Below are 111,506 nucleotides of genomic sequence, written 5' to 3'. Positions count from 1 at the left end.
CGCGGCGATGCCGATCACCGCGTACGGCGGGAGAACGCCCATGCCCAGAGTCGCGATACCCATCAGCAGAAACGCGGCGTACAGCGCGGTGCGACGACCTCGGCGGTCGCCGATCCAGCCGAAAAGCGCCGCGCCGAGCGGTGCCATCACGAAACCGATGGCGAAGGTCGCGAGGCTCATGAAGGTGCCGAACCAGGCGTTGCCGGTTTTGAAGAACACCGATCCGAACACCAGTGCCGCCGCGGTGCCGTAGATCGAGAAGTCGTACATTTCCAGGGAAGTGCCGACGCCGGCGGCGAATCCGAGCCGCAGCACGCCGGGAGAGTGCGCTTCGTCGCGCTTGGCCATAGCAGGCCTTTCGTCGTCTCGCGCGGAATGCGCGGAGTGTCCGGTGGTGGGGAAACGGTGGGCACAGCTTAGGGAAAGCGTGACGAAGGAGGCAAAGTCCGATTTGCGGCGGATTGATAAATAAAATCGATCAATTAATAGACAAGACGGCCGGAATCGCGAGGATTCCGGCCGCTCGGCTCAGTACAGTTCGATCACCAGTTTTTCGGAGCGCGCCCGCGACACGCACAGCGCCATCTGGTCGCCGGAAGCCTTGTCGCTGGCCGAAAGACACTGGTCGCGGTGCTCCGGCGTGCCTTCCAGCACCCCGGAAACGCACGAACCGCAGATGCCTTCCTCGCACGATTTGAACACCTCGATCCCGTTGTCGGTCAGCACCGACAGGATCGACCGGTCGGCCGGGATCTCGAACACCTCGCCGGTGTCGAGTTCGACGGTGAACGGCTGGTCGCCGCTCGTGTCGACCTCGGCCGCGGTGAAATGTTCGACGTGCACCTGCGTTTCGCCGACCACGGGCGCGAACACGCCGGTGACCTGCTCCATGAACCCTTCCGGGCCGCAGGTGTACACGTGCCCAGCGGAACCGAGCCCGGAGGCCACTTCGGTAAGCACGGCGGGCTGTTCGTCGCGCGGTACCCCGAAATACAGCAGCACCCGGTCTCGGAATTCAGCCTGTTCCTCAAGCAGGGAAACAAAAGCCGCTGACTCCCGGCTGCGCGCGAAGTAGTGCAGTTCGAATTCCGCACCGTCCGCGTGCAGCTGATAAGCCAGGCTCAGCAACGGAGTGATGCCGATGCCGCCCGCGATCAGCACGTGCCGCTCGGCGTCCGGAGCCAGCGAAAGCAGGTTCCGGGTTTCGCCGATCTCGAGCTTGTCGTTCTCCGCGACGGTGTGCAGCGCCTCGGAACCACCGCGCGAATCCGGCTCCCGCTTCACCGCGATCAGCAGCGAGGACGTGTCGTCCGGCCGCCCGCACAGCGAATACTGGCGCAGGATCCCGGTCGGACCGGTGACGTCGACGTGCGCACCGGCGGGATGCGGGTCGAACGGCAGACCGTCGGCGCGCACGAGGCGGAGCGCCCGGATTCCAGGCGCTTCCTCGACGACCTCGGCCACGCGGACCACGGTGTTCGGCATCGGCTCTCCGTTTCAAGCGGTTCAGCGCAGGTAAAGGCCGCCGTTGGCGTCCCAGCAGGCCCCGGTGACCGAGGCCGCGCCGGGCGAGGCGAGCAGCGACACCATCCGTGCGATGAACGCCGGGTCGCCGAGCCGTCCGACGGGGATGTTCTTCGTGAAGGCCTCGAGGTTGTCCTCGCCGACGATCGAATGCACCATCGGGCTGTCCAGCGGCCCCGGGGACACCGAGTTCACGGTGACCCCGCGCGAGGCGAGTTCGCGCGCGAACACCTTCGTCGCGGACATGATCGCGCCCTTGGACGACGCGTAGTGCCCGCCGGTCGCGGTGCCGCCGTTCTGGCCTGCCAGCGACGCCATGTTCACGATCCGCCCGTAACCCTGCTCGGCGAAGTACGCGCCGAAGATCTGGCAGGCGGTGAACGTGCCGGTGAAGTTGACCGCGAGGACCGCGTCGAGGTCTTCCGGCGTGATCTCCATCAGCGGGGCCGCCTGGGTGCGGGCCGCGTTGTTGACCAGCACCTGCACGCCGCCGAAATCGCGGACGACGTCGTCCTTAAGCTGCGCGAGCGCCGCTCGATCCCGTACGTCGACCTCGTAGCCGCGGCAGTTGCCAAGGGACGCGGCCAGCTTTTCGGCCGCTTCACCGTTGATGTCCACGATCGCGACGCGGTAGCCCTCGGCGAGCAGCTGCCGCACGATCGCTTCGCCGAGCCCGTTCGCGCCACCCGTGACTACCGCGACGTGCGGCTCCGCCTGCGCGCTCACAGCAGGAATCCTGCGGCCGGAACGGCTTCGTCGCTGTTGACCAGCCGGACGACCTTCAACGCGATCCGGTCGCCTTCGGGACCGTCCGGCGAGAACCGGATGCGGTGCACCAGATCCGCCGCCCACAGGTCGTGGTTGCCGCGCTTGTAGGCGACCAGGATCTGGGCCGAACGCAGCACGACTTCTTCGTCGGAAACGGATTCCGGCACGAAGCGCGACACCGTGCGCACGGTGCGGGCGGAGTCGACGGCGGCGATCGCGTAGCCCTCGGTCATCCGCGCGACGCGCATCTGCCGCATCCGCGCGTCGTCGTAGACCATGTTCAGCGAACCGGCGAAATCATCGGTTTCCCGGTCGATCGGGATGACGTAAATCCCGTCTTCGGCGAACAGCTTTTCCCACTCGTGGTATTCGGTGCGGTCCAGCAGTTCCGCCTCGCGGTTGACCAGCTCGACGGCCCGCGCGACCCGCACGTCGGTGGTGGGGATGGTTTCAGTCATCGCCCATCATCTCCTTCCACTGGGCGTACGCGGCGCGCATGCCGGTTTCGTCGGTGACGTGCGAGGTCGGCCAGCCTTCGGGGCTCGCCTTTTCCCGCGCGAGCCCGCGGTTGACCAGGATCGGCAGGTCCGGGCCGCCGTGCGCCCCGCGCTGCACGCGGTCCCAGCCCTCGGCGTCGTCGGGCGTGCCGAATCCGAACGGGCCCTGGAAGTGTTCGTGGATGCGCAGCCGTTCGCGGTTGACCACGTCCAGCTCCGGCGGTCCGTCGGGACCGATCGCGACGTGCTCGATCAGCGTCTCGTTGACCGAAATCGGCCGCAGCACGCGGAAAAAAGCCGCGGACATCGAGACGTTCGGGAACAGGTTGAGGTTGAACCCGGTGCCGTGCATGGCCCGGACGACCTTGCGCACCTGCGCCTCGTCCAGCGTCTTCGACAGTTCGGCCACGACGTGGTCGAACCGGCCCTGCAACGGCTCGGTGCCGTCGTCGACGTCCAGGTCGGAGTGTTCCGGCACCATCTGCATGACGCTGTGCCCGTTGCCGAGCGAATGCGTGATCGCCGACGGATCGGTCATGAACGACATCATGTCGGCGGTTTCCGCGTCCACCGAAGCCATCCACGACCGGTGCACGATCGGGAAGTGGTAGCCGTCGGTGGTGTTTTCCAGCTGGATCTTCCAGTTGCCGCGGAACTTGAACTGGTGCTTGCCCAGCACCTTGATCGGGTAACCGCCGCCCTGCTTCATGAATCGGTCGATCCACAGTTTCGCGTCGCCGAGGAAGTCCTCAAGGGACTCGCCGTCCTCGGCGAAGGTCGCGAAAACCATGCCGCCGTACGATTCGGTGCGCAGTTTCTTCAGCGACAGTTCGCCCTTTTCCAGCACGCCTTCGTAGCCGTCCGGGTACGGGATGCCGCGCAGCTTGCCGTCGAGTCCGTAGCTCCAGGCGTGGTACGGGCAGGTGAAGCCGTTGGCCTTGCCGCTCGGCTTCTCGCACAGGCTCGCGCCGCGGTGGCGGCAGCGGTTGAGCATCGTGTGCAGCGTGCCCTTGCGGTCCCGCGTCACGATGACCGGCTGGCGGCCGACGTAAGTGGATTTGAAGTTGCCGGGCTGGGCCAATTCGCTTTCGTGCGCGACCCACACCCACGAACGTTCGAAGATCTGCGTCATCTCGCGTTCGAAGATTTCCGGGTCCGTGTAAAGGCGCGCGGCTACGCGGTCGCTTTCGGCGAAATCGGCGGGAACAGCGGTGTTCTCAGTCATGAGGTCTCCGATTTCAGTCGGGCAGGTCGACGTCTTCGCGGACGGTCAGCGGACGGCCGATCCGGGCTTCGATCTTGGCGAAGCGCCACAGCTTGACGCCATTGCTGCCGACCTCCGTGGTGCGCAGCAGGTTGCAGCCGGCCTTGACGGTTTCCTGGCTGTCGGCGTCGGCGAGGATGTAGCAGGTCCACGGCCAGCCGTCAGACGGGCCGACCATGTGCGCGTCGTCGTCGATGTCGCCGATGAACGTGATGCCCGGCAACGCTTTCAGCTGGTCCATCATGGACACGAAGGACTGCCAGACGTCGCCGATGGTGATGCCGTCGGCGGGCAGGTCGAAGAAGTTCTGGTTGATGCCGATGCAGAAAAGCACCCGCAGGGGCTGCGTGCTCACAGTCGGAGACTCCTCGTCGTGGTGGTGGCTGGTCAGCGGAATCCGGGGCTGGTCGGCGGCTGTCCCATGAGAACCGCGCCGGCGGCGTCGTGGATGGCCGGGCCCAGGAACGCATGCTGCTTGGGTACCAGTGCGTCGCCCTGAAGTCCACGCAGCGGGTGCGTCGAGTAGATCGGCGCGGTGCCGGAAATCTCGACGAGCTTCGACACCACCTCGGACGCCGTCTTCGCCAGGTGCGCGGACGAAAGCCGCAGCTGGGCGTTCTGTTCGTCGGTGGCCTCGTCGCCGGAAACGACGGTGTCCCAGACCTCGTGGCTGACCTCGTAGAACCAGGCGCGGGCGGACCGCAGCGCGGCCTCGGCGTCGGCGTACCCGGTGCGGTAGTAGCCGCGGTCGGCGAGCTTCGGTGCACCGGTGACGCCGGTGTATCCAGCGCCGACCTCACGGGCATGGTCGAGCGCGGCGCGTGCGACGCCCGCGCCGACGATGGCGAGAACCTGTGCGGCGTAAGCGATTGTGGGGTAGCGGTAGAGCGGCTCGTCCACGGTGGGCGCGCCGCCGCGGATGAACGTCCACTCGCGCGGGACCTCGACGTCGCGCACGACCAGGTCGAACGAACCGGTGCCGCGCATGCCGACGACGTCCCAGTCCTGCACGATCTCGACCTGGTCGGGCCGCAGCAGCGCGGTGCGCGGTTTCCCGCCGGTCGATTCGTCACCCGGGATGCCGACGCCGAGGATGTCCGCGCCCATGCAGCCGCTGGCGAACTTCCACCGGCCGTCCACGCGGAAGCCGGTTTCGGTCGCCGGGGCGGGCTGGACCGGGAAAAGCCCGCCGGCGAAGGCGACGTCCGGGCCGTTCTTGTACAGCTCGGCCTGGGTGTCGAGCGGGAGCGCGGCGAGGTAGATCAGCGACGAGCCGAAGCTGGCGACCCAGCCGGTCGAACCGTCCACTGTGGAAATCCGCTCGATCAGGCGGAGGAATTCGGCGGGCGGGAGCGGGTTGCCGCCGAACTTCGCGGGCGTGCTGGCCCGGTAGACGCCGACCTGCTTGAGCCGGTCGATGAAGTCGCGCGACACGTAGCGCTGCTGCTGGAACTCGTCCTTGCGCTTGGCGAGCTCGGCGAGCACCTCCTCCATGGTGACTTCGCTCATCGCTGCTCCTCAGAATGCCGGTGCGGTCGGTCCGACGGTACGAAGGACGCCGCCGCGCGGGAATTGGTAGTGCCTGAGCGGGCGTAGGGGATTTCTTCAGTGCGAGCCGCCAGCCAGGGGCTTTACCCTGAGCCGATGGAAGCGGACCCGCGCGCGCCCGAGCTGACGACGCACGATTTCGTCGCGATGCTCAACGCCAGCCGCACGTGCGTGCTCGTGCACGACGGCGCGACGAAGAACATCCTGTGGGCCAATCCGGCTGCCTGCGAGATGCTCGAATGGAGCGTCACCGAGTTGCGGCCGCTGAAGGCGAACCACATGAGCAGCTCGGCGCAGCAATACGACCGGGTGATCGGGCGGGCGTGGCTGCAGGAGGCGGTCGAGAAGGGCGTCAGCCGGATCGAATGGCATTACCGCACGAAATCCGGCCGGGTGATCCCGACGGACGCGGTGGCCACGCGGGTCGAGCTGGCCCAGGGTCCGGCGGTGATGGTGCAGTTCCGCGACATCGAACGCGAGCAGGAAATCGAGCGCGAGCTGCGGTTGACCACGTCCTGGGTGGACGCGCTGGCCCGGCAGACGTCGGCGGTCGCGCTGATGCTCGACGGCTCGGGCGAGCTGCGGTTCGCGACGGACTCCGCGGTCGCGCTGTTCGGGGCGACGCCGGATGAGCCGCTGGGCCGGTTGACCGACTACGCAGCGCTGCGTCTCGACGACCGTCCGGCCACTTGGGACGAGGTCCGCGAACGCGCGGTGCCGGCCACTCAAGTTCGGCTGGAAATTCAGGGTCGCGTGTGGCTGGAGGGCAGCGTCGAACGGCTTCGCGAGCCTGGTGGAGACGCGTTTCTGCTGCTGCTCCACGACGTGTCCGAACGCATCCGCGGCGAGGTTCAGCGCGAGCGTGACCTGCACCGGGAGAACTACCTCGCGCGCTACACCGCGATGGGCGACATGGCGATGGCGATCGCGCACGAGCTGAGCCAGCCGCTCGCCGCCGCGGGCAACTTCCTGGCCGGTGTCCGGTCGCGGACGCTCGATGCCGCGCCGGTCGTGTACGGCATCGACAGCGCGGTCCGGCAGATCGAGCGGGCGAGCCAGATCGTGTCGTCCGTGCGTGCGTTCGTCGGGCATCTGGAGCACGTGGAGCAGGTCGCCGACCTCAACGAGATCGTCGAGGAATGCCTGTACTTCGTGCGGTTGCGAGCCGAACCGGCCGCGATCGAGGTGACCTTCGACCGGTCGGCCGAAGCGGTGCCCGTGCACTGCGAACGCGTGCTGACCGGCCAGGTCGTGCTGAACCTGTGCTTCAACGCGATCGAGGAAATGGCCCAGTGCCCGGCGCAGCGGCGCAGCCTGGTGCTCACCACGCGCCGCGACGGCGACACCGGCGTGGTCACCGTGGACGACCGCGGCCGCGGCTTTCCGCGCAATCCGTTCGACGAGTCGTTCACCGCGAAGGAGCGCGGCAGCGGCATCGGACTGGCGCTGAGCCACCGCATCATCACCCGCCAGCACGGGACGATCTGGGCCGAACACCGCGCGGGCGGCGGTTCGCGCTTCGGCTTCGCACTGCCCGCGACCGGCCCGGGTTAGGAATTCTTCAGCTACGCCGGGGAAGTTCTCGATATCCCGGACCGGTGCGGCTTTGTACGGTCAGAGAAGTCCCGGCCCCAGTCCTAGGAGGCACCGTGTCCGAGCTGACCCGGACCCAGCGCGAATTCCGCACCGCGATGGCCAACCTCTCCGCGGCCGTCAACGTCGTGACCACCGCCGGCCCGCACGGCCTCGCCGGGATGACGGTGAGCGCGGCCTGCTCAGTCACCGACAGCCCGCCGACCGTGCTCGTCTGCGTGAACCGGTCGAGCCGGTCGCACGCGATCCTGGTCGGCAACGGCCAGGTCTGCGTCAACGTCCTCGGCCCCGGCCAGGAAGACCTGGCCATGCACTTCGCCGGCGCGACCAAGGTGCCGACCTCCGAACGCTTCGACCAGGACTGCTGGGACCTCGACAGCGAGGACGCCCCGGTCCTGCGCGGCGCGGCGGCCTCGCTGGTCGGCCGGATCGCTGGCGAACAGGAGCACGGATCGCATTCGGTGCTGTTCGTCGAGATCGAGAAGGTGCTGACCGCACCGGACAGCGGTGCTTTGGTGTACTTCCAGCGCCGCTTCCACCGGCTTGCCGCACTCAGCGCCTGATCGAGGAGAACCCGTGGACCGGATGACCCTGACCTGCTACAACGACACGCACGGCTACGGCTGGCGGCACGTCGACCTCTTCGTGCACGACGAGCACGGCCGCGAATTGGACTGGGTGCACTGGCAGGTCCCGGCCGACGGCCCGGACGCCGCCGACGAGGCCACCGCCCGCGTCGAACCGCTGCTGCGCCGGACGTCCGACTGGCGGCACGCGGTCAGCGCGAGCGGCATGGACTACTGGACCGCCGACGCCGCCTGGACTCAGCCGTGACCGGCCCGTGGTCGCTGCGCGCCCTGGTCGCCGACCTGACCGCTGGCCGGACGACACCGGAAGAGGCCGTGGCAGAGGCCCGCTCGCGGGTCGCGGCGGCTTCCTACGACGCTTGGGTTTCGTCGGCTTACCTGCCTGCTTCGCCGGGGCCGCTGGGCGGAGTTCCGTTGGGTGTCAAGGACATCATCGACCTGGCCGGACTTCCGACCCGCTGCGGTTCCGTACTGCGCGCGGAGGCTCCACCGGCCACTGTGGACGCTTCGATCGTCAGCGAATGGCGTCGGGCAGGCGCGGTGCCGATCGGCAAGACGGTCACCACGGAATTCGCTTTCTTCGCACCCGGTCCCACGGATAACCCCGCGGCACCCGGCCACACCCCTGGCGGTTCCTCGAGCGGTTCAGCCGCGGCCGTCGCCGCTGGACACGTCCCGCTGGCTTTGGGCTCGCAGACCGCTGGCTCGGTTACGCGACCGGCCGCGTTCTGCGGAGTCGCGTCGCTGGTCATGACCCGGGGCCGGTTCCCGGTCGACGGCGTCACCGGTCTGAGCCCGAGCCTGGACAGCCACGGCATGTTCACCGCGACGGTTTCCGACCTGGCCTTGGCCTGGTCAGCGCTGTCGGGGGAGCCGGAGGTCACTGCTTCTTCGGCACCGCGATTGCTGGTGTGGTCCCCGACTGACGCGAGCCCAGCTATGCAGACCGCGCTTGGCACTGCGGTTTCTCTGCTGCGCGCTGCCGGTGCCGTGGTCGATGAATTCCCGGACCCTGCTCTGGTTCTTGGCTTGATCGCCGCGCACCCCGTGGTGATGGCCTACGAAGCCGCGCGGGAACGTTCTGTCGAGCTCGCTTCTGCGGACCGTCTCAGCGCCCCTCTCGCGCAACTGCTGCGTACCGGCGAGGACATGCCGCGCGCGGAGTACGAGGCCGCGCTGGACGTCGTCGCTTCCGGCGCTGCCCGGCTGGCCGAGCTCGTGGCCGGCTACGACGCCGTCCTGACCCCAGCCGCGCTCGGCTCGGCCCCTGCTGGCCTGGCGGCGACTGGCGACCCCGTGCTCAGCCGCCCGTGGCAGGCGCTGGGCCTGCCGGTCATCGCCGTCCCGGGCCTGCGCGACGAGGCCGGTTTGCCGCTGGGATTGCAGCTGGTCGGCAGTGCTTCCGGCGAGGCCGCGCTGCTGGCCACAGGCAGCTGGGCGGAGACCGCGCTCAAACGGTGACGCGATGGGTGAGGATGTCGCGGACCAGCGTCCCGAGGCTGTCCGCTGACGTCTTCGCCTTGATCCGCGCCCGATGCACGTCGACAGTTTTGACGCTGGTGCCCAGCCGGTGCGCGATCGCCTGGCTGGGCATCCCGTCGACCACCAGCCGAAGCACCTCACGCTCGCGCTGGGTCAGCGTGTCGAGTCGGGCCCGGACCGCCTGCCGCTCCGCGTGCTCCGCGAACCGGCGGCGCGCCTCGATGAGCTGGGTCTGAACCACCTCGACCATGCGCTGGGCCTGGTAAGGCTTCTCGAGGAAATCGACCGCCCCCGCGGTGAGCGCACGGACCGACATCGGAATGTCGCCGTGCGCGGAACAGAAGATCAGCGGAGCCGGACAGTCGATTTCCGCGAGCTTTTCCTGCAGCTGAAAACCGCTGATCGCGGGCATGCGCACGTCGACGATCACGACCGCGGGCTCGGCCGGGTCGAATTCGTCGAGGAAGGTCTGGGCGTCCGGATAGGTCAATGCCTGCACGCCGACGCTCTCCAGCAGGAACACCAGGGACTGCCGGAGGTCCTCGTCGTCGTCCACCACGTGCACGACCGGGTCGTCGCTCATGGCTTCATCAGCACCGAGGCCGAGGGATAGTCGCTGGCCCAGCCTTCCGGCAGCGGGGCGATGAAGACGTTTTCGGTGCGCGTGCGGGTGATCCGCCAGGTGTCGCCTACCCGGCGGAACGCGTTGTTCAACCGGCTGGACCGCAGGAGCGCTTTCCCGTCGGAGAACAGCCACGGTTGCATGTGGATCCATTGACCCGTGGCCTCGTCGCCGTCCACGTGGATCTGCTCGGAGGTGAGATAATGGGCGTTCAGCAGAAGCTCGGGGTCTTTCTTCTCGCCCCAGAACCGCTGGAAATGCGCCCGGATGGCCGCGGCGCCCTCGGCCCGCCCGAACTGCCCGTCGTAGTACTCGCCGACGCCCTCCCAGACCGCGTCCTCGGTGTAGAGCTCCATGATGAGATCGATCCGCTCGTCGTCGCCGCCGACTCCGAACTCGGGGCAAGGCGTGTCGCAGAGGAACATGTAGCGCGCCTGCACTCGGCGGATCTCCGCCTCTGCCTCAAGCACCCCGACCCGCCGAACCAGCCCCGCGACAGTCTCCTCCAACGCGGCCACCCGCCGGTCCTGGCTGGCGTCGGACAGTGCGGAGTGCTCGAGAGACATCGTTTTCCTCACTAGGAAGTCGTGACCGGATGGCGGTTCGTGCCGGGGTTGGCCTTTCGGTGCGGTTTTCGGCTCGTTGACAGGGTAACCGGACCGCACCGGGCATTGGCAGCTTGTGACCAGCCTCTGCCGGGGTCGGAAGGGTTGTCAATCGAATCGGTGAGTTATGCGTGGCGTGTTTCAACCCGGTGGTGGGGGTTATCAATGGGTTGGCGGACAACGTCTTGGGGAGGGTGTCCTGTTCGGAGCGGCGCGCTGGGATGGCTAGGCCGGGGGTTCTTCGTTGTTGCTGGGCGGGGTTGTTTCCTTGCGGGTGCTGCTCGCGGTCCCTAGGAGCGCTGGTGTTCCCGAGATGCTCTCAGCCATTGGCGACTGAGCTCGCTGGCGTTCCCCGGGGCAACGTCCGTCTTCGGCGGGTGGATGGCTGGTGTTCCCTGGATGCGCTTGGTCATCGACCGATGGGGGCGCTGTCCTTCCCCACGGAGCGTTTGGTCCGCAGATTATGCAGCTCTCGCAGGGTCCGCGATAACGTTGCGGTATGTGCGTTTCCACAGGTACCGGTCACAGGCGATGAGCGCGGCTCAGCGGGCCGACGCCCGGGAGAACCGGGAGCGGATCGTCGAGATCGCGCGCGAGGCGATCGCCTCCTCGGGAGAGTTGCGCCTGAACGCGGTCGCCAAGTCGGCCGGAGTCGGGCAGGGAACGCTCTACCGGCACTTCCCCACACGCGAGGAGCTGCTCGCCGAGGTGTACCGGCAGGAGGTGGAGGACCTGGTCGCGCTGGCTCCGGAACTGCTGGCCGCGTGTGAACCGGTCGAGGCGCTGTCCCGCTGGTTCGACCGGATCGCCGAATACGCGCGAGTCAAACGCGGCGTCTTCGCGGCACTGGAAACCGCGGTGTGGAAAGGCCTGTCCGAAGAAAGCCACGGCCCGCTCGGCGACGCCATCACCCTCCTGCTCGACGCCGGAAAAGCCGAAGGATCCATCCGCCCCGACATCGACGCCCGGGACCTGTTCATCTTGTCGGGCTATCTGACGCGCCTGGACGAGGACGAGTGGGATTCCCGCGCTCGGCATCTCTTGGATGTCCTGCTGCAAGGAGTTCTTTCCCGCTGACCCTGGCCGCGGCTGATCGCGCCGAGCGGAGGTCGGCGGGCGGCTTTCCGGTTGGTCGGGCAACGCGGTGGTGCCTGCTTTTCACGCATAATCGGCGAGCGACGCGAGTGAGTTCTGCTTGCGAGGCAACGGGTTCCCGCGCTACGGCACCGATCGCGACGTGGTTGGTGAGCTGCGGCAGGCGCGGTGCAGCGCCGAGACGGCAGCGCGAGACAGCGATCGCCGCGGACGTGGCGAGGCGGATATGCGTGCAGCAAATACGCGGCGTGAGCGGAGTGCGTCGTGTCGCGGACACACGGCGTGAGGACAGAGCAGCAAGCCCTGCCGAAAAGTTCAGGAGATTCAGCGTGAGATCCGGCCGAAAGCCGGAGCGTCGGACGTGGTGTCCATATTGGACGGGCCGCTCGCGGATGCGGCCGGCCCGGTCCCCCAGATTCCCCAGTGGTGGTGCTGTTGGTGTTGTGGCTCAGGAGGCGACGGCCAGGCGGACCCGGCGGTCGCGGGCGTACGAGACCAGTTCCCGGACCTCGTCGGTGGTGATGATGCGGACTGCGTCTTCCAGGATCTCGGCCGTGGCCACCTGCAGCGGCCAGGAACGCAGGCCGGGAGCGGGTTCGTGCCAGAACCACTGGCCTTGGGCGAGATCTTCGGCGGCGACGGTGGGTTCGTCGGTGTTCATGCCTGCAGCCTAACTTGCACCACCGACAGAAAATCGCTCTACCGGACATCCCGGGACAACCCCGGAGGAAGCGCAAGAAGTGAATGCGGATTCCGGGATAATTCCTGCTGGTCGGGAGGATGCGCGCGGGCCGACGGGTGGCGTGGGTCACGCGGTCTGCCCAGCCGGGCGGACGGGTTGGGGGCCGGGTGCGAAAGTAAGGGGCGGTGACCTGGTCCCGCTCAGCGGCGGGTTCGGGTGGATTTTGCACGGTCGGGCGGCCTGCCCTAGGCTTCGCCGGTCACCGCGCACACACCGGGGGTTTCCGGGACGAGAGGAACGGTGCGAATGGCTTTGCGCGACCCCGAGGCGTACCGCGACATCGATCTGCCGACGATTCTCCGGATGGAGCGGCGGCTTCCCTGGTACGGCTGGCCGCACCTGCCGTTGGGGCTGCTGGTCTGCGTGGCCGCGATCCTCGCCGCCTACCGGGTTCCGGTTTCGTATCACCTGACTACCGCGCTGGTCGCGGGCGGCGGCGTGGTCGGCGGGTTTTCCGGGTACGGCTGCGGGCTGGTCATGGTCAGCACGCCGGGGTTGGTCCAGACCGGCTACCTGAACTGGCGGCGCACGCGGGTGCTGCGGGTGTTGCTCATCGTGCTGGGCGGGTTGTCCGCGGCGTCGATGGCGGTCGTGGTCGCGTGCCACATTTCGTTGCTGGCCGGGGCTTCCGACCAGCATCCGTTCCGGCTTTCGGTGCAGGCCGGGTTGTACTTGGTGCTTGTTGTCGCGAACACTGTTCTCGCCGGGCTCGAGGCGTGGCAGTTGTCGAAGGTGCTGCGCGAGCCGGTCGCCGAGGTTGCCGCCGAGCCTGCCGGGCCGGTGCGGGTGCGGCTTGGCTGAACTGTCTACATCGGACTGAGTCAGCGCCTGCGCAGCAGCACTTCCTGGGTCACTGAGGCCACGAGCCGTCCGTCGGTGGTGAAGAATTCGCCGTGGGTCAGGCCTCGGGTGTTCGCGTAGCTGGGGCTTTCCATGTCGAACAGCAGCCATTCGTCCGCGCGGAACGGGCGGTGGAACCACACCGCGTGGTCCAGCGACGTCAGCTGCGGTTCGCCCGGGTCGTCGCGGTGGGGCAGCAGGGCGGTGCCTGCCAGGCGGATGTCGGAGATGTAGGTGAGCGCGCAGACGTGCGCCAGCGGGGCGTCCGGCAGCGCGTCTTTCGCCCGGACCCAGATCTGCTGACGCGGGCCGCGGCCGGTGTCGGGGAGGCCGGTTTCCGGGCTGCTGACGAAGCGGACCTCGATGGCGGACAGGACGATCGGCGAGCGGTCCTGCTCGACGACGCCCGCCTCGTCCGGGGCGGGGACGTCCGGCATCCGCGCCTGGTGCGCACTGCTGTCCGCCTCGGTCTGGAACGACGCGGACAGGCTGAAAATGCTCTCGCCGTTCTGGATCGCGACGACCCGGCGCGTGGTGAACGAACCGCCGTCACGAGTGCGCTCGACCTCGTAGATGATCGGCATGTCGGTGCGCCCGCCGCGGATGAAATAGCCGTGCAGCGAATGCACGTGCCGCGCCGCGGGCACGGTCGCGCCGGCCGCGGTGAGCGCCTGCGCCGCGACCTGACCGCCGAACGCCCGCTGCGGCGAACCCTGGTGGCACCAGCCGCGGAACAGGTTCAGCTCGAGCGGTTCGAGCTTCAGCAGCTGGTCTAGCCCGGTCCGGGTCGGATCGATCGTCGTCACCCGGCCAGTCTAAGCGCCTGCTCAGTCGCTTCGCGGGGTGAGCAGCGCCGCCACCGCCGCCGGGTCCTCGACGTGCGCGTTGTGCCCGAGCCCGGACAGGACCACTGCCTCGGGAACAAGGGCCCGCAGCTGCTCGGGACGGCACATCGGATCGTTCTCCCCGGTGGCGAGCACCACAGGGCAGCGCGCGGCCGCCAGCAGGCTCGGCATGTCCGGGCGGCCGACGCCGAAGGCGGGCGAGTCCAGGGCCAGCCGCCAGCCGTCCGCGGTTTCGGTGACGCCGTCGGGATCTGCCGGGGCCAGGCCGGTCAGCCCGGAGATCTTCAGGTAGGCGGTTTCGGCCTCCTCTCGAGTGGTGAACAGCCGCGGCGGACGGGTTGCCATCGCGGCGGCACGGGCCAGGTCGTCTTCGCTCCACTCCACCTTGATGCCCACCGCCAGCACGCTGCTGACGTCGAGCCCGTAGCGGCCGCTCGCCAGCTCCAGCGCGACGACCCCGCCGAGCGAATGGCCGAGGACGGCGACCGGGCCGGGCTCGTCCAGCGCGTCGGCGACCGCGGCCGCGAGCGCCTCGAACGTGTACTCGGGCAGTCGCGGCGAGCCGCCGTGGCCGGGCAGGTCCGGGGCGAGCAGCCGCTGGTCGAGCAGCCCGGCGAGGCCGTCCCAGACCGCGCCGGTGGCGCCGAGCCCGTGCAGGAGCAGGACCGGCGGTCCGCCTTGTCCGGTGACGCGCAGCTTCAGCTTTTCCACCGGACGGATCTTTCCGCAGGCGGCGGTCTCGGGGCTAGGGTCGGAACGTGTCGAGTGCTGTCATCGCCGACCCGGACACCTACGTCACGGGCGTGCCATACGACCTGCTTGCCCGTCTGCGCCGGGAAACGCCGGTGACGCGGATCGGCGACTTCTGGGCGGTGCTGCGCCACGCCGACGTGCGGCACGTGCTCCGCACCCCGGCGGTGTTTTCGTCGCAGCTCGGCGGCACGCAGATCCGCGACCCGGCCAGCGCGGAGGATCTGCGGTACGTGCGCCGGATGATGCTCAACATGGACCCGCCCGAGCACGGCAGGCTGCGCGGGCTGCTCACGAAGGCGTTCACCCCGCGCGCGGTCGGCCGGATCACGGAACGGATCGAAGGCTGGGCGCGGGATCTCGTCGCGGCGGTGGCCGATCGCGGCGCATGCGATTTCGCCAAGGACATCGCCGCCGATCTGCCGTTGCTCACGCTCGCCGAGGTGTTCGGCGTGCCCGAACAGGATCGCCGGCTGATGTTCGACTGGAGCAACCGCGTGATCGGCTTCCAGGACGCCGAATACGCGGTGAGCGCGACCGTCAACGCCGACGACGTCACCGACCTCGCCCGTGCCGCGCTGGCCGTGCGTCCGGAACCCGGTCCGGGCGGCCAGATGCCGGATCCGCGCAGCCGCGCCGGAATGCCGGACCTCTACGCCTACGCGCACGCGCTTGGCGAGCACAAACGCGAGCACCCCGGCGACGACGTGATGAGCAACCTGATGCGTTACGTGGACGACGACGGCGGCCGCGTGTCGATCGAGGAGTTCGAGAACCTTTTCTGGCTGTTTTCCGTAGCGGGCAACGAAACCCTGCGCAACGGCCTGCCCGGCGGGATGGCCGCGTTGCTCGCGCATCCCGAGCAGTACCGCAAGCTTCTCGACGACCGCAGCCTGCTTCCCGGTGCGGTCGAAGAGATGCTGCGCTGGCACACGCCGGTGATGCACTTCCGCCGCACCGCGACCCAGGACACTCGACTGTCCGATGTGGACATCAAGGCCGGGGACAAGGTCGTGGTGTGGTTCTCCTCGGCCAACCGCGACGAGACCGTCTTTCCCGATCCGGACGTGTTCGACGTGACGCGCGCGCCGAGCGAACACCTGACGTTCGGTCACGGCCCGCATTTCTGTCTCGGTTCGCATCTCGCGCGGATGCAGATGCGCGCGTTGTTCGCGGCGGTATTCGACCAGCTCGGCGAGGTCCGTCTCGCGGGCGAACCCCGCCGGCTGCGGTCGAACTTCCAGAACGGGATCAAGAGCCTCCCGATCCGCTGGGACTGACCGGCTCAGCCGAACCCGACGAGCGAAAGCCAGCGGTCCAGGTATTCCGTGTCGCCGGTGCGGTGCGCGATCTCCGGCGACAGCCTGCCGTAGACCATCAGCAGCAGGTCGCCCAGCGGTGCGGACGCGGTGGCCGCCGCGTCCGCCGGCGGACCCGGATGCCAGGCCAGCTGATCGCCGGTGAGGTCGACCGTCCAGGACGCCGCGTGGTCGGTCGGCGCGAGGTGGATCGTGCGGTCCGGGCCGAGCAGCTCGCGGCGTTGGGGTACGTACTCCAGCAATTGCGGCAGCGACCCGAGTTCCAGCCATTCCTCCATCGCGTCGTGCGCGACTTCCGGCGTGACGGTGAATTCCCCGCCCGCGGCCAGCGTCGCGTCGGCGCGGTGGATCAGTGTCTCGTTCATGAACCGGCGCGCGTAGAACGCTGCCCGGGGCGGTCCGTTCGGGACCGGCGTGAACACCTCCGCGTCCGGACCCGCTTCGCGCAGCGTCGCCACCAACGCCTTCGCCCCGTCCATGAGCCACGACGCCGGTCTCGGGGTGCTCACCGGGTTCTGGAGCCGGTCCTCCGGCAGCCAATGGTCGGCCCGCGTCCGCACGGTCTCTTCCGCCCACCGGTGCCCGGTGCTGACGTGATCGAGCAACTGTCCGAGATCCCACTCCGGGCAGGCCGCGACCCGCACCGTCCGGTCCGCGCCTTCGACAGCCGCGGCGAGCAGTTCCGTCTGCCGCAGGATCTCGGCGCAACGCTCGTGGAAGTCCATGTGGTGTCCTCTCCGGTTCAGATCCGCTGACACCAGACAGTCGGAGCCGACGCGGCCATCCAGACATCGCGACCGGGGAAGCCGGGTTACTCCACGCTCCAGGCGTCTCCCCATTCCGCGTCGCGAGCGGCGCGGTACCGCACGCCGTGCCGCTTCGACACGACGGTGCCGGGCGCGAGCCCGTCGGCGGTGCAGAGGTCGAGTTGCACGAACCCCTTGTGCTTGCGCGGATGCCGGATGATCCGGGCCGACGGACGGTCGACCGGTGCCGACGTGGCCGCCACGTACGAGAACTTCTCGTCCTCGAATCCCAGCGTGCCGGATTTGATCCGCCGGTGCACCCCGCTTCGGGGAAGCCGTGCGGAGAAATGGCACCAGTCCTCGCCCGGTTTGATCGGGCAGACGTCATCGTGCGGGCACGGCGCCACCACGCTGCGGCCCATCTCGCGCAGAACTTCGCGAGCCTCGCGGATCCGCGCGAACCCCGCTGGCGTGCCGGGCTCGATGAGCACGACCGTGCCGGCCTTCGCGGCGAGCCATTGGACGACGTCGGCACGGCCGCGTTCGGGAAGCTCGCCGAGCACGTACGAGAGCGTGACCAGATCGGCCTCCGGCGCCGCGGACGCGGAATCGACCAGTCCGCGCTGCCAGACCGCGGTGCGGACGGCCGGCTCGTCGGCGTTCGCCGCCAGCTTGCGTCCCAGCGCCAGCGCGGCCGCCACCTGCTCCAGGACAGTGCACTTCTCCAGCGACGGCCAGACGTCGGCCGCGGCCCACACTGCTGCTCCGGTGCCGCCGCCGATGTCGACGTGCGTCTTCGGCACGAAACCGGGCGCGGCGGCAGCCACCTCGCCCAGCACCGCGCTGACCGCCGCGTACGTCGCCGGCATCCGGTACCCGGCGTACGCGGCGACATCCAGCTCCGAAGAGAGGATCGGCGACGTCGCCGAGTCACCTTGTCGATAACGCTTGCTGAGCCGGTCCACGGCCTGCGCGAGCCGGGATTCGGGGAACCGGGCCAGCTCGTCGTCGAGCGCGGCGCGGAGAGCTTCGGGGAGTACTGCCACGGACAACGATTCTCCCACGCCCGATTTGTCCTCCGAGGTTCGCCTGACCTGCTAGTTTCGCGACGAGAAAAAAAGTTCGAAGACCTTGTCGATCCGGCCCCGGCCCGTTCGACGCAGTGGTGGAAGCAAGCCGAGAGCGAAGGGGAACCGAAGATGCGATTCATGGTGATCATGAAGGCCAGCGAAGAGAGCGAAGCGGGCCAGATGCCCAGCACCGAGCTGCTCGCCGAGATGGGCAAGTTCAACGAGGAACTCGTGAAGGCCGGCGTAATGCTCGCGGGCGAGGGACTGGCGCCCAGCTCCGAGGGCGCCCGGGTGAAGTTCTCCGGGGACAGCGAGCCCAGCGTGGTCGACGGTCCGTTCGCGGAGACCAAGGAGCTGATCGCCGGGTTCTGGATCCTCCAGGTCCGTTCGCTCGAGGAAGCCGTGGAGTGGATCAAGCGGGTGCCCAACACCGACGGGGCGCACCACGAGATCGAGATCCGGCGGATCTTCGACGCCGAGGACTTCGGCGACAACCTCACCCCGGAACTGCGAGAGGCCGAAGAGAAGCTGCGCGAGCAGGCTGCGCAGAACTGATGCGGTTCATGGTGCTGGTGAAAGCCAGCCAGGAATCGGAGGCGGGAGCTGCGCCGAGCGCCGAATTGCTCGAGCAGATGGGCCGGTTCAACGAGGAACTCGCCGAATCCGGTCACCTCGTGCAGGCGGCCGGACTGACGCCCAGCGCGGAAGGCGCCCGGCTGCTGTGGTTCGACGGCGAGGCGGAGCCGAGCGTGGTCGACGGCCCGTTCGCCGAGACCAAGGAACTCGTCGCCGGTGTGTGGATTCTGGAGGGGGAGTCGCTCGCCGAAATCGTCGAGTTGATGAAGAGGGCGCCCAATCCGGACCGGCAGGCAGGCACCGTCGAGATCCGCCCGATGTCCGGCGAGCTGTGACGTCGTGCCCGCCCGAGGGTTGCCTCGGGCGGGCCGGGCCGGTCTGATGGGCCGGTGGACACGCGAAGTGCGGTAGAGGCCGTTTGGCGGATCGAGTCGGCGAGAGTGATCGCCGGTCTCGCGCGGATGACCCGCGACGTGGGCCTCGCCGAGGAGCTGGCGCAGGACGCGCTCGTCGCCGCGCTCGAGCAGTGGCCGGAAACCGGGGTGCCGCGCAACCCGGGCGCCTGGCTGATGACGATCGCGAAGCGGCGGGCCATCGACCTGTTCCGGCGGAACGAAACCCTCGGCCGCAAGCTGGACGAGATCGGGCGGGAAGCCGAACAGCTCGGCGAGGGCGTGCTGCCCGACTTCGACGCCGTGCTCGACGACGAGCAGATCGAGGACGACCTGCTGCGGCTGGTGTTCACCGCGTGCCATCCGGTGCTGTCCACCCAGGCGCGGGTGGCGCTCACGCTGCGCATGCTCGGCGGGCTCAGCACCGACGAGATCGCCCGCGCGTTCCTGGTGAAGGAATCCACTGTCGCGCAACGCATCGTGCGGGCGAAGAAGACGCTCGCCGAGGCCAAGGTGCCGTTCGAAACGCCGGTCGGAGACGAACGCGTGGCGCGGGTCCCGGCCGTGCTCGAAGTGATCTACCTGATCTTCAACGAGGGCTATTCCGCTACGCGCGGCGACGACTGGATGCGGCCCGCGCTGTGCGAGGACGCGTTGCGGCTCGGCCGGGTGCTGGCCGGACTGATGCCCGCCGAACCGGAAGTGCACGGACTGGTCGCGCTGATGGAAATCCAGGCGTCGCGCTCGGCGGCGCGCACCGGCACGAACGGCGAACCGGTGCTGCTGATGGACCAGGACCGCAGCCGCTGGGACCGCCTGCTGATCCAGCGCGGCCTCACCGCGCTGGCCCGGTCCGAACGGCTGGCGGACGGCACGTACGGGCCGTATTCCGCGCAGGCCGCGATCGCCGCGTGCCACGCCGTCGCGGTCGCACCGGAAGAGACCGACTGGGCGCGGATCGCGGCCCTGTACGCGGGCCTTGCGCAGCTCACGCCGTCTCCGGTGGTCGAGCTGAACCGGGCCGTCGCGGTCTCGATGGCCGAGGGGCCGGAAGCCGGGCTCGCGCTGGTGGACAAATTGCTGACTGAGCCCGCGCTGAAGAACTACCACCTGCTGCCGAGCGTGCGCGGCGATTTTCTGTACAAACTGGGCCGCCGGGACGAGGCGCGCGCCGAGTTCGAGCGCGCGGCGAAGATGACCGGCAACGAACGGGAGCGCGTGCTGCTGCTGGGACGGGCCGAGTCGTGCAGCAAGCTGGAAGCGGGAACGAGGTAGCGGGGCACCGTGCGGTGCGGCAGTGATCGACATGCCCGCAACGGTCCACCACCACGCCGACAATTCCCGCCGTCGCCATCAGCCATCCCCAGGGTTGTCCACAAGTCGACACGCCTGTGGATAACCTGTTTCCGCAGGTAGCGAAGATGGAAACCGGCCGTCCGACCCGATCCGGTGAAAGGCGGCATGCCTCGGCCGTCCGGGGCGCTCATCCGACGTCTCTGCTTGGCTGGAATGAGACGGCTCGTACTGCCGCCGCGAGGATCCGCGACTAGCCGGTGTCCGCGGCTAAGACCGAAGGCCTCAGCGGTTCCGGACGTACCCCAGCCGCATCGACAACGCGGCTGCGGTCCCGGCGACCGTCGCGCCCAGCTCGTCCGCCCGGCGCATCACGCGGGGAGCCGGCCCGGCGACGCTGATCGCCGCGATCGGACGGCCCGAGTGGTCCCGCACGGCCGCTGCGACGCAGCCGACGTCGGGCTCGTTCTCCAGGTCGTCGACGGCCCAGCCGCGCCGCCGGGTGCGCGCCAGTTCGTCCAGCAACCGGACCGGGTCGTTGATGGTCTTGAGGGTGAGGCTGTCCAGCTTCATCCGGCGCACGCGCTCCACCCGGTCAGCCTCCGGCAACGCGGCCAGCCAGGCCTTGCCCAGCGACGTCGCGTGCTGCGGCCGTCGAGTGCCGAGGCGGCAGGACAGCGTGACCGCGCTGGCGCTGCGTTCGGTCGCGACGTAGACCATCGCGTCGTTGTCCGGCACCGCGAGGTACGTCGTCTCCCCGGACCGCTCGGCCAGCGCGGTGAGATACCGCGGCGCGCAGCGGTGCAGGTCGGTCGCCGCCATCGCGCGGGCGCCCAGTTCGACCAGCCGGGTGCCGAGCCGCACGCGTCCGGTGACAGTGTCGGCCTCCAGGTACTCCAGCCGCTTCAGCGTGCCGACGATCCGGTAGGCGGCGCTGCGGGACAAACCCAGTTGCCGGGCGAGCGCGTTCGTGGAAATTTCCTGGTGCTGCCCGACGTGTTCGAGCACCGCCAGCCCGCGCTCCAGGGTGCCGCTTTGGTCCAGCCCGCGTGCTGCTGCGTCCACGTTCGCCCTCCGCCTGTCGCTCTGCGTTCCCGGTCACCGGTGCGTGGTGCCATCAAGCGGGGTTGGACGCTAACACCTCCGATGTATGGACGGAAGATCTTGACCGAACTCTGTCATTGTGCAAGGTCAAGGTTGCGCCGAATGGTTCAACCTCCGATCGGTAAGAGTGCTTACAAAGGGTAACGGAGACTGGAGTCACCCTCTCAGGAAAATCACAGCGCCCGTGCCGCACGGTTTGGGTGATGTCCACACGTCTGCGCACCCGGGCGTCGGTCGCCGCCGGGCGGCTGACCGCGTGGTTTTCCCGTACCGCCCGGCTGGGCCGCGGCGGGGTGATCGGCGGCCGCGTCACGCTGCGGCTCGACCCCAAGGCGTTGCGCAGGCTCGGCCGCGACCGCACGGTCGTGATCGTCACCGGCACGAACGGCAAAACCACCACGTCGCTGATGCTGACCCGCGCGCTCGAAGCCCTCGCCGAAGTCGCGCACAACGGCGACGGCGCGAACATGCCCGACGGTCTGGTGGCCGCGCTCGCCGCCAGTCCCGACGCGCCGTACGCGGTGCTGGAGGTGGACGAAACCTACGTTCCGTGGGTGGCCGAGCAGGTGCAGCCCGCGGCGCTCGTGCTGCTCAACCTCAGCCGTGACCAGCTCGACCGCGTCGGCGAGGTCCGGATGATGGAGCGCGACCTCCGCGCCGCCTTCGCCGGTCTGTCGCGCACGGTCGTGGTCGCGAACTGCGACGACGTGCTGGTCACGTCGGCGGCCGCCGCGGCGGCGCGCCCGGTGTGGGTCGGCACCGGACGGCGCTGGTCGGGCGATTCCGTCTCCTGCCCGCGCTGCGGCGGCGCGATCACGCACACCGATCGCGAATGGCGTTGCGCGGTGTGCGCTTTCGCTCGCCCGGAGCCGACCTGGACCCTCGACGGCGACCTGGTCCACACGCCCGGCGGGCGGCAAGTCGACCTCGACCTGCGGCTGCCCGGCGAGGCCAACCGGGCGAACGCCGCTCTCGCACTCGCTGCCGCGCACTGCGTAGGCGTGCCGCCGCACACCGCCGCGGCGCGGCTGCGCACAATCACCGACATCGGCGGCCGCTACCGCACGATTCGCCGCACCCGGCATTCGGTTCGGCTCATGCTTGCGAAAAATCCGGCTGGCTGGGCCGAAACGTTGCGCGTGCTCGACGAGGACACTCCGGTCGTCGTCGCGGTCAACGCGCACGAGGCGGACGGCCGCGACCTGTCGTGGCTCTGGGACGTGCACTTCGAGCGGCTGCGGGGCCGTCAGGTCGTCGTGGCCGGCGAGCGGTCGGCGGACCTCGCGGTGCGGCTTTGCTACGCCGAGGTGCCGCATTGGTCGGCCCCGGATCCGGTCAGCGCGATCGACACGCTGCCGCCGGGCGGGGTCGAACTCGTCGCGAACTACACCGCCTTCCGCGACCTGGTGGACCGGTTGCCCGATGTCTGATTCGACCGTCGGCATCGGCTTGTTGCTCCCCGAGGTGCTGGGGACCTACGGCGATTCCGGCAACGCACAGGTGCTCTGCAAACGCTTGCAGTGGCGCGGTTACGACGCCGAGGTGGTGCCGGTTTCGCTGGACTCCGAGGTACCGTCCACTTTGGACCTCTACCTGCTCGGCGGCGGCGAGGACATGGCGCAGGTGCTGGCCGCGGACTTCCTGCGCAACTCGGCGGGGCTGCGCAGCGCGGCGAATGCGGGACGCCCGGTGTTCGGGGTGTGCGCGGGTCTGCAGATTCTCGGCAAGCGTTTCCGCGGCGTCGACGGCATCGAACACGCTGGGCTGGGACTGCTCGACCTCGTCACCGAGCCGGCGGAGCAGCGTGCGGTGGCTGAGCTGATCGTCGAACCGAACCTGCTCGAGACGCCGTTGACCGGCTTCGAGAACCATCAGGGCGCGAGTGTGCTCGGCCCGGGCAGCGCACCGCTGGGCCGCGTCGTCCGGGGCACGGGCAACGGCGACGGCACTGAGGGCGCGGTCACCGATCACGTGCTCGGCACCTACCTCCACGGCCCGGCGCTGGCGCGCAATCCCGAGCTGGCTGACCTGCTGTTGTCGTGGGTGCTCGGCCATGCGCTGAAGCCGTTGGACCTGACTGAGGTGGACACGCTGCGCTCGGAACGGCTGGCCGCACGCCGCGCCCGATGACGTCCCTTCGCGCTCGTTACGCTGCGTGCGTGAGACTTCTCGCTGCCGCAGGTGTCCGGATGCGGACAACCGGGGTTGCCGTGCTCGCGCTCGCGTTGGCCATCGCGACCGCGTGCGTCGTCGTGGTGCTGTTGCTGCAACAGTCCCTCGACCGAAGCGTCACCGAGAGCGCGCGAAGTACCGCGAGGCAGGTTGCTGTCCAACTCGTGCGCGCGGGCGCGCGAGACCTGTCCCCGAGCGACGTCGCGAGCACTGGGGACACTGAAGCCGTGACGCAGGTCCTCGGGCCGCGAAGCACGCCTATCGCGAGCGACCCGGCGATCGTCGGCCGTCCGGCTATCACCGCCGCGCGCCCGGCTCCGGGACAGGAGACCGTCGAGACACTGCCGCTCGGCTTAGACGGCGACGGCAGCGACTACCGCTTGGTTTCGGAAGGCGTCAACGGGCCGGGCGGACCGTTCACCGTCATCTCCGCACGGTCCCTAGAGCCGGTCACCGAAGCCTCAGCTCGGCTTACGCTGTTGTTAGGGCTGATCTCGCTGCCGCTGCTCGGTATCGCTGGCTTCGCGGTGTACCGCTCTGTCGGCTCTGCGCTGCGCCCAGTGGAGCGGATGCGGCGCACTGTCGCTGAGATTTCGACGCGCGACCTCGCGTTGCGCGTACCGCTGCCGCCTGGCGGCGACGAGGTGCACCGGCTCGCTGTCACGCTCAACGAGATGCTTGAGCGGCTTGGGTCCGCACAGGCCGCGCAACGCCGCTTCGTCGCCGACGCGAGTCACGAGCTGCGCTCGCCGCTGTCGACCATCAGCACCGCGCTCGACGTTTCAAACCAGCACCCCGAGACCACCGACGAATTGGTGCCGGTGATTACCCGCGAGACCGCGCGCCTGCGAGAGCTGGTCGACGACCTCCTGATGCTCGCGCGCACCGACGACGCCACCGACCGGCCCGCGCGTACCGAAGTCGATCTGGACGACATCGTTCGCGCGGAAGCTGAACGCGTACGCGGCGAAGCGGCTGTCGAAATCGAAGTGCGCGCCGGACCGGCGAAGGTGCGTGGCAGTGAGGCGCAGCTGCGTCGCGCCGTACGCAACCTCGTCGACAACGCGTGCGGGCACGCGCGCGAGCGGATCCGGATTGCGAGTTCGGTGCAAGATGAGATGGTCGTCGTGGAGGTGAGCGACGACGGCCCGGGCGTCGCCGAGGGCGACCGGGAGCGAGTGTTCGAGCGGTTCGTGCGGCTGGACGCTTCGCGGCGGCGCGGCGGGACCGGACTGGGCCTGTCGATCGTGGCCGGCATCGCGGCCCGGCACGGCGGCCGCGCGCGGTACGTCGACGTCGCCGACCCGAGTTACCCGGGCGCGCACTTCGTGATCGAACTGCCGAGCATCGAACTGCCCCGGATCGAGGAGGACTGAGCATGCGGTTGCTGATCGTGGAGGACGAGCTGGAGTTCGCCGAAACCCTTCGCCGCGGCCTGGTCGCCGAGGGGTTCACGGTGAACGTGGCGCACACCGGCCGGGACGGGCTCTGGTCGGCGATGGAGCACGATTACGACGCCGTGGTGCTCGACATCATGCTTCCCGAGCTTTCCGGTTATGAAGTGCTGAAACGCTTGCGGGCAGCGGAGAATTGGACGCCGGTGCTGATGCTCACGGCGAAGGACGGCGAGTACGACGAGGCGGACGCATTCGACCTCGGCGCGGACGATTATCTCTCGAAACCGTTCTCGTTCGTCGTTTTGCTGGCTCGGCTCCGGGCGTTGCTCCGCCGGGGCGCACCAGCTCGCCCGGCGGTGTTGACCGCTGGTGATCTGCAGCTCGATCCGGCTGCGCGCACTGTCCACAGGGGAGAGACGCGGATCGAGCTGACCGCGCGGGAGTTCGGGTTGCTGGAGTTTCTGCTGCGGCGGCAGGGTGCGGCGTTGACGAAGAACGAGATCCTCGGACACGTTTGGGACGCGCATTACGAGGGGGACGAGAACGTGGTCGAGGTTTATGTGGGGTATTTGCGGCGGAAGATCGACGCGCCGTTCGGGACGCGGACGATCGAGACGGTGCGCGGGGTGGGCTACCGGCTCGTCGGATGAGCGGACACGTCATTTTCCTCAACGGTACGTCCAGTTCCGGCAAGTCGAGCATCGCGGCGGAACTGCTGGATTTGCTGCCGGGTCCCTATTTCTGCCTGCCGCGAGACGCGGTCAACAGCATGCGGTCGCGGACACGGACCCCCGAATTCGGCACGCCGGAGTTCGACGCGGTTTTCGAACGGACGGTGCGCGGCTACCACCGCATGCTGGCCGGGCTCGCGGCGGCGGGTAACGGCGTGATCGCCGACCACGTACTCCGGCCGCACTGGCTTGCCGACTGCCTGGAAGTGTTGCGGGAGCAGGAAGTTACCTTCGTAGGTGTGCATTGCCCGCTGCCAGAGCTAAAGCGGCGCGAGCAGGCGCGAGGCGACCGCCCCGCCGGTCTGGCAGAGCGGCAGTATCCGATCGTGCACGCCCACGGCGGTTACGACATCGAATGCGACACGTCAGTGCACAGCCCGAAAGAATGCGCACAAACAATCGCGGACTTCATCGCGAAACCAGGGCGTTCCCAAGCGTTCGCCCGGTTAATTCAGTGAAATCCCCGCCACCGCCCGCACCACGGCAGTGCACCGGTCCTCGACATACTCCAGCCCGGCCTCCGAAGCGATCTTCCGCGCCTCCGCCGACACGATCCCCTGCTGCAGCCACAACGCCTTAGCCCCGATCGCCACCGCGGAACGGGCGATGTCCGGTGCTTCCTCGGCAGGGCGGAAGACGTCCACCAGATCCACCAGTTCCGGAATCTCCTCCAGCGACCGGTAAGCCTTCTCCCCGAGCAGTTCAGTCGCCGACGGATGCACCGGGATGATCCGGAAACCGTGCGCTTGCAGCGAAGCCGGTACGCCGTGCGCGGCCTTGCCCGGGTCACGGCTCAGGCCGACCACAGCGATCGTGCGCGCACCAGCGAGGATCTCTTCAGGCTTCATACTCTCCTCAACATCCCGACCCAGCGAACGATTCCGCCGCGTCACAACCGCCACAGCCGCAGCCCGCGGACGCGATACACCGGCCATAGCACGTGCCACGGCGACCGCCGCAGGAACGCGGAGCTGCAGGCCAAAACATTGCGCGCGACGGTGGACGCGACTTCGTTCCGGTCCGGCCACACTTCGCCGCGGGCGCCGAGCGCTAGCCGAAAGACAGTCAGCAGACCGCGTCCTTGCAGGTCATAGCGGGCACCGGTATCACCCGCGTCCGGAAGGAGACGGCTGATCTCCGCGCGAAAAGCACCAGCGACCGGCTCGCCCGCGGGCACGTCCGCGACACTGCCCACGATCGCGCGGCCGTGCAGCCGACGTGCGAACCGCGTGAGCAGCCGTCGCTCCCACCACGGCAGCAACCGCCGGTGCGCCAGCAGCGCTGCACACTCGCTGTGGCCGAGGGCGAACACCTCGGCGAGCTCGTCGTACCGGCTGATCGCGGTCGGTTCCGCCAGGTGCAGCCGCACCTCGAAGCGGACCCGCGCGATCAGCTCGTCGATCGCTTCCCGCCGGTCGAGCCGTGCTTTCTGCCGCGAAGCCGCCCAGTCGCCCATGGGCCCACACTCTGAACCCGGCGGCGCACCGAGTCCAGTGGTTCAGCCGATCTTCGACCCGTACATCTCGCCGAGGTCGTCCGCGATCAGCTCGATCCGGGCACCGTCCGGGTCCGCGAAGTAGATCGACGTGCCGCTCTCTTCCTGGTACTTCACGCCGGCGGCGTCGAGCCGGGAGCGCGCGCCCGCCCACGCTTCCGGGGTGAGCGACAGGGCCAGGTGGTGCAGGCCGCCGAGCACCTCCGCGTACGGGCCGAGGTCGAGGCCGGGCAGGTCGAAGAACGCGACCGCGTTGCCGTTGCCGACGTCGAAGAAGAAGTGGCTCGACCCCGGGTAGTCGCGGTTTTCGATCAGCTCGGTGAGCGGGAAGCCGAGAATGTCCTGGTAGAAGGTGATCGTCCGCTCGACGTCGCTGGACAGCAGCGCGGTGTGGTGGATGCCGCGGCCGACGGTCGCCGGACGTTCCTCCGCCGGGTGCAAATGCTGCTCCCGCAGCCGGTCGCGGGTCTGCGCGAGCTGGGCGACTTCGGTCTCGGTGGGTGCCATCGCGGGTCACGTCCTCTCTGGGAGCCAACACGAAGTACGGTACGCCGACAAACTCTCGCGCGCAAGAGATTAGCGAGCGAGAGAAGTGGCTCGTACCGGTGAATGGAACGACCGGGTTGGCGCGGGCGGCTCGGTCAGGCAGAGTCCGACCCGTGGAACCCGCTGAGCTGCAGGACGCCGTCGCGCTGCTGACAAGCGCGTACGAGCGACGCGAGCCGATCGATCCGCTCGTGAAGACCTTCCCCGACGCGACCGTCGAAGACGCCTACCGCGTGCAACAGGAGCAAGTCCGCGCGTGGGTGGCGGCGGGCGACGTGGTGCGCGGCCACAAGGTCGGCCTCGCCTCCGCGGCGATGCAGCGCCAGATGGGCGTGAACCAGCCCGACTTCGGGCACCTCACCAGCTCGATGTTCCTGCTCGAACACCAGCCGATCCCGACGACGCGGTTCCTGCAGCCGCGCATCGAACCGGAGATCGCGTTCGTGCTCGGCGCGCCGCTGCGCGGTCCGGGCGTGACCGTCGCCGACGCCGTCCGCGCGGTCGACTTCGTGCTTCCGTCGCTGGAGATCGTCGACTCGCGGGTCCGCGACTGGAAAATCTCGATCTTCGACACCGTCGCGGACAACGCGTCGTCCGGCGGCGTCATCCTCGGCAGCAGCCCGACCAATCTGCGCGACGTCGACCTGCGGCTCGCCGGCTGCACGCTGCACGTCAACGGTCAGCTCGCGGCCACCGGCGCGGGCGGTGCGGTGCTGGGTTCGCCGATCAACGCCTTGGTCTGGCTGGCCAACACGGTCGGCCCGCTCGGCGTGACGCTGGAGCCCGGCCACGTCGTGCTGCCCGGTTCGATGACCGCCGCGCAGACCGTCCGCCCCGGCGACACCGTCGTGGCGACCATGGCCGGACTGGGCAGTGTGACCGCGGTGTTCGCGCCGGAGGAGGACAAGTGACCGCCGAAATCGTTGCCGCAGCGCAGGATTTGCTCAACCGGACGGACGAAGGCGCGCAGCTCACCGACACCTGGGCAGACCTCGACCTCGCCACGGCGTACGCGATCCAGGACGAGGCTTTGCGGCTGCGCCAGGAACGCGGCGAGACGCTGATCGGGGTGAAGCTCGGGCTCACGTCGCGCGCGAAGCAGCAGCGGATGGGCGTCGAGGAGCCTCTGCTCGCGTGGCTGACCGACGCGATGGTGCTGCCCGCGGGCGCGCCGACGCCGCAGCTCATCCACCCGCGCGCGGAACCGGAATTGGTGTTCGTGCTCGGCGAGCGGCTCGCCGGTCCTGGCGTCACCGCGGCCACTGCGCTCGCGGCGGTTTCCCAGGTGTACGGCGGAATCGAGATCATCGACAGCCGTTACCGCGACTACCGTTTCACGTTGCCGGACGTCGTCGCGGACAACGGTTCGTCGGCGCTGTTCGGGCTCGGCTCGGTCGGCCGTCCACCGTCCTCTTTGGACCTTTCGCTGGAAGCCGCGCTGCTCGAAGTGGACGGTCAGATCGTCGACACCGCGACCGGTGCCGCCGTGCAGGGGCACCCGGCCGAGGCGTTGGCGCTGGCGGCGAATTCGCTGGCCGCACGCGGATTGGCGCTGGAGGCAGGCTGGCTCGTGCTGACCGGCGGGATGACCGACGCCGTCGAACTGCGGCCCGGCTCCCGCGTCGCCGCGCACTTCTCGAACCTGGGCTCGGTGACGATCAGCGGGTAGCGAGCCGTTTGATCCCGGCGATCACTCGCGGCCACACCTCGCGCGGCAGGTCGTGTCCCATCCCTGGGATGAGGTCGAGGTCCGCACCCAGCGCGCGGGCCGTCGCGCGGCCGCCGGACACGTGCACGAGCGGATCGGCCGTACCGTGAATCACCAGGGACGGCACGGAAAGCCGGCGCAGGTCGGCGGTCCGGTCGCGGGAGGACAGGATCGCGGCGAGCTGCCGGAACACACCCGCCGGGTTGAGGCCACGGTCGTACGTGCGTTCCGCGCGCTGGCGGAAATGGTCCTCGTCGAACAGGTACTCGCGCGAGCCGATCAGCTTTGACGTGCGTACCAGCTGCGTCACGTAGTCCTCGCGCGTGCGCGGTCCCGGAGCCAGCATCGCGAGCGCGGCCCGCGGGCTGGGCAGACCGACGGTCCGCGCGCCGGTGGTCGACATGATCGAGGTCAGCGTCCGGACGCGTTGCGGCTGCCGGATCGCGAACTCCTGCGCGATCATCCCGCCCATCGACGTGCCGACGACGTGCGCGCGCTCGATGCCGAGTGCGTCGAGCAGTTTGCCCGCGTCGTCGGCCAGGTCGCCGAGCGAGTACGGCGCGGACCGCAGGAAGTACGCGAGCGGCAGGCTGGCCCGGCCGGTCCACCACTGCGAACGTCCGACGTCGCGGTTGTCGAACCGGTGCACGTGGAAACCGGCCTCGGCGAGCTGGGTGCAGAACTCGTCGTCCCACCAGATCATCGGCGCGGCGAGGCCCATCACCAGCAGCAACGGCGGCGCGGCCGGATCGCCGAAGGATTCGTGGCACAGGGTGATGCCGTCGGCCTCGATGGTCTGCTCGGTCATGGCTCCAGTTTCGCGCACGGCTTGGCCGGTCGCCGCCGTCCGGGTACTCTCCCGCTAGAGCGATCTATCAAATCGCAAGGGGGCGAGCGGCATGGACGTTCTGCGCGAGAAGGGGCTCGGCCCGCTGCGGCTGATCCTGGCGTTCACCCTGGTCAGCACGGTCCTGCACTACACCCACAACGTCGTGCGCGCGGCGGACTACCCGCAGGTGCCCGGGATCAGCGTGCCCGTCACGCAGGTCGTGGTGGCGATCAGCTGGGTGGTCTTCACCGCGTTCGGCGTGCTCGGCTATCGCGCCTACCGGCAGGGCCGGTACTGGCGTTCGCTGGCGTTTCTGCTGGTCTACTCGCTGTCCGGGCTGGCGAGCGCGGGGCATTTCCTCGTCGGCGTACCGCAGGTCCCGGCGTTCTGGTTCGCGACGATCTTCACCGACACGTTCGCGGCGTTCGCGTTGTGGGTATTCGTGTGCTGGGCAGCCATGCGGCTCAACCGGGTGAGCGTTGCCGGGCAAATGTCTACACAACATTGACGTTCGTTGAAACCATGTAGACAATCGAGGGCGTGACCACCACCACACCTGTCACGTTCGAGCGGCATCCGGACACTTACCGGCACTGGCGGCTGACCGTCGACGGCGAGGTCGCCTGGCTGGAGATGGACGTCGACGAACAGGGCGGCCTCGTGCCCGGGTACGAGCTGAAGCTCAACTCGTACGACCTCGGCGTCGACATCGAGTTCTACGACGCGACGCAGCGGCTGCGGTTCGAACATCCGCAGGTGCGCGCGGTGATCGTGACGAGCGCCAAGGACAAGGTGTTCTGTGCCGGGGCCAATATCCGGATGCTCGCCGCGTCGCCGCACGAGTGGAAGGTGAACTTCTGCAAGTTCACCAACGAGACCCGCAACGGCATCGAGGACGCCACCGAGTTCTCCGGCCAGACCTACGTCGCGGCGGTGAACGGCAGCTGCGCCGGCGGCGGCTACGAGATCGCGCTGGCCTGCGAAAAGATCCTGCTGGTCGACGACAACTCGTCCACCGTCGCGTTGCCCGAGGTGCCGTTGCTCGGCGTGCTGCCCGGCACCGGCGGGCTCACCCGCGTGGTCGACAAACGGCGCGTCCGCCGGGATCTCGCGGACGTGTTCGCGACGCGGCCGGACGGGGTCAAGGGCAAGACCGCGGTCGACTGGCGGCTGGTGGACGAGCTGGTGCCGCGGGTCGGGTTCCGCGAGAAGGTGCTGTCGCGGGCGCACGAACTGGCCGCCGAATCCGACCGGCTGCCCGCTGAGCAGGGGATCGAACTGGCCCCGCTGGAGCCGTCGGTGACCGACGACGGCATCGAGTACCGGCACGTCCGGATCGCGTACGACCGGCCGAACTCGCTGGTCACGCTCACCGTGCTCGGCCCGGACGGGGAACCGGCGCTCGACGGCTGGCTGTTGCGGCTGACCCGCGAACTGGACGACGCGATCCTGCGGCTGCGCACGAACGAACCGGAACTCGGCACCTGGGTGCTGCGCACCGAAGGCGACCCGGAGCAGGTGCTCGCGCACGAGGAGGTCGTGCTCAGCGGGAAAGACTGGCTGAGCAACGAAATCCTGCACTACTACAAGCGCACGCTGAAGCGGCTGGACGTCACCAGCCGCACCTTGATCGCGTTGATCGAACCGGGCAGCTGCTTCGCAGGCAGCCTGCTCGAACTGGCCTTCGCGGCGGACCGGCAGTACCTGTTGGACGGGCCGCCGATCGACGACGAGGACTCGCCGGAACGCGCGTCGATCACCTTGTCGGAAGCCAACTTCGGCGTGTTCCCGATGGGCAACGGACTGTCCCGGCTCCAGTCGCGGTTCTACGGCGACGACGACCACCTGACGTGGCTGGCCCGCGAACGCGACCGTGCGCTGAGCGCCGCCGAAGCCGTCGAACTCGGCCTGGTCACCGACGCGCCGGACGACCTCGACTGGGCGGACGAGATCCGGATCGCGCTGGAAGGCCGCGCCTCGCTGTCGCCCGACGCGCTCACCGGGATGGAGGCGAACCACCGGTTCGTCGGCCCGGAAACGATCGAAACCAAGATCTTCGGGCGGCTGACCGCCTGGCAGAACTGGATCTTCACCCGACCGAACGCCTCCGGGCCCGACGGCGCGCTGCGCCGGTACGGCACCGGGCAGAAGGCGGTCTTCGACAGGAAGCGGGTCTGAACCGATGCCCGAAAAGATCGACTACGACGCCAAAATTCCGAACAACGTCCAGCTCGCCGACGACCGCAGGCTCCAGCGCGCGCTGGAGGGCTGGCAGCCGAAGTTCATGAACTGGTGGGGCGAGATGGGTCCCACGCTGGAAACCGAGGGCGTCTACCTGCGCACCGCGGTGAGCGTCGGCCGCGACGGCTGGGCGCATTTCGACCACGTCAACGTCCCGGATTACCGCTGGGGCATCTTCCTCGCCGAACGGGAACCGGACCGGCGGATCGGATTCGGCGAGCACGCCGGAGAACCGGTGTGGCAGCAGGTGCCCGGCGAGTACCGGGCCGACCTGCAGCGGCTGATCGTGATCCAGGGCGACACCGAGCCGGCGTCGGTCGAGCAGCAGCGCCTGCTCGGGCTCACCGCGCCGTCGCTGTACGACCTGCGCAATCTCTTCCAGGTGAATGTGGAAGAGGGGCGGCACCTGTGGGCGATGGTGTACCTGCTGCACGCGTACTTCGGCCGCGAAGGCCGGGACGAGGCGGAGGGGCTGCTGCTGCGCAACTCCGGCAGTCCGGACGCGCCGCGCATCCTCGGCGCGTTCAACGAGGAAACGGCCGACTGGCTCGCGTTCTACATGTTCACGTACTTCACCGACCGCGATGGGAAATACCAGCTCGGCACGTTGAAGGAAAGCTCGTTCGACCCGCTGTCGCGCACCTGCGAGTTCATGCTCAAGGAGGAGGCGCATCACATGATGGTGGGCACCACGGGCGTCGACCGGGTGGTGCAGCGCAGCGCCGAGCTCATCCGCGAGCACGACACGTACGACATCGCGTCGCACGGCGGGATCCCGCTGGACGTGATCCAGCGGTACCTGAACTTCCACTACACCGTGTCGCTCGACCTGTTCGGCAGTGAAACGTCGACGAACGCGGCGAACTACTACACCGCGGGGCTCAAGGGCCGCTGGCAGGAGACGCGGCGCAAGGACGACCACAAACTCACCGAGGACAGCAGGCTGCTGGAGCGTCCGCGCGACGACGGGACCTGGACGTCCGAGGAATTGCAGGCCATCCTGCTGCTCAATCTCGACCTGCGCGGCGAGTACACCGCGGACTGCCAGACCGGGGTCAACCGGTGGAACAAGATCCTCGGCGACGCGGGCATCGACTTCCGGTTCGCGTTGCCGCACCCTGGTTTCAACCGCGAGGTGGGCATAAACTCCGGCCACCACGTCACTCCGGACGGCAGCATCGTCGACGAGGCGACGTGGGAGGCAGCGCGGCACAAGTGGCTGCCGACGGCCGAGGACCTGACGTTCGTCCGGTCGCTCATGCACCCGGTGTACGAGCGCGGGAAGATCGCCAGCTGGGTCGCGCCGCCGAGGCAGGGCATCAACGGCAAACCTTTCGACTACGAGTACGTGTACCTCACCTGAGGGGGCACCGATGACGGTTCCCGCGAACTTCAACGCCGCGGAGTACCTGCTCGGCCAAGGCCGTCCGGACGCGCTCGCGGTCGTCTCGCCGCGGCGCACGCTCAGCTACGGCGAACTCGCCGCCGAGACCCACCGGGTCGCTTCCGGGCTGCGCGCGCTCGGCGTGCGTCCGGAAGAGCGGGTCATGTTCTGCATGGTCGACGACGTCGAACTGCTGAGCGGGATCCTCGGCGCGATGCTCGTCGGCGCGGTCGCGGTGCCGGTGTCCACTATGGTCACCGGGCTGGAACTGGGTCAGGTGCTCGCCGATTCGCGGGCGCGGGTGCTGTGCGTGTCCGGGGAGTTTTCCGCGCAGGCGGCGGGTGCGCTGACCGGTGCGCCCGAGGTGACCGACGTCGTGCTCGACCGGGCGGACCCGGCGGAATTCCCCGCCGGAGTGCGGACGCACCGGTGGCCGCTGACCCCGACGGACGACGTCGTGGCCTCGCCGACCTGGGAGGATTCGCCCGCGCTGTGGCTGTACACGTCGGGCACGACCGGCAAGCCGAAGGGCGCGATGCACCGGCACGGGAGCATTCGCGCGGTGTGCTCGACTTACGCCGCGCAGGTACTGGAAGTGTCCTCTTCGGACCGGTTCTTGTCGGTGCCCAAGTTGTTCTTTGCTTACGGTCTCGGGAATTCGGCGTTCTTCCCGCTCTCTTGTGGAGGGACGACGCTGCTGGAACCGGCCCGTCCGACGCCGGGGATCATCGCCGCGCGGGCGCGGGCGGACCGTCCGACGTTGTTCTTCGGAGTGCCGACGTTCTATGCGGCGCTGTTGGCCAGCGACGTGCCGGACGACTCGTTCTCCTCGGTGCGGTACGCGGTTTCGGCTGGGGAGCCGTTGCCGTCGGCGCTGTTCACGCGGTTCCGCGAGCGGTTCGGGGTCGAGATTCTGGACGGGATCGGGTCGACCGAGGCGTTGCACATTTTCCTGTCCAACCAGCCGGGTGCGGTGCGGCCGGGCAGCACCGGGGTGGCGGTGCCGGGGTACTCCGTCGAGCTCCGGGACGAGCAGGGCGCGGTGATTTCGGAAGCGGGACGGCCGGGTGAGCTGTTCGTGTCCGGTCCGTCCATCGCGACCGGGTATTGGGCGCGATACGAGACTACGAAACAGGTTTTCCAGGGTCCGTGGCTGCGGACCGGGGACAGCTACGTGCGCAACTCGGATGGCACGTATACGTGTCTCGGCCGGTTTGGCGACATGTTGAAGGCGGGCGGGATTTGGGTCTCTCCGTCCGAAGTGGAGGAACGACTGCTGCAACATCCGGCGGTTGCCGAGGTGGCGGTGGTCGCCGCACCGGACGAGGACGGATTGGACAAACCGGTGGCCTGCGTCGTCGCCGCCCCTTCGTCCACTGTGGATGCTGAGGAGCTGATCGAGTTTTGCCGGGAGGGTTTGGCGGCGTTCAAGCGGCCGCGTGGAGTGGTCGAGATGGCCGAACTGCCGAAGACCGCGACCGGGAAGATCCGGCGGAACGTGATCCGCGAAATGGTGCGCGAGTCGCTGCTCGTGCCGCAGCCGCAATCGTGATCGACTGGCCGGCATGATCGACGAGCATTTCGTGGTGGACGCCCACGTGCACACCCCGCGGCTGCCCACGCTCAAACCCGCGTGGCTGGACTGGGCGCGCGACTTCGCCGGCGAGTACCCGTGGCGCACGGTCTACGACGCGGACGGCGCGGTGATCCCCGCGGCGATGGACGACCTCATGGCGCAGGAGGGCGTCGACCGCGTGCTGCTGTTTTGCGAATACAGTCCGCGGGCCACCGGGATCCAGGCGATTGAAGACAATCTACCGTTGGTCGCATACAACCCCGAGCGGTTTCGCTTGGTGGCCAACGTGAATCCGCACCTGCACCATCCGCTGGTCGACGAGGTGGAACGGCAGCTCGCGCTGGGTGCGGTGGCGTTGAAGATCCACCCGGTGCACGGCGCGTTTTCTCCGGCGGACAAGGAGCTGTACCCGGTTTACGCCTTGTGCGCCGAACGCGGGGTTCCAGTGATCCTCCATTCCGGACTGTCGGTGTTTCCCGGATCCCGTGCCAGCTATGGGGACCCTTCGCTGCTGTCCGATGTGGTCGAAGACTTCCCGTCGGTGAACTTCGTGTTCGCGCACGGCGGCCGGGGCTGGTGGTACGACGTGGCGGCGTTCATGGCCCAGGCGAGGCCGAACGTGTGGCTCGACCTCGCCGGGCTGCCGCCGAAGAAACTGCCGGAGTATTACGCGCGGTTCGATCTCGTGCGGTTGGCCCGGAAATGGATCTTCGGCACGGATTGGCCGGGGGTGCCGGGAACTGCCGTGAACGTCCGCGCGGTCGCCGATTTGGGGTTGCCCGCGGAGGTGCTGGACGGGGTGCTGTCCGGCAACGCGTTACGGCTGATGCCCGGCTTGCGCTGAGTCTATTTGCGCCAGAACAGGTGGTGCACGACTCCGCTGGGGCTGGGAATTTTCTCCAGGTGGTAGCGGTCGGTCAGCTCGTCCGGGCTGGTCCAAAGCCGTTCCCCGGAACCGAGTTCGACCGGCGAGACGGCGATGTGCAGCGTGTCGATGAGCCCGGCTTCGAGGAATTCGCGCACCGTGTTGACGCCTCCGCCGATGCGCACGTCCTTGTCGCCAGCGGCTTTCTTCGCCTGCGCGAGTGCTTCCTCCGGGGACGTGTTGAGGAAGTGGAAAGTGGTCTGGCCCAAGGTGATCGACGGACGTTCGTGGTGGGTGAGGACGAAGACCGGGGTGCGGAACGGGGGTTCGTCGCCCCACCAGCCCTGCCAGTCGTGGTTCTCCCACGGGCCGCGGTGCGGGCCGAACTTGTTGCGTCCCATGATTTCCGCGCCGACGTCACCGCGGTGCATGTCCCGGGTGAAGTAGTCGTCGAGCCCGCGAGTGCCGCCGGGTTCGCCGCGCATCGGCCAGCTGGCGGTGGCGCCGGCCCAGGCGAAGAGCGGTCCCGGGTTCGGATGACCGAACGGCTGCTCGAGCGTTTGATCCGGACCGGCCCCGTAGCCGTCGGCGGAAACGTTGAAGCACTGGACGCGTACCAGCATCGATACTCCCTGCTTGTCTTTTGCAAGCACTATGCCGGAGGCGATGGTAAAGTGCAAGTGGTTTGGAGGAGGTATGCGATGCCGGACGGCCCGCGCTCGGGGTGCCCGATCAACGCCGCGATCGAGGTCGTCGGCGACCGCTGGAGCCTGCTGGTCCTGCGCGACGTGATGTTCGGCGACCGGCGGCATTTCCGGCAATTGCAGTCGCAGTCGGAAGAAGGAATCGCGTCGAATATCCTCGCCGACCGCCTGCGCACGCTCACCGAAGCCGGTTTGCTCACCCGCGATTCGGCCGGTCGCGGACAGCGCGCGACGTACAGCTTGACCGAAGCGGCGATCCAGCTGGTGCCGGTTTTGGTGGCGCTGGGAAGCTGGGGTTTGCGGCACCGGCCGACGACGCCGGAATTGCGCGTGCGAGCGGAACTGCTTGAGGCTGGCGGTCCGGCGCTGTGGGAAGAGTTCATGGCTGAGTTGCGGGAGCGGCATCTTGGGATCCCTCGGCCGGACGGCGACGGACCGACGGCAACGGAACGCTTGGCGGCCGCTTATGCGGAGGCTGTCGCGCGGGCTTGACGTCGCTGGCTTGACGTCGCTGGCTTGATGTGGCGGTTTTGGCTCGGCGTGGCTAGCAATGTGCGCCGTTGCTTGCATCGATTTGTCGACCTGCCGCGGCGTCTTCGTGAGTCTGAGACGCGTGCCCGGCCCTGGATACATCCAGCAGAAGTTGATCACTCAATCCGGCATCCGTCCTGCTGAAACGGATCCGCCGAGCCACCTGGCCCGTCAGCGTTCCCGTGCAAGGAATGCGGAACGAGGACGAAGTACGCCGTCTGTCGACGAGAATGAACCGGATCGTCGGCGCGAACCCGGGATTTCGCGCCGAGGTGGACGACGCTTGCCAAACGGCCTGGCTGGAATTGCTCAGCCGCCAGCCGGACTTGCAGGATCCGAACGGCCTGGCCGGTTGGCTGACGACCGTCGCGCGGCGGCACGCGCTCCGTGCAGCCGAAAATCGCGCACGGGTGCAGTTGGTCGATGACGCGTGCCTGGATGCGCACGAACCGACGGAGTCACCCGAGGCGAAGACCTTGGCCGGAGAACTGGCAGCTGCGCTGTGGCGAGCGGTGGAGAAGTTCCCGGAACGCCACCGGCGGATGCTGCTCCTGCTGGCGCACTGCCCGGAGTTACGACACGACCAGCTGGCCGCCGAACTGGGCATCTCGCCGTCGAGCGTGAGCCGAATCCGACACCGCTGCTTGACGGTCCTCCGTCGTCGGCTGGAGGCCGAGGGCTTCAGTTATCCATGACCCGGCTCACCCGTTCACCGAGCGAAGTGTCCGCATCGCCTCCGCCAACCCCTCCGCATCAGGACCCAGCGGCGTCAGCACGATCCTCCGCAAGATCTCCGCGCACGCGGCCCGTGCCTTGAGCGCTACCTCCAACCCGTGCTCGGTCAGGGAAGCGAACGTCACCCGGCGGTCTTCCGGGCTCGGGATGCGGCAGATCAAATCCGCGGCGACCAAGCGGTCCGCCACCTTGGTGAAGCCTCCGCTCGACAGGGCGGCTTCGGTGGCCAGGCGGGTCATCGGCATGCGGTGTTCCGGCGACCGCACCAGGCGCAGCAGGATGTCGAACGACGCGGGGGCCAGGCCGAACCGGTCGGCGATTTCTCCCATCAGTGCGTTCTGTGTGGCCAGATAGCCCTCGATCACGAGGCCCCACCACGTCACGATCTCGTCGTCGTCCGTCTGCGGATCCGGGGTCATCTGCCGGAGTCTACCCGGAATACATCTTGCGCGCGAGAAGTTACCCTGGACAATGAAGGAAGCGGTGTCCACAGAGGAGCGACGATGATGCACCGGTACATCGAGGGCGACCCGGGCCTCCCGGTGCTTGTTCTCCTGCACGGAACCGGCGGTGGTCCAGACGATTTGCTCAGTGTGGCACGGGAACTGAGTCCGGAATCGGCAACGCTCGCGCCGACCGGGCCGGTTTCGGAAAACGGGGCGGCGCGGTGGTTTCGGCGGCTGTCGGAGGGCGTGTTCGATCACGAGGACGTCCGGGCGCGGGCGGACGAGCTGGCGGATTTCCTCAACGACGCCCGGGAAAAGTACGGGTTCGGCAGGGCAGTGGCGGTCGGGTTTTCGAATGGGGCGAATATCGCCGCGGCGGTAGCGCTCACCCGGCCGGACGCGCTCCGGGAAGCCATTCTGTTCTCGTCGATGTCTCCATTGCCGGAATTGCCGAGCCTTGATCTCACCGGAACTCGCATATTCCTTTCCAACGGCGAGCACGACCCGATGGCTCCCCTGCCCGCCAACGACGAACTCGTGCGCCAGTTCCGCGAGCGGCATGCGGACGTGGCGACGCACCGCTGGCCGGGAGGGCATCAGGTGACCGTCGACGGAATCAGCGCGGCAAAGGCCTGGCTCGCTAGGGTCGAGGCATGACCGAGCTGACCCGCGCGCAAGACCTGCTCGCCTCCACGATCCTCGCCGACGGACACAACGACCTGCCATGGGCGCTCCGCGACAAAGCCGGGCCGAACCCGGTCGAGGCGGTGGCTGGCGTGGATCTCACGGTGCCGCAGCCGGCGCTGCACACCGACTTCCCCAAACTCGCCGAAGGCAAGTTGGGCCTGCAGTTCTGGTCGGTGTACGTCCCGTGCGAGTTCAAGGGCGACAGCGCGGTCACCGCGGTGCTGGAACAGATCGAGGTGGTTTACCAGCTCGCCGAGCGCTACCCCGAACGGCTGCGGCTGGTCACCACGGCCGACGAGGCTGAGGTGGCGTTCGAGGACGGGCGGATCGCGTCGTTGCTCGGGGCCGAGGGCGGGCACAGCATCGCCGAATCCCTCGGGGTGCTGCGGATTCTGCGCCGGCTCGGCGTCCGCTACATGACGCTGACCCACAACTTCAACACCACCTGGGCCGATTCCGGGACCGACAAACCCGAGCACGACGGTCTCACCGAGTTCGGCCGCGAGGTCGTGCGCGAGATGAACCGGATCGGCATGCTGGTCGACCTTTCCCACGTCGCGCCGAGCACCATGCGCGCCGCGCTCGAGGTGTCGAGCGCGCCGGTGATCTTCAGCCACTCGTCGTGCCGCGCGGTCAACGACCATCCGCGCAACATCCCCGACGACGTGCTCGCGCAGCTGCCCGGCAACGGCGGCGTCGCGATGATCACCTTCGTGCCCGCCTTCATCTCCGCCGCGGTCACCGAGTGGGACAACCAGCTCCGGGACGCGATGACGGCCGCCGGGCAGGAGTTCCTCGACCTCGGCCAGCGCGGCCGGTTCGCCAAGACCTGGGACGCGCCGCCCAAGCCGAAGTCGACGATCGCGGACGTCGTCGCGCACATCGAGCACGCGCGCGAGGTCGCCGGGATCGACCACATCGGGCTCGGCGGCGACTACGACGGCGTCGGCGAACTGCCCGAAGGCCTCGAGGACGTGTCGAAGTACCCGGTGCTCATCGCCGCCCTGATGGAACGCGGCTGGAGCGACGAGGACTGCGCGAAACTCGCCGGCCGCAACACGCTGCGGGTGCTGCGCGAGGTCGACGGCAAGCGCTGAATTAGCGCATCACGGCGAGTGGGCGGACAATCACGATATGTCCCACGCGCGAAACGACGGTCCCGACGAGGCCGCGAAATCGGAAATTCCCGAGGCGCCGGGCACTGAGGTGCCCGGCGCACTCGACCACGCCGCCCCGGGCACCGCACCGGGAGCCGAACCCGGACCGCGGCCGTCCGCCGCGAAACCCGCGGGCCGCCGGGGCAAGGTCAAGTCCACCCGGATCAGCGGCACCTGGATCGCCGTGATCGTGGCGATCGTCGTGCTGGCGTTCCTGCTGGTGTTCATCCTGCAGAACCTGGACACGGCGACCGTCCACTTCCTCGGCGCGTCCGGCAGCATGCCGCTCGCGGTGGCGATGCTGTTCGCCGCGATCGCGGGCGCGGCGCTGGTCGCGCTGATCGGCGGGGCGCGGATCCTGCAGCTCAGGAAGCAGGCACGGCGTCGGCGGTGAAGGGCTCGCGAGCCCGCAGGCTCAGCAGGATCTCGCACACCGCGGGATCCCCGCTGACCTGCACTCGCGCGTCGGCTTCCGCCGCGGGCAACGTCCCGCTGCACAGCCGCCACAACGCGTCCGCGTCGGTCGCCAAAGCCGCGAGCGGAGACCGTGACGTCGCGGCACCGCGGTCGATCGTCCAGCCCACCGCGGTAGCACGGAGCGTCCACCGCCCGGCCCCCTCCACCGAACACGCCACCTGACGTCCGGCCCGCGCGGGCACCGCCCGCAATGTCTGCGGCAGCGAACGCAGCAACGTGTCCACCACCGGCGTCCGGAACTCCGGCTCGTCGAGCAGCGGAGCTGCCACCGCCTCCCGGATCTGCTGCTGGAGCACCCATTGCTCCGCGTAATCGCGAGCGACCGTCAGCCACGTCGGCGCCGCGGCTGGTTCGTCCAGGTCGCGGTGCTTCCACAGTTCGGTCAGCTGCGTCGTGCTGTCCACGAGCATCGCGAACAGCACCTCCGGCGACAGTTGCCGGCAGGCAGAGACCCAGGACGTCCCCTCGCCGAAGTGGCCGTCACGGTCCCGCGAGAGCCGCCTGAGTTTCAGTCCCAGGATGTGCGCGGTCAGATCGTGCACCGTCCATTCGCCGAGCGCGGGCAGGGCCCACTCGGGCGTCCGGAGGTCGGAGAGAACCCCGATCAGCGCCTGTTCCTCGCGCACGAGCAGCGGCAGCACGTCGATCGGCGGTCCCCACGGCGCGGTCATGCGCGTCATCCAACACCCACCGGCAAGGCATCACAGGGCCATTCGGCCTACTCGCAGGTAGCATCAGCGCGAACAGTGAGGGGAGCAGCCCGTGGACTACCAGCGACCGAACGGCCGGGGCACCGCCGAGGACGTGGCCAACCTGGCCCGCCGGGCAGGCCAGCTCGCCGGATGGGCGGCGCGCACCGGCTTCGACCTGACCCGCAAACTCCCCGGGATTGACACCGCCGAACGCGGCCTCAAGCAGGTCGAACGCGGACTGCTGAGCGAACTGCGCCGCCGCCTCGACGAGGTCGACGATCCCTATCACGCGGCGCTGACCGCGGCGTCCGCGATGAACCGGGCCGACGTCGGCAGCCGCGCCGTCGAAACGACGGTGACGCTGGTGCCCGCCCGCGACCACGTCGAACCGCTGCGCGCGGCGATGGCCGAACTGCTCAACCACTCCATCGGCTTCGGCCGCGAGCGTGCCCGCGAATACCTGTACGCGATCATTCTCCGCCAGCTCACGCCTGACGAGGCGCGCATCCTCTCCGCGCTGTCGGACGGCTCCCCGTTCCCCGCGATCGACGTCGCCGAGCGCAGCGCCATCGGCGGCACCGGCCGGATCGTGCTGCGCAACGCCTCGACGGTCGGCAAGGCGGCCGGGGTGTCGCTGCCGGACCAGGTGCCCGGCTACGTGACCCGGCTGATCGGCCTCGGGCTGGTCGAACTGGACGAGGAGGTGCCCTCGCTCGAGACGCAGTACGAGATCCTGCTGACCGACGAGTCGGTCCGCGAGGTGGAGAAGCAGGTGAAGCGGATCAAGATCATCCGCCGCACCATCCACGTCTCACGGCTCGGCGCGCAGTTCTGGCAGGCCTGCGACCCGAGCCTGGGCTGACCCCGATGGGCGAGTTCGTCTCGAGGCTTCTCGACGATTTCGTCCGGCACTGGCCGCTGTATGTCTCCATCCCGATCGTCGCCGCGCTGATCGGGTACGGCACGAAGCTGGTCGCGATCCGGATGATGTTCCAGCCGGTCGAGTTCATCGGCGTGAAGCCGTTCCTGGGCTGGCAGGGCATCGTGCCCAAACGGGCCGCGCGGATGGCGAGCATCGCCTGCGACACGATGACCGAGCAGCTGATCAAACCGGCCGAGGTCGTCGCCCGGCTCGACGCCGACCGGATCGCGAAGGAAATCGAGAAACCGCTGCTCGCGGCGGTCGAGGACATCGTGCGCGAGGTGGCCGGGCACTACCAGCCGGGCCTGTGGGAATCGCTGCCGGTCGGCGTGCAGCGGCTGGTGATCCAGCGCGTGCAGGCCGAATCGCCGCACATGGTCAAGGCCGTGCTCGAACTCATCCAGTCCGATGTGGACAGTGTGTTCGACCTCAAGGGCATGGTGGTCACCAGCCTCGTCAAGGACAAACGGCTGCTCAACCGGATCTTCCAGGAAGCGGGCGCGGAGGAGTTCAAGTTCATCGCGCGCTCCGGGCTCGTGTTCGGCGGCCTGATCGGCGTGATCCAGATGGTCGCGTGGGTGCTGTTCAAGTTCCCGCCGATCATGCCGTTGTTCGGTCTCTTCACCGGCTGGTTCACCGACTGGCTCGCGCTGCGGATGATTTTCTACCCGCTGGAGCCCAAGAAATACTTCGGCGTCACCTGGCAGGGCCTGTTCCTCAAGCGGCGAGCGGAGGTCGCCGAGGCGTACGGCGAGTTGATCGCGAAAGAAATCATCACGCCGCACAACGTCATCGAGGCGGTGCTGCAGGGCCCGCTTTCCGACCGCGTGCTCGCGCTCATCCAGCGGCAGCTCGACCGCGAGCTGGGCCGGGCGGCGAACGTCGCGAAACCGTTGCTGGTCTTCGCCATCGGCAGCCGCCGCTACCAGGACATGAAGCTCGCCATCTCCGAGCAGATCATGACCCGGCTGCCGGACACCATGCGCTACATCGAGGATTACGCCACCGACGCGATGGACATCCGGAACGTCCTGGTCGGCAAGATGAAGGAATTGTCGCCCGAGGAGTTCGAGCAGCTGCTGCGCCCGGCTTTCCAGCAGGACGAATGGATTCTCATCGCGACCGGCGCGGTGCTCGGGTTCGCGGTCGGCGAGGCGCAGGTTCTGGTGCTGGAGCACCTCGCCTCCTGAATCCGCCCCCTTGTGGAGGAGCGGGCCGGGCCGGGAGACTGACCCTCATGGGTGAGACGGCGGTGCCGTGGCCGCAGGAAATCCGGATCGCGATGGCCATGGTGGGGGGATCCAGCCTGGCAGTGTGGATGGGGGGAGTCGCTACCGAGACGTCGGCGTTGCTGCACGCTTCGCGCACGCCGAACGAAGGTAACGGCTATCGGAAACTGCTCGACCTTTTGCACGCTTCGGTGCGCCTGGACGTGCTCACCGGGACGAGCGCGGGCGGCATCAACGCCGCGTGTCTCGGATTGGCCGAGGCGTACCGGTCGACGCCCGCGATCTTGCGCGACACCTGGTTCTCCGCCGGGTCGCTGGAGAATCTGATCCGCGAGCCCGGCGAGACGCGGCCGCGTTCGGTGCTGAACGGCGACAAGGTGCTGCTCGGCGGCCTCGTCCAGGCGATGCACGACATCACCGGATCCGGCGTCGTGCCCACCGAGCCGCCGGACGTGACCGTGCTGCTCACCGGAACCATGCTCGACGGCGAGACCACGCAGTACGACGACGCGCTCGGAAACCGGGTGCGGGACACCGAACATCGCATGCTGTTCCGCTTCGACGGTCCATTGTGGAACAACCAGGTGCACGGTCCGCTCGCGCTCGCCGCCCGGTCGAGCGCGTCCTTCCCCGGTGCGTTCGAGCTGTCGCGCATGCCGATCGGTCCCGAGGCGGCGGACCGGCTGCATCCGGACATGACCGACTACACCGAGCTGGTGCGTTCGCATTGGCTCGCCGACGGCGGCGTGCTGGTGAACAAACCGCTGCGGCCCGCGTTGCGGGAGATCTTCGAACGCTCGTCGTCGACGGATGTGCGGCGGCTGCTGCTGTACGTCGTCCCGACGGTCGACGGCGAAGCCAAGCCGATGACCTGCGACCCGGCTGAGCCGCCGATGCTCGGCACCGCGCTGGCGAAGGTCGCTTCCACGATCATGAGCCAGACCATCAGCGTCGAGCTGGAGGAATTGAGCAGGCACAACTCCGCCGTCACGCGCGCCAGGGACACCCGGGTCGCGCTCGCGTCGCTCGGCCTGCGCGGCGGGCAGCTGGTGGACGACCGGGTGCACCGGGCGTACCTCGACCGCCGGGTCGCGCTCGACGCGGCCGACCTGGTCCGCGCGGTCACCCGCCGCTACGAACTGTCCGATGAGGACAGTGGGTGGGCAGCCGGGAATTCGGCGCTGCTGCAGGACATCGCCGCCGACGGACTGCGCCGCGGGATTCCCAGCACGCTGCCCGGCGAGTCGGTCACGGTCGGCGAGATGGTCCGCTACCGCACCTCGACGCTGGAAGACGCGGTCGCCACCGGCATCCAGCTGATCAACGCGGGCTTCCGGATGGGCCCGGACCTCGACCAGGCGACCCAGCTCAACGAGGCCCGCGCGAAGATGCACGCCGCCCGCCGAAGTGCGGCTCGCGACGTGCGGCTGTCCGCGTGGGTGGCCCGGCACGAGCCGCCGCCGTCCGGCACCTCGATGCCGGACTGGATCGGTCAGCTCGCCGCCGAATGGGCGGATCTCGGGGCGTCGGACGCGGTCCGCGAGGCGTGGCCGGAGGTGACCGGCGCGCTGCGATCGGCCGCTCCGGCGCTGCAAGCGTTGTCGGGCAAGGAAAACCAGTGGTCCGCGGATGCCGCCGACACGGTGACGGCGCTGCTGGACTGGTTCGGCTTGGACAACGCGGACGTCGCGGACGGGTTCGTGCTGGCCCGGTTTTTGCTGCTGCACATGGCGACGCGCGGGCTGCTGGCCGAAGCGCCGGCGGTGGACCAGCGCGTCGACCTGGTGCAGCTGAGCGCGGACAGCCGGACGCTGCTGGACCTGGCGCGCCCCCGCGGCCGGGACAAGCTGACCGGCACTCAAGCGAACAACTTCGGCGCGTTCTACAAGGCGTCCTGGCGCGCGAACGACTGGATGTGGGGCCGGATCGACGGCGCGGGCTGGCTGATGCAGTGCCTGCTCGACCCGAAACGCCTGCGGGTGCTGCGCGACATCGTCGGCCCGGAGGAATTCCGGGAGCAGGTAAGGACGACGTTCCGCGAGATCGGCTGGGAGCCGCCCTCGCCCGCGGACAACGGGATGCCCTCGGACCTGCCCGGCCTGCTCGCGCAACTGGGCGACGAACTGGCTTTCCTTGGCCTGGACGCGAATCTGTCGCCGGTCGACTTCGGCAAGGAGGTGCCGACCAGTCTTCCGGTGACCTCGATGGTGCTGGCGAAGTCGCGGCAGCTGGCCATCGCGCGGGAGGAACTGCCGGTGCTCGCGAGCCAGGCCGAGGCGGATGCGAAGGAGGGCAACGGAAAGGCTTCGGAGAGTTTCCGGAAGCTGATGGCCGCCCGGCCGCTCGAACGGGAAACGGCTGCCCAGCCGGAAAACTCCGGCCAGCAGGACCCGGCACAACGCGCTTTCCAAGCCTGTCAGGTTTCCGCCGAACGTTTCGAAGGCGAACTCGGCAGTACCCTGCTCACCAAAACGATTGTCAAAGCCGGAGCGGCCGGGCTCAATGCCGCTTCCACAGCCACCCGGGTCCCGAAAACGCTCCAGCCGCTGGCGAAATTCGCGCAGCTCAGCAGCCGCAGTTCGTGGTGGGTCACGCAAGGCGCGACGCGGCTGGGCCGGCCATGGAACCTGGTGGCCGCCGCCATCACCGCGGTCGCCGGGTTCGTGCTCAGCGGCGAAGGCGGATCCGTTCTGCAATGGCTCGGCCTTCCGGTGGCGGGCGGCGCACTCGTGTTCCTCGTGGTGAGCCTGCTGACCTTGAGGCGCACGTGGCGAATGGTGCTCACCGTGCTGGGCGTGCTGGTGATAGCCGCGTTGCTGTTCGCGGCTTTCCTGCCGCCCATCGCGCAGCCGTTGTTCGGCTGGCTCGGCACCGTTGTGGACGGTTGGCGGCGCGGGCAGGCTCCGCTGTGGTGGCTCGTCGTGGTCGCGCTGCTCCTGCTCCCGGCGGTCTGGACGCCGCTGTCCGGGCTCGGCCGGAAGAAGCGGCGGCGGTCGCGTCCGGACAGTCCACGCTGAACCCCAGGTAGACCACGATTTTCCGGCGCTGGAGTTGCGGTAGCGCCGCGGAAGGCCCATGGTCTGGGGTCACAGGTCGCATACCGATGGTGTGCGGCCCAGGCGCACGCATGCCCAGAACTTTCCGCCGCTAAACATGTTTGTGGTCCTCCTCACCGGGGTATCCCTGTCGTCCCTGGTGAGGGCGGTGGACGTGGCATGGATCGCTGGCGGCGCGAAAATTCTCTGTTACGTTTCCAAAGTATGTCCGGAAAGCACTTGATCGAATCCCCGACCAAGGCCGATGGTGCCGCTCTCTGGCGAATCGCACGCGATTCGCAGAAGCTTGATCTCAACTCGCCGTATGCGTACCTGTTGTGGTGCAAGGATTTCGCGGAGACCTCGGTCGTCGCCCGCGTCGACGGTGAGCCAGTCGGATTCGTGATCGCTTACCGAAGGCCGTCCGCGCCGGACGCCGCGCTCGTGTGGCAGGTCGCCGTCGACGCGTCGCAACGCGGAAAAGGCCTGGCCGGGCAGTTGCTGGACAGCCTGTACACGCGTCTGGTCGGCGAGGGCGTGCGGTACCTGGAAACCACGATCACCCCGGACAACGCGGCGTCGATCCGTCTCTTCGAGTCGTTCGCGAAGCGTTGGAACGCGGATCTGGAACACCGCCGGTTGTTCGAAGTCGCTGATTTTCCGCAGGGGGAGGCGCACGAACCCGAGGATCTTTACCGCATCGGGCCGTTGCGCCGCTAATAACCCGTCAATTTCGCCGAGTAGGAGCGAAAGAAATCGTTATGAGCATCTTCGAAGAGCTCGAATCAGAAGTCCGCAGTTACAGCCGGGGGTGGCCGGTCGTCTTCGACCGGGCGCAGGGCAGCAGGCTCTACAGCGAGGACGGCAAGGCCTACCTCGACTTCTTCGCCGGCGCCGGCGCGCTGAACTACGGGCACAACAACCCGCACCTGAAAAAGGCGCTGATCGACTACATCCAGCGCGACGGCGTCACGCACGCGCTCGACATGTACACCGTCGCGAAGCGGGACTTCCTGGAGACCTTCCGGGAGAAGATCCTCGCGCCGCGCGAGCTGGACTACAAGATCGTCTTCCCCGGCCCCGGCGGCGCGAACGCCGTGGAGGCCGCGCTGAAGCTCGCGCGCAAGGTGACCGGCAAGGAATCGGTCATCAACTTCACCAACGCGTTCCACGGCATGACGCTCGGCGCGCTGTCGGTCACCGGCAACTCGATGAAGCGCGGCGCCGCGGGCATCCCGCTGGTGCACGCCACGCCGATGCCGTACGACAAGTACTTCGACGGCGCGATGCCGGACTTCATGTACTTCGAGAAGCTGCTCGAAGACTCCGGCAGCGGCCTGAACGAGCCCGCCGCGGTGATCGTGGAGGGCGTGCAGGGCGAGGGCGGCATCAACGCCGCGCGCCTGGAATGGCTCAAGGGCCTCGACGACCTGTGCAAGCGGCACAACATCCTGCTGATCCTCGACGACGTGCAGATGGGCTGCGGCCGCACCGGCCCGTTCTTCAGCTTCGAGGACGCCGGCATCTCGCCGGACATCGTGTGCCTGTCGAAGTCGATCGGCGGCTACGGCCTCCCGATGGCGCTCACGCTGATCAAGCCGGAGCTGGACGTCTGGGAGCCGGGCGAGCACAACGGCACCTTCCGCGGCATCAGCCCGGCGTTCGTCACCGCGACCGAGGCGCTGCGCGTCTACTGGAGCGACGACGAGCTGGAGAAGTCGACCAAGGCCAAGGGCGAGCGCATCGCGAGCACCTTCAAGGACCTGGTGGAGAGCTACCCGGAGGCGAACCTCGTCGCGAAGGGCCGCGGTCTGGCGCGCGGTCTCGAATTCGCGAACGGCGAGCTCGCGGGCGCGGTCTGCAAGGCGGCCTTCGAACGCGGCCTGCTGATGGAGACTTCCGGCCCGGACGGCGAAGTGATGAAACTGCTGCCGCCGCTTACCCTCACCGACGAGGAGCTGAGCGAAGGACTCGCGATCATCACCGAGTCCGTCGCCGCCGTCCTCAAGTAACCACCCCGAAGAACAAGAAGGAGCCCTTCACTTGCTGGTCCGCACGCTCGACGAGATCACCGACACCGACGCTGACATCAAGACCCCGAACTGGCGCAGCAAGCGCATCATCCTCGCGAAGGAGGGCGTCGGCTTCTCGGTGCACGAGACGACGCTGTACGCGGGCACGGTGAACGACTTCTGGTACGCCAACCACATCGAGGCCGTGTTCATCACCTCCGGCGAGGGCGAGATCGAAGACCTCGCCACCGGCGAGGTGCACCAGCTCAAGCCGGGCACGCTGTACCTGCTGAACGACCACGACAAGCACCAGGTCCGCCCGAAGACCGAGATCAAGTGCGTGTGCGTGTTCAACCCGCCGGTCACCGGCCGCGAGGTGCACGACGAGAACGGGGTCTACCCGCTCGTCACCGAAGACTCCTGAGACTGAGCCACTCCCACCACCCCGAGAAAGAAGAAACGCCAGAAGAACTGGAGGCGAGCCACTGTGACGATCATGGACACCCGGGTCGAAGACGGTTACCCGACCCGGATCACCGGTACGCCGGAGCATCTTCCGCGCGTGCACCCCACGGTGTGGGGTACCGAGGCAGACGGCCCGATCGACGCCGCGACCCTGGCTAATCACGACGCCAAGGGCTACACGGTCGTGGACGGACTGCTCTCGCCCGGTGAGGTCCAGACGTACTGGCAGGAGGTCGTCCGGCTGTCGTCGGACGAGAAGCTGCACGACGACGAGCGCGTGATCACCGAGGCGCGGACCGGCGAGGTCCGGTCGATCTTCGACGTGCACGAGATCTCCGGCCTGATCGCCGAGCTGGTGCGCGATCCCCGGGTGCTCGACCGGGCGCGGCAGATCCTCGGCTCCGAGGTCTACATCCACCAGAGCCGGATCAACTACATGCCCGGCTTCAAGGGCACCGGCTTCTACTGGCATTCCGATTTCGAGACCTGGCACGCGGAGGACGGCATGCCGTCGCCGCGTGCGGTGAGCTGCTCGATCGCGCTCACCGACAACTACCCGTACAACGGCGGGCTGATGGTCATGCCAGGTTCGCAGCGCACGTTCGTGCAGTGCGTCGGCGAGACCCCGGAGTCCAACTACAAGAGCTCGCTCAAGGACCAGCGGGTGGGCGTGCCCTCGCCGGACGACATCACCAAGCTGGCGGCCGACTGCGGCATCGACCAGTTCACCGGTTCGGCCGGTTCGGCGCTGTGGTTCGACTCAAACATCATGCACGGATCGTCGAACAACATCACGCCGTATCCGCGCTCGAACATCTTCCTGGTGTTCAACAGCGTGGACAACGCGTTGCAGGAGCCGTTCGCCGCGAGCGAGCCGCGGCCGTCGTTCATCGCCGGCCGCAACTCCACGCCGATCGCGCGGTGACCAGCGTTACCTTCGCCAACCGGCGGGTCGCTCGTAACGAAGAATGTGCGCCCTGTTACGTTGTCGCCACCTCGCAGTTCGGCTGCGGAGGCATGGTTGTCCGCAGCGGTCCGGGTTCTTGCTCGGGGTGAGCCCCCCGAACCGCCGGCGGACGGCCGCGATGCACGGGTGGACCGCGCCCCCTGGCGGCCCGGCCGACGATCATTGAGTCCGGCCCCGCACCATCAGATCGGGACTGATGGTGCGGGGCCGGACTCGTCTGTTCAGGGTCGAAATTCACGAAAGAGCGGTGTCTGCGGGCCGCCGCTGACGGTAAGTTGACCTGTCTGGCTGGGGGTGAGCCTGGGAGGTGCGCGCGAGCATGGCCGATGCCGGCGCGCGGGTCGAACTGCTCGGCCCGGTGCGGCTGCTCGACGGCAGCCGTGCGGTTCCCGTCGGCGGCCCCGGGGTGCGGGGGCTGCTGGCGCTGCTCGCGCTGCGCGTGGGCAAGGTGGTGCCGCTCGAGGAGATCATCGACGCGCTGTGGGGCCACGATCCGCCTGCCACCGCCCGCACCATCGTGCACGGCAACGTGTCGCAGCTGCGCCGGCTGCTGCGGGAGATGGCCGATCCGGTCGCCGAGATCAGCACCCGTCCGCCGGGCTACCAGCTTTCCCTCGCACCGGACCGGATCGACGCGCACCGGGCGCGGGCGCTGCTGGACCAGGCCGCGCTGGAATCGCCGGAGAGCGCCTCGAAGCTGCTCGCCGAAGCTCTCGCACTGTGGCAGGGGCCGACACTGTCCGGTGTGCCTGATTCGGTACGGGCGCCCGAATTGGACGAGTTGCGGCGTGCGATCCGCTACGCCCGGGTCAACGCGGATCTCGACCTCGGCCGCTACGACGAGCTGATCGTGGAGCTGAGCCCGATCGTCCGCGCCGACCCGCTCGCCGAGCGCGTCGCCGGGCAGTTGATGCGCGCGCTCTACCACGCCGGGCGGCGCGGGGAAGCGCTCGAGCTGTACCACACCGTCTCGCGGGCGACCCTCGGCTCGCTCGGCGTCGAACCCGGCGCGGATCTGCGCTCGCTGCACGAGCGGGTGCTCAACGACGATCTCGCCGCGCACGAGAGCGCCGTTCCGGAGCAGGCCGTCGCGCCGTCTCAGCTGCCGCCCGCGCTGCCGACGCTGGCCGGGCGCGAGGCGGAGCTGGAATGGCTCGACGGGCTCGCCGAACGCGGCGACAGCACGGTGATCGTGTCCGGCACCGCCGGGGTCGGCAAGAGCGCGCTGGTCATCTGGTGGGCGCACCGCGCGGCCCGGCTGTTCCCGGACGGGGTGCTGTACGCGGCGCTGCAAGGGTTCGATCCGCACCAGCCGCCGCTGGAGCCGGGCGATCTCCTGTCGCAGTTCCTGCTCGGGCTGGGCGTGCCGGCGGACGAGGTGCCGGAGCAGGTGCACGAACGCGTCGCGCTGTACCGCTCGCTCATCGCCGGACGGCGGATGCTCGTGCTGCTCGACGACGCGCGTTCGGCCGAACAGGTGCGGCCGTTGCTGCCTCCGGGCGCACGGTCGATGACGGTGGTGACCAGCCGGTCGCGGCTGGAGGCGCTGGCGGTGTCCCACGCGGCGAAGCTGCGGGTGCTCGGCACGCTCGCGCCGGAAGCCGCGGTGCGCGTGATCGAGGAATTGGCCGGGCCCGCGGACTTCGACCTCAACCACGCGCTGGCCCGGTTGTGCGGCTACCTGCCGCTCGCGCTGCGGATCGCCGGGGCCAAGCTCGCCGCCAGTCCACAGTGGACACTCAAGGATCTCGTCGGGGAGCTGGGAAACGAACGCACCCGGCTGGCCGGACTCGACGTCACCGGAGCCGAAGACGGCGTCCGGGCCGCCTTCGACGTCTCGTTCCGCGGCCTTCCGGACGGGCTGGCCCGGACGCTGCTGCGCCTGGGCGCGGTGCCCGCGCGGCACACCGGTCCACATCTGACGGCGGCGATCGCGGAGATCCCGGTCGAGCAGGCCCGCCGCGAACTCCGCACGCTGGCCGCGCACAACCTGGTCGCCGAGACCTCGCGCGACGCCTTCGCCCCGCACGACCTGGTCCGGCTGTACCTGCGGGAGCTGGCGGAAACCGAACTGGACCCGGCGGAACGCGCGGCGGTGCTCGACCGGGCCATCCGCTATCACCAGGCCGCCTCGGACACCGCGCGGCGGAAGATGCTGCGCATCGTCGACCCGCTCGACCTCACCGGCCTCGTGCCGCCGGACGCGCTGCCGCCGCTGGAAACCTTCGCCCAAGCCCAGGACTGGTTCGCCGCGGAATGGCCGAACCTGCTGGCCGTGCTCGACGCCGCACACGCCGACGGCCGCTACGCCGACGTCTGGCGGCTCGCCCGCGTCGCGCACACCTACCGGGTCGTCTGCCCGCTGTACGAGGAATGGATCCGGCTGGTCGACCTCGGCCTCGCCGCCGCCGAAGCCGCGGACGAACCGCTCGGGCAGTGCTGGATGCTGATCTCCCGCTGCGCCATCGCGCTCACCTTCGAGCTGTCGCAGGGCAGCATCGCCGACGCCGAACGAGCGGTCGGGCTGGCCACCCGGCTCGACGGCCGCTCGCTCATCGTCGCCAAAATCCACCTCGGCAGCGTGCTGACCCTGCTCGGCCGCTATTCGGAGGCGATCGAACGACTGCTGGAAGCGGTCGCGGAGACCGAACGCACCGGTGATCTCGAACTGCGCGGCCAGGCGCTCAACAACTGCGCGGAGACGGAGAAGCGCGCGGGACGCCCGGCCGAGGCGATCACGCATCAGCTGGCCTCGCTGGAGATAGACCGCGAACTCGGGGACGACAGCTATGCCGTGGTGTCGCTGAACAACCTCGCGGAACTGCATCTGGGCATCGGCGAGCTGGAAGCCGCCGAACGCTACGCGCGGGAAGCCGTGTCGCTGGCGGTCGCGCGGCAGTTCGAGCTGCAGGAGGGCATCCTGCGGGTGACCCTGGCGCGGATCCTGCGCGGCCAGGAACGGCTGGAGCCGGCACGCGAGCAGTACCGGCTGGCGGTGGCGCTGTACGAGCGGATGAACCCGCGGCAGGTCGAGGACTTGCGGAAGGAAGCGGCTGATCTGGGGGATCAGTAGCGGTCCGCAACCCGTCCCCCGCAACGCGCGGTTCCCGGCCCGCGCGGTTCCCGTCTGCGGGGTTCCCGGTCCGTGAAGGGCTCCTTGAGGGAATCTGATTCCCTCAAGGAGCCCTTCACGGACGTTCCGCGACCTATGCCAGGGGCTTGAGCCGCGTCGCCCCGCCAACCGGCGCACAGGACGCGCCGGGCAACGCGAACGTACGTGAGGGCCACCCTGAGGGAATCAGATTCCCTGAGGGTTCCCCTCACGTACTCGCGGCTCGCGTCCCGGGCAGCGGACCTGAAGACGCCAGCCGTGGCAGCCCCAGGATGCCGCCGGGCGGGCAGCAAAGCCGCCGACGTGGAGTGAGCGGGCAGTCGGCAGGCGCGGCTCTTGTACAATGTTCAGCTGTGTTTTCCCAGGTCACCGTGGTAATAATCGCGTCCGCTTAGCGGATTCTTAGCCATCAGGCGGTCAGCGCGCGTAGGGTCGGCCGCGACGCTGGCGGAGCCCTAGGGGAGGGGCAGGCTGTGAAGCCGGCGACGGGACCGCGGCAGTACCGCGCGGACCTGGAAGAGCCGCCAGGAGCGGTTCGGTGGCGGTTGGCCGGCCGAGATGGGGGTAGGCCGGCCGGCCGCCAGGCCCTATTCGACGTTCGAGGTGCAGAGCGCGATCGAACTGCCGCTGCTTTCGGCGACCTTCTTGCCGTCGACGATGATCTGGCAGCTGATCTGGTTCGTCACGCCCGCGTTGGCGGTGTCCGCGGTCAGTGAAAGCACCGGCCTGCCGCCGTCGTAGGACGCGTGCCCGTGCCAGTCGTCGGTGCTCGGCGGGGTCGACGCGGTGCGCTGGTCGTTCAGCGTGCCGTAGCGGACCGTCGCGCCGTTCGCCGAGCTCACCACGAAGTCGACCGAATGCTTCTCGCCCGGCTGCGGCGGGATGTGCAGATCGCCCGCGCGGGCGGTGCCGAACATCGACGGGTAGAGCAGCATCGCGCCGCACAGCAGGGCGGCCAGTGCGGAAAGCGTGGTTCCGGTGAGCGCGACGCCCAATCCGCGCATTTTTCCTTTGGAGGAAAGGACGATTCCCGCAATTCCGCCGGCGAGGCCGATGCCGGCGAGCGGCCAGGCGAGGAAGCCCCAATCCGGGAGGAAGGCGACGCCCGCCGCGGCCAGTCCGAGGGTGACCGCGAGCCCGCCGGGCCAGTTGGCCTGTCTCCGGGACGGCTCCTGCTGGGGCGGACGGTGCGGACCAGGACGAGCAGTGGTCCTGCTGTGTCGCGCGGGTGCGGCCGGATACGGCTGCTCGGTCGTCATGCGTGCCTCTTCCGCTGGGATGGCGAAGACGCTAACGCAGATGCCCGCGTGGTTGGAATAATCGTTATCGACTGACAATGTCATCCATTTACCGCGTCCGGGCGGACGGGGTCATTTCCCGCCGGATTGCGCGAAGCGGCACCATTCGCTGCCCGAAAAAGGCAGTGTGATTCCGCAGAGCGACCGCGCGCTTACCCGGCGGTCCTGACCTGGCGACGCGGCACCCGCGCGCGCCATTCACTGATCGAAAAGATTGACTTCCGGAGTGATCTCGAGAAGTTCGTGCACCGGCCTGCCGCGCCGTCCGTCGATGGTCGTCGTACGCACTACGCGCAACCGCGCGGTCACTGGCCGATCGAGATTTTCTTTGATCTGGTCGAGCAGATCCGGGGCGACCGCGCCCTGAATGGTTCCGCCCGATTCCCGCTCCAGGTAGAAAATCCGCCGCCGGGTGCGCACGCCGTCGAGGCGTCCGGTCACCGTCTCGTAGCCGACCGCCTCGCGGGACTCGCGCAGGCTGCCCTGCAGCACCCGCGCCTGTTCGGTGGTCATGCTCCGGGTCACCTGCTCGCCCGCGGTGGGCGTGAGCGCCATCCCGATGCCCGCGTGCTTGCTGACCGCGTTGACGACGTCGCTGACCGCGTTGCGCACCGTGTCGCGCTGCAGCAGCACCGCGTCGAGCGCGCCGTCGTCGGAACCGTTGGCGGGCAGGAAATCGCAGAGTTCCTTCACCGCGCGCTCGGACAGCGTTTCGATGCCGTCGTGGATCAGCGCGTCGTCGACCGCCGGTTCGGGGAAACCGAAGAAGATCGCGTTGCCCGCCTGTCCTTTTTGGATCAGCGGGGCCTTGTCCCGGTCCGCCTGCTGGACGAAGGTGACCTCGTTCGACGGATTGCGGATGATGTGCCCGATCTTCGCCGTCGCGTCCTGGAGCGCGCGGCTGATGTCGGAAAAGGTGTACGCGTCGATGTGCGTTTCGCCGATCACCGACACGTGCAGCAGCGGCGCGCGGCAGGTCCGCTCGAACTTCGCGTTCGCCGCCATCGCCGAGGCGCGCGCGAGGTCGTCCAGCCACGTGCCGCCGGGGATCTCGTCGGCGATCCGCCGGAACTCGTTCCTCACCACACCATCTCCGGAATGCCTCTGCCGCCGTCGGCCCACACCGCTTCCCACACGTCCTCGTCGCCGGGACGGCACAGGAAACCGTCGAGCATGCCGCCCACCGGCTGGATCTGGTCGAGGTACATCGCGGGCTGGCCGACGATGATGCCGCGCAGGGTCAGCAGGCCGTACAGGGCGGTGCGGCCGCTGTCGTCAAGCCGCTTCAACGCGCCCCACTCGTCCGGCAGCAGCACCACGTCGAGCCCGCGCGGCGGATGCGCCGTGCGGGTGACGAACGCGCCGCCGAGCCAGGCCCGCCCGGACGTGATCACCCGCTGGGCGACCCCGAGGTAGCTGTTGAGCGCGCTGAAGAGGATCTCGCGCTCGTTCTGGTGCGGCGCGTCGTAGACCAGGCGCTCGTAGACGTCGGCGAGGTCGGCGTGATGGCGGCCGGGGGGCAGCAGGTTCTGTGGCGTCCAGTGCGGAAGCGCCATCGGACCTCCTGACGTCGTCCGGGGCCCTCGGCGCCCGCTTACCGTGCGTAGCCGAATCTACCAGGTGGGTGTCAGCCACTGCGTCCAGGTCGGCGGGGCGCGGGTTCGTCGGCCGGCCAGTGCGGACTCCGCTGGTCGTCCTCGGGCCAGCTCAGTTCGCCCGACAGCCGCGGCTCGGGATCGGGCAGCGGATGCCCGGCCGGGTCGTGTGCCGGGTGCTGCCCGTGGTACGGATCGTCCGGGTCGACCTCCGGATAGTCGTTGTAGACACGCTCCGGCTGGTCCTCGTAATGCGGGTACGCCGGTTCCTCGTAGTCCTCGTACGGGTTCGCCGGCGGGATGTGCCGGGTCTCCTCGGCCGCTTCCTCCGCCGGAGCCGCCGCGGGCCGGTACGGCTCAGCCTCGGGTTCGGCCTTCGGCCGGGCGGCACGCGTGAACAGCCACATGACCGCCGCCCCGAGCAGGAACGAGACGAGCAGCCACAGCCAGATCTGCCCGAAGAGCCAGAGCATCCGCCATCACCTCTGTTCCACTGTGATCTCGACCCGCCGGTCGCTGTCGCCCCCGTTGCCCGAACTGTCCGAGCCGTCCGAGCCGCTCGCGCTGGCCACCGCGAGCAAACGGTCGGGCGGCACGTCCTCGCGGATCAGCAACCGGATCACGGTCAGCGCCCGGTTGCGGGAGAGCTTCAGCGCCGCGCTGCGCCCGCCCGGACCGTCGGCGACCCGGCCGACGAGGCGGTAGCGGAAGTTGTCCGGTGCGTCGCGCAGCAGCGGCGCGAGATCGCGCGCGGCCTGCTCGCCTTCGTCGGTGAGCTTCGCGGTGTCCGGTTCGAAGGTGATCGGCGCGGCCGCGAGCTTGCGGTCCACTTCGGCCTGGATCCCGTCGCGGTCGGTCGGGGGCGCGGACGGCGGGGCGGAAGAACTCGGCGGCGGGCTGGACGGCGGCGTCGTCGACGGTTCGGGCGACGGCGCGGACTGCACCGGCCCGGCACCGCCGGACGCTTGCGCGGATTCGACCCCGTCGACTCCCTGCACGATGCCCAGCGCGCGACCGGCTTCTTCGGCCGGGAACCCTTCGAGGGTCGCCTGCCGTCCGGAGAACTTCACCTCGCCGCCGCGCAGGCCCGCCGCGTCGAGCGCGGAGCGTGATCGCGCGGCGAGGTCGTCCTGGATTCCGCTGCCCTGCAGCCAAGTCACGAGGCCCGCGAGCAGGGCCGTGACCACCACTGCCACGGGGATCAAGCGAAGCCACCCTCGTGCACCGGACATAACAGGACCCTATGCCGGGCCGGTCGGCTTGGCGACCTGGTAAAGGCCGCCGTTCGGGTGGCTCTCGCGACAGTGCCCGCACCGGTGGTGACCGGCGCGGGCACTGTCGGGGGACGGCGTTCAGGAGGCGGTCGCGTTGCCCCGCACGTCGCCCCGCAGGTCGAGGTCGATGCTCGCCGGGTTGTCCGGCACGAGCGGGACGAGCGGAGCCAGTTCCGGGCGCTTCGGCGACAGCCCGTCGCCCATGGACTCGCCGCGCAGCTGACGGCGGATCCACGGCAGCAGGTGCACCTTGGTCCACGCGAGATCGGACCGGCGCGACGTGATCCAGGTGGCCGGTTCGGTGCTCGCCGGGTACGGCTCGCGCCAGTCCTCGGTGACCGGGACGCCGAGCACCTCGGCGGTCAGCAGCGCGATCCGGCGGTGCGCGTCCGGCGTGAAGTGCAGCCGGTCGTCGCTCCAGGCGCGCCGGTCGTGCAGCGGCTCCATCGTCCAGAGGTCGACCATCTTCGCGCCGTGCCGGGCCGCGATCGCCCACAGGTGCGTGTTGTAGATCGCGACCTTGCCGCGCAGCACGCTCATCACCGACAGCGTCTTGGTATCCGGTCCGTTGAAGATCACCACCGGGATCCCGGCCGCGCGCAGCTTCGCCACCCCCGCTTCGAAGCGCTCCGCGATGGCGTCGACGTCCGCCCCCGGCACGATGACGTCGTTGCCGCCCGCGCACAGCGTGACCAGATCGGGTTTCAGCTCGAGGGCGATCGGGAGCTGCTCGTCCATGATCTCGTCGAGCATCTTGCCGCGCAGCGACAGGTTCGCGTACTGGAAGCCGGGCTCGTCGCCGGCCAGCATCTCCGCGAGCCGGTCGGCCCAGCCCCGGAACGTCCCGTCGCCCCGATGGTCGTTGAGGCCCTCGGTGAAGCTGTCCCCGATGGCTACGTAGCTGTTGATCCCGTACACGCTGGGTTCCCCTTTCCCGCTGGTGCGCGCCTGTTCCCCGTGAAGTCCCGGATCTAGTTGTACACCCCAACTAACAGTCGGATATCCCCATATCCTTCCCGCCGGACACGACCGGTTCAGCCGGACGTCACAGTCTCTTACCTTGTCGGGGGTTCGCGCCTCCCTATTACGGCAATTTCACCGGGACGAACCTCACGTTCCGCCCCGTACCGGGCGCCATGTGGGGTAGGTCTCCCGACCTGGGGCTCCGCCGGGAGTTGCGGCAGGCTGGAAGGTGTGACAGACGAGACTGCGAAAGGGCCGGCGCGGGAGTCGCTCACGCAGATCCTCGGCGGGCGGCGCGGCGCGATCGACGCCAGCATCCCGCCCGCCGCGTTCGTCGTCGGCTGGCTCGTTTCCGGCCAGTCGATCGCCTGGGGAGCGGGCGTCGCGATCGGCGTCGCCGTCCTGCTCGGCGCGTACCGGCTGATCCGCGGCGACAAGGCGCGCGCGGTAGTGGTGAGCCTCGCCGCGGTGGTGATCGCCGCGCTGATCGCGATGCACACCGGCCGCGCCGAGGACTTCTTCCTGCTGCAGCTGTTCTCGAACGCGGCGAGCGCGCTGCTGTTCGCGGCGAGCATCGCGGTCCGCTGGCCGCTGCTCGGCGTGATCGTGGGACTGCTCCTCGGGCAGAAGACGCGCTGGCGGCGCGACCCGGCTCTGCTGCGCGCGTACTCGTGGGCGAGCGCCGTGTGGGTGCTGCAGTACTTGCTGCGAGTGGTCGTTTACGGCCTGTTGTGGTGGACCGGGCAGGTGGTCGCGCTCGGAGTGGCGCGCACCGTGCTCTCCTGGCCGCTGGTGGCCGCCACCGTCGCGGTGAGCGGCTGGGTCCTTTACCGGAGCCTTCCAGCAGAACACCCGGGCCTTCGCCTGGCGAAAGACCCGGGTGCGGGCGAGTCCGAAACCGGACCTGGAAGTTAAGGCGGCCCCCGGCGAGGGGGGAGGGTCCGGGGGCCGGTTCCTACGGTACCCGGACCGGAGGGGTTGAGTCGACGGTTTCGACTCTTCCGCTCAAGTTTTGGTGGCATTCACCCGTCGGGATGGTCGCGGGGTGTCCTCGCCCCACGCGTGCACGGCCGCGAGCCAGGCCGCGCCGAGCACCCCATCGGAGCTGGTCAGAACGTTGAGACCGGCGAATTCGGCCCGCACGCGAGCTCCGACCGGGCCGTTTTCGGCCAGCACGCTGCCCACGAGCACGATCGGAGTTTTTTCTCCCGGCTCGCGCGTGGCGCGAGCGACGCGCACGAGATGCCGGGCGCCCCGCGCGACGATCTCCTCCGCACCGGGCTCCCCGGCGGCAGCGGCGGCGCTCACCAGCGGCGCGTACCGGGCCAGCCGGACCGGGGGTTCCGCGTTGGCATGGGTCACCAGTGCCCACATGACCTTGAAGCGATCGGACAGGTCCACTGCGGACGGTCCGAACGCTTCGGCGAGGACCGCCTCGGGCAATCCGCCGAGCGGGCCGTCGCCCTCGAGCGCGGCGAGCGTGGCGCGCACGGCTTCGCGGCCGAGCCAGAAGCCCGAGCCCTCGTCGCCGAGCAGCCAGCCGTGCCCGCCCGCGGTGGCGACCATCCGGCGGCCGCGGATGCGCCCGGCGATCGAGCCGGTGCCCGCGACGAGTACGGTGCCGTCCGGCTCGGCCGTCGCGGACGCGTAGGCCACCTCGGCGTCGCCGGTCACCCGGACCCGGCCGGCGAGGCCGATCCGCTCCCAGGCCGCGGTGAACTCCGCGGCGACCGCCGGGTCGGACAGCTTGCTCTCGCCCGCCATGCCGACCACGACGCCGAGCACGTCGGTCCGTCCGTCCACTGCGGACTCGATGGCCCCGGCGATCCGGGCCGCCGCCTCCGCGGGCGGATGCGAGTTCGGGTTCGCGCCCGCCGCGGCTCCGGTGCCGTGCACGACGCCGACGGCGTCGACCGCGATCGCTCGCGTCGACGTGCCGCCGGCGTCCACGCCTACTACGAGGCTCACCGGGTCTTGGTCACCTTCAGCAGACCGCGCGGGTTGTCCGGGTTGCCGCCGCGCGCGAGCGAAAGCCCGAGCGCGATCCGCTGGATCGGCAGGATTTCCAGCACTGGAGCCAATTCCTCGACGGTCGGGGCGACCGGGATGCGTACCGCGGCGGGCACGTCGTTCGCCGCCGAGCCGACCGCGAGCACGTCCGCGCCGCGCTCGCCGACCGCTTCGAGGACCTCGCGCATGGCCTCGCCGCCGCGGCCGAGGCTGGTGGCGGCGAGCACGGCGGTCTCGCCGTCGACCGCCGCGACCGGACCGTGCAGCAGGTCCGCGCCGCTGTACGCGCGGGCCGCGAGGTAGCTCGTCTCGGCGAGCTTCAGCGACGCTTCGAGCGCACTGGCGTAGGAGTAGCCGCGGCCGGTGGTGAGCACCCGGTCGACAAAGCGATAGCGGTCCACCGCGCGCTGCACGCCTTCGGCGGCGCCGTCGAGCGTCTGCTGGGCCAGTTCGCCGATCTTCTCGGCGTCCTCGCCCTTGCCGCCGCGGATCGCGTCGATGAAGAGGTACAGCGCCATCAGCGTCGCCGAGTACGTCTTGGTCGCCGCGACCGCCTTCTCGACCCCGGCGCCGATGTCCACGCCCAGTTCCGAAGCCGCGCGCAGCGGCGAGTCCGGGGTGTTGGTGACCGACACGGTCAGCGCGCCCTGCCTGCGGGCAGCCTCGGTGACCTCGATCAGGTCGGGCGACCCGCCGCTCTGGCTGACGGTGATGAAGAGCACGTCGCGCAGGTCCGGACGGGCTCCGTAGAGCGTCGCGGTGGACGGCGACACGAGCCCGGCCGGGAGGCCGAGGAGTACCTCGATCAGGTATTTCGCGTACAGCGCGCCGTGGTCGCTCGAACCGCGAGCGGCGAGCAGGGCGAACCGCGGCGGGTTCTGTGAAATCTTTTCCGCGACTTCAGCGATGCCGGACCGCCGCTCGACCAGCCCGGCGAGAACGCTGGGCTGCTCCGAGATTTCCGCGGCCATGTGCTCGCCGGGACGTAGTTGGGTCATCACTTTCCTCTCCGCCGGGACGGGTGTCCCGGTGTGCTGAGCGGCGTCCGGTCAGGTCTAGACCAATGCTAGCCGGGCGGAGCGGGTCGGGAGAAGGGTACGTTTCCTCACGGGGCAGTGGCGCGTTTAATGTGGGAAGACTGAGGGAGCCGGGCATGCTGGAGACACCCCCCGCGAGCGAGGCGGGGACTGCTGCGCGAGGGCAGCGCGAACCCAAGTACTGGGCGCTGAAGCAGCATCTGCTGGACCTGCTCGACGCACTGCCGCCGGGATCGCCGATCCCGACCGAGCGGGCGCTGGCGGGAGAATTCACCGTTTCGCGCACCACCGTGCGCCAGGCGCTGGCGGATCTCACCGCCGAGGGCAGACTCCACCGCGTCCAGGGCAAGGGCACCTTCGCCGCCGAGCCGAAGCTCGCGCAGCGGCTGCAGCTGTCCTCTTATACCGAGGACATGCGCAAGCAGGGCCTGAAGCCGTCGTCCCAGTTGCTGGAACTCGAAGAGCTTCCGGTCGAGGGCGAGATGACGAAGCTGCTGCAGCTGCGCAACGGCGCGAAGATCCTGCGGCTGCGCCGGCTCCGGCTCGCCGACGGCCAGCCGATGGCGCTCGAGACCACGCACCTGCCGCTCGGCCGGTTCCGCGGGCTGCGCAAGCACATCACCGCGGGCGGTTCGCTGTACGCGGTGCTGCGCGAGCATTACGGCGTCGAGCTGGAGCGCGCGGAGGAGACGATCGAGACGTCGCTGGCCGGGCCGCAGGAAGCGGAGATCCTCGGCGCGGACGTCGGCATGCCGGTGATGATGCTGACCCGGCATTCGTTCGCCACCGACGGCAAGCCGGTCGAGTTCGCCCGCGCGGTGTATCGCGGCGACCGGTACAAGTTCGTCACCACGCTGCTTCCCTGACCGCGTGCCGACCGGCATCCGCTGGGGCACGCCCGCGGCTCGCGGCGTGCTCTGGACGACCATCCTCGGTTCGGGGATGGCGATGCTCGACGGCACGATCGTGAACGTCGCGCTGCCCCGGATCGGCGAGGAGCTGGGCGCGTCGGTCGCCGGTCTGCAGTGGATCCTCGACGGCTACCTGCTGGCGCTGGCCGCGCTGATCCTGGTCGCCGGGTCGCTCGGCGACCGCTACGGCAGGCGGCGGGTGTACCTGATCGGGGTCGTGTGGTTCGGGCTCGCGTCTGGGCTGTGCGCGGCGGCGACCTCGACCGAGCTGCTCGTGCTGTTCCGCGTGCTGCAGGGAATCGGCGGGGCGTTGCTGACGCCGGGTTCGCTGGCGATCCTGCAGTCGTCGTTCTCGCACGAAGACCGCGCGCGGGCGATCGGCTCGTGGTCCGGGCTCGGCGGAATCGCCGCGGCGGTCGGACCGCTGCTCGGCGGACTGCTGGTGCAGGCGTGGTCGTGGCGGCTGGCGTTCCTGATCAATCTGCCGCTCGCGGTGATTGTCGTGCTGATGGCGCGGCGGTTCGTGCCGGAGTCGCGCGATACCGCGGCGACCGGGCATCCGGACTACGTCGCCGCTGCGGTCGGCGCGCTCGGGCTGGCCGGCGTGACCGGTGCGCTGGTCGAGGCACCGGTGCGCGGGATCGGCGATCCGGTCGTGCTGGTCGCGCTGGTGGTCGGTGTCGCCGGGCTCGGGATGTTCCTGCGGCTCCAGCACCGGGCTGCCGAACCGCTGGTGCCGCCTTCGTTGTTCCGCGACCGGACGTTCACGCTGTCGAACGCGCTGACGTTCGTGGTTTACGCGGCGCTCGGCGGCGTGATGATGCTGCTGGTGCTGCAGCTTCAGGTGTCGCTGGGTTATTCGCCGACGCTGGCCGGGCTGGCCGGATTGCCGATCACGGTGATCATGCTGCTGCTCTCCGGCCGGTCCGGGGCGCTCGCGCAGCGGATCGGACCGCGGCTGCAGCTGGTGGTCGGGCCGATCGTCGTCGGCGTCGGGATGCTGCTGCTGACGCGGGTCGGGCCGGGATCGTCGTACCTCGGGTCCGTGCTGCCCGCGGTGGTGGTGTTCGGGCTGGGACTGGCCACTGTGGTCGCCCCGGTGACCGCGACCGTGCTGGCCGCCGCCCCGGACCGGTACGCCGGGGTCGCGTCCGGAGTCAACAACGCGATCGCCCGATCGGGTGGACTTCTGGCGGTGGCAGTCCTGCCCGCCGCGGCGGGTCTGACCGGTTCGGCTTACCGCGATCCGACCGCGCTGACCGCCGGATGGCAGACGGCGCTGGTGATCTGCGCGGTGCTGGCGATCGTCGGCGGGCTGATCGCGTTAGGAATTCACAACGGGGTGCTCGGCGCTGCCGAACCGGACGATTCGCCGCATCCCGGGGATTGTCTGCACTGCGGGGTGGAAGGACCGCCCACGCACGTCCATCCGGGCGGGCATCGCTGATTTTCGCGGGGTTGCTGGCTCGCCTACGTGGTGCCGCGGGATCGGGCGACTAGCCGGGTCTCGATGCCCTGCAAGGCAGTGATCAAGATGCTGGCCTCGGCCGGCTTCGTTCCCTCCAGCAGAGCGGACCACGTGTCGCGCAGCCGTTGCAGGTTTTCCGCTGCCTTGTCGGTGGGGTAGAGACGCACTCGACGGGCGTCGTCGGGATCGGCTTCGCGGCGCAGCAGCCCCTTGTTCTCCAGGCCTCGGACGGCTCGGCTGACGTTGCTGGAGATCATCTGCGTCGCCTCGGCCGCGGCGTTGACCGTCGTTCCCGGGTGCCGGTCGACGAACCGCATCACCGCTCCTTCCAGCGGCGTTCCCGACTCGGCGTTGGCTTCCTTGGCGGCGTTGATGTGCCGGGCCACCGCGAGGATCAGGTCGGCCAACTCGAAGAGCTGTTCGTCTTTCACCCGGCCAGCGTAGCCCAATACCTATCGTTTGACAGGTATCTCCCCGGCGACGTAGGTTAGCTATCAATTGATAGCTAAGGGGAAGTCATGACCACAGGCAAGAGCGCGTTGATCATCGGGGCGTCGCGGGGGCTGGGCTACGCGCTGGCCGCCGAGTTCCTCCGTCGCGGCTGGCAGGTCACCGCGACCGAACGCACGCCGTCCGCACTGCACGAGCTGGCCAAATCGGCCGAGGGCAGGTTGACGGTGGAGACCGTCGACATCACGGCGCCCGAGCAGGTCGCCGCGCTGCGTGCCCGGTTGGGCCGGTTCGACCTGCTGTTCGTCAACGCCGGGACCAACTACACGACCGACCCCTCGGCGACCTTCGCCGACGTGTCCACCGAGGACTTCACCCGGGTCATGGTGACCAACGCGCTGAGCCCGATGCGCGTTGTCGAAACCCTGCAAGACCTGGTCCCCGCGACGGGCGCCATCGGCGTGATGTCGTCGGGCCAGGGCAGCGTCTCCGGCAACACGAACGGCGGCTTCGAGGTCTACCGGGCGAGCAAATCCGCGCTGAACCAGCTCATGCGCAGCTTCGCCGCACGGCACGCCGACGACCCGCGCACCCTGCTGCTCATGGCGCCGGGCTGGGTGAAGACGGACCTGGGCGGCCCGAGTGCGCGGCTGACCGTCGACGAGAGCATCCCCGGAGTCGCCGACACGATCGAAGCTTGTGCGGGCAAGGGCGGGCTGCACTACCTGGACCGGCAGGGACAGACCGTCAACTGGTGACGAGCCTCTCGCGCGGAGCGCGCAGGGGCACCCCTGATGCCGCGTTGGGTGCCTGCTATACGGCGACCCCGCCCACGCTCGCCCCAGCCGGGGTTGGGTGAAGGTGCGTGAGGGGAACCCTCATTGACTCTGATTCCCTCAGGGTTCCCCTCACGTACGTTCACTGGGACTGCGCGGCCCGGGTGCACAGCTAGGCGAGCAGTTCGGCCAGCATCGCCGGATCGATGTTGCCGCCGGAAACGACCGCGACGGTGCGTCCGCCGGGGAGTTCGTCGGCGTGGTGCAGGTAGGCGGCCGGTGCGGTGGCGCCGCTGGGTTCCGTCACCAGGCGGCCCTGGTGGGCGAGCGCGCGGACGGTGTCGCGGATTTCGTCCTCGGTCACCGTGATCACGCCGTCGAGGACGTGCCGCAGGTGCGCGAACGTGAGCTCGGACGGTTGCGCACGCAGGCCGTCGGCGATGGTGCGGGCGCGGTCCGTGATGGGCCACTCCACGATCTCGCCCGCGGCGAGGCTGGCGGCGGTGTCGGCGGCCAGTTCCGGTTCGACGCCGTAGACCTTCGCGTTCGGGCACTTCGCCTTGATCGCCACGCCGACCCCGGAGGCGAAGCCGCCGCCGCTGATCGGGACCAGCACGGTCTCGACGTCCGGGAGGTCCTGCGCGATCTCCAGTCCGACGGTGCCCTGTCCGGCGATGATGTCCGGGTGGTCGAACGGCGGGATCAGCGTGAGGCCGCGTTCCTCGGCGAGGGCGAGCGCCGCCGATTCCCGTTCCGCGATCGGCACTTCGCGGACTTCCGCGCCCCAGCGGCGGGTCGCTTCGACCTTCAGTCGCGGAGTGACGTCCGGCACCACGATCACCGCGGTGATCCCGAATTCGCGCGCGGCGTAGGCGACCGCTTGCGCGTGGTTGCCGCTCGAATACGCGACCACGCCGCGTTCCCGTTCGGCGTCGGTGAGCGCGGCGATCGCGTTGTACGCGCCGCGGATCTTGAACGCGCCGATCGGTTGCAGGCTCTCGGGTTTCACCCAGAATTCGCCGGGAACCCAGAGCTGGCGCAGCAGCGGGGTGTGCACCGCGGTGCCCTTCAGCCGTCCGGCCGCGGTTTCGATGTCGGAGATCGTCACGAGGTGCATGAGGCGAGTATGTCAGGAAAGTGTGAGCTTTAGTCCATCCATTGTGGACAGTCAACGTGGCGTCCCTCACGCCGGGGCAACGAAGGGAGCACCTCGGACGACTTAACCGTTGAAGAAGCAGGGAACAGGGCTGGGAAACGATCAGATCGGAATCATGAGCGAGGAGCAGAAGGAAACCGCGGAGGACAAGAAGAAACTCCGCATGACCTCGGTGCTCGCCGCGGCGCTCGCGGCGGTCACCGCCGCGTTGCTGGGTTCGACGCTGGGGGTCGCGGGAACAGTCATCGGCGCCGGGGTGGCCAGTGTGGTCAGCACCGTCGGCGGCGAGTTGTACCTGCGGTCTTTGCAGCGCACTCGCGATGCCGCGCGGAAGGCGATGGAGACGGCTGCCCGGCGCAGCCGGGGTGCGCTGGTGCCGGTGGAGGCGGTGCGGGAGTCCGGTTCCGGCGACGCGGCGACGGTGCATGTCGACGCTGACGTGGCGAACATGCCTACGGTCCGGTTGCGTCCTACTCAGCCGGATGCGGCCGAAGGTCTGGGCGAGAAGCTGCGGAAGATGCGGTGGCCGTTGATCATCGCGTCCAGTGTGGTCGCGTTTGTCGTGGCGCTGGTTGTGCTGGTGGGGATTGACTGGACGACTCAGGGGAATGTGTCGACTGGGTTGATTCCTCGGCAGCCGGAGACCAGTCAGCAGCGGGATGATCATCCGGACAACACACCCAGTACTCAGCCGCAGGCGCCGCCGACTGGGGAGTCTCGGTCTAACGGTTCGACGTCTACGCCTACTACTACGGCTAGTGCGCCGCCGTCTTCGCAGGCTACGCGGGAGAGTCAGGTGCCGACTTCTTCGTCTAAGCCGTCTAGTAGTTCGCAGGCGCCTAGCGGTAGTCAGACGGCTACTGCGCCTGCGGTTCCGTCTAATGGTGGGGAGTAGCTCGTCGCCTGGCGGCGACATTGCGCACGGTGGTTGCGTGGGGCACCCCGAAGTTTGATTGTGCTGACGGTTCGGGGGTGCTTGTCAAGGCGGGAAAGATGCCTTGACAAGCACCCCCGAACCGCAGATGGGCTTCGTATCGGGGTGCGGGGGAGGGGCTGGGTGCCTCGATAGCGGGTGGATTGGCTGCGGTAAAGGGGCTGGGTGCTTCGATCGTTGGGTGCACCGGTGCGGTTGGGTGGCCGGCTTGGGTGCGTCGGCGGGCGTGGTTAACTCAGGTGGGCTCGTAGGGTTTGTGCGGCTGCTTTGGGGTCTTCGGCCTCGGTGATTGCTCGGACGACGACGATGCGGGTCGCGCCTGCGGTCAGTACCTCGGGTAGGCGGGGTTCGTCGATGCCGCCGATGGCGAACCAGGGGCGTTCGGTGTTGCTCGCTGCGGTTGAGCGGACTAGGTCCAGGCCGGGGGCGAAGCGGCCGGGCTTGGTCGGGGTGGGCCAGCAGGGGCCGGTGCAGAAGTAGTTCACTCCTGCCTCGGTGGCGGCTGCTGTGGCTTGCTCCTCCGAATGGGTGGATCGGCCGATGACTACGTCGTCGCCCAGGACTCGTCGGGCCAGGGAGACTGGGATGTCGTCTTGGCCCAGGTGCAGGACGTCGGCGCCGACGGCCAGCGCTACGTCCGCTCGGTCGTTTACCGAGAGCAGCGCTCCGTGTCGGGCGCACGCCTCCGCCAGGACTTCCAGCGCTGCGATCTCCTGCTTGGCCTCGAGCGGGGCGCCGCCGGTCTTGTCCCGCAGCTGGATGATGTCCACGCCGCCCGCCAAGGCTGCGTCGGCGAACTCGGCGAGGTCGCCTCGGGACGTGCGGGCGTCGGTGCACAGGTACAGCCGGGCGTCGGCTAGCCGGGTGCGAATTTGGTCTCCGGTCAAGGCAGGCATGGCGGTGACGTTACCCGCGCGCTACGGTGTGGGAGTCCGCACGGGAGCCCGAGGCAACGGGCTGAGAGGGAGCTGCCGCTCCGACCGTGGAACCTGATCCGGGTCATGCCGGCGCAGGGAGCGTGATTCCACTGTGAACACCAGCACCACAACCGTCACTGTCGTCGGCGGCGGCGTCATCGGGCTGTCCGTCGCCTGGCGCGCGGCCGCTCGCGGATGGCGCGTCACGGTCGTCGACCCGGAGCCCGCGCGCGGTGGCGCGTCCTGGCTGGCCGGCGGGATGCTCGCACCGGTCACCGAGGCGTGGCCGGGCGAGGAAGCCGTGCTCAGCCTGGGGGAAGCGTCGCTGTGGCGCTGGCCAGGCTTCGCCCGCGACCTCGCCGACGAGGGCACCGATCCCGGGCTGGCCGAGCACGGCACGATCGTCGTCGGGTTCGACAGCGCCGATGCCGGGCACCTCGACATCCTCGCCGGGTACCTGCGTTCGCTCGGCCGCGACGTCGAGACGCTCACCGGCCGCGAGGCGAAGCGGCTCGCGCCGGGCGTCGGTGCGGTGCGCAGCGGCCTGCACGTACCGGGTGATTTAGCCGTGGACAACCGGAAACTGCTCACAGCGCTGAGCGAAGCGGCTACGAAGCGTGGGGTGGAGTTCCGGCGCGAGCGGCTCGAGAGCCTTTCCGAAGTGTCCGGCCCGGTGATCCTCGCCGCGGGGGCGTGGACCGGGCAGCTGCATCCGTTGCTGGAGCACGCCGTACGCCCGCTGAAGGGCGAGATTTTGCGACTGCGTCCGCGTCGTGGCTGTCTGCCGCCTCCGCCGTACACGGTGCGCGCGATGGTCGAAGGGCGGCCGATCTATCTGGTACCGCGAGAAGACGGCGAACTGGTCCTTGGCGCGACGCAGTACGAAGCCGGTTTCGATCAGGCTGTCACCGCGCGCGGCGTACGCGAGTTGCTGGAAGGCGCGGAACGTATTCTGCCCGGCATCACGGAGTACGAGCTGGTGGAAGTCGCTGCCGGACTGCGTGCTGCGAGCCGCGACGCTCTGCCGTACATCGGCGAAGTGAGCGAAGGCGTGTACGCGGCGACAGGACATCACCGCAACGGTTTGCTGATGGCGCCCGCGACTGCGGACGCCGTGGTCGCGTGGCTGGCCGGCGAAGCCCCGCCGCCGGAGGTCGCCGCGGCGACGCCCGCCCGTCTGGTCGAGAAGGAGCGAGGCTGATGGAGATCAAGGTCAACGGCGAATGGCGGGAATTCCCCGACGACAGCACCGTTTCCGCGGTCCTCGACGCGCTGGGAGCGGAACGCCGCGGCGTGGCCGTCGCGGTCAACGGCGAGGTCGTGCGGCGTGGCGAATGGGAAGAAGCGGTCGTGCCGAAGGGCGCGCAGCTCGAAGTGCTGACCGCGGTTCAAGGAGGTTGAGCATGGACGACCTGATCATCGGCGAACACAAGCTGTCGTCGCGACTGATCATCGGCACCGGTGGCGCGGCGAATCTCGAAGTGCTGGAACGAGCGCTCGTCGCGTCGGGCACCCAGCTCACCACCGTGGCGATGCGCCGAGCCGACGCCGAGGGCGGCTCGGGCGTACTGGAGCTGTTGCGGCGCTTGGACATCGAGCTGCTGCCGAACACCGCAGGCTGCCGCACGGCGGCGGAAGCCGTGCTCACCGCCCAGCTGGCCCGCGAGGCGCTGGAAACGAACCTGATCAAACTCGAGGTGCACGCCGACGACCGCACGCTGCTGCCGGACCCGCTGGAAACCCTGGAAGCCGCGGAACGCCTGGTGGCGGACGGTTTCACGGTGTTCGCGTACACCAACGACGACCCAGTGCTCGCCCTGCGCCTGGAGGAAGCGGGCTGCGCCGCGGTGATGCCGCTCGGTGCCCCGATCGGCACCGGGCTGGGAATCCGGAACCCGCACAACATCGAACTGATCGTCTCGCGCGCGTCAGTGCCGATCGTGCTGGACGCGGGGATCGGCACGGCGTCGGACGCCACGCTGGCAATGGAACTCGGCTGCTCGGCGGTGCTGCTGTCGACCGCGGTGACCCGGGCGGCGGACCCGGAACGAATGGCCTTGGCGATGCGGAGCGCTGTGGAAGCGGGGTATCTGGCGCGGGGCGCGGGAAGGGTGCCGCAGCGGTTTTGGGCGCAGGCGTCCAGTCCGCCTCGCTGACGTGCACTTGCCCTCCATCGGTACGGCGTCGGGACGAAGGCGAGACCCCCTTTGAGCGATCATGCGAAGGAAGTGCTGTGGTCGAGTGAGAGAAGCTTCCTGCTCTGGCGCTACGGTTCCGGGCACTCGCAACTGCTGTTTCGCAGTGCTGACTTCGATGAGGGCTCGGACGTAATTCGAATCCTGTTCCACACTGTTTCGATGGTGGAGACGGTTATTCGCTACAGTGGTCCGCTGTCGTTAGTGGTGGTCGATCACCATTCTTCGTACCGCGAGACGTCGAAGTTTCCGCATATGCTGATCGAGATTCATGGAAGCGACCAGCGGGGCTTCGTCGCGGCCGGTGGTGTTCGCATTACTCGTGGAACGCGGGATGACGGTGAAGGGGAACTTATCTACGCGACCGGCAAAGCGGCAGGTGATGGGGGTGCCAGCGAGGTCGCACCAAACCGGCGGTGACCCACCGGCTCAGGTCGGTGGGCGGGTCTGCCTTCGGATTGCCGTGTGGGAGGAACGGTTCGTGAGTGGCTTGAAGCGAGAACTCCTGTTTTCCAGCGTTTCGGAAATCGGATTGAGCATCGGACACGGCGGCCCAGTGGCTCTGTGGTCTGTTGACCAGTACGGTTCGTATCAACCCCGGTCGAGGTATCCGCGCTTGCTTGTCGAGATTGACGGTGGTGAGCGGAAGGGCTTCGCTGATGCCGCCAGCCTGCACATTCATCGGGAAAATCAGAGCGGCGACCAGCTCGAGTGTCTTTTCAAGGCTCACGCGGGAAAGGCTTAACAGCTGGTCGGCCAGGGTGCGTCAGCGCCGGTGCGAGCCCCTCACGGAACTGTGATCACCACTTTGCCGCGCACACCGCCGCTTTCGAGCGCGCGGTGTGCTTCGGCGATATCCGCCAGCGGAAACACCCGGTCCACCAACGGCCGCACCAGTCCGGCGGTGACCCAGCGGCTCAGGTCGGCCAGCAGGTCTGCCTTCGGATTGCCGCTGAACCCCCGCACCCACCGCCGACGTCGTAGCGAGTTAGCCGCGACATAGCCAACCGTGCGGGCCGGACGGTTGAGGTCGAACGCGATCGCGACCATCCGTCCGCGCGGGGTCAGCAGCTGCCGGAACGTGTCTAGGTCTCGGCCCACGGTGTCGAGGATGACGTCGAACTTCCCCAGGTCGCCCGGATCGCGGTAGTCGAGTGCGGCGTCCGCGCCGAGGTCCCTTGCCAGTTCAAGATTTTTGGCGCTGGCAAGACCGGTCACGTGCGCGCCCATTGCTTTGCCGAGTTGTGTGGCCACAAAGCCGACCCCGCCGGTCGCGCCGCGGACCAGCAGGCGTTCGCCCGGTTTCAGATGGGCCTTGTCCCGCAGTGCGGTGATCGCGGTGATGCCCGCCAGCAGCGACGCGGCCTGCGCGGGATCCAGCCCGGCAGGCACGTGGTCCAGCCGATCCGCGGCCAGCACGTGGTACTCGGCGGCGGTGCCCATCCGCCGCCCGCCGCCCCAGACTAGGTCGCCGGGCGTGAACCGGCTGGTTCCGGGATCGACGACCTCACCCACCAGGTCTACGCCGATTCGCTTGGGGAAACGCTTGCCGCTGAACGGAAGCAGCTTCCCGGACCGCATGGCCAGTTCGCCGCCGTTGACTGTCAGGGCGCGCACTCGGACGAGGACTTCGCCGGGGCCGGGCGTCGGCGTCGGAAGGGTGGTCTCGCGCAGGACTTCCGGTGGTCCGTAGCGGTCGTAGGTGATGGCGCGCATCGAAGTGGAAGGCATGTTCCACTTCTAGCACGGAAAGTGGAAAGGGGCTTCCGATTCACGTAAAGTGAGAGAGTGCCGGAAAAATCGACTCGGTTGCGCACCGACGCCGCCCACAATCGCGCGCACCTCCTCGAGGTCGCCGAGCGCACGTTCGAGACCGAGGGGCTCGACGTGTCGATGAGCGAGCTGGCGCGCCGCGCGGGTCTGGGCGTCGCCACGGTGTACCGCCATTTCCCGACCAAGGCCGACCTGGTCGCGGAAGCCTTCGCGGAGCCGATGGCCGAGTGCGCGGGCATGCTCGACGAGGCGCTCGCCGACCCCGATCCGTGGCGTGGGTTCTGCCGGGTGATCGAGGAGGTGTGCTCGATGCAGGCGCGCAACCACGGTTTCTCCGCCGCGATCGTGACCGCGCTGCCGGATCAAGCCGCCTTCGCCGAGTTGCGGGACCGGGCGTTGCGGGCATTCGCCGAGTTGATCCGCCGGGCGCAGGACGCCGGTGCGCTGCGGGCCGACTTCGCGGTTTCCGACCTGTCGTTGATCTTGCTGGCGAACGGCGGGCTGCGATCGGGCGCGGGAGCGGCGGCACCAGCGGCGTCGCGGCGGCTCGCCGGCTACCTGCTGCAGTCGTTCCGGGCGGAGGCCGCCGCGCCGCTGCCGCCGCCCGCGGAGCTGCCGCTTGACGTGTCGGTGCTCTGAATGGGGCGGCCAAGCTGCACAAATAGTCGGGTTGTGGTGATTTCGCCCGCGCTTGACACGGATTGAGCACGGGTACGCCGTATGGTTGACGGCACCCTTTCCGGCGCACCCAGCGGCGGGCACCAGCGTCAGAAGGAGCCGATCGTGACTCTTTCCTCGGTCCAGGACGTAACGGGCCGGTTGTATCTAGCGGTGGGGCGGCTTTCCCGCTCCCTGCGCCAGGCGGGCGCGCCCGGGCCCGGACACGGGTCGATTTCCGCGCTGGCCACGCTCGTCCACTTCGGCGAACTGCGCCTCGGCGACCTCGCCGCGAAGGAAGGCGTCGCGGCGGCCACGATGTCGCGGATCGTGGCCACCCTGGTGGAGGCCGGTTACGTCACGCGCGAATCCGACCCGGTCGACCGGCGCGCCTGGCTCGCCCGCGCCACCGAGGAAGGCGAACGCCTCGTCTCCGGCGTGCGGTCGACCCGCGTGCAGGAACTCAACCGCCGCCTCGACCGGCTCACGCCCGAGGCTCGCGAGTCGATCATCGCCGCGCTGCCCGCGCTGGAAGCCCTGATCTCCGACGAGGGCTAGCGCTCTTCCGGGGCCAGCCGCCAGAACGCCGACACCGGGCCGACTTTCGCGCCCATCGGGTACGAGTGTTCGACGGCCTGCGACACGAACCACTTGCCGTAGCGCGCCGCCTCGACCACCGGCATGCCTTTGGCCAGCCCGGCGGTGAGCGCGGACGCCATGGTGTCGCCCGCCCCGTGCGTGTGCGGCGTCTGCCAGCGCGGGCCGGGCAGCTCCACGAACGTCGAACCGTCGAAGAGCAGGTCGACGCACTCCGGGTCGGACTGCAGGTGGCCGCTCTTCACGAGCACGTACTTCGGGCCCAGCTGGTGCAGCACGACAGCCGCGGTGTGCATGCCTTCGCGGTCGGTCACGGTCATGCCGGTGAGCAGCCGCACCTCGTCCAGGTTCGGGGTGAGGACGGTGGCGCGCGGCAGGAGTTCGTCGCGCAGCGCGGCGAGGCCGTCGTCGTCGAACAGCGACTGGCCGGTCATCGCCGCGGCCACCGGGTCGACCACGAACGGGATCGCGCCGTCGCGCCCGATCCCGGCCTTGTCGCAGGCCGCCGCGACCGCGTGGATGATCTCCGCGGACGCGAGCATGCCGGTCTTCGCCGCGCCGACGCCCATGTCCGCCGCGACCGCCTCGATCTGCCCGGCGACGATGTGCGGCGGGAGGTCGGCGCGGTCGTGCACGCCGAGCGTGTTCTGGACGGTGACCGCGGTGACCGCGACCAGGCCGTGCACCCCGCAGGTGAGGAAGGTCCGCAGGTCCGCCTGCAGTCCGGCGGCCCCGCCGGAATCCGATCCGGCGATGGTGAGCGCGGAGGGCGGGCTCGGGTTCTCAGTCATGTGCGCGTTCCGACTTCTGGTCTGGTCCATTGAGGCAACTGTGCTTCATTCACAGTCCACCACGATGGCACAGTAAACGTTCGTGCTGGTCCCCGTGACGAAGGAGACATCAGTGAAGCTCGCCGCGGCCGGTCTCCTGCTCCTGTCCACGCTGGCGGTACCGGGGGTCGCCAGCGCGGACAGCCCCCAGCTTTCGCACGTGACCACGGTCGGCGTGCACAACACCTACGACCCGGCCGCGTACCCGTACCTGGCGCAGGCGCTGGACAACGGCTCGTCCCTGCTCGAACTCGACGTCTGGCCGGACTTCTTCACCCACGAGTGGAAGGTCAGCCACTCCAACCCGCTGGGCAACGGCAACAACTGCGTCGACGCGCACACCGCGGCCGACCTTTACTCCGGCGGGACCAACAAGGACCTCGAATCGTGCCTGGACGACATCCGGATCTGGCTCGGCGCCCATCCCGGCCGCGGGCCGCTCACGGTGAAGATCGAAATGAAGACCGGTTTCTCGGCGAATACCGGCCTCGGTCCGGCCCAGTTGGACGCCGCGTTCCGCGACCACCTCGGCGACGCGGTGTTCAAGCCCGCGGATCTGCTCGGCAGCCACGCCACGCTGGATGAAGCGTCCAAAGCGGACAACTGGCCGACGCTGGACGCGTTGCGGGGCAAGGTGCTCACCGAGATCATCCCCGGCACTGTCGAAGAAGGAAACCCGACCGACACGCTGCACACCGATGTCGAGTACGTCCGTTACCTGCTGGACCAGAAGGCGGCCGGGAAGCTGAATTCGGTCCAGATCTTCCCGACCGTGCACGGTGCCGCCGGCGGCGATCCACGCGACAAATACACCGCGGAGCAGAAACCGTGGTTTGTCGTTTTCGACGGAGACGCGAGCGAATGGCTCGCGAAGGCCGGAATGTCCTGGTACGACGAAAACCACTACTACGTGGTGATGACGGATGCCCAGAACGTCGCGCCGGCCATCGACGACCACAACCCGACCGTCGACCAGGCGACCCAGCGCGTCGCCGAACTGGCCAAACAGCACGCGTCCGTGGTGACGTCCGATTGGACCGGCCTCACGACCGTGCTGCCAACGGTGGATTCGCGCGGCTAAAACCGCGGCGGCGGCTTCAGCACCGACATCCGGTATTCGTACACCGCTTGCGCTTCGGCGATCCCCGGCCGCGGCGTGACGCCCGATTTGCGGATCGTTTTGACCGCCGAAGCGGTGCGGTGCTCGGTGACCAGGCCGTCGACCTCGTGCTGCACCTCAAGCGGCAGCCGCGCCCACAATGCTTCCGGTGTCTCGCTCATCCGGCCAGTGTCGCATTCACTGCGGATTCGCGAGCCGCCAGAACGGGGAAACCGGGCCGACCCCGGCACCGAGCGGATACGCCTCCTGGACGCAGCGTTCGATGAACCGTTTCGCCTCCGCGACCGCGGTGGGCACGTCCGCGCCCTTCGCGAGCGACGAGGTGATCGCGGACGCCATGGTGTCGCCGCCGCCGTGGGTGTTCTCGGTGTCGATGCGCGGTCCGCTCAACTCGATGACCGCCGAGCCGTCGGTGAGCAGATCGACGCAGTCGGCGGCGTCGTAGAGGTGCCCGCCCTTCACCAGAACCCACTGGGAACCGAACTCCAGCAACGCTTCCGCGGCGGCGCGCTGGCTCTTCGCGTCGGTGACTGTGACGCCGGTCAGCAGCCGGACCTCGTCGAGATTCGGCGTGATGAGCGTGGCGCGCGGAAACAGTTCCGTGCGGATCGCTTCCAGCGCTTCTTCGCGGAGCAGCGCGTGGCCGGTCATCGACGCGGCCACCGGGTCGACCACGAACGGAGTGTCCGTGGCGCGTCCAATGTGGACTTCGTCCAGCGTTTTCGCTACTGCCTGAATGATGTCCGCGGTAGCGAGCATGCCGGTCTTCGCCGCGTTGACGCCCATGTCCTCGGCGACCGCTTTGATCTGCGCGGTGACGACGTCGACCGGGATCTCGGAAAACCCTTGCACGCCCAGCGAATTCTGCACCGTGACCGCGGTGAGCGCGACCAGGCCGTGCACGCCGTTGGCGAAGAACGTGCGCAGATCCGCCTGCACGCCCGCACCACCGCCGGAATCGGATCCGGCGATGGTGAGGGCGGTACGAGGGGTGACTGTCACTGGTTGACCACGGGCAGGTAGACCTTGTTGCCCTGCTCGGAAAACTCCGCGGACTTCTCGGCCATGCCCGCCTCGATCGCCTCCACAGAGGACAGACCGTGCTCCTCGGCGTACTTGCGCACGTCCTGGGTGATCCGCATCGAACAGAACTTCGGCCCGCACATCGAGCAGAAGTGGGCTGTCTTCGCCGGTTCCGCGGGGAGCGTCTCGTCGTGGAAGGACCGCGCGGTGTCCGGGTCGAGCGACAAGTTGAACTGGTCGTTCCACCGGAATTCGAAGCGGGCCTTGGACAACTCGTCGTCCCAGTCCTGCGCGTACTGGTGGCCCTTGGCGAGGTCGGCGGCGTGCGCGGCGATCTTGTAGGTGATCACGCCGGTCTTCACGTCGTCGCGGTTGGGCAGGCCGAGGTGCTCCTTCGGCGTGACGTAGCACAGCATCGCCGTGCCGTACCAGCCGATCTGCGCCGCGCCGATCGCCGAGGTGATGTGGTCGTATGCCGGGGCGATGTCCGTGGCGAGCGGGCCGAGCGTGTAGAACGGGGCCTCGCCGGTGAGCTTTTCCTCCAGCTCAACGTTTTCCTTGATCTTGTGCATCGGCACGTGGCCGGGGCCTTCGATCATCACCTGCACGTCGTGCTCGCGCGCGATGTGCGTCAGCTCGCCGAGGGTTTCCAGTTCGGCGAACTGGGCGCGGTCGTTGGCGTCCGCGATCGAACCGGGACGGAGGCCGTCGCCGAGGGAGAACGTGACGTCGTACTCGCGCAGGATCTCGCACAGCTCGGAGAAATGCGTGTACAGGAAGGATTCCTGGTGGTGCGCGAGGCACCAGGCGGCCATGATCGACCCGCCGCGGCTGACGATGCCGGTGACCCGGCGCGCGGTGAGCGGGATGTAGCGCAGCAGCACGCCCGCGTGCACCGTCATGTAGTCGACGCCCTGCTCGCACTGCTCGATCACGGTGTCGCGGTAGATCTCCCAGGTGAGCTTTTCCGGCTCCCCGTTGACCTTTTCCAGCGCCTGGTAGATCGGCACGGTGCCGACCGGGACCGGCGAGTTGCGCACGATCCACTCGCGCGTCTCGTGGATCCGCTTGCCGGTGGAGAGGTCCATGATCGTGTCGGCTCCCCAGCGGGTGGCCCACACCATCTTGTCGACCTCTTCCTCCACAGAGGACCAGACGGCCGAGTTTCCCATGTTGGCGTTGATCTTCACCAGGAAGTTCTTGCCGATGATCATCGGCTCGGTCTCCGGGTGCTTGCGGTTGACCGGAATCACCGCGCGACCGCGGGCGACCTCGTCCCGCACGAACTCCGGAGTGCAGCGTTCGCGCGCGGCGATGAACTCCATTTCCCGGGTGATGACCCCGGCTTTGGCCCAGCCGAGCTGGGTGTTGTGCTCCCGTCCGTCAGCCCAGCCGGAGCGGAGCGGGTGCAGTCCATTGTGGACATCGATGTTCGCGTCCGGATCGGTGTAGGGGCCGGACGTGTCGTACACGTCGAAATGCTCCCCGTTCGACAGGTCGATCCGCCGCGCCGGAACCCGCAGTCCGGATTCGGTGCGGTGGTAGACCTTCCGCGAGCCGGTGATCGGCCCGGTGGTGACGGACGGGGCGATGGCACCCTGGTTTTCCAGCGTCGTCAACGACGTTCACTCCCTACGCCGGCATTACCCGGTCAGGTTCATGCGGTCGGTGACGCCGGGTGTCCGCGAGATGGACACCAGCCACCCTCTCAGCCCGCCAAGGCGCGAGCTCCCGCGTTGCATTCGGTTGAGGTTGCTTGTCCGACGATGCCATGCGGTGTCGGGTTGACACAACCCTCCCGCCCGTCTGGCCGAAGCACAACGAAGGCCTCCCCGGTGATTTCGGGGAGGCCTTCGGGGAATTCGGCGCGGGTCAGGCGTCCGCGGGTTCCTTGGGCGGCAGCCAGGTCAGGCCGGGAACGCCCCACTTGTTTTTCTTGAGCATCTTCTTCGCCGCGCGCGCGTGGCGGCCGACGAGCCGGTCCAGATAGATGAACCCGTCGAGGTGATCGGTCTCATGCTGCAGGCACCGCGCGAAGTAGCCGGTGCCCTCGACCTCGATCGGATTTCCCTCGACGTCGAATCCGGTCACCTTCGCCCACGAGGCGCGCCCGGTCGGGTACGACTCGCCGGGGGCCGACAGGCAGCCCTCCCAGTCGTCGTCCGGGTCCGGCATGGTCTCCGGGATCTCGGAGGTCTCGAGCTTCGGGTTGACCACCACGCCCTTGTGCTCGACGCCCTCGTCGTCCGGGCAGTCGTATACGAACACTCGCAGGTCGAGCCCGATCTGGTTGGCCGCGAGGCCGACGCCCTCGGCCGCGTACATGGTCTCGAACATGTCCTCGACGAGAGTGGCGAGTTTGTCGTCGAACTCGGTGATCTCGCGCGTGGGCTGGTGCAGCACGGGTTCGCCGGCGATGCAGATGGGGTGGACGGTCACGGACGCCGAGTTTAGTCGGACCCTTCTGGTACACCTGGATCGGACCGTGACGCGCCGTGTCGGATGCCCATGTCGAGCATGGGTTCCGTGGTTCAATGACGCCCGCGGAAGGACTGCCGACACCGATTGCGAGGACCGCATGGACGCCGCGGAGTCGATGGCTGAAAACCAGCCGTCGCCGCCGGAGAATGTCGGTGGCCTGACCGAACGCGAACTGGACATCCTCGCGTTCGAGCGGCAGTGGTGGCGCCACGCCGGGGCGAAGGAGAACGCCATCCGGGAGCGCTTCGGACTGTCCTCCACCCGTTACTACCAGTTGCTGAACACGCTGCTGGCCAAGCCGGAGGCCGTCGCGGCCGATCCGATGCTGGTCAAGCGGCTGCGTAAAACGCGCGCCGCCCGTCAGCGCAAACGCGGGGCCCGGCGGTTGGGGATCGAGCTGTCATGAGCGTCTTCTCGGGACTGTCCCGGCCGTTGAAGGCCGCGGGGGTCGCGCTGATCGGGGTAGCGGTCGTCGCCGCCGTCATCGGCGGGGTCACCGTGCTCAACACGAGCGGCGACCAGAACGCCGGGCCGAGCACGTCCGGCGAGCCCAGCGCGCCCGGCGGATCGTCGTCCGCGCCGTCCTCGTCCTCCTCCTCGGCGCCCAGCTCCGCGCCGTCGTCGCCCGCCTCGTCGGCACCGGCCTCGTCGTCCGCCGCTTCGTCGGCGCCGGCGTCGGGCCAGCCAGGGCAGCCCGGCGGCCAGCCGGGCCAGCAGCCAGGGCAGCCGGGCCAGGCGGGTCCGGACCAGCAGGCCTCGAACAAGTGGGTCACCCTGCGGGTCTACAACAACTCGCTGATCAAGCACCTCGCCGAACAGGCCGCCGCCGACTTCCGCGGTTCGGGCTGGAACGTCGCCGAGGTCGGCAACTACTCGCAGGGCAACATCCCGACCACCACGGCCTACTTCCGGCCGGGCACCGACGAGGAAGCCGCCGCGAAACAGCTGGCCAAGGAGTTCGGCTTCCAGGCCCAGCCCCGGTTCGACGGCATCCAGAACTCGAGCCCGGGCGTCATAGTGATCATCACGAAGGACTATCGGCCCGGCGGCCACCAGGGCAGCTGACCCGGTTCGTGACAGCCCGCGCTACGGCGCGGGCTTTGTCATGTCTGCCGGGCCCGGCGCTCGGCTGCGCTCGAGGTACGTGAGGGGAACCCTGCGGGAATCAGATTCCGTCAGGGTTCCCCTCACGTACAGCTCGGTTGCGGAGGCGTCCTCAGCGTTCCTGCTGCGCCTGCGCGTAAGCCTCCAGCGTCGCCAGCTGCGCGGCGTCCAGCGAGGGCCGCACCGCCTCGCGTGCCTTGTCCAGATGCGCCGCAGTCACCTCGCGTGCCTCCAGCGACTCGCGCATCGCGGTCAGCGCGGCCTCTCGGATCAGCGCGGCGCAGTCGGCGGCCGAGTAGCCCTCCAGTGCCGCCGCGGTGGCCGCGAGGTCCACATCGGACGCGAGCGGGGTGTGCTTCGCCGTCGCGGCGAGGATCGCGGCGCGGGATTCGGCGTCCGGCGGCGGGACGTAGATCCGCCGCTCCAGCCGTCCGGGTCGCAGCAGCGCCGGGTCGACCAGTTCCGGCCGGTTCGTCGCGCCCAGTACGACGACCTCGCGCATCGGCTCGACGCCGTCCAGTTCGGTGAGCAGCGCGGCGACCACGCGGTCGGCCACGCCGGAGTCGGACGACTGGCCGCGGCGCGGGGCGAGCGCGTCGATCTCGTCGAGGAAGATCAGCGAGGGGGCGGCGTCGGCGGCCCGGCGGAAGAGGTCGCGGACCGCGCGTTCCGATTCGCCGACCCATTTGTCCAGCAGTTCCGCGCCCTTGATCGCGAACACGTTCAGCGCGCCGGTGCCGGCGAGCGCCCGGACCAGGAACGTCTTGCCGCCGCCGGGCGGGCCGTACAGCAGCACGCCGCGCGGCGGTTCGATGCCGAGCCGGGCGAACGAGTCCGGGTAGCGCAGCGGCCACAGCACGGTTTCGGTGAGTGCTTCCTTGACCGACGTCATGTTGCCGACGTCGTCCAGCGTCAGGCCGCCGGTGGCCAGGTTGTCCGAAGTGGACAGCGAGATCGGCCGGACGGTGGCCAGCGCGTCGAGCAGGTCCTGCTGGGAGATCTTGGGTTCGTCCACGTCCCGCTGACGCAGCGCGGCCCGCAACGCCGCGTCGCGGCGCAGGGCGAGCAGGTCGGCGGCGACGAAACCGGGGGTCCGTTCGGCGAGCACGCCCAGGTCGGCACCGGATTCGACCGGCACGTCGCGGAGCAGGATCCGCAGCAGTTCGACGCGGGTTTTCGCTTCCGGCAGCGGCAAGCCCAGCTCGCGGTCGAGCAGGTCGGCCCCGCGCAGCCGCGGATCCACCGACTCGGCCCGCGCGGTCGTGGCGACCACAGCCAGCCTGTCCCGGCGCAGCGCGGCGCGCAGTTCCTCCAGGACCACTGTGGCCACCGGCGGCGGCTGGGTGGCCGGGAGCAGCGCGTCGATGTCGTTGATCAGCAGCACGCCGGGACCGTCGCCGTCCGCGGCCCGGTCGATGGCCTCGCGCAGCGAGCGGTGTGCCGCATTCGGTTCCAGCACGGCGATATTCGGCGCGGTCACCGACACCACGCGCACCTTCTCCGCCGCGGCGACCGCCCGCACCAGCGTCGCCTTGCCGACGCCCTCCGGTCCCGACAGCAGCACGCCCAGATGCGCGGAAGTACCCAGCTTCGCCAGCAGCTCTGGCCGATGGAACGCCAGATCGAACCACTCGGCCAGCTTGCGCGCCGCGCCCTCGGCCCCGACCAGATCGGCGACCGGCACCGGCTCGTCCAGCTCTTCCTCGCGGGCCTCGGTGACGACCTCTTCGACGATCTCCGCTTCGAGGTAATCCTCGGCGGCGGTGACAGCAGTGGTGCGAACGAGCGCGGTCGCGGAGCGCGTCGGCGGTTCGCTGGTCGGCGTGCCCGTGCGGGCGCCGTCCCGCCAGCTGACCACTGTGGACGGTCCAACCACGACGACGCCAGCCGGTTCCGTCGCCGTGACGGTCAGCAGTTCGTTGGTCCAGGTCGCCCCGATCACGCGGGACAGCTGCCCACGCACGGCGGCGACGTCCGAGCCCGGCGCGGGCGCGAGGTCTTGCGGCAGCAGGGAAACCGCGTCGCCACGGGTCAAAACCTTGCCGGTGAGCGCGAGCCGCAACGTCTGCGGGGACACCGAAACCGACGCGAGCCGAGACCCGGACACGGTGACCGTCCGGGCAGCAGTCACCTCTGCTGGCGAGACGACAACCTCGCCGCCCTCCGCGACGCCGAGGTTCGACATGGTGACGTCATCGGTCAACACGACCCCCGGCGTCGCCTCCTCGGCGGCGGGCGCGGCCAACGCGGCACTGCGCCGTGCGCCGGTGAGGTGCACGGCGTCCCAGGCCCGCAGGCCGAGCGCGTCGAGCACTTCCGGGTGCAGCCGGACAACCCCCCGCCGCGCGTCGAGCGCGGACGGCGTGTGCCGGACGGTCAGGGTGATCTGCGGATCGCTCACCCTGCTCACCCTAATGAACCGGCGGGCGGTTATGCGCGAACGAAAGGCCGCTTACCGCGTTGCCGACCAGTCGCGGATCGCGGCGACGAACTCATCGGGTGCGTCTGACTCCACGTAGAGGCCGACACCGTCGAGGGCCACCGTCTGGTGGTTCGGGAAGCACGCTTCCAAGCGTTCGCGCTCCCGCGGCCGGAAGCCGATCTGAGCGTTGCCCCACACGATCAAGGTCGGCAGGTCGGGAAGGTTGGCCTCGACCTCGGCGAAGAAAGCTCGGCTGGCGAGGAGCCGGCGAGGCAGCACGCCGGACGCCTGGCGCCGTTCGGGCGTGTCCATCGCGCGGCGGTAGTGGGCGGTTTCGGCCGCGGTCAGCTTCCGCTTCCGGTGACCCATCGGGAGGAACGCCTTGACGACCAGGTTGAACTGCCGGGCCAGGAACCGGATCGGCGGCCCGCCCGCGATCCGGCCGAACGCCTCGAAGTACGGGTCGCCGTTGACCGGCCAGGCCCAGGCGTTGACGAGCACCAGTCGGTCGAAGACGTCCGGTCGACGCTCCGCGGCGGCGAGGCCGATCGGGCCGCCCCAGTCTTGGCCGACCAGGGTGACCCCGCTGAGGTCGAGCGCGTCGACGAACTCGGTGACTACGTCGGCGTGTTCCTCGGGTAGATAGCGGTAGCCAGACTTCGCGGTCGACAGCCCGAAACCCGGGTAGTCGAGAGCGACGCAGCGGAAGTCGTCCCGCAGGGCGCGGATCACGTCGCGCCAGAGGAATGACCAGGTCGGATTGCCGTGCAGGAGCAGCAGCGTGGGACCTGAGCCCTCGTCGACGTAATGCACGGTGTGCCCGTCGATGTCCACGAAACGGCTCTTGAACGGGAACAGATCGTCGTCGACCCAGGCGGGCCGTGCGCTCTCAGCCATCTCGGACCCCTCGACGCTATGATTGAGGAAGCCAAGCGTACTTGAGATTGTCAAGCATGAGGAAATGATGCGCAGCTACGGTCAGTACTGCGGGCTCGCCCGGTCCCTCGAAATCGTCGGCGACCGGTGGAATCTGCTCATCGTCCGCCAGCTCTTGATCGGCCCCGCGCGCTACCGGGACCTGATCGACGGGCTCCCGGGCATCGCGACCAACCTGCTCGCCGACCGGCTCCGCGACCTCGAGACCGCGGGCGTGCTCGAACGGCGGCTGGCGGACAAGGGCAGCGTGGTCGAGTACGCCCTCACGCCGTGGGGCGCCGAGCTGCGCGAACCGATCGAGAGCCTGATCCGCTGGTCCGCTCCGTTGATGACTCGCGGCCCGAAGGGCGACTCGTTCCGTCCCGAATGGCTTGCCCTCGCGCTTCCCGCGCTGCTCGACGCCCGGGTCAAGATCCGAGCCGCGGCGACGGTGGGCATCGAGGTCGGCGGCGCGCCTTTCCAGCTCCGCGCGACGCGGTCGGGATTTGAGGTCGGCCCGCAGGACGGCAGCGATCTCGACGCCACCGTCCGCGCTGATCCGGCCTGTGTTCTCGGCCTTGCCGCGGGCGCGCTTGCACTCGAAGACGCCCGTGCGCTCGGGATGATCGAGATCGACGGTGCCGAGTCTGCGGTTCGTGCTGTGTTCGGCGTCTGACGAGGCCGGACTACCGGCGCCGGATGCCGATCCGACGCCAGCTCCGCCGCCGCTGCGTAGGTCCGGACGTGGCCGAGCTGTGGTCCCGTTCGCGCAGATTGCGGGTCCGCACCAGGTCCGAGTTCGTCCGCCGCACCGCGCGCATCGCCGCACCGGCGACTCGGCCCGAGGCCGGGCGCAACCGCAGCCGTCGGTGGCTGCGGGCCCGGCGGATCGCACGGCGTTCGCGCGGCGGCACTTCCCAGGCTTCCGGGTGCGCGGCGAGCCAGCGGTGCCGGTAGACCGAGTACGGGATGTGCAGCAGGTACAGCACCAGCGCGACCGCGAGCGCCGCCAGCGGGAACACGATGATCGCGGCGGCCAGCAGGCCGACGCCCACCAGCAGCGGCGCGATCGCCTTCGCCGGGGCCTTCACCGTCTTGAGCGACAGCGTCGGGATGCGGCTGATCAGCAGCGCGGCGACCGCGATGGTCCAGATGAGCACCACGTACTGCTCGGACCACCAGCCCTCGCCCCACTGCAGCGTGGCGATCAGCGGCAGCATCGCGACCAGCCCGCCGGCCGGCGCGGGCACGCCGACGAAGAACTCGGCGGCGTACGGCGGCTGATCGGTGTCGTCGAGCAGCGTGTTGAAGCGGGCGAGCCGCAGGATCATGCAGACCGCGAAGATCAGCGACGCGACCCAGCCGATGCGGTCGCCGTGCGCCTGCCAGACGTAGAGCACCAGCGCGGGCGCGACGCCGAACGAGATGCCGTCGGACAGCGAGTCGAGCTCGGCTCCCATTTTGGACGTCGCGTCGAGCAGCCGGGCGATGCGGCCGTCGAGGCTGTCGAGGACGGCGGCGATGCCGATCGAGCCGATCGCCATCGCGTAGTTGCCGGTGAGGGCGAACTGCACCGAGGAAAGTCCGGCGCAGAGCGCGAGCACGGTGATCGCGTTCGGCAGCAGCCGGACGCCCGGGGTGGTCACGCGGACCATGGTCAGCTTTCTCCCTGCGCAGGAAGTTCGGCGAGCACGGTTTCGCCGCCGACGGTCCGCTGGCCCTTGGCCACCACGACCCGGCTGCCCGGCGGCAGGTAAGTGTCGACGCGCGAGCCGAAGCGGATGATGCCGTAGGTCTCGCCCGCGGACACCTTGTCGCCCTCGCGGACGTCGCACCGGATGCGGCGCGCGACCAGTCCGGCGATCTGCACGACGACGAGCTCGTGGCCGTCGACGGTGTGCAGCACCAGCGAATTGCGCTCGTTGACCTCGCTCGCCTTGTCGAGGTCCGCGGAAAGGAACTTGCCCGGCTTGTACGCCACCTTCGAGATCACGCCCGCCGCAGGCGTGCGCTGGACGTGCACGTCGTAGACCGACAGGAACACGCTCACCCGCATCCGCGGTTCGGCGGGAAGGCCGAGCTCGGCGGGCGGGACCGCTTCCTCGATGAGCGAGACGGTGCCGTCGGCGGCCGAGATCGCGACGTTGTCGCGTACCGGAGGCACGCGCTTCGGCTCGCGGAAGAACGCCGTCATGCCCGCGGTGGCGAGCGCGCCGACCACGCCGAGGCGCTTGGAGAACCGGCGTGCCACGATCGTCGCGGCGAGGCCGCCGAACAGGAACGGCCGTCCAGCCGGGTGCATCGGCGGGAACGTCTCGCGGGCCAGCTGGACAGCGTGCGCGAGGGGGTTACCGGTGGGCTGGCCGCTCATGGGTCGAGTTCCCCGCTGTTCGTCTCGGTCGGTGTAAGGGTCCGATTTGGGCTTCCCCACGCTACCGCCCGCTTGCGGCGGACCGGGCGGCCCCTGGTCGTAAGGGTTGTCCCAGTGCGGGTGGGCGCGACCACAAACCGGTAACGACGCGTCGAACAATCCGATAACACCGGGTAGTTGACGCCGCTCGGGACCGGTGCCCGGGCCGACCTGGCGAGGGAGACGATGGCGGTACCCGATCTGCTCGCGCGGCTGTTGCGCGACTGGCGCCGGGATGTCCTCTCGGTGCCCGTTCCCCAGCTTGTCGACCCTGTTCACGCTGTTCGGCTCGTGCGGGACGCGGCCCGGGTGCATGCGTCCCCCGACGAAGCACGCACCCGGGCGCGGAACGGATCAGTTTAGCCCGTCGCCCAGGTGTTCTGACAGATCGTCGGGAAACTGTTACCAACGGTCACGATCGCGCCGGCTCGCGGTCGCTGCGCTGACCAGCCGCAAGACGAGCAGCAGCACGATCGCGCCGAGGATAGCGACGCCGAAGCTCGGGAAATCGAACTCGAAGTGTTGCTGCTCACCGGTCGCGAGCCGGTAGATGAAGCCGCCGAGCGCCGCCCCGACCACGCCGACCAGCACGCTGACGAGGCAGCCCTGCCGCTGCCGTTCCCGGCCGCCGACCACGAGGTTCGCGATCCAGCCGACCAGCGCGCCGAAGACGATCCACAGGATGATGCCCATGTCCGCGAGGATACCTGCGGGCTATTGCACAAGAGTTGTTGTACAACTACTCTTGTGCGTTATGGAGGTCCGCGATTCCCAGGTACTGGCCGCGATGTCTCATCCGCTGCGCCGCCGCCTGCTGGACGTGCTGAAACTCGACGGCCCGGCCACCGCGTCGGTGCTCGCGGAGAAAACCGGGCAGGCGGTGGGCAATGTGAGCCACCACCTGAAGGTGCTTTCCGGGGCCGGTTTGGTGGTCGAAGCGCCGGAACTGGCGCGGGACCGCCGCGAGCGCTGGTGGCGGCGTCCTTCGGGCACGTTGTCGTGGGCCACTTCGGACTTCGCCGGAGATCCGGTGGCGGAGGTCGCGGAGACGGTGAGCCTTGATCGGCAGATGACGTTGTCGCGGGGCTGGCTTTCGGAAATGGAGACGGCTCCGGAGGAATGGCGCGACGCGTGGTTCTCCTCTGATGCGTGGATGCGGTTGACGCCTGCGGAATTGGCGGAGTTGAACGATCGGATTTTCGCGCTGTTCGAGGAGTTCGGGGCTAAAGCCGCAGCGGATCCTTCGACGGAACGGGAGCCGGTTTTCGTGTTTGGGCGTGGTTTCAGAGCGCAGCCGTGAGGGGTGCCGCGTTCCGTCTCTTGTGGACTGGACAGACGGTCAGCACGGTTGGCGGCGCGGTCGCCAGTGCGTCGGTTCCGTTGGTGGCTTTGCTGGCGCTGCACGCTTCGACGTTCGAGGTTGCTTCACTTACTGCGGCGGCTTGGATCCCCTGGCTCGCCGTGGGTTTGCCAGCGGGCGCTTGGGTCGACCGGTGGCCTAAACGGCGGGTGATGCTGGTCTGCGACGTCATCCAGCTGGCAGCTTTCCTTGCTGTGCCTGTTTCGTGGGCTTTCGGGTTTCTTTCTTTTGCGCTGCTCTTGGTCTCGGCTTTGGTCGGCGGGTTCGCCAAAGTCTTCTTTTCCCTCGCTTATCGGGCTTTCCTTCCGTCCGTTGTGGACGATGCGGACTTGTTGGGAGCCAACGTCCGGCTCCAGGGCGCGGAATCCGCGGCACAAGTGGGCGGTCCGGGTTTGGCCGGGCTGCTGGCTTCGGCGTTCGGGCCGGTCAGCGGCGTGCTCGTGGATGCGTTGAGCTTCGGGTTTTCCGCACTGTGTCTGGGTTTCCTGCGCGCGGACGAGCCGTCTCCGCGTCCGCGAACGCGGTTGCGCACCGAAATCGCCGAAGGAATGCGAATCGTGGCGCGGGACTCTTACCTGCGGGTCCTGGTCCTGTCGGGCGGGGTCGCAAACCTTGCCCTGAACGGGTTTTACGCGGTGGCCGTGGTCTTCCTGGTCGACGATTTGGGCCAGGGCCCGGCGGCCGTCGGACTTGTGCTCGCCCTAGGCGAGGTAGGCGGGGTGCTAGGCGCGACGCTGGTGAGCCGAGTCGCCCGACGGACCGGCACGGCGTGGGGTTTCCTGTGGTGCGAGGCATTGGTGGTACCTGCGATGCTGCTCGGCCCGCTCGCCCAGCCAGGGTGGGGATTGACGCTGTTCGTCCTCGCCGGAGCCGGCATCGCGGCGGGAGTGGTGGGGTCGAATGTGCTGGGCGCGACCTTTCGGCAGCGGTATTGCCCGCGCCATCTCTACGGGCGGATCAGCGCGAGCTCGTCGATGGTCAACTACGGCACGATCCCGTTGGGTGCCTTGGCAGGCGGGGCACTCGGACAGGCTGCCGGGGTGCGGGTGGCGATGTTCGCGATGGTGGGCGTTCAGCTGGCTTCGCTGGGGGTGCTGCTGCTGGGTCCGTTGCGGCGGGAGCGGGACTTTCCCCAAGTCGCGCTTGCTGTGGACAACCCGGTCGAAGGGGCTGGGGTTGTCGGTGGGGGCGGATAGACTGGACAAGGGCCGTCCCCCGGAGAGGGCGGGGCTGCGTTGGCGGGGGCTGGACGGCAAAGAACGTCTGGTGTGCGGAATCCGGCTGCTGCGCGGCGAAAAGCGGCACCGAGCCACGAGCATGACGACGCTCGGCTGGTTGACGCAGCAACACAAGGGCTACCGCCAGCCGCCCACCTGCCCCCTCAGCCAGCACTAAAGCAGCAGCACCTCGACCTCATCCCCCTCCGAAGCAGCCGAAACCTCCTCTGGCAAGACAATCAAGCAATTAGCCTGCGTAAACGCCGCCAGCAAATGCGACCCCGGCCCACCGCGCGGCCCGACCACCCCGGTCACCTCGCCGAGCACCGGCGTGAAGAACCCCCGTCGATACTGCCGCCGTCCGGCCGGGGAGGGCATGTCCTCCGTCAGCCGCGCGCGCACCCGTCGGCGGTCCACGTCCGTATGGCCCATCGCCGACAACACCGCCGGGCGCAGGAACGCCTCGAACGACACCAGCACACTCACCGGATTCCCCGGCAGCGTCACTACTGGCACGCCGTTCCACCGGCCGCATCCCTGGGGCCCGCCCGGCTGCATCGCGATCTTCTGGAATTCCACGCCCTGCCCGGTCAGCGCGTCCTTCACGACCTCGTACGCGCCCGCCGACACCCCGCCCGACGTGATCAGCAGGTCTGCCGCTTCCAGGCGCGGTTCGATGATCTTGCGGAATTCCGCCACATCATCGACCACGCTGCGCACGACCTCGACCTGGCAGCCGAGTTCCCGCAGCGCCGCCGCCAGCATCACGCTGTTCGACTCGTAGATTTGCCCGTGCTGCAACGGATTCGGGGCTTCCACCAGCTCCGTGCCGGTCGACACCACCAGCACCGACAGCGGCCGGTACACCTCGAGCTCCGCCAAGCCGACCGCCGCGGCGAGGCCCAGGTGTGCGTGGCTCAGCACGGTGCCCGCGTGCAGCGCGATTGTCCCCTTCGTGACGTCCTCGCCCGTCCGGCGGATGTGGTTGCCGACGGTGGCCGCGCGGGAGATCTGGACTTCCGCCGTGCCGCGGTCGGTGTCCTCGACCATCACGATCGCGTCCGCGCCCGGCGGCAGCGGCGCGCCGGTCATGATCCGCTGAGCGGTACCCGATTCGAGCGGTTTGACGTCGACCCGTCCGGCAGGGATGTCGTCGGCGACGGGGAGCGTCACCGGCACCTCGGCGACGTCCGCGGCGCGCACGGCGTACCCGTCCATCGCGGAGTTGTCGAACGGCGGCAGCGCCACCCCGGCGAGCACGTCGCGGGCCAGGACGAGCCCGGCCGCATCAGCGACGGGAACAGTACGAACAGGCGCGCGGCCGAGCAGTTCGGTCACGGTCTCGCGGTAGGCGTCGACAGAGATCACGCGGACCATCCTCCCTCTTGCTGCCCGTCGTGCAACACTCTCCCGGCACAAGCCGGGGAGTACGGGGAGAGTTCTCATGCAGTTTCTGGTCCGCAACCAGCCCGGGCGCGCCGCGCTCGCGACGCCCCGCTGACATGCGCGTCCACACCAGGCACACGCCGGGGTTCGGCGTCGCCCGCGTGCTGCTCGCCCCCGGCGAAGCCGTGCAGGCGGCCGCGGAATCGTTGCTGGCCAGCAGCTTCAACGTGGCCGAGACGAACCAGAACCGCGGCCGCAAGGGCGGTCGTTCGGTGTTCACCGCGCCCGCCGACGGCGGCTGGGTCGACCTCGCCCCGCTCGGGCCCGGCGACGTCTACCCGCTCGAGCTCACCGGGTCCACCGGCTGGTCGGTGCACCGCGAGGGCGTCCTCGCCCGGCCGAGCACGGTCCGCGTCGACCAGAACTGGGCCCCGCTGCAGCAGTTGTTCGGCGCCGATTCCGGGTTCCTCGAGCACTACAGCGGCCGCGGCCCGCTCCTGCTCACCGCGCCCGGTCCGGTCGACTCGTTCGACCTCGGCCGCGGCGAGATCGTCACCGTGCGCCCGGACTATCTCCTCGCCTATCCCGACACCCTGCAATGCCGGTTGCGCGCACTCGACCCGAGCGGTCCGCAATCGCTGCGCACGGGCGAAGGACTCGTCCTCGATTTCGCCGGACCGGGAACCGTGCTCGTCCAATCGCGCAACCGGCGAGCAGCGCAGGCGTAAGGGGAATCTGCCGATTACCCCATTGCCGGGAGCGCTGATTCCGGTAGCGTGAACTCCACTTCGCACGCTGATGGACAGCGGATTCTTGTCCCGAGGGAGGGCGCCGTGGCAGTCGGCACCGTCAAGTGGTTCAACTCGGAAAAGGGCTACGGGTTCATCGAATCCCCCGAAGGTCCGGACGTCTTCGTCCACTATTCGGCCATCCAGGCCGACGGATTCCGCACCCTCGACGAGGGCGACCGCGTGGAGTTCGAAGTCCAGTCCGGCCGCGACGGCCGAAGCCAGGCCGCGGACGTCCGCAAGGTCTAGCGAGGCAGGTCCGCTGACCGGTTGGGCGAACCGGCAGTGGCAGCGGATACCGGCGCGTTAAGCTGCGCTGCGTGACAGGCGATGTGTCGGGGGACCTCACCGGTCGCCAGCTGGGCCACTACCGCATCGACTCGGTGCTCGGCAAGGGCGGCATGTCCGTGACCTACCAGGCCACGGACACGAGGCTCGGCCGCAAGGTGGCGCTGAAGGTCATCGGCGACCACCTCGGCGCGGACGCCGAGTTCCGCGAACGGTTCGTCGACGAGGCCCGCAACACCTCCGCGATCGACCACGCCAACGTCGTCCCGCTGTACGACTTCGGCGAACTCGAGGGCATGCTCTACATCGCCATGCGGATGGTCGACGGCGGCGACCTCGCCGGCCTCATGTCCGCGGGCCCGATCAGCCCGTCCCGCGCGCTCAGCCTGCTCGACCAGGTCGCCGACGCCCTCGACACGCTGCACAACCACGGCCTCGTGCACCTCGACGTCAAACCGGCCAACGTCCTCGTCACCAGCCGCGAGACCTCCCGCGAGCACGTCTACGTCGCCGACTTCGGCCTCACCCGCCGCGGTGCCACCGGCCACCGCACCCGCGGCGGCGACTTCCTCGGCTCGCCCACCTACGCCGCCCCGGAACACCTGCGCGGCGAACCGCTCGACGGCCGCACCGACCAGTACGCCCTCACCTGCGTCCTGTTCGCCTGCCTGACCGGCAACCCGCCGTTCCGCGGCGACGTCCCCACCGTCATCAAGGGCCACCTCGGCGGAGAACCGCCGTCGGTGGCGAGCGTGGTCGCGCTCCCGGCCGCCGTCGACGACGTCATCCGCAAGGGCATGGCGAAAAACCCCAACGACCGCTACCCGAACTGCGTCGCGATGATCGCCGCGGCCAGGGTCGCGCTCGGCCCGCTCGCGACGTCGGACACCCCGCCGGGCCCCGCCCGGCCGAACGGACTTCCGGAGGCGGGCATGCAGCAAGGACCTGGCGGACCCGGCGGACCTGGAACCGGCGGGCAGGGCGGCCCTGGTGCCAACGGTCCCGCCGGTGCTGGCGGACCCGGTGCCGGTGGACCTGCTGGGCTAGGCGGTCCCGGCGGACCGGGCGCTGGTCCTGGTGGACCTGGCGGCCCCGGAGCCGCGGGCCAGGGCGGCCAGGGCAACCCCGGCGGCTGGGGCGCTCCGCAATCCGGCCAACAACCCGGCCAGCAAGCGGGCTACCCGGCCCAAGGCGGCTACGGCGCCCCCGCCGGTTACGGCAACCAGCCCCCGCCCGGTTATCCAGCACAGCCCGGCCAGCAGCAACCCGGTCAGCCCGGCCAGCCACAACTCGGCCAGCCAGGTCAGCAGCAACCCGGCCAACCTGGCCAACCCGGGCAGCCTGGTCAACCCGGTCAACAGGGCTACCCCGGCCAACCCCCGGCAGGCCCCCCGCCCGGCTACAGCGGCTACCCGGGCCAGCCCGGCCCCGGACAGCAAGGCCCGCCGCCCGGCTACGGCGGTTACCCGAACCAGCCCGGCTACCCCGCCCAGCCCAACCAGCAGGGCCATCCGAACCAGGCTTTCGGCGACCCGATGCGGCTGCGTCCGCCGTCCCCGGCGGGCGGCGCGGGCGCGTTCGAAAAACAGCCCAAGAGCGGCGGCCTGAAGTGGCTGTGGATCGCGCTGGGCCTGCTCGTCGTGGCCGGGCTCGTCGTCGGCGGGATCTTCCTCTTCAGCGGGGACGACAACGGCACCGGCGGGACCGCTCCGGCGTCCTCGGCTCCCAACATCCCGGTCGGTCCCGGCGGCTCGAAGTCGGCCGGTCCGTCGTCGCTGCGCCCGCCGCCGTCGTCGATCCACATCCAGCCGAGCCACTGACCCGGCCGACCTGCTGCGGAAGTGCACCGACGCTGACCTGCGCTCCTTGCACTCGACCCCGGAGAGTGCTAAACACGGCATTGGCACTCGACGCCGTCGAGTGCTAGGCGAGCGGTCACCGACCGCCTGCCTGAAGGTCGGGACGGTGAGGCTGACCCACCCGTCAGTCGTCCGTCGCGGGCACCGAGCCTGGCCGAGGACGTGTCCTGCTGCCGCCGCTGGAGACAGCGCGGCGGTAGCGCCCAATACCGGAGGACCACACCGCAATGGCCAAACTGATCGCGTTCGACGAGGACGCCCGCCGCGGTCTTGAGCGCGGCTTGAACACCCTCGCCGAAGCCGTCAAGGTGACCCTCGGCCCGCGGGGCCGGAACGTCGTGCTCGAAAAGAAGTGGGGCGCGCCGACGATCACCAACGACGGTGTCTCCATCGCCAAGGAGATCGAGCTCGAGGACCCGTGGGAGAAGATCGGGGCCGAGCTCGTCAAGGAAGTTGCCAAGAAGACTGACGACGTCGCGGGCGACGGCACCACCACCGCCACCGTGCTCGCCCAGGCGCTCGTGCGCGAGGGCTTGCGCAACGTCGCGGCCGGCGCCGACCCGATCTCGCTGAAGCGCGGCATCGAGGCGGCCGTCGAGGCCATCACCGAGCAGCTGCACAAGGCCGCCGTCCAGATCGAGACCAAGGAGCAGATCGCTGCTACCGCCTCGATCTCGGCCGCTGACCGCACCATCGGCGAGCTGATCGCCGAGGCGCTGGACAAGGTCGGCAAGGAAGGCGTCGTCACCGTCGAGGAGAGCAACACCTTCGGGCTCGAGCTTGAGCTCACCGAGGGCATGCGCTTCGACAAGGGCTACGTGTCCGGTTACTTCGTGACCGACCCGGAGCGCCAGGAAGCCGAGCTGGAGGACCCGTACGTCCTGCTCTTCGGTTCCAAGATCTCCAACGTCAAGGACGTCCTGCCGCTGCTGGAGAAGGTCATCCAGTCCGGCAAGCCGCTCCTGATCATCGCCGAGGACGTCGAGGGCGAAGCCCTGGCGACCCTGGTCGTCAACAAGATCCGCGGCACCTTCAAGTCCGTCGCCGTCAAGGCCCCGGGCTTCGGCGACCGCCGCAAGGCGATCCTGCAGGACATCGCGATCCTGACCGGCGGCCAGGTCATCTCCGAGGACGTCGGCCTCAAGCTGGAGAACGCGGACCTGTCGCTGCTGGGCCGCGCCCGCAAGGCCGTCATCACCCGTGACGAGACCACCATCGTCGAGGGTGCGGGCGACGCCGACCAGATCCAGGGTCGCGTCAACCAGATCCGCGCGGAGATCGAGAACTCCGACTCGGACTACGACCGCGAGAAGCTGCAGGAGCGGCTCGCGAAGCTGGCCGGCGGCGTGGCCGTCATCAAGGCCGGCGCCGCGACCGAGGTCGAGCTGAAGGAGCGCAAGCACCGCATCGAGGACGCGGTGCGCAACGCCAAGGCCGCCGTGGAAGAGGGCATCGTCGCCGGCGGTGGCGTGGCCCTGATCCAGGCTGCCGAGGCCGCTTTCGCGGGCCTGAAGCTGACCGGTGACGAGGCCACTGGCGCGAACATCGTCAAGGTCGCCGTCGAGGCTCCGCTCAAGCAGATCGCGATCAACGCCGGTCTCGAGGGCGGCGTCGTGGCGGAGAAGGTCAAGTCCCTCCCGCAGGGCCACGGCCTCAACGCCGCCACCGGCGAGTACGAGGACCTGCTCGCGGCCGGCGTGCCGGACCCGACGAAGGTCACCCGCTCCGCGCTGCAGAACGCCGCTTCCATCGCGGCGCTGTTCCTGACCACCGAGGCTGTCGTCGCGGACAAGCCGGAGAAGGCTTCCGCCGCTCCGGCCGACCCGTCCGGCGGCATGGGTGGCATGGACTTCTGAGTTCGGCTGCTTTCCGGCGAAGCCCGGTTCACCCTCGCGGTGGGCCGGGCTTCGCCCGTTCCCGGCTCAGTCTTCCGGAGTCAGGACGGCAGCGGCGGCGTAGACCGGCAGGATCACGCCCGCCGAGAGCACGGCGCCGGCGACCGCGGCGATGCGCACCATCGAGGGGTCGACGTTGAGGTAGTTGGCCCAGCCGCCGCACACGCCGGTGAGCATGCGGTCGGAGCGGCTGCGGAAGATCTTCTTGGCCGGTGCGGCCTGCACGTTGTCCGTCATGCCAGCAATACTCCGCGACCGGGCGGCCCCGCACATCCGGGATCGCCCCGGAGAAAGCCCCGGGGCCGCGACCCTGAAGTCTCCCTTAGCCGCTGATCTTCCGGACCCGCTCGAACCGGTCCAGCCACACTCGGGACACCTCGGGCGACGCGGCGAACTCGGCATAAGCGTCGGGCTCCGGAGCCTGGCGCAGCACTGGCAGGTAACCGTCCACAGGGGACAGTGTCTCGGTGCAGACATCCCCGCGCAGCAACGACATCGTGCCGAGTCCGCAGGCGAAATCCAGCTCCGGCAACGCCCCGGCGAGCGCGAGCCCGGCGGCCAGCCCGACACTCGTTTCCACGGCTGACGACACCACGCACGGCAACCCGCACGCCTCCGCGACCTCCAGCGCACGCCGCACCCCGCCGAGCGGGGCGACCTTGAGCACGGCGATGTCGGCGGCTCCGGCCACGGCGACCTTCAGCGGGTCCTCCGCGCGGCGGATCGATTCGTCGGCCGCGATCCGCACTGACACCCGGCGGCGAACGGCAGCCAGGTCGTCGATCGTGGGACACGGCTGCTCGGCGTACTCCAGTCCACCGGCCGCACGATCTAGCTCGCCCAGCGCGTGCACGGCGGTGTCGACGTCCCATGCCGTGTTGGCGTCGACCCGGATGGCGCCGGAGGGACCCAGCGCGTCGCGGACCGCTTCGACGCGCGCGCAGTCCTCGGCCAGCGTCGCGCGTTTGTCGGCGACCTTGACCTTCGCCGTGCGGCAGCCGGACTTGCGGACCAGTTCGTGTGCGCGTTCGGGCGACAAAATGGGGACTGTCGTGTTGACCTCGATCCGGTCGCGGACCGGCTCCGGCCAGCCTTCTTCGCTCGCTTCGAGCGCGGCGGCGAGCCACGGCACGCTTTCGGTGTCCGAATAATCCGCGAACGGGCAGAACTCGCCCCAGCCGGCGGTGCCGCGGAGCAGCAGTCCTTCACGGACGGTGATATCCCGGAACCGGGAGTGCAGCGGGAGCGCGTAAACCTGCATGACTGCCGATCATGCCATCGCCGCGGCGCCGGGAACCGAGGTGCCGCGGGGGCCGTCTCAACGCCACAATGGAACGTGTGGACGGCCTCGACTTCCGGGTGCTCGGCCCGGCCGAGGTGCTGGCCGGGGACCAGGTGGTGCCGCTGGGCGGCAGCCGCCCGCTGATCGTGCTCGCCGGACTGCTGCTGCGGGCCAACCGGCTCGTTTCGGTCGACGTGCTCGGCCACTGGCTGTGGGGCGACGACCAGCGCCGGTCCAAGGGCGCGCTGCAGACGTATGTGCTGCGGCTGCGCCGGGCGCTCGGCGACGGCGCGGCGATCCGCACCGAACGCGGCGGCTACCTGCTGGAAGTCGACGAGAACGCGGTGGACCTTGGCCGCTTCCGCCAGTTCGCGGCGCGGGGCCGCAGCGCGGCGGAACGAGGCGAACACCGCCGGGCGGCCGGGTACTTCGAGGACGCGCTCGGGCAGTGGCGAGGTCCGGCGCTGCAGAACGTGGAGTCGGATGCGCTGCACCGGGACGAGGTCGGGCAGCTCGCCGAGGAGCGCACGCGGGTCCGCGAACTGTGGGCCGAGACGATGCTGACGGTCGGCGAGTACGACACTGTCGTGCCCGAACTGGAGCGGCTGACGCGCGAACATCCGCTGCGGGAACGTCCGCACGAGCAGCTGATGTACGCGCTGCTCCGCTCCGGACGGCAGGCCGAGGCGCTGGAGGTGCACCGGCGGATCAGCGGATTGCTCGCCGAGGAACTGGGCCTTGATCCCGGTGCCGGACTCCAGCGCGCGCACCGGCTCGTGCTGGGCGGTGACGAAGGCACGCGCTTCCGGACTCCTCTGGAACCCCATATCCCGCACCAGCTTCCAGCTGATCTGGGTGCATTCGCCGGTCGAGCCGCGGATCTGAAAGCCCTGCGCGCCTTGCTGCCGGAGGCACTCGACGTCGGCACCTCCACGCCGATCGCCTCGGTGGAAGGCATGGGCGGACAAGGGAAAACGACCCTGTCCGTCCACTTCGCACACCAGATCGCCGACCGTTTCACCGGCGGGCAAGTATTCCTGGATCTCCGCGGCTACGGCCCAGGCGCGCCGGTGTCGCCGATCGCCGCGCTGGAGACAATGCTCCTCGCGCTGGGCGTGCCCGCCGACCGAATCCCGTCCGGTTTGGACGAACGTGCCGCGACCTGGCGCACCTACACGACCGGTCGGCGACTGTTGATCGTGCTGGACAACGCGAACAGCACCGAACAGGTGCGCCATTTGCTGCCCGGCCCCGGATGCCTGGTGGTGGTGACGAGCCGCTGGCAACTGCGCGGACTGGTCGCGACACACGGTGCCCGACGGATCGCTCTGTCCGAATTGGACAGCGAAGAGGCGGTGGAACTGCTCGCGTCGGCCATCGGCGTCGAACGAGTGCACGAGGACCCGATCGCCGCGGGCAAGTTTGTGGAGTACTGCGGCGGACTCCCGCTGGCGATCCGAATCCTCGCTGTCCGCGCCGCGCAATTCCCGCGGCTGCCACTGGGCGAGTTCGTGGCGGCGCTGCCCTCGGACGCTGGCCGGTTGAGCACCTTCGATCTAGGCGACGGCGACGAAACCAATATCCGCACGGTTTTTTCGTATTCCTACCGGGTTCTGTGCCCTGCGGCGGCGCGACTGCTGCGATCGCTGGCACTGTCGGTCGGCCCGGATTTGTCGCTGGGCATGGCAGTCGCGCTCAACGGACGGTCCGAAAAGGACACTCGGAGCGCTCTCGACACGCTAGTCTCGACGCACCTGCTCACCCAGCCGAAACCGGGCCGGTACCAGTTCCACGACCTGATTCGCGCTTACGCGACTGAGCTGTCGGATCAGGAAGACGACGCCGCCGAGCGCGCGGCGGCCAGCGCACGCCTGCTCGACTGGTACATCGCGTCGGCGCGAAACGCGGGTTTGGCGATGCGTCCGCACCAGCTGATGGACGAAATCGGCCCCATCCCGCCTGCTGGCGAACTCGAGTTTTCCGACTACCACCGGGCGCTGGCGTGGTTCATCGAGGAGCACGGAAACCTGCTGTCGGTGATCCAATGGTCGTTCCGAATCGGGCGATACGCGCAATGCTGGCGCTTGGCGTGGTCGCTGTTCACCTACTTCGCCGGCCGCGCCCGGGTCGACGAATGGCGGTACGTCTTCGAGGTCGGTTTGCGTGCTGCGCGCAATTCCGGTGAGCGGCACGGTGAAGCGGCGATCCTTAATGGACTAGGCGTGATCGAGGGAGTCGCCCGGAATTACGTGCTGGCGCGCGAATATCTGGAGCAAGCTCTGGCGGTGCAACTGGAACTGGGCTCGCTGCCGGGGGAGGCGCGGGCGCGCTACAACCTGGCGATGACCGCGCAGGGCATCGAAGATTTCCCAGAGGCTTACCGGCACGGCCTGCGGTCGCTGGAAATCACGCGGGAACTGGGATTCACCTCGGTGGAGGCGAATGTTTTGCGCGCCCTGGGCGACCTGTGCGCGATGATGGGGGACTACCCGCAGGCCCTGGCGCTCGCGGACGAGGCGCTGGCGTTGGTCCCGCCGGACGATTTGCCGCAGGGCCGCTTCTCACTGGCCGCGAGGGCCCGTGCGCTGCTTGGCTTGGGACGGCACGTGGAAGGAATCGAATGCCTGTCCGAGGCGGTCGACATGTTCTTCGCGATGGACGAGGAGTATGAGGCCGCGGATGTGCTTTCGGAGTTGGGCACCGCACACCTGCGCTACGGGCGCACCGCCGCGGCGCGAGATTGCTGGCTACGGGCGGTTCGGTTGCTTACTCGGTTGGATCACCCGGACGCGGAGCGGGTGCGGGCGCAGTTGGCTGGGTTGGTGCGGGCGTAGTTTCGCCGCGGTGTCGCGAGGTTGGACTGCGGGGGCGCGGCTTCGCTGCTGGCGTGCTGGATTGCCGGACTTAGTGCGGGTGGTTTTGCCGCGATGCCACGACGTTGGGACTGTAGCGGCGCGGCTTGGTTGCTGGCGTGGCTGGATTGCCGGGACGCGGTGCGGGTGGTTTGCGGCGATGCCACGACGTTGAGACTGTAGCGGCGCGGCGGGGTTGTTGACGTGGCTGGATCACTCGGATGCGGTGCGGGGTAGTTTATCGCGGCGTCGCGACGTTGGACTGCAGTGGCGCGGCTCGGTTGCTGACGTGACTGAATCACTCGGATGCGGGTCGGGCGCGGGCGCAGTCGGCTGGCTTGCGGTGGGGTGAGGTCCGTCCGTACTCGCTGCGGTGCGTGATTGGTTGAACCAATCCGATGCGGATCGGGTGCGCTTGGCCGGTAGGCGCGGGCAGCCTCGGCCGGTCGCCGCAGCCCAAGATCGCTGGCCGCGCGGTCTGGCCGGATGCATCGCGAGGCAGATGGGTGTGGCTGGAGCGGGGCTGATCGGCCGTTTGGCGGCACGCTTCCCGTGGGGTCGCCGGAGGGCAGCCGGGCGCGGTGGTCCGCGTGCCGACCCCCAGCGGCAGCACGTAGACCACCGGCGGCCCGTACCGCTACCCAACCGAAGTGCGCTCACTGTCCGCTCACTGTGCCGGGTCGGTTTGGATCGGGAGGTCGAGCAGACGGGTGAGCGCGACGGCGTTGTGCGGGGCCGCGACTTTGCTGTCGTTGTCGAAGTAGACGTGCACGTCGCGGCGGCCGCCGTCGTGCCATTCGGTGATCTTCGCGGCCCACTCGCGCAGGGCTGAATCGGAGTAATTGCTGGTGTAGAGCTCGTCCGAGCCGTGCAACCGGACGTAACTGAAGTCAGTGGTCTGGTCCTCCCGGTACGGCCACGGCGCGGCGGCGTCGGAGGTCACCAGCGCGACCCGGTGTTTCCTGAGCAGGTCCAGCGCTTCGGGTTCGGTGAAGCTTGGGTGGCGGACTTCGAGCGCGTGCCGCACTGGCCGGTCGGGGCCGGGTTTCAGGAACGGCGGGGACTTGAGTTTGTCGTCGTGCTTCTTCCCGAGCGCGGCTGCCTCGCGGGTGGTGCGGGGGAGTTGGCCGAGGAACGTCGAGACGCGATCAGGGTCGAAGGCCAGCCGCGGCGGGAGTTGCCAGAGGAACGGTCCCAGTTTGTCGGCGAGCGCGAGGACGCCCGACGCGTAGAAGTTGGCGAGCGCGGTTTCGACGTCGCGCAACTGCTTGAGGTGCGTGATGAACCGGCCGCCCTTGACCGCGAACAGGAATCCGGCCGGGGTTTCGGTGTGCCAGGCGAGGTAGCGCTCCGGGCGTTGCAGCGAGTAGAAGGACCCGTTGATCTCGACGGCGTTCATCTGCCGGGAGAGGTGCTCGAGTTCGCGCCGTTGCGGCAGGCCGGACGGGTAGAACGCGCCACGCCACGGCGGGTAGCGCCAGCCGGACGTGCCCACTCGGATCTGGCCGATCTTGCTCACCGCCTTTCGCCGCCGAGGATTCCCGCCGGGACGGTTGCGGTAAACGCGTCCGCGCGGCTGTTTTTGGGACAGCCGGGCTAAGGATCGGGACAGATGTCCTGGGTGAAGGGACGTGGGTCTCATGGCGCGGACTCCGTTGCCTGCTCGTCGGGACGGGGCGAGGAGGGGACGGTGAGGAGAACAGGGGAAGCGAGTGCGCGGAACCGGGGCGGTGGAGTTGAGGCGGGCGGTGGGGCTGGAGCGGGCTGTGGTGCCAATACCGGCGACGGTGCCGAGGGGAATGGCAGTGCCGGAGTGGTTGGGCCGACGCGGGCGGGAGCGGCGGATTGACCGAGGATGGCGGGGCGGCTGTTGTCACCAGTGCTCACGGTGGCACCGAAGAACGCGGTGGCATCGAGGGGAGCGGCGGTGCCGAGACGGGCGGAGGCGCCGGAATCAGCGGCAGTGGCGGAGCGACCCGGGGTGACGGTGGCGGGGTGGCCGAGGGTGGCGGTGCCGGAGCCGCGCGAGATTCCCGAAACCCCGCGAGAGGTAGCCGGAACCCGGCGAGAGGTAACCAGAGCCCGGCGAGAGGTAGCCATCCCGTTCGGTGGGCCAGGCTTGCAGCCTTCCTGGCCCACCGAACGGGCTGGACTCGCCTGCTCCCCGTGCATTCCTGCACTGGTCAGGTCTGTCGGACGGGCCCCGGTTGTGGCGAGCCCGTCTCGGGCCGCGGATCTGCCCGGCCCGCGCATTCCTCACTTCCTCAAGCCCACGAGAACCTCCACCGGCGGGACTGCACTAGCGACGTCGCGTACTCCCGCAAGTTTCCTGGCTGCGTGAGGTACGTGGGGAGGCTGAAGGCCCGGTGCTCCGCCGCGACTGTCAGTGCCCTGGCGTGGGTGCGGGGTGGGGCGGAAACTGACAATTCCAGTGAGTCGAAGCCCAGCGTCACCAACGTTGCGCCGAAGCGGTCTTCCCAGCTGCGCAGGACTGCCGAGAGTTCCGCGACCTGGTCTGTCGACTTGATCATTCCCGTCCAGCCGATGAGGGCTGGGACGTCGGCCGGACGATCGGCTTGGACCAGGCCCAGCCGGTGCGGGGTGCGGGCGGCCAGGATGGAGCCGGTGTTGCCTGCTTCGGCCAGTGGGTCCGAGCGGCGGTGCGAGCGTTTCGCCAACCCGGGGAAGCGGGTGCCGAACGGGCGCAGGCAGGCTCCGTCGCAACAAGAGCCGTCCCACCAGCGGGCCAGGACTTCGGCGGGGTCGGCGTTGGCGACGCGGTGACCGGCCGGGGCTAGGCGGCCTCGGTCGTCCAGCCAGTCTTCGCCGCGGGCGGTGAAGCGCTGGTCGGGCGGGATCAGCACGGGCCACAACCCCGACCGCTCGAACTCCGCGACGCAGCTCAGGTACCGCTGCGGGTGCGTGAGCGGTTCCTCCGACACCCAGATCCGCCCGTGCCAGCGCCCTGGCGGCAAGGTCTGGACCGGCGGTGCCCCGACGCCGGGGCGGAACGGTGCGATCGTCATGAGCTTCCCCTCGAACTGGTGTTCGGTTCCTGCATATCGAACAGTAGTTCGAACCACCGACAATTTCCAGGGCGCCACTCGCTCATCCGTTCGGGTGAACCTCGGGAAAGACCAGGTCGAGGGGCAAAAAAACTCAGCGCCGGGAGACGCGGCGCACCCGGACCGCGACGAACAGGCCGATGGCGACCGCCACCGCGGCGAGCACGGCGTACTGGAACACCGACGCGTAGCGGTCCACCAGCGACCAGCTCTCCCCGAGCAGGTAGCCGGCCACGACGAAGGCGGTGTTCCACAGCAGGCTGCCCGCCGTCGTCAGCAGCATGAACCGGCCGAACGGCATCCGTTCGACGCCCGCGGGCAGCGAGATCAGGCTGCGGAAGATCGGCACCATCCGGCCGAGGAACACCGCCTTGCCGCCGTGGCGGGTGAACCACGCCTCGGTGCGGTCGAAGTCGGCGGCGTCCATCAGCGGCAGGCGGCTGAGCAGCGCGCGGCATCGGTCGCGGCCGAGCAGGGCGCCCAGCCAGTAGACGATCACGGCGCCGGCGACTGAGCCGAGGGTCGTCCAGAAGAGGGCGCCGAGCAGGCTGAAGGTGCCGCGGCTCGCGGAGAAACCGGCTAGCGGGAGGACGAGTTCGCTGGGGATCGGCGGGAACAGGTTGTCCAGGCCGACGACGATCGCGGCGCCGATGCCGCCCAGCGAGTCCATCAGGCCGACGGCCCAGCCGGCCAGTCCGGTGAGGGGTTCGGCGGGGGCGGCGGCGAGCAAGAGGTGCACGAAGGGTCCTTTCACGGCGAAAGCTGACGTTGTCGAAGGTAGGAAGCCAAGGCGCGCAACACATTGCGGTCGGCCACCCGGGGAAATGCGGGAAACCGCAGTGGGGTTTGGGGTGAGGGCAGCGCGTTCGGTTGTGGAAGGCGGGGGATGTGGCTGGATGGGCAGGGCTCGGAAACCGAGAGGCTGGCGAGAGGCGGAAACCGCAGTGGGGTTGGGGCGGAGGTGCAATGAGCTCGTTCGCGGGAGGCGGGGAAAGGTGGCTGGACAGAGGGGGTTCGAGGCTTGGCGAGATGCGGAAGGCCGCAGTGGGGTTGGGGTGGAGGGTCGACGAGTTCGGTCGCGGGAGTCGGCGGGATATGGCTGGGCAGGCGGGGTTCGAAGACCGCAGCGGGTCGGGGTGGAAGGGCAACGAGTCCGAGGGAGACAGGAAACGTGCCCCGACAGGACGTGCCGAGAACCGAGGACCAGGCGAAATGCGGAAAACCGCAGTACCCCGCCCCCAGCAGGCTGGCTAGCCTGGGCGGCGTGAACAGACTGCGCCGTACAGCAGGTGTCGGCCTAGGTGCGCTGACGGCGCTCATCGAGCTCCCGTACCTGGTACTCGCCGCACCGCTCCTTGTCATCCCCGCGGCACGGCAGCGGGTCTTCCGCGGCGCGCGCGGGCTCGCCGAAATAGAACGCGCCCGTCTGAAGCGGTTCTTCGACGCCAGCAACGGCGACGATTACGACGGTCGCCGCGCCCTCCAGTACCTCCTCCCGCGCAGTTTGACCGGGCTTCTCGCGCTGGGAGTGTGGGTGTGCGTCGGCGCGGGGGTCGCGGCGGGGGCGTTCTACTTCGTCCAACTCGTCACCGGGCGGGCTCCTGGCGGTGGGGGAGACGGGACGCTCCTGGACTGGCTCCCCGTAGTGGCCCTCGGTGCGATCGCGGTGTTCCTTTGTGGACAGGGGCTGATTGGCGTAGCCGCGCTCGATCGGCGGTTGGCGCGGAGGTTCTTCGGGCCTAGCAGCCAGGAACTGTTGCGGCGCAGGGTGTCTGAGCTGGCGACCACGCGGAGTGAAGTGGTCGAGGCGGTCAACGGAGAGCGTCGCCGGATCGAGCGGGATTTGCATGACGGGGTGCAGCAAAGGCTGGTCGCGTTGGGGGTGTTGCTCGGCCGGGCGCGTCGGGCGGACGACCCGCAGCGGTCGGCTGAGCTGGTCCGCCAGGCGCATGAGGAATCGCAGGAAGCGTTGAGAGAGCTGCGAGAGGTTAGCTGGCGCGTGTACCCGATCGCGCTCGACGAGAGTGGTCTTGAGGCTGCGTTGGAGTCTCTGGCTGAGCGGGCCACCATTCCGGTCGACCTTCGTTACGCGATTGACGAGCCATCGCCGGAATTGGCGACGGTGGTCTACTTTGTGGCGTCAGAGTCGGTCACCAATGCGGCTAAGCATGCCAACGCTAATAAGGTCACGATCGACGTCCGGCGGCAAGAAAACAGGCTGGAAGCAGAGATCACGGACGATGGTTGCGGTGGCGCACAGGTAGGCGAGAGTGGCGGGTTGTCTGGGCTGGCGAGGCGAGTGGCGGCAATGGATGGCGAGTTTTCCGTACAGAGCCCCGAAAACGGGCCGACCACAGTGCGGGTGACGTTGCCGTGCGAGTGATTCTGGCTGAGGACGCGACCTTGCTCAGGGAAGGTCTCGTACGGTTGCTGGCGGAGGAAGGCCACGACGTCGTGGCTGCGGTCGGCGATGGAGAAAAGCTCCTCGAAGCGACCGCCGAGCACCAACCCGACATCGTCGTCACCGATGTTCGCATGCCGCCGACCCACACTGACGAAGGGTTGCGTGCCGCGCTGGAAATTCGCGAACGTTGGCCGGACACCGGTGTGCTCGTGCTGTCCCAGTACGTCGAGAAACGGTACGCGGCCAAGCTGATCGGCGGCGACGGCGGACGCGTCGGGTATCTGCTCAAGGACAGGGTCGCCCAGGTCGGCGACTTTCTCGACGCGCTGGACCGGGTCGCGGCCGGTGGTGCGGCCTTCGACCCGGAGGTGGTGCGCAGGCTGGTCGCCCGCACATCGCACGAGGACGCGCTCGCCCGGCTGACTCCGCGCGAGCGCGACGTGCTGGAGAAAATGGCGCAGGGCCACACGAACGCGAGCATCGCCACGCTGCTGTACATCTCGCAGAGCGCCGTGGAGAAGCACGCGAATGCGATCTTCGACAAGCTCGACCTGCCGCAGGCAAAGGGTTACAGCCGGCGCGTGCTGGCCGTTCTCCGTTACCTCGGTTCGTGATTCACAGCGGTCGGCGCAGGTCCTCCGCATCGACGATGTGGTACGCGTAGCCCTGTTCGGCCAGGAAACGCTGCCGGTGTGCGGCGTACTCAGTGTCCACTGTGTCCCGCGAGACGATCGAGTAGAAGTGCGCCTGCCGTCCGTCGCCCTTCGGGCGCAGGAGTCGGCCGAGGCGTTGCGCTTCCTCCTGCCGCGAACCGAAAGTGCCCGAAACCTGGATCGCCACCGACGCTTCCGGCAGGTCGATCGAGAAGTTCGCGACCTTCGACACCACGAGCGTGCGCAGTTCGCCGCGGCGGAACTTGTCGAACAGTTCCTCCCGCTCCTTGTTCTTCGTCGCACCCTGGATGACCGGGGCCTCCAGTTCCGCGCCCAGCATCTCCAGCTGGTCGAGGTACGCGCCGATCACCAGGGTCGGCTCGCCGGCGTGCTTGTCCACAATGGACCGGATCACCGGGATCTTCGTCATCGCCGTCGCCGCGAGCTTGTACCGCTCGTCGGAGTCCGCGGTGGCGTACTGCAGACGCTCGGACTCGGTCAGCGTCACCCGCACCTCGGTGCATTCCGCAGGCGCGATCCAGCCCTGCGCCTCGATGTCGCGCCACGGCACGTCGTACCGCTTCGGGCCGATCAGCGAGAACACGTCGCCCTCGCGGCCGTCCTCGCGCACCAGCGTGGCGGTGAGCCCGAGCCGCCGCCGCGACTGCAGGTCCGCGGTCATCCGGAACACCGGCGCGGGCAGCAGGTGCACCTCGTCGTAGACGACCAGGCCCCAGTCGCGCGAATCGAACAGCTCCAGGTGCCGGTACTCGCCCTTGGTCTTGCGCGTGACCACCTGGTACGTCGCGATGGTGACCGGCCGGATCTCCTTCTTCTCCCCGGAGTACTCGCCGATCTCGTCCTCGGTGAGCGACGTGCGCGCGACCAGTTCGCGTTTCCACTGCCGACCGGCGACGGTGTTGGTGACCAGGATCAGCGTGGTCGCCTTGGCGTGCGCCATCGCGGCCGCGCCGACCAGCGTCTTGCCCGCGCCGCACGGCAGCACGACGACGCCGGAACCGCCCGCCCAGAACGCTTCCGCCGCTTTCCGCTGGTAGTCGCGCAGGTGCCAGTCGTCCTCGGCGAGATCGATCGGGTGCGCTTCGCCGTCCACGTACCCGGCGAGGTCCTCGGCCGGCCAGCCGACCTTCAGCAGCGCCTGCTTGAGCCGCCCGCGTTCGGACGGGTGCACGATCACCGTGTCGTCGTCGATCCGCGAGCCCAGCATCGGGCTGATCTTCTTGTGGCGCGAGACCTCTTCCAGCACCGCGCGGTCGGTCGTGGTCATGACCAGGCCGTGCGCCGGGTGGTTGGCGATCTGCAGCCGCCCGAACCGGCCCATCACGTCCACGACGTCGATCAAGAGCGGCTGCGGCACCGGGAACCGCGAGTACGTGGTGAGCGCGTCCACCACCTGTTCCGCGTCGTGCCCGGCGGCGCGCGCGTTCCACAACGCGAGCGGCGTGATCCGGTAGGTGTGCACGTGTTCGGGCGCTCGTTCCAGTTCGGCGAACGGCGCGATCGCGATCCGCGCGTCGTCGGCACGCGGATTGTCGACCTCGAGCAGCACGGTTTTGTCGGACTGGACGATCAGGGGGCCATCAGTCACCTCTCCTTTATACGTTCCCTCCCGGACCGCGGCCCGGGGATGCCAAGATGGCGGGACGAAGCCGCGGGAGGGGACCCAGTGACCACACCACCGTTCGGCATGCCGCCGGCCGCGAACCCGTACCAGCCGCTCCCGCAGCAGCCGGTCCAGGGCGGCCCGAAGCGGGTGTCGGGCAAGCAGAAGGGGCTCTTCGCCGCTCTCGTCGTCGTGGCGCTCGGGCTCGGCACGCTCGGCGCGTTCGGGTTCGCCGCGGTCGTGCGCTCGGCGGGACCGCCGGTCGCGGGCAGTTGCCTCTACCTCACTTCGCTGGGGTCGAGGACGCAGACCTACACCGGAGCGGACTGCTCCGACCGGGCCGCCACCTACCGCGTCGACACCGTCTCGAAGGGCCGGTCGTCCTGCCGCGGCGAGGACTACGTGCCGTTCGAGCTGTACTCGTCGGCGCGCAGCACCACCACCAGGCCGACCCAGACGCTGTGCCTCGCGTTGAACGTCGTGTCCGGCGAGTGCGTCCGCGACGTTTCGGACGAGTCGAAGGTCGGCAAGGTCGCCTGCGACGACCCCAAGGCGGAAGCGCGGGCGGTCGTGCACGACGGCGCGAAGTCGGCGTCGAGCTGCGGCGAGAAGGACTTGTCGCTGGTGTACGCGGGACCGCCGGTGCGGACGATTTGCCTGCAGCCGACCGGGGCGAGCATCTAGCGCCTCACAAGGCGTTCGGGAGCATCGCCGCCACGTCGAGCCGGTTCGCCAGCTGCCCGGAGCTGTGCATCAGGTCGGCCACGCGCTGCAGCCGGGTCGCCGACAGCGTGGTCGGGTAGCTGCCGAGCGAGATCAGCGCGGCGGTGGTCTGGTCGATGTCGGAGAACGACGGCAGCGCGTCGCGCACCTTCGCCGAGTCGGACGCGGCGAGCTGGGCCTGGGTGAGGACGTTGCGGAACGCGGTCAGCGTGCGCGGGTTCGCGGCGGCGAACTGGCCGGTCGCGGCGTAGCCCGACGCCGGGAAGTCCAGCGTCGCGCCGGTCGAACCGTCGGCGAGGACCTGCGCGCCCAGTTCCTTCTCCGCGCGGGTGATGTACGGCTCGACCATCAGCGCCGCGTCCGCGTCGCCGGACTGCAGCGCGGCGGGCATCTGCCCGAACGGCCGGGTCACGAATTCGATCTTCGACTTGTCGACGCCTGCCGTGCCGAGGACCGCCCGCGCGGTGAGCGCGCCGATGTCGTCGGGCGAGTCGACGGCGATCTTCGGCGACTTCTTCGCGGTCGGTTCGGAGTAGTCGGAACCGGGCAATGTGACGAGCGCGATAGTCGTGCGGCCGAAGGTGTACGCCTCGCCCTGCAATTGCAGCGCGGTGCCGGACCCGGCGGCGCGGAACAGCGACACGTCGCTGCCGAACGTCACATCTATCTGTCCGGACTTCAGTTTTTCCACGCCGTCGCTGTCGCCGAGTTCCACCAGTTGGACGTTCAGCCCGGCCTGGCGGAACTTTCCCGCGGCGACGGCGATCCGCAGCGGGGCGGTGTCGATCGGGCTCGCGACGCCGACCCGCAGCGTCGCGCGTTCCGGCGGTTGCGCTTGTCCGGTGTCACTGGATCCGAACACGGAGCAGCCGCTGAGTGCGAACAACGTCGCCACCAGCGCAAACCTCAGACCGGTCGCTTTCACTCGCCATCCCCTGCCGGGAGAATCTCTGCCTCGTGCTGGATCGTATGGGCCGCTGCCCATACGATCGCCCGCAGGGCCGTGCCCCCGCCAGGGTGGCTTCCCGATCTTTTCGCCGGCAACTACCGAGCGGTAGTTTCCGGCTGGAGCCCGATGACGTCCGTGGGCAGAGGTCCCCGCGGTGGAAAAGGAAGCACAGGTGACCCGTCGCGACGACCGTCCCCGTTCGGGTGACGCGACGGATCCGGCTGCCTCGCGCCCGGTCGGCGGCGGCTGGCGGCTGCGGAACTGGCGGCTGCGCACCAAGCTTTTCGTCGTCCTGCTGATCCCGGCGCTCGCCGTGGTCGTGCTGGTCGGTCTCCGGGTCAACAGCGACCTGCGCGACGCCCGTCAGCTCGCCGAGTTCGCCGCCCGCTGCCGGATCGACTCGACGGTCGCCGAGGTCGTGCACCAGTTGCAGCGCGAACGCGACGTCACGGTGCGGTTCGTCGCGGGCGACCGCAAGGGGGCCACCGACGTCCTCGTCGGCCAGCGCACCCGCGTCGACCTGGCGATCGGCGCGTTCGAGCGGTCGCTCGCCGACAGCAAATCGCGGCTCGACGAATCCGCGGCGGGCGATCTGCAGCAGAGCGACGACCGGCTGCGAGTGCTGGGCGGCCTTCGGTATTCGGCTGAACACTCCGCGTATCCGGCGGACGCGGTGCTCCGTTCCTACAGCGAGCTGATCTCCGGCCTGCTCGACATCAGCGACACCGCCGCGGCCGACGTCACCGAACCCGACCTGGCCCGGCTGCGGCTCGCCGGGAACGCGCTCGCGCGGATCAAGGACCAGATGTCGGTCAAGCGCGCGATCATGTCCGAGGCGATCGCGCAGGGCACGCTCAACCGGGACCGGACGCGCGCGCTGCTCGGCGCGGAAGCCGAACTGGCCGCCGCGCGCAGCGACTACCGCACCTTCGCGACTCCGGACGAGCAGCGGATGTACTCGGACACGGTGATCGGCATCGTCGTCGACATCGGCAACGACATGGTCGAGTCGGCGCTCACGCGCACGGAGAACAACCAGCCGCTGTCCGGTCTGGACGCGGACCAGTGGGACACCGCGTCGACGTACACGGTCAATCTCGCCCACCAGGTGCAGCAGGCGCTGCTCGTCCAGCTTCAGGAGAAAACGGACGCGCGGGCCGCCAGCGCCCGCGCCTCGACGATCTGGGACGGCGGAATCGTCATCGGCGTCCTGTTGGTCGCCGGTGTCCTGTCGGTGGTGATCGCGCGCTCGCTGCTGCGGCCGTTGCGGATCCTGCGCCGCACGGCGCTGGAGGTCGCCGACCACCGGCTGCCTGAGGCGGTGCAGCGGCTGCTCACCGAGCCCGATCCGGCTCCGGAGAACCTGCGGCACCGGGCGGCGGTCGCGCCGGTGCCGATCTTCACCCGCGAGGAAGTCGGGCAGGTCGCGCGCGCGTTCGACGCGGTGCACGGCGAGGCGGTCCGGCTGGCCGCCGAGCAGGCGATGCTGCGCGAGAACGTGAACGCGATGTTCGTCAACCTGTCGCAGCGCAGCCAGGACCTGGTGGAGCGGCAGCTGTCCGTGCTCGACCGGATGGAGGCGGGCGAACAGGACCCGGAGACCCTCGGCGGGCTGTTCGAACTCGACCACCTCGCCACCCGGATGCGGCGCAACAGCGAGAACCTGCTGGTGCTGTCCGGCACCGACCTGGTGCGCGAGGACACCGGACCGGTGGTGGCCGACGAGATCATCGGGGCCGCACTGTCCGAAGTGGAGGATTACCAGCGGATCGAGCTCGGCCCGGCCCCCGCGCTCGCGGTGCGCGGTGACGCGGTCAACGACCTGGTGCACGTGGTGTCCGAACTGCTGGAGAACGCCACCCGGTACTCCGGGCCGCAGACGGCGGTCACCGTGGAGAGCGCGCGGACGGCCGACGGCGCGTGGCGGATCGAGATCACCGACCGCGGCGCGGGCATGCCGCAGGCGGAGATCGACCGCACCAACGCGCGGCTGGCGCATCCGCCGGAGGTCGACGTCGAGGTGTCGCGCCGGATGGGCCTGTTCGTGGTCGCGACGCTGGCCGAACGGCACGCCATCGCGGTGCGGTTGAGCCCGGCCGAGGGACGCGGGCTCACCGCGACGGTCGTCGTCCCGGCCGCGTTGATCACCGAGGCCCCGCCGCTGCCGCAGCCGCCCGCGCCGGTCGAACCGGAACCCGCGCCCGAGCCGGAACTGCTGGCCCCGCTCGCGCCGCTGGCCCCGGCCGAGGAGCCGGAGGAGCCCGCCGAACTGGTCGCGCCGACCCTCGACGACGCCGGTCCGCTGCGGCGCGCGCCGGTGGTCGAGGAGGCGCCGTCGTGGCCGGGCCCGGCGTCGCGGTCGCATCTGGAGATCGACGCGCCGACGGACCGGATGCCTGCTTATCGCGACGTGCTGTCGCGCTGGTTCGACCTCTCGGCGCCGCCGGAGGAGCCGGTCGCGCCGGAGCCGCGGGTGGTCGCGCCGATGCCGGAGGTGCCCGCCTTCGAACCCGAGCCCGAGCACGCCTATGAGGAGCCGCCGGAGTTCCCAACGGAAGACCCGGACGAGGCGGCCCCCGAATGGCCGGCGCCCGCGCACGCCGAACAACCGGAGTGGCCGTCGCCGGAGCACCTGGAACAAGAGGACGGCGCCGAGGACACCTGGCCGTTCCTGCGGGTCGCCGACGTGGCGGGCGGCCCCGCCGCGGAGCCGGAGCCGCGGCCGATACTCTCGCTTTCCCCCGACGCGGTGCGCGCCCGGATGACGAGCCTGCAAGGCGGCTTCCGGCGCGGCAGGCACGCCAGGGGGGAAGACACCCCGCCACTGGATCGAAACGGATGAGGCATGAGTTCGAACACCGCCCTGCTGGAAGTGATCGCGCTGGGCTGCCACGACGCGGAGCGGGCGCAGGAGGGCGGAGCGGACCGGCTCGAACTCGTCTCCGACATGGCCAGCGACGGGCTCACCCCGAGCGAGGCGACGGTGCGCGAGGTGCTCGCGGCCACTGATTTGCCGGTGCGCGTGATGCTGCGCGCGGAGAACACTTTCGACGCGCGCGCCATCGACGAGCTGTGCGCTTCGGCGGCCCGGCTGGTGTCCGCGGGTGCGCAGGAGTTCGTGTTCGGGTTCCTGACCGAGCAGGGCGAGGTCGACGCCGACGCGTGCCGCGCGCTGCTGAAGGAGATCGACGGGCGGCCATGGACGTTCCACCGCGCCATCGACCGCTCGCGCAACCCGATCGCCGCGTACGACGTGCTGGCCGAGCTCGGCTGCGACACCGTGCTGGCGGCGGGCCACGCGAACGGTGTCGCGAGTGGACTGTCGGTGCTGCAGCAGCTGGCGCGGCGCACTGACGGTCCGGCGCTGTTGGTCGGCGGCGGCTTGCGGGCGCAGCAGGTGCATTTGCTGCGCGCCGGCGGCGTGCGCGGGTTCCACGTCGGCGGCGCGGTGCGTCCGTCCGGTTGGGA

Annotated in this window: 114 protein-coding genes and 2 riboswitches (2 of these 116 only partly in view); of the genes, 62 read left to right on the top strand and 52 right to left on the bottom strand. The window is 69.1% G+C overall.

Annotation, left to right across the window (positions count from 1 at the left end; genetic code table 11):
* The 7 genes from EIZ45_RS04095 to EIZ45_RS04065 form a co-directional block, all read right to left on the bottom strand.
* Window positions 1–348 carry the 5' portion of an MFS transporter gene (locus tag EIZ45_RS04095; RefSeq protein WP_043827198.1) on the bottom strand. Its footprint begins 978 nt before the window's first position, so 348 of the gene's 1,326 nt are visible here — the first part of the coding sequence; the start codon lies at window positions 346–348; the stop codon falls past the left edge of the window.
* A 180-nt stretch (window positions 349–528) separates the two neighbouring features.
* A complete protein-coding gene (locus tag EIZ45_RS04090) occupies window positions 529–1,485 on the bottom strand; it encodes a PDR/VanB family oxidoreductase (RefSeq protein ID WP_037808104.1) in 957 nt (318 codons plus the stop codon).
* A gap of 21 nt (window positions 1,486–1,506) precedes the next feature.
* Entirely contained in the window at window positions 1,507–2,250 is a 744-nt protein-coding gene (locus tag EIZ45_RS04085; RefSeq protein ID WP_134661939.1) for an SDR family NAD(P)-dependent oxidoreductase, read from the bottom strand.
* Entirely contained in the window at window positions 2,247–2,750 is a 504-nt protein-coding gene (locus EIZ45_RS04080; RefSeq protein ID WP_134661938.1) for an aromatic-ring-hydroxylating dioxygenase subunit beta, read from the bottom strand. Before EIZ45_RS04080 ends, EIZ45_RS04085 begins: the two co-directional genes overlap by 4 nt.
* On the bottom strand, window positions 2,743–4,014 hold the full coding sequence (locus EIZ45_RS04075) for a Rieske 2Fe-2S domain-containing protein (protein WP_043827202.1): 1,272 nt from the start codon (window positions 4,012–4,014) through the stop codon (window positions 2,743–2,745). The genes EIZ45_RS04080 and EIZ45_RS04075 overlap by 8 nt, the downstream gene beginning before the upstream one ends.
* Window positions 4,015–4,027: 13 nt before the next feature.
* A complete protein-coding gene (locus EIZ45_RS04070; RefSeq protein WP_037808097.1) occupies window positions 4,028–4,408 on the bottom strand; it encodes a hypothetical protein in 381 nt (126 codons plus the stop codon).
* 32 nt (window positions 4,409–4,440) lie between these two features.
* Complete coding sequence (locus EIZ45_RS04065) at window positions 4,441–5,562, bottom strand: acyl-CoA dehydrogenase family protein (protein WP_134661937.1); 1,122 nt, start codon at window positions 5,560–5,562, stop codon at window positions 4,441–4,443.
* 135 nt (window positions 5,563–5,697) lie between these two features.
* Between EIZ45_RS04065 and EIZ45_RS04060 the strand changes: the two genes are divergently transcribed.
* The 4 genes from EIZ45_RS04060 to EIZ45_RS04045 all read left to right on the top strand — a co-directional run bounded on the left by EIZ45_RS04060 (window position 5,698) and on the right by EIZ45_RS04045 (window position 9,242).
* Complete coding sequence (locus tag EIZ45_RS04060; RefSeq protein ID WP_037808094.1) at window positions 5,698–7,155, top strand: PAS domain-containing sensor histidine kinase; 1,458 nt, start codon at window positions 5,698–5,700, stop codon at window positions 7,153–7,155.
* Between the two features lie 95 nt (window positions 7,156–7,250).
* On the top strand, window positions 7,251–7,757 hold the full coding sequence (locus EIZ45_RS04055) for a flavin reductase (RefSeq protein ID WP_134661936.1): 507 nt from the start codon (window positions 7,251–7,253) through the stop codon (window positions 7,755–7,757).
* Window positions 7,758–7,779: 22 nt separating this feature from the next.
* A complete protein-coding gene (locus EIZ45_RS04050; RefSeq protein ID WP_051171481.1) occupies window positions 7,780–8,028 on the top strand; it encodes a hypothetical protein in 249 nt (82 codons plus the stop codon).
* Window positions 8,025–9,242 (top strand): amidase, encoded by a 1,218-nt coding sequence (locus tag EIZ45_RS04045; protein WP_205669809.1) that lies wholly within the window; start codon window positions 8,025–8,027, stop codon window positions 9,240–9,242. The genes EIZ45_RS04050 and EIZ45_RS04045 overlap by 4 nt, the downstream gene beginning before the upstream one ends.
* Here the strand turns inward: EIZ45_RS04045 and EIZ45_RS04040 are convergent.
* Window positions 9,232–9,846 (bottom strand): response regulator transcription factor, encoded by a 615-nt coding sequence (locus tag EIZ45_RS04040; protein WP_009084166.1) that lies wholly within the window; start codon window positions 9,844–9,846, stop codon window positions 9,232–9,234. The two genes, EIZ45_RS04045 and EIZ45_RS04040, sit on opposite strands and share 11 nt — an antisense overlap.
* Window positions 9,843–10,451, bottom strand: coding sequence for a nuclear transport factor 2 family protein (locus EIZ45_RS04035; RefSeq protein WP_205669808.1), 609 nt, complete (start codon window positions 10,449–10,451; stop codon window positions 9,843–9,845). Before EIZ45_RS04035 ends, EIZ45_RS04040 begins: the two co-directional genes overlap by 4 nt.
* A gap of 570 nt (window positions 10,452–11,021) precedes the next feature.
* Here EIZ45_RS04035 and EIZ45_RS04030 point away from each other — a divergent pair.
* Window positions 11,022–11,567: a TetR/AcrR family transcriptional regulator gene (locus tag EIZ45_RS04030; RefSeq protein ID WP_134662156.1), complete on the top strand. Its 546-nt coding sequence runs from the start codon at window positions 11,022–11,024 to the stop codon at window positions 11,565–11,567.
* 466 nt (window positions 11,568–12,033) lie between these two features.
* On the opposite strand, the gene EIZ45_RS04025 is transcribed toward EIZ45_RS04030, so the two are convergent.
* Entirely contained in the window at window positions 12,034–12,246 is a 213-nt protein-coding gene (locus EIZ45_RS04025) for a hypothetical protein (RefSeq protein ID WP_037354589.1), read from the bottom strand.
* 327 nt (window positions 12,247–12,573) lie between these two features.
* Between EIZ45_RS04025 and EIZ45_RS04020 the strand changes: the two genes are divergently transcribed.
* Entirely contained in the window at window positions 12,574–13,128 is a 555-nt protein-coding gene (locus EIZ45_RS04020) for a hypothetical protein (protein WP_134661934.1), read from the top strand.
* A gap of 20 nt (window positions 13,129–13,148) precedes the next feature.
* On the opposite strand, the gene EIZ45_RS04015 is transcribed toward EIZ45_RS04020, so the two are convergent.
* Together EIZ45_RS04015 and EIZ45_RS04010 are read right to left on the bottom strand one after the other, a co-directional pair.
* Window positions 13,149–13,973, bottom strand: a complete 825-nt coding sequence (locus tag EIZ45_RS04015) for an acyl-CoA thioesterase II (RefSeq protein ID WP_043827210.1) — start codon at window positions 13,971–13,973, stop codon at window positions 13,149–13,151.
* Between the two features lie 21 nt (window positions 13,974–13,994).
* Window positions 13,995–14,723, bottom strand: coding sequence for an alpha/beta fold hydrolase (locus tag EIZ45_RS04010; protein WP_134661933.1), 729 nt, complete (start codon window positions 14,721–14,723; stop codon window positions 13,995–13,997).
* Window positions 14,724–14,770: 47 nt separating this feature from the next.
* On the opposite strand from EIZ45_RS04010, the gene EIZ45_RS04005 reads away from it, so the two are divergent.
* Complete coding sequence (locus EIZ45_RS04005; protein WP_134661932.1) at window positions 14,771–16,042, top strand: cytochrome P450; 1,272 nt, start codon at window positions 14,771–14,773, stop codon at window positions 16,040–16,042.
* Window positions 16,043–16,047: 5 nt separating this feature from the next.
* Here the strand turns inward: EIZ45_RS04005 and EIZ45_RS04000 are convergent, their stop codons facing one another.
* Together EIZ45_RS04000 and EIZ45_RS03995 are read right to left on the bottom strand one after the other, a co-directional pair.
* Window positions 16,048–16,806 (bottom strand): maleylpyruvate isomerase family mycothiol-dependent enzyme, encoded by a 759-nt coding sequence (locus tag EIZ45_RS04000; protein ID WP_134661931.1) that lies wholly within the window; start codon window positions 16,804–16,806, stop codon window positions 16,048–16,050.
* 86 nt (window positions 16,807–16,892) lie between these two features.
* On the bottom strand, window positions 16,893–17,873 hold the full coding sequence (locus EIZ45_RS03995) for a small ribosomal subunit Rsm22 family protein (protein WP_106961127.1): 981 nt from the start codon (window positions 17,871–17,873) through the stop codon (window positions 16,893–16,895).
* Window positions 17,874–18,026: 153 nt separating this feature from the next.
* On the opposite strand from EIZ45_RS03995, the gene EIZ45_RS03990 reads away from it, so the two are divergent.
* The 3 genes from EIZ45_RS03990 to EIZ45_RS03980 are packed head-to-tail and all read left to right on the top strand — an operon-like array spanning window position 18,027 to window position 20,140.
* Window positions 18,027–18,452: a YciI family protein gene (locus tag EIZ45_RS03990; RefSeq protein WP_043827215.1), complete on the top strand. Its 426-nt coding sequence runs from the start codon at window positions 18,027–18,029 to the stop codon at window positions 18,450–18,452.
* Window positions 18,452–18,808, top strand: coding sequence for a YciI family protein (locus tag EIZ45_RS03985; RefSeq protein WP_134661930.1), 357 nt, complete (start codon window positions 18,452–18,454; stop codon window positions 18,806–18,808). Before EIZ45_RS03990 ends, EIZ45_RS03985 begins: the two co-directional genes overlap by 1 nt.
* 54 nt (window positions 18,809–18,862) lie before the next feature.
* Window positions 18,863–20,140, top strand: coding sequence for an RNA polymerase sigma factor (locus EIZ45_RS03980; RefSeq protein WP_043827217.1), 1,278 nt, complete (start codon window positions 18,863–18,865; stop codon window positions 20,138–20,140).
* A 303-nt stretch (window positions 20,141–20,443) separates the two neighbouring features.
* Here EIZ45_RS03980 and EIZ45_RS03975 read toward each other — a convergent pair whose 3' ends face one another.
* Window positions 20,444–21,223, bottom strand: coding sequence for an IclR family transcriptional regulator (locus EIZ45_RS03975; protein ID WP_081684630.1), 780 nt, complete (start codon window positions 21,221–21,223; stop codon window positions 20,444–20,446).
* 242 nt (window positions 21,224–21,465) lie between these two features.
* Here EIZ45_RS03975 and EIZ45_RS03970 point away from each other — a divergent pair, with 242 nt between their 5' ends.
* From EIZ45_RS03970 to EIZ45_RS03950, 5 genes are read left to right on the top strand one after another with little or no spacing between them, the layout of a single operon-like run.
* Window positions 21,466–22,692, top strand: coding sequence for a MurT ligase domain-containing protein (locus tag EIZ45_RS03970; RefSeq protein WP_037808061.1), 1,227 nt, complete (start codon window positions 21,466–21,468; stop codon window positions 22,690–22,692).
* The gene (locus EIZ45_RS03965; protein WP_037808058.1) at window positions 22,685–23,392 is read left to right on the top strand and encodes a type 1 glutamine amidotransferase; all 708 of its coding nucleotides are present in this window, start codon (window positions 22,685–22,687) and stop codon (window positions 23,390–23,392) included. Before EIZ45_RS03970 ends, EIZ45_RS03965 begins: the two co-directional genes overlap by 8 nt.
* Before the next feature lie 59 nt (window positions 23,393–23,451).
* Window positions 23,452–24,810, top strand: coding sequence for a HAMP domain-containing sensor histidine kinase (locus EIZ45_RS03960; RefSeq protein ID WP_037808055.1), 1,359 nt, complete (start codon window positions 23,452–23,454; stop codon window positions 24,808–24,810).
* 2 nt (window positions 24,811–24,812) lie between these two features.
* The gene (locus tag EIZ45_RS03955; RefSeq protein WP_009084133.1) at window positions 24,813–25,481 is read left to right on the top strand and encodes a response regulator transcription factor; all 669 of its coding nucleotides are present in this window, start codon (window positions 24,813–24,815) and stop codon (window positions 25,479–25,481) included.
* Window positions 25,478–26,020, top strand: coding sequence for a chloramphenicol phosphotransferase CPT family protein (locus EIZ45_RS03950; protein ID WP_043827218.1), 543 nt, complete (start codon window positions 25,478–25,480; stop codon window positions 26,018–26,020). Before EIZ45_RS03955 ends, EIZ45_RS03950 begins: the two co-directional genes overlap by 4 nt.
* Here EIZ45_RS03950 and EIZ45_RS03945 read toward each other — a convergent pair.
* Genes EIZ45_RS03945 through EIZ45_RS03935 form a run of 3 tightly spaced genes read right to left on the bottom strand, consistent with a single transcriptional unit; the run spans window position 26,009 to window position 27,564 of the window.
* Window positions 26,009–26,410: a CoA-binding protein gene (locus tag EIZ45_RS03945; protein WP_043827219.1), complete on the bottom strand. Its 402-nt coding sequence runs from the start codon at window positions 26,408–26,410 to the stop codon at window positions 26,009–26,011. The two genes, EIZ45_RS03950 and EIZ45_RS03945, sit on opposite strands and share 12 nt — an antisense overlap.
* Window positions 26,411–26,451: 41 nt before the next feature.
* On the bottom strand, window positions 26,452–27,018 hold the full coding sequence (locus tag EIZ45_RS03940) for a hypothetical protein (RefSeq protein WP_043827220.1): 567 nt from the start codon (window positions 27,016–27,018) through the stop codon (window positions 26,452–26,454).
* A 42-nt stretch (window positions 27,019–27,060) separates the two neighbouring features.
* On the bottom strand, window positions 27,061–27,564 hold the full coding sequence (locus tag EIZ45_RS03935; protein ID WP_037808045.1) for a VOC family protein: 504 nt from the start codon (window positions 27,562–27,564) through the stop codon (window positions 27,061–27,063).
* A gap of 152 nt (window positions 27,565–27,716) precedes the next feature.
* On the opposite strand from EIZ45_RS03935, the gene EIZ45_RS03930 reads away from it, so the two are divergent.
* Complete coding sequence (locus EIZ45_RS03930) at window positions 27,717–28,514, top strand: 2-keto-4-pentenoate hydratase (protein ID WP_037808043.1); 798 nt, start codon at window positions 27,717–27,719, stop codon at window positions 28,512–28,514.
* Window positions 28,511–29,272 (top strand): 2-keto-4-pentenoate hydratase, encoded by a 762-nt coding sequence (locus EIZ45_RS03925; protein WP_051728617.1) that lies wholly within the window; start codon window positions 28,511–28,513, stop codon window positions 29,270–29,272. The genes EIZ45_RS03930 and EIZ45_RS03925 overlap by 4 nt, the downstream gene beginning before the upstream one ends.
* Here the strand turns inward: EIZ45_RS03925 and EIZ45_RS03920 are convergent.
* Entirely contained in the window at window positions 29,262–30,119 is an 858-nt protein-coding gene (locus tag EIZ45_RS03920; RefSeq protein ID WP_134661929.1) for an alpha/beta fold hydrolase, read from the bottom strand. The two genes, EIZ45_RS03925 and EIZ45_RS03920, sit on opposite strands and share 11 nt — an antisense overlap.
* A 91-nt stretch (window positions 30,120–30,210) precedes the next feature.
* Here EIZ45_RS03920 and EIZ45_RS03915 point away from each other — a divergent pair, with 91 nt between their 5' ends.
* From EIZ45_RS03915 to EIZ45_RS03895, 5 genes are read left to right on the top strand one after another with little or no spacing between them, the layout of a single operon-like run.
* Window positions 30,211–30,648: a hypothetical protein gene (locus EIZ45_RS03915; protein WP_134661928.1), complete on the top strand. Its 438-nt coding sequence runs from the start codon at window positions 30,211–30,213 to the stop codon at window positions 30,646–30,648.
* A 32-nt stretch (window positions 30,649–30,680) separates the two neighbouring features.
* Window positions 30,681–32,318, top strand: coding sequence for a 2,3-epoxybenzoyl-CoA dihydrolase (boxC, locus tag EIZ45_RS03910; RefSeq protein ID WP_134661927.1), 1,638 nt, complete (start codon window positions 30,681–30,683; stop codon window positions 32,316–32,318).
* 4 nt (window positions 32,319–32,322) lie between these two features.
* Entirely contained in the window at window positions 32,323–33,744 is a 1,422-nt protein-coding gene (gene boxB / locus EIZ45_RS03905; protein WP_037808036.1) for a benzoyl-CoA 2,3-epoxidase subunit BoxB, read from the top strand.
* Between the two features lie 10 nt (window positions 33,745–33,754).
* Window positions 33,755–35,317 carry a benzoate-CoA ligase family protein gene (locus EIZ45_RS03900; RefSeq protein ID WP_134661926.1) on the top strand — a complete coding sequence of 521 codons (1,563 nt, stop codon included), beginning with the start codon at window positions 33,755–33,757 and terminating at the stop codon, window positions 35,315–35,317.
* Window positions 35,318–35,330: 13 nt separating this feature from the next.
* A complete protein-coding gene (locus EIZ45_RS03895) occupies window positions 35,331–36,185 on the top strand; it encodes an amidohydrolase family protein (RefSeq protein ID WP_037808033.1) in 855 nt (284 codons plus the stop codon).
* Window positions 36,186–36,187: 2 nt separating this feature from the next.
* Here the strand turns inward: EIZ45_RS03895 and EIZ45_RS03890 are convergent, their stop codons facing one another.
* Entirely contained in the window at window positions 36,188–36,829 is a 642-nt protein-coding gene (locus tag EIZ45_RS03890) for a dihydrofolate reductase family protein (RefSeq protein ID WP_134661925.1), read from the bottom strand.
* 78 nt (window positions 36,830–36,907) lie between these two features.
* On the opposite strand from EIZ45_RS03890, the gene EIZ45_RS03885 reads away from it, so the two are divergent.
* Both EIZ45_RS03885 and EIZ45_RS03880 read left to right on the top strand, forming a co-directional pair.
* The gene (locus EIZ45_RS03885) at window positions 36,908–37,402 is read left to right on the top strand and encodes a helix-turn-helix domain-containing protein (RefSeq protein ID WP_134661924.1); all 495 of its coding nucleotides are present in this window, start codon (window positions 36,908–36,910) and stop codon (window positions 37,400–37,402) included.
* Window positions 37,403–37,632: 230 nt separating this feature from the next.
* Window positions 37,633–38,136: an RNA polymerase sigma factor gene (locus EIZ45_RS03880; protein ID WP_134661923.1), complete on the top strand. Its 504-nt coding sequence runs from the start codon at window positions 37,633–37,635 to the stop codon at window positions 38,134–38,136.
* Between the two features lie 6 nt (window positions 38,137–38,142).
* Here the strand turns inward: EIZ45_RS03880 and EIZ45_RS03875 are convergent, their stop codons facing one another.
* Window positions 38,143–38,595, bottom strand: coding sequence for a MarR family winged helix-turn-helix transcriptional regulator (locus tag EIZ45_RS03875; RefSeq protein WP_043827229.1), 453 nt, complete (start codon window positions 38,593–38,595; stop codon window positions 38,143–38,145).
* A gap of 84 nt (window positions 38,596–38,679) precedes the next feature.
* Here EIZ45_RS03875 and EIZ45_RS03870 point away from each other — a divergent pair, with 84 nt between their 5' ends.
* Genes EIZ45_RS03870 through EIZ45_RS03860 form a run of 3 tightly spaced genes read left to right on the top strand, consistent with a single transcriptional unit; the run spans window position 38,680 to window position 40,860 of the window.
* A complete protein-coding gene (locus tag EIZ45_RS03870) occupies window positions 38,680–39,279 on the top strand; it encodes an alpha/beta hydrolase (protein WP_134661922.1) in 600 nt (199 codons plus the stop codon).
* Window positions 39,276–40,406: a dipeptidase gene (locus tag EIZ45_RS03865; protein ID WP_134661921.1), complete on the top strand. Its 1,131-nt coding sequence runs from the start codon at window positions 39,276–39,278 to the stop codon at window positions 40,404–40,406. The genes EIZ45_RS03870 and EIZ45_RS03865 overlap by 4 nt, the downstream gene beginning before the upstream one ends.
* Window positions 40,407–40,443: 37 nt before the next feature.
* Complete coding sequence (locus tag EIZ45_RS03860; RefSeq protein WP_037808018.1) at window positions 40,444–40,860, top strand: lipopolysaccharide assembly LapA domain-containing protein; 417 nt, start codon at window positions 40,444–40,446, stop codon at window positions 40,858–40,860.
* Here the strand turns inward: EIZ45_RS03860 and EIZ45_RS03855 are convergent.
* Window positions 40,832–41,614 carry a hypothetical protein gene (locus tag EIZ45_RS03855; protein WP_370318111.1) on the bottom strand — a complete coding sequence of 261 codons (783 nt, stop codon included), beginning with the start codon at window positions 41,612–41,614 and terminating at the stop codon, window positions 40,832–40,834. The genes EIZ45_RS03860 and EIZ45_RS03855 overlap by 29 nt on opposite strands.
* Window positions 41,615–41,705: 91 nt before the next feature.
* Here EIZ45_RS03855 and EIZ45_RS03850 point away from each other — a divergent pair, with 91 nt between their 5' ends.
* From EIZ45_RS03850 to EIZ45_RS03815, 8 genes are all read left to right on the top strand, one after another.
* The gene (locus EIZ45_RS03850) at window positions 41,706–42,497 is read left to right on the top strand and encodes an Abi-alpha family protein (protein WP_037808011.1); all 792 of its coding nucleotides are present in this window, start codon (window positions 41,706–41,708) and stop codon (window positions 42,495–42,497) included.
* Window positions 42,498–42,502: 5 nt separating this feature from the next.
* Window positions 42,503–43,747 (top strand): DUF445 domain-containing protein, encoded by a 1,245-nt coding sequence (locus EIZ45_RS03845; protein WP_037808009.1) that lies wholly within the window; start codon window positions 42,503–42,505, stop codon window positions 43,745–43,747.
* A gap of 47 nt (window positions 43,748–43,794) precedes the next feature.
* On the top strand, window positions 43,795–46,803 hold the full coding sequence (locus EIZ45_RS03840; RefSeq protein WP_134661919.1) for a patatin-like protein: 3,009 nt from the start codon (window positions 43,795–43,797) through the stop codon (window positions 46,801–46,803).
* Between the two features lie 243 nt (window positions 46,804–47,046).
* Complete coding sequence (ectA, locus tag EIZ45_RS03835) at window positions 47,047–47,541, top strand: diaminobutyrate acetyltransferase (RefSeq protein ID WP_037808003.1); 495 nt, start codon at window positions 47,047–47,049, stop codon at window positions 47,539–47,541.
* A 41-nt stretch (window positions 47,542–47,582) separates the two neighbouring features.
* On the top strand, window positions 47,583–48,833 hold the full coding sequence (ectB, locus tag EIZ45_RS03830) for a diaminobutyrate--2-oxoglutarate transaminase (RefSeq protein ID WP_134661918.1): 1,251 nt from the start codon (window positions 47,583–47,585) through the stop codon (window positions 48,831–48,833).
* A 31-nt stretch (window positions 48,834–48,864) separates the two neighbouring features.
* Window positions 48,865–49,257, top strand: a complete 393-nt coding sequence (locus EIZ45_RS03825) for an ectoine synthase (protein ID WP_037807993.1) — start codon at window positions 48,865–48,867, stop codon at window positions 49,255–49,257.
* Window positions 49,258–49,320: 63 nt separating this feature from the next.
* Complete coding sequence (gene thpD / locus EIZ45_RS03820; RefSeq protein ID WP_043827240.1) at window positions 49,321–50,223, top strand: ectoine hydroxylase; 903 nt, start codon at window positions 49,321–49,323, stop codon at window positions 50,221–50,223.
* Between the two features lie 361 nt (window positions 50,224–50,584).
* Window positions 50,585–53,338 carry a BTAD domain-containing putative transcriptional regulator gene (locus EIZ45_RS03815; protein ID WP_134661917.1) on the top strand — a complete coding sequence of 918 codons (2,754 nt, stop codon included), beginning with the start codon at window positions 50,585–50,587 and terminating at the stop codon, window positions 53,336–53,338.
* Window positions 53,339–53,964: 626 nt separating this feature from the next.
* On the opposite strand, the gene EIZ45_RS03810 is transcribed toward EIZ45_RS03815, so the two are convergent.
* The 6 genes from EIZ45_RS03810 to EIZ45_RS03785 form a co-directional block, all read right to left on the bottom strand.
* On the bottom strand, window positions 53,965–54,636 hold the full coding sequence (locus EIZ45_RS03810; RefSeq protein ID WP_134661916.1) for a hypothetical protein: 672 nt from the start codon (window positions 54,634–54,636) through the stop codon (window positions 53,965–53,967).
* A 237-nt stretch (window positions 54,637–54,873) separates the two neighbouring features.
* Window positions 54,874–55,758 carry a hypothetical protein gene (locus EIZ45_RS03805; RefSeq protein WP_037809292.1) on the bottom strand — a complete coding sequence of 295 codons (885 nt, stop codon included), beginning with the start codon at window positions 55,756–55,758 and terminating at the stop codon, window positions 54,874–54,876.
* Window positions 55,755–56,231 carry a hypothetical protein gene (locus EIZ45_RS03800; RefSeq protein ID WP_037807980.1) on the bottom strand — a complete coding sequence of 159 codons (477 nt, stop codon included), beginning with the start codon at window positions 56,229–56,231 and terminating at the stop codon, window positions 55,755–55,757. Before EIZ45_RS03800 ends, EIZ45_RS03805 begins: the two co-directional genes overlap by 4 nt.
* A 71-nt stretch (window positions 56,232–56,302) precedes the next feature.
* A complete protein-coding gene (locus EIZ45_RS03795; protein ID WP_037807979.1) occupies window positions 56,303–56,743 on the bottom strand; it encodes a LapA family protein in 441 nt (146 codons plus the stop codon).
* Between the two features lie 6 nt (window positions 56,744–56,749).
* Window positions 56,750–57,466 (bottom strand): OmpA family protein, encoded by a 717-nt coding sequence (locus tag EIZ45_RS03790; protein ID WP_240690563.1) that lies wholly within the window; start codon window positions 57,464–57,466, stop codon window positions 56,750–56,752.
* 156 nt (window positions 57,467–57,622) lie between these two features.
* Complete coding sequence (locus tag EIZ45_RS03785) at window positions 57,623–58,462, bottom strand: SGNH/GDSL hydrolase family protein (RefSeq protein WP_043827249.1); 840 nt, start codon at window positions 58,460–58,462, stop codon at window positions 57,623–57,625.
* Between the two features lie 276 nt (window positions 58,463–58,738).
* On the opposite strand from EIZ45_RS03785, the gene EIZ45_RS03780 reads away from it, so the two are divergent.
* Complete coding sequence (locus tag EIZ45_RS03780) at window positions 58,739–59,422, top strand: DUF3159 domain-containing protein (protein WP_043827250.1); 684 nt, start codon at window positions 58,739–58,741, stop codon at window positions 59,420–59,422.
* A 90-nt stretch (window positions 59,423–59,512) separates the two neighbouring features.
* On the opposite strand, the gene EIZ45_RS03775 is transcribed toward EIZ45_RS03780, so the two are convergent.
* Both EIZ45_RS03775 and EIZ45_RS03770 read right to left on the bottom strand, forming a co-directional pair.
* On the bottom strand, window positions 59,513–60,475 hold the full coding sequence (locus tag EIZ45_RS03775) for an N-acetylglucosamine kinase (RefSeq protein WP_134661914.1): 963 nt from the start codon (window positions 60,473–60,475) through the stop codon (window positions 59,513–59,515).
* Window positions 60,472–61,515, bottom strand: a complete 1,044-nt coding sequence (locus tag EIZ45_RS03770; protein ID WP_043827254.1) for an SIS domain-containing protein — start codon at window positions 61,513–61,515, stop codon at window positions 60,472–60,474. The genes EIZ45_RS03775 and EIZ45_RS03770 overlap by 4 nt, the downstream gene beginning before the upstream one ends.
* Before the next feature lie 155 nt (window positions 61,516–61,670).
* On the opposite strand from EIZ45_RS03770, the gene EIZ45_RS03765 reads away from it, so the two are divergent.
* Window positions 61,671–62,420, top strand: coding sequence for a GntR family transcriptional regulator (locus EIZ45_RS03765; protein ID WP_009084055.1), 750 nt, complete (start codon window positions 61,671–61,673; stop codon window positions 62,418–62,420).
* Between the two features lie 4 nt (window positions 62,421–62,424).
* Window positions 62,425–63,912, top strand: coding sequence for an MFS transporter (locus EIZ45_RS03760; RefSeq protein ID WP_043827255.1), 1,488 nt, complete (start codon window positions 62,425–62,427; stop codon window positions 63,910–63,912).
* Window positions 63,913–63,935: 23 nt separating this feature from the next.
* Here EIZ45_RS03760 and EIZ45_RS03755 read toward each other — a convergent pair whose 3' ends face one another.
* The gene (locus EIZ45_RS03755; RefSeq protein ID WP_134661913.1) at window positions 63,936–64,364 is read right to left on the bottom strand and encodes a MarR family winged helix-turn-helix transcriptional regulator; all 429 of its coding nucleotides are present in this window, start codon (window positions 64,362–64,364) and stop codon (window positions 63,936–63,938) included.
* 87 nt (window positions 64,365–64,451) lie between these two features.
* On the opposite strand from EIZ45_RS03755, the gene EIZ45_RS03750 reads away from it, so the two are divergent.
* Window positions 64,452–65,141, top strand: a complete 690-nt coding sequence (locus tag EIZ45_RS03750) for an SDR family NAD(P)-dependent oxidoreductase (RefSeq protein ID WP_134661912.1) — start codon at window positions 64,452–64,454, stop codon at window positions 65,139–65,141.
* Window positions 65,142–65,331: 190 nt separating this feature from the next.
* Here EIZ45_RS03750 and EIZ45_RS03745 read toward each other — a convergent pair whose 3' ends face one another.
* On the bottom strand, window positions 65,332–66,276 hold the full coding sequence (locus tag EIZ45_RS03745) for a threonine/serine dehydratase (RefSeq protein ID WP_134661911.1): 945 nt from the start codon (window positions 66,274–66,276) through the stop codon (window positions 65,332–65,334).
* Window positions 66,277–66,430: 154 nt separating this feature from the next.
* On the opposite strand from EIZ45_RS03745, the gene EIZ45_RS03740 reads away from it, so the two are divergent.
* The gene (locus EIZ45_RS03740) at window positions 66,431–67,210 is read left to right on the top strand and encodes a hypothetical protein (RefSeq protein WP_134661910.1); all 780 of its coding nucleotides are present in this window, start codon (window positions 66,431–66,433) and stop codon (window positions 67,208–67,210) included.
* A 269-nt stretch (window positions 67,211–67,479) separates the two neighbouring features.
* On the opposite strand, the gene thiE is transcribed toward EIZ45_RS03740, so the two are convergent.
* The gene (gene thiE, locus EIZ45_RS03735) at window positions 67,480–68,145 is read right to left on the bottom strand and encodes a thiamine phosphate synthase (RefSeq protein ID WP_134661909.1); all 666 of its coding nucleotides are present in this window, start codon (window positions 68,143–68,145) and stop codon (window positions 67,480–67,482) included.
* A gap of 30 nt (window positions 68,146–68,175) precedes the next feature.
* A riboswitch (TPP riboswitch) is annotated at window positions 68,176–68,282 on the top strand.
* On the opposite strand from thiE, the gene thiO reads away from it, so the two are divergent.
* The 4 genes from thiO to EIZ45_RS03715 all read left to right on the top strand — a co-directional run bounded on the left by thiO (window position 68,279) and on the right by EIZ45_RS03715 (window position 70,781).
* On the top strand, window positions 68,279–69,367 hold the full coding sequence (gene thiO, locus EIZ45_RS03730) for a glycine oxidase ThiO (RefSeq protein WP_134661908.1): 1,089 nt from the start codon (window positions 68,279–68,281) through the stop codon (window positions 69,365–69,367). (Overlaps the previous riboswitch by 4 nt.)
* The gene (gene thiS, locus EIZ45_RS03725; RefSeq protein ID WP_037361904.1) at window positions 69,367–69,567 is read left to right on the top strand and encodes a sulfur carrier protein ThiS; all 201 of its coding nucleotides are present in this window, start codon (window positions 69,367–69,369) and stop codon (window positions 69,565–69,567) included. The genes thiO and thiS overlap by 1 nt, the downstream gene beginning before the upstream one ends.
* Window positions 69,568–69,569: 2 nt before the next feature.
* Entirely contained in the window at window positions 69,570–70,322 is a 753-nt protein-coding gene (locus EIZ45_RS03720; protein WP_037807946.1) for a thiazole synthase, read from the top strand.
* A 51-nt stretch (window positions 70,323–70,373) separates the two neighbouring features.
* Window positions 70,374–70,781: a hypothetical protein gene (locus tag EIZ45_RS03715; RefSeq protein ID WP_134661907.1), complete on the top strand. Its 408-nt coding sequence runs from the start codon at window positions 70,374–70,376 to the stop codon at window positions 70,779–70,781.
* Between the two features lie 366 nt (window positions 70,782–71,147).
* Here EIZ45_RS03715 and EIZ45_RS03710 read toward each other — a convergent pair whose 3' ends face one another.
* The gene (locus tag EIZ45_RS03710) at window positions 71,148–72,092 is read right to left on the bottom strand and encodes an NAD(P)-dependent alcohol dehydrogenase (RefSeq protein WP_134661906.1); all 945 of its coding nucleotides are present in this window, start codon (window positions 72,090–72,092) and stop codon (window positions 71,148–71,150) included.
* 57 nt (window positions 72,093–72,149) lie between these two features.
* On the opposite strand from EIZ45_RS03710, the gene EIZ45_RS03705 reads away from it, so the two are divergent.
* Both EIZ45_RS03705 and EIZ45_RS03700 read left to right on the top strand, forming a co-directional pair.
* Entirely contained in the window at window positions 72,150–72,773 is a 624-nt protein-coding gene (locus tag EIZ45_RS03705; protein WP_037807937.1) for a TetR/AcrR family transcriptional regulator, read from the top strand.
* Window positions 72,774–72,917: 144 nt separating this feature from the next.
* The gene (locus EIZ45_RS03700) at window positions 72,918–73,349 is read left to right on the top strand and encodes a MarR family winged helix-turn-helix transcriptional regulator (RefSeq protein ID WP_037718524.1); all 432 of its coding nucleotides are present in this window, start codon (window positions 72,918–72,920) and stop codon (window positions 73,347–73,349) included.
* Here EIZ45_RS03700 and thiD (EIZ45_RS03695) read toward each other — a convergent pair.
* Complete coding sequence (gene thiD / locus EIZ45_RS03695; protein WP_037807932.1) at window positions 73,346–74,179, bottom strand: bifunctional hydroxymethylpyrimidine kinase/phosphomethylpyrimidine kinase; 834 nt, start codon at window positions 74,177–74,179, stop codon at window positions 73,346–73,348. The genes EIZ45_RS03700 and thiD (EIZ45_RS03695) overlap by 4 nt on opposite strands.
* A 112-nt stretch (window positions 74,180–74,291) precedes the next feature.
* Between thiD (EIZ45_RS03695) and EIZ45_RS03690 the strand changes: the two genes are divergently transcribed.
* The gene (locus EIZ45_RS03690) at window positions 74,292–75,299 is read left to right on the top strand and encodes a phosphatidylinositol-specific phospholipase C domain-containing protein (RefSeq protein WP_107050889.1); all 1,008 of its coding nucleotides are present in this window, start codon (window positions 74,292–74,294) and stop codon (window positions 75,297–75,299) included.
* Here EIZ45_RS03690 and EIZ45_RS03685 read toward each other — a convergent pair.
* From EIZ45_RS03685 to EIZ45_RS03670, 4 genes are all read right to left on the bottom strand, one after another.
* Window positions 75,296–75,499: a hypothetical protein gene (locus EIZ45_RS03685; protein ID WP_037807930.1), complete on the bottom strand. Its 204-nt coding sequence runs from the start codon at window positions 75,497–75,499 to the stop codon at window positions 75,296–75,298. The genes EIZ45_RS03690 and EIZ45_RS03685 overlap by 4 nt on opposite strands.
* 16 nt (window positions 75,500–75,515) lie before the next feature.
* Window positions 75,516–76,340 carry a bifunctional hydroxymethylpyrimidine kinase/phosphomethylpyrimidine kinase gene (thiD, locus tag EIZ45_RS03680; RefSeq protein ID WP_134661905.1) on the bottom strand — a complete coding sequence of 275 codons (825 nt, stop codon included), beginning with the start codon at window positions 76,338–76,340 and terminating at the stop codon, window positions 75,516–75,518.
* Window positions 76,337–77,980, bottom strand: a complete 1,644-nt coding sequence (thiC, locus tag EIZ45_RS03675; protein WP_009084020.1) for a phosphomethylpyrimidine synthase ThiC — start codon at window positions 77,978–77,980, stop codon at window positions 76,337–76,339. Before thiC ends, thiD (EIZ45_RS03680) begins: the two co-directional genes overlap by 4 nt.
* A riboswitch (TPP riboswitch) is annotated at window positions 77,974–78,106 on the bottom strand. Its footprint overlaps the gene before it by 7 nt.
* 127 nt (window positions 78,107–78,233) lie before the next feature.
* Complete coding sequence (locus EIZ45_RS03670; RefSeq protein ID WP_043827268.1) at window positions 78,234–78,800, bottom strand: peptide deformylase; 567 nt, start codon at window positions 78,798–78,800, stop codon at window positions 78,234–78,236.
* A 139-nt stretch (window positions 78,801–78,939) separates the two neighbouring features.
* Here EIZ45_RS03670 and EIZ45_RS03665 point away from each other — a divergent pair, with 139 nt between their 5' ends.
* Both EIZ45_RS03665 and EIZ45_RS03660 read left to right on the top strand, forming a co-directional pair.
* On the top strand, window positions 78,940–79,248 hold the full coding sequence (locus EIZ45_RS03665) for a DUF3263 domain-containing protein (RefSeq protein WP_037807914.1): 309 nt from the start codon (window positions 78,940–78,942) through the stop codon (window positions 79,246–79,248).
* Complete coding sequence (locus EIZ45_RS03660; protein WP_134661904.1) at window positions 79,245–79,907, top strand: LytR C-terminal domain-containing protein; 663 nt, start codon at window positions 79,245–79,247, stop codon at window positions 79,905–79,907. The genes EIZ45_RS03665 and EIZ45_RS03660 overlap by 4 nt, the downstream gene beginning before the upstream one ends.
* A gap of 151 nt (window positions 79,908–80,058) precedes the next feature.
* Here the strand turns inward: EIZ45_RS03660 and EIZ45_RS03655 are convergent, their stop codons facing one another.
* Together EIZ45_RS03655 and EIZ45_RS03650 are read right to left on the bottom strand one after the other, a co-directional pair.
* Complete coding sequence (locus EIZ45_RS03655; protein ID WP_134734314.1) at window positions 80,059–82,347, bottom strand: AAA family ATPase; 2,289 nt, start codon at window positions 82,345–82,347, stop codon at window positions 80,059–80,061.
* 51 nt (window positions 82,348–82,398) lie between these two features.
* Window positions 82,399–83,265 (bottom strand): alpha/beta fold hydrolase, encoded by an 867-nt coding sequence (locus EIZ45_RS03650; RefSeq protein ID WP_134661902.1) that lies wholly within the window; start codon window positions 83,263–83,265, stop codon window positions 82,399–82,401.
* Window positions 83,266–83,329: 64 nt separating this feature from the next.
* Between EIZ45_RS03650 and EIZ45_RS03645 the strand changes: the two genes are divergently transcribed.
* Window positions 83,330–83,959, top strand: a complete 630-nt coding sequence (locus EIZ45_RS03645) for a helix-turn-helix domain-containing protein (protein ID WP_240690548.1) — start codon at window positions 83,330–83,332, stop codon at window positions 83,957–83,959.
* Window positions 83,960–83,969: 10 nt separating this feature from the next.
* Here EIZ45_RS03645 and pssA read toward each other — a convergent pair whose 3' ends face one another.
* From pssA to EIZ45_RS03625, 3 genes are all read right to left on the bottom strand, one after another.
* Entirely contained in the window at window positions 83,970–84,938 is a 969-nt protein-coding gene (gene pssA, locus EIZ45_RS03640; RefSeq protein ID WP_037807905.1) for a CDP-diacylglycerol--serine O-phosphatidyltransferase, read from the bottom strand.
* 2 nt (window positions 84,939–84,940) lie between these two features.
* On the bottom strand, window positions 84,941–85,654 hold the full coding sequence (locus EIZ45_RS03635; protein WP_043827273.1) for a phosphatidylserine decarboxylase: 714 nt from the start codon (window positions 85,652–85,654) through the stop codon (window positions 84,941–84,943).
* 441 nt (window positions 85,655–86,095) lie between these two features.
* Window positions 86,096–86,386 (bottom strand): GlsB/YeaQ/YmgE family stress response membrane protein, encoded by a 291-nt coding sequence (locus tag EIZ45_RS03625; RefSeq protein WP_037807900.1) that lies wholly within the window; start codon window positions 86,384–86,386, stop codon window positions 86,096–86,098.
* A 61-nt stretch (window positions 86,387–86,447) separates the two neighbouring features.
* Between EIZ45_RS03625 and EIZ45_RS03620 the strand changes: the two genes are divergently transcribed.
* The gene (locus EIZ45_RS03620; protein ID WP_043827274.1) at window positions 86,448–86,993 is read left to right on the top strand and encodes a helix-turn-helix transcriptional regulator; all 546 of its coding nucleotides are present in this window, start codon (window positions 86,448–86,450) and stop codon (window positions 86,991–86,993) included.
* Window positions 86,990–88,249 carry an MFS transporter gene (locus EIZ45_RS03615; RefSeq protein ID WP_134661901.1) on the top strand — a complete coding sequence of 420 codons (1,260 nt, stop codon included), beginning with the start codon at window positions 86,990–86,992 and terminating at the stop codon, window positions 88,247–88,249. The genes EIZ45_RS03620 and EIZ45_RS03615 overlap by 4 nt, the downstream gene beginning before the upstream one ends.
* A 195-nt stretch (window positions 88,250–88,444) precedes the next feature.
* Here the strand turns inward: EIZ45_RS03615 and glp are convergent, their stop codons facing one another.
* Window positions 88,445–89,638: a gephyrin-like molybdotransferase Glp gene (gene glp / locus EIZ45_RS03610; RefSeq protein ID WP_107050886.1), complete on the bottom strand. Its 1,194-nt coding sequence runs from the start codon at window positions 89,636–89,638 to the stop codon at window positions 88,445–88,447.
* A gap of 134 nt (window positions 89,639–89,772) precedes the next feature.
* Here glp and EIZ45_RS03605 point away from each other — a divergent pair, with 134 nt between their 5' ends.
* The 4 genes from EIZ45_RS03605 to groL all read left to right on the top strand — a co-directional run bounded on the left by EIZ45_RS03605 (window position 89,773) and on the right by groL (window position 94,447).
* Window positions 89,773–90,384 (top strand): AIM24 family protein, encoded by a 612-nt coding sequence (locus EIZ45_RS03605; protein ID WP_134661900.1) that lies wholly within the window; start codon window positions 89,773–89,775, stop codon window positions 90,382–90,384.
* Between the two features lie 105 nt (window positions 90,385–90,489).
* Window positions 90,490–90,693 (top strand): cold-shock protein, encoded by a 204-nt coding sequence (locus tag EIZ45_RS03600; RefSeq protein WP_009083993.1) that lies wholly within the window; start codon window positions 90,490–90,492, stop codon window positions 90,691–90,693.
* Between the two features lie 71 nt (window positions 90,694–90,764).
* The gene (locus EIZ45_RS03595; RefSeq protein ID WP_370318110.1) at window positions 90,765–92,552 is read left to right on the top strand and encodes a serine/threonine-protein kinase; all 1,788 of its coding nucleotides are present in this window, start codon (window positions 90,765–90,767) and stop codon (window positions 92,550–92,552) included.
* A gap of 266 nt (window positions 92,553–92,818) precedes the next feature.
* Window positions 92,819–94,447: a chaperonin GroEL gene (gene groL, locus EIZ45_RS03590; protein WP_037807888.1), complete on the top strand. Its 1,629-nt coding sequence runs from the start codon at window positions 92,819–92,821 to the stop codon at window positions 94,445–94,447.
* A 66-nt stretch (window positions 94,448–94,513) separates the two neighbouring features.
* Here the strand turns inward: groL and EIZ45_RS03585 are convergent, their stop codons facing one another.
* Complete coding sequence (locus EIZ45_RS03585; RefSeq protein ID WP_037807882.1) at window positions 94,514–94,723, bottom strand: PspC domain-containing protein; 210 nt, start codon at window positions 94,721–94,723, stop codon at window positions 94,514–94,516.
* A gap of 85 nt (window positions 94,724–94,808) precedes the next feature.
* A complete protein-coding gene (locus EIZ45_RS03580; protein WP_134661898.1) occupies window positions 94,809–95,747 on the bottom strand; it encodes an o-succinylbenzoate synthase in 939 nt (312 codons plus the stop codon).
* A gap of 68 nt (window positions 95,748–95,815) precedes the next feature.
* Between EIZ45_RS03580 and EIZ45_RS03575 the strand changes: the two genes are divergently transcribed.
* Window positions 95,816–98,602, top strand: a complete 2,787-nt coding sequence (locus EIZ45_RS03575; protein WP_167756338.1) for an AfsR/SARP family transcriptional regulator — start codon at window positions 95,816–95,818, stop codon at window positions 98,600–98,602.
* A gap of 685 nt (window positions 98,603–99,287) precedes the next feature.
* On the opposite strand, the gene EIZ45_RS03570 is transcribed toward EIZ45_RS03575, so the two are convergent.
* The 3 genes from EIZ45_RS03570 to EIZ45_RS03560 all read right to left on the bottom strand — a co-directional run bounded on the left by EIZ45_RS03570 (window position 99,288) and on the right by EIZ45_RS03560 (window position 102,424).
* Complete coding sequence (locus EIZ45_RS03570; protein WP_134661896.1) at window positions 99,288–100,139, bottom strand: DUF72 domain-containing protein; 852 nt, start codon at window positions 100,137–100,139, stop codon at window positions 99,288–99,290.
* Window positions 100,140–100,884: 745 nt separating this feature from the next.
* Window positions 100,885–101,646, bottom strand: a complete 762-nt coding sequence (locus tag EIZ45_RS03565; RefSeq protein ID WP_134661895.1) for a DUF4253 domain-containing protein — start codon at window positions 101,644–101,646, stop codon at window positions 100,885–100,887.
* 133 nt (window positions 101,647–101,779) lie between these two features.
* Entirely contained in the window at window positions 101,780–102,424 is a 645-nt protein-coding gene (locus tag EIZ45_RS03560; RefSeq protein WP_240690547.1) for a DedA family protein, read from the bottom strand.
* Between the two features lie 525 nt (window positions 102,425–102,949).
* Between EIZ45_RS03560 and EIZ45_RS03555 the strand changes: the two genes are divergently transcribed.
* Both EIZ45_RS03555 and EIZ45_RS03550 read left to right on the top strand, forming a co-directional pair.
* Window positions 102,950–104,068 (top strand): histidine kinase, encoded by a 1,119-nt coding sequence (locus tag EIZ45_RS03555; RefSeq protein WP_240690546.1) that lies wholly within the window; start codon window positions 102,950–102,952, stop codon window positions 104,066–104,068.
* The gene (locus EIZ45_RS03550) at window positions 104,059–104,703 is read left to right on the top strand and encodes a response regulator transcription factor (protein WP_037807870.1); all 645 of its coding nucleotides are present in this window, start codon (window positions 104,059–104,061) and stop codon (window positions 104,701–104,703) included. The genes EIZ45_RS03555 and EIZ45_RS03550 overlap by 10 nt, the downstream gene beginning before the upstream one ends.
* A gap of 1 nt (window position 104,704) precedes the next feature.
* Here the strand turns inward: EIZ45_RS03550 and EIZ45_RS03545 are convergent, their stop codons facing one another.
* Window positions 104,705–106,351, bottom strand: a complete 1,647-nt coding sequence (locus EIZ45_RS03545) for a DNA repair helicase XPB (RefSeq protein ID WP_037807867.1) — start codon at window positions 106,349–106,351, stop codon at window positions 104,705–104,707.
* A gap of 78 nt (window positions 106,352–106,429) precedes the next feature.
* Between EIZ45_RS03545 and EIZ45_RS03540 the strand changes: the two genes are divergently transcribed.
* Window positions 106,430–107,050: a hypothetical protein gene (locus tag EIZ45_RS03540; RefSeq protein WP_043827287.1), complete on the top strand. Its 621-nt coding sequence runs from the start codon at window positions 106,430–106,432 to the stop codon at window positions 107,048–107,050.
* Between the two features lie 4 nt (window positions 107,051–107,054).
* Here EIZ45_RS03540 and EIZ45_RS03535 read toward each other — a convergent pair whose 3' ends face one another.
* Window positions 107,055–108,074, bottom strand: coding sequence for an ABC transporter substrate-binding protein (locus EIZ45_RS03535; protein ID WP_134661894.1), 1,020 nt, complete (start codon window positions 108,072–108,074; stop codon window positions 107,055–107,057).
* A gap of 136 nt (window positions 108,075–108,210) precedes the next feature.
* Between EIZ45_RS03535 and EIZ45_RS03530 the strand changes: the two genes are divergently transcribed.
* Both EIZ45_RS03530 and EIZ45_RS03525 read left to right on the top strand, forming a co-directional pair.
* Window positions 108,211–110,880, top strand: a complete 2,670-nt coding sequence (locus EIZ45_RS03530; protein ID WP_134661893.1) for a nitrate- and nitrite sensing domain-containing protein — start codon at window positions 108,211–108,213, stop codon at window positions 110,878–110,880.
* Window positions 110,881–110,883: 3 nt separating this feature from the next.
* On the top strand, window positions 110,884–111,506 hold the 5' portion of the coding sequence (locus tag EIZ45_RS03525; RefSeq protein WP_134661892.1) for a copper homeostasis protein CutC. 55 nt of this gene lie beyond the right edge of the window; the window shows 623 of its 678 coding nt (coding positions 1–623); the start codon lies at window positions 110,884–110,886; its stop codon lies off the right edge, out of view.

It is taken from the genome of Amycolatopsis sp. CFH S0740, assembly GCF_004522315.1.
GTDB classification, from domain to species: domain Bacteria; phylum Actinomycetota; class Actinomycetes; order Mycobacteriales; family Pseudonocardiaceae; genus Amycolatopsis; species Amycolatopsis nivea.
Note: the sequence above shows the minus strand (reverse complement) of the source record. Positions and strands in the feature narration are given on the sequence as shown.

Coding starts and splice junctions, on each gene's coding strand:
- pssA (WP_037807905.1), bottom strand. CDS start 84,938: ATGGTCCGCGTGACCACCCCGGGCGTCCGGCTGCTGCCGAACGCGATC.
- EIZ45_RS03720 (WP_037807946.1), top strand. CDS start 69,570: ATGGACGACCTGATCATCGGCGAACACAAGCTGTCGTCGCGACTGATC.
- EIZ45_RS03865 (WP_134661921.1), top strand. CDS start 39,276: ATGACCGAGCTGACCCGCGCGCAAGACCTGCTCGCCTCCACGATCCTC.
- EIZ45_RS03580 (WP_134661898.1), bottom strand. CDS start 95,747: ATGCAGGTTTACGCGCTCCCGCTGCACTCCCGGTTCCGGGATATCACC.
- EIZ45_RS03765 (WP_009084055.1), top strand. CDS start 61,671: ATGCTGGAGACACCCCCCGCGAGCGAGGCGGGGACTGCTGCGCGAGGG.
- groL (WP_037807888.1), top strand. CDS start 92,819: ATGGCCAAACTGATCGCGTTCGACGAGGACGCCCGCCGCGGTCTTGAG.
- EIZ45_RS04040 (WP_009084166.1), bottom strand. CDS start 9,846: ATGAGCGACGACCCGGTCGTGCACGTGGTGGACGACGACGAGGACCTC.
- EIZ45_RS03585 (WP_037807882.1), bottom strand. CDS start 94,723: ATGACGGACAACGTGCAGGCCGCACCGGCCAAGAAGATCTTCCGCAGC.
- EIZ45_RS04065 (WP_134661937.1), bottom strand. CDS start 5,562: ATGAGCGAAGTCACCATGGAGGAGGTGCTCGCCGAGCTCGCCAAGCGC.
- EIZ45_RS03665 (WP_037807914.1), top strand. CDS start 78,940: ATGGACGCCGCGGAGTCGATGGCTGAAAACCAGCCGTCGCCGCCGGAG.
- EIZ45_RS03745 (WP_134661911.1), bottom strand. CDS start 66,276: ATGCACCTCGTGACGATCTCCGACATCGAAACCGCGGCCGGACGGCTG.
- EIZ45_RS04035 (WP_205669808.1), bottom strand. CDS start 10,451: ATGTCTCTCGAGCACTCCGCACTGTCCGACGCCAGCCAGGACCGGCGG.
- EIZ45_RS03880 (WP_134661923.1), top strand. CDS start 37,633: ATGCGGAACGAGGACGAAGTACGCCGTCTGTCGACGAGAATGAACCGG.
- EIZ45_RS03915 (WP_134661928.1), top strand. CDS start 30,211: ATGGACGTTCTGCGCGAGAAGGGGCTCGGCCCGCTGCGGCTGATCCTG.
- EIZ45_RS03965 (WP_037808058.1), top strand. CDS start 22,685: ATGTCTGATTCGACCGTCGGCATCGGCTTGTTGCTCCCCGAGGTGCTG.
- EIZ45_RS04025 (WP_037354589.1), bottom strand. CDS start 12,246: ATGAACACCGACGAACCCACCGTCGCCGCCGAAGATCTCGCCCAAGGC.
- EIZ45_RS03535 (WP_134661894.1), bottom strand. CDS start 108,074: ATGGGCAGCGGCCCATACGATCCAGCACGAGGCAGAGATTCTCCCGGC.
- EIZ45_RS04000 (WP_134661931.1), bottom strand. CDS start 16,806: ATGGACTTCCACGAGCGTTGCGCCGAGATCCTGCGGCAGACGGAACTG.
- EIZ45_RS03660 (WP_134661904.1), top strand. CDS start 79,245: ATGAGCGTCTTCTCGGGACTGTCCCGGCCGTTGAAGGCCGCGGGGGTC.
- EIZ45_RS03685 (WP_037807930.1), bottom strand. CDS start 75,499: ATGAGCGAGACACCGGAAGCATTGTGGGCGCGGCTGCCGCTTGAGGTG.
- EIZ45_RS04060 (WP_037808094.1), top strand. CDS start 5,698: ATGGAAGCGGACCCGCGCGCGCCCGAGCTGACGACGCACGATTTCGTC.
- EIZ45_RS03900 (WP_134661926.1), top strand. CDS start 33,755: ATGACGGTTCCCGCGAACTTCAACGCCGCGGAGTACCTGCTCGGCCAA.
- EIZ45_RS04090 (WP_037808104.1), bottom strand. CDS start 1,485: ATGCCGAACACCGTGGTCCGCGTGGCCGAGGTCGTCGAGGAAGCGCCT.
- EIZ45_RS03945 (WP_043827219.1), bottom strand. CDS start 26,410: ATGAAGCCTGAAGAGATCCTCGCTGGTGCGCGCACGATCGCTGTGGTC.
- EIZ45_RS04080 (WP_134661938.1), bottom strand. CDS start 2,750: ATGACTGAAACCATCCCCACCACCGACGTGCGGGTCGCGCGGGCCGTC.
- EIZ45_RS03650 (WP_134661902.1), bottom strand. CDS start 83,265: ATGGCTGAGAGCGCACGGCCCGCCTGGGTCGACGACGATCTGTTCCCG.
- EIZ45_RS03955 (WP_009084133.1), top strand. CDS start 24,813: ATGCGGTTGCTGATCGTGGAGGACGAGCTGGAGTTCGCCGAAACCCTT.
- ectB (WP_134661918.1), top strand. CDS start 47,583: ATGAGCATCTTCGAAGAGCTCGAATCAGAAGTCCGCAGTTACAGCCGG.
- EIZ45_RS03795 (WP_037807979.1), bottom strand. CDS start 56,743: ATGCTCTGGCTCTTCGGGCAGATCTGGCTGTGGCTGCTCGTCTCGTTC.
- EIZ45_RS03620 (WP_043827274.1), top strand. CDS start 86,448: ATGGAGGTCCGCGATTCCCAGGTACTGGCCGCGATGTCTCATCCGCTG.
- EIZ45_RS03815 (WP_134661917.1), top strand. CDS start 50,585: ATGGCCGATGCCGGCGCGCGGGTCGAACTGCTCGGCCCGGTGCGGCTG.
- EIZ45_RS03885 (WP_134661924.1), top strand. CDS start 36,908: ATGCCGGACGGCCCGCGCTCGGGGTGCCCGATCAACGCCGCGATCGAG.
- EIZ45_RS04030 (WP_134662156.1), top strand. CDS start 11,022: ATGAGCGCGGCTCAGCGGGCCGACGCCCGGGAGAACCGGGAGCGGATC.
- EIZ45_RS03855 (WP_370318111.1), bottom strand. CDS start 41,614: ATGACCGCGCCGTGGGGACCGCCGATCGACGTGCTGCCGCTGCTCGTG.
- EIZ45_RS03845 (WP_037808009.1), top strand. CDS start 42,503: ATGGGCGAGTTCGTCTCGAGGCTTCTCGACGATTTCGTCCGGCACTGG.
- EIZ45_RS03920 (WP_134661929.1), bottom strand. CDS start 30,119: ATGACCGAGCAGACCATCGAGGCCGACGGCATCACCCTGTGCCACGAA.
- EIZ45_RS03625 (WP_037807900.1), bottom strand. CDS start 86,386: ATGGGCATCATCCTGTGGATCGTCTTCGGCGCGCTGGTCGGCTGGATC.
- EIZ45_RS04075 (WP_043827202.1), bottom strand. CDS start 4,014: ATGACTGAGAACACCGCTGTTCCCGCCGATTTCGCCGAAAGCGACCGC.
- thiS (WP_037361904.1), top strand. CDS start 69,367: ATGGAGATCAAGGTCAACGGCGAATGGCGGGAATTCCCCGACGACAGC.
- EIZ45_RS03960 (WP_037808055.1), top strand. CDS start 23,452: ATGCGGACAACCGGGGTTGCCGTGCTCGCGCTCGCGTTGGCCATCGCG.
- EIZ45_RS03970 (WP_037808061.1), top strand. CDS start 21,466: ATGTCCACACGTCTGCGCACCCGGGCGTCGGTCGCCGCCGGGCGGCTG.
- EIZ45_RS03985 (WP_134661930.1), top strand. CDS start 18,452: ATGCGGTTCATGGTGCTGGTGAAAGCCAGCCAGGAATCGGAGGCGGGA.
- EIZ45_RS03935 (WP_037808045.1), bottom strand. CDS start 27,564: ATGGCACCCACCGAGACCGAAGTCGCCCAGCTCGCGCAGACCCGCGAC.
- EIZ45_RS03645 (WP_240690548.1), top strand. CDS start 83,330: ATGATGCGCAGCTACGGTCAGTACTGCGGGCTCGCCCGGTCCCTCGAA.
- EIZ45_RS03895 (WP_037808033.1), top strand. CDS start 35,331: ATGATCGACGAGCATTTCGTGGTGGACGCCCACGTGCACACCCCGCGG.
- EIZ45_RS03860 (WP_037808018.1), top strand. CDS start 40,444: ATGTCCCACGCGCGAAACGACGGTCCCGACGAGGCCGCGAAATCGGAA.
- EIZ45_RS03750 (WP_134661912.1), top strand. CDS start 64,452: ATGACCACAGGCAAGAGCGCGTTGATCATCGGGGCGTCGCGGGGGCTG.
- EIZ45_RS03710 (WP_134661906.1), bottom strand. CDS start 72,092: ATGCCTTCCACTTCGATGCGCGCCATCACCTACGACCGCTACGGACCA.
- EIZ45_RS03800 (WP_037807980.1), bottom strand. CDS start 56,231: ATGGCGCTTCCGCACTGGACGCCACAGAACCTGCTGCCCCCCGGCCGC.
- EIZ45_RS03940 (WP_043827220.1), bottom strand. CDS start 27,018: ATGGGCGACTGGGCGGCTTCGCGGCAGAAAGCACGGCTCGACCGGCGG.
- EIZ45_RS03810 (WP_134661916.1), bottom strand. CDS start 54,636: ATGACGACCGAGCAGCCGTATCCGGCCGCACCCGCGCGACACAGCAGG.
- EIZ45_RS03890 (WP_134661925.1), bottom strand. CDS start 36,829: ATGCTGGTACGCGTCCAGTGCTTCAACGTTTCCGCCGACGGCTACGGG.
- EIZ45_RS03770 (WP_043827254.1), bottom strand. CDS start 61,515: ATGACCCAACTACGTCCCGGCGAGCACATGGCCGCGGAAATCTCGGAG.
- EIZ45_RS03990 (WP_043827215.1), top strand. CDS start 18,027: ATGCGATTCATGGTGATCATGAAGGCCAGCGAAGAGAGCGAAGCGGGC.
- ectA (WP_037808003.1), top strand. CDS start 47,047: ATGTCCGGAAAGCACTTGATCGAATCCCCGACCAAGGCCGATGGTGCC.
- EIZ45_RS04020 (WP_134661934.1), top strand. CDS start 12,574: ATGGCTTTGCGCGACCCCGAGGCGTACCGCGACATCGATCTGCCGACG.
- EIZ45_RS03950 (WP_043827218.1), top strand. CDS start 25,478: ATGAGCGGACACGTCATTTTCCTCAACGGTACGTCCAGTTCCGGCAAG.
- EIZ45_RS03875 (WP_043827229.1), bottom strand. CDS start 38,595: ATGACCCCGGATCCGCAGACGGACGACGACGAGATCGTGACGTGGTGG.
- EIZ45_RS03635 (WP_043827273.1), bottom strand. CDS start 85,654: ATGAGCGGCCAGCCCACCGGTAACCCCCTCGCGCACGCTGTCCAGCTG.
- thiE (WP_134661909.1), bottom strand. CDS start 68,145: ATGCCTGCCTTGACCGGAGACCAAATTCGCACCCGGCTAGCCGACGCC.
- EIZ45_RS04050 (WP_051171481.1), top strand. CDS start 7,780: ATGACCCTGACCTGCTACAACGACACGCACGGCTACGGCTGGCGGCAC.
- EIZ45_RS03605 (WP_134661900.1), top strand. CDS start 89,773: ATGCGCGTCCACACCAGGCACACGCCGGGGTTCGGCGTCGCCCGCGTG.
- EIZ45_RS03740 (WP_134661910.1), top strand. CDS start 66,431: ATGAGCGAGGAGCAGAAGGAAACCGCGGAGGACAAGAAGAAACTCCGC.
- boxB (WP_037808036.1), top strand. CDS start 32,323: ATGCCCGAAAAGATCGACTACGACGCCAAAATTCCGAACAACGTCCAG.
- thiD (WP_037807932.1), bottom strand. CDS start 74,179: ATGACTGAGAACCCGAGCCCGCCCTCCGCGCTCACCATCGCCGGATCG.
- EIZ45_RS03870 (WP_134661922.1), top strand. CDS start 38,680: ATGATGCACCGGTACATCGAGGGCGACCCGGGCCTCCCGGTGCTTGTT.
- EIZ45_RS03565 (WP_134661895.1), bottom strand. CDS start 101,646: ATGACGATCGCACCGTTCCGCCCCGGCGTCGGGGCACCGCCGGTCCAG.
- EIZ45_RS03840 (WP_134661919.1), top strand. CDS start 43,795: ATGGGTGAGACGGCGGTGCCGTGGCCGCAGGAAATCCGGATCGCGATG.
- EIZ45_RS03575 (WP_167756338.1), top strand. CDS start 95,816: ATGGAACGTGTGGACGGCCTCGACTTCCGGGTGCTCGGCCCGGCCGAG.